This is a genomic window from Yokenella regensburgei, from assembly GCF_003634235.1.
Lineage (GTDB): Bacteria > Pseudomonadota > Gammaproteobacteria > Enterobacterales > Enterobacteriaceae > Yokenella > Yokenella regensburgei.
Genome location: NZ_RBIZ01000007.1, coordinates 114,163 through 226,574, shown reverse-complemented (window position 1 = coordinate 226,574; position 112,412 = coordinate 114,163). Strand labels below are relative to the sequence as shown.

Sequence of the window (112,412 nt, the reverse complement as noted above, 5' to 3'; positions counted from 1 at the left end):
TCATCTACTTTCGCTTCAATGTCTACCAGCGTCTGGTCGATACCGACCACCCAGGAGGCGCTGTTTTCGCTTTCCGGCTGAATTTGTTGCAGCAGCGGATCGCGGGCGTTGACGGGGAAATAGTGCTTAGACTTGCGTTTACCAGGAAATTTCATGATGTTGATCGAGATGATGGGGGACAAGCGGGGAATAATAACATATCCCCCCAGCCGCACGCGATCACCGATAGGGTGCGGTCAAACTCACCATCATCTCAATATGCGCAGGATCGGCGTTAAGCGCGGGAATGTACTCATATTTCTTGCCGCCGGCCTCAAGGAAGAACTCCCGGTTCTGTACGGCAATTTCCTCCAGCGTCTCCAGACAATCAGCGGAGAAGCCCGGACACATCACCTGAACATGGTTTACGCCCTTCTCACCCAGCATTTTCAGCGTTCCATCGGTGTAAGGCGTCAGCCACGGCTCACGGCCAAAGCGCGACTGGTAGGTCATTATCACACGATCCGGGGAGATCCCAAGCGCATTAACCAGCTCACGGGTGGTATCACGACAGCGCTGCGGATAGTCGTCGCCCTCATCGGCATAACGCTGCGGAATGCCGTGATAGGAGAGCAGCAGCACGTCCGGCTCACCGTGTTTTTCGAACGAGGCTCTGGCACTTGCCACCAGCGCCTGAATATAGGCCTGGTTATCGGCGTAGTCGCGGATAAACGAAATGCCCGGGATATGGCGTTTAGTCGCCAGAATGCGCCCCAGTTCGTCCCACACCGCGGCAACGGTGGAGCAGGAATACTGTGGGTACAGCGGCAGTACGACAATATGATCCACCTTCTGCGCCAGTAGCTCCTCTACCGCGCTTGCCAGCGACGGAGAGCCATAGCTCATCCCCAGCGCCACCGGAGTGTCTGGCAGACGTGCGGCCAGGGCCTGCTGCTGCTGGCGACTATAAACCATCAACGGTGAACCGCCTTCCATCCAGACCGACTGATACAGCTTTGCCACGCGCGGGGAGCGAATGGGCAAAATTGCGCCACGCAGCAGCGGCCACCACAGCAGCCGTGGCGTATCCACCACGCGCGAGTCGCTTAAGAACTGTCGCAGATAGCGTTTTACCGCCGCAGGAGTTGGTGCATCGGGGGTGCCGAGGTTGGCTAACAGAATGCCGGTTTTCGTCTGACGCATTACCGCCTCTTAATCGTCTAAATGGCTGATAATTGTAGCTGAAAAGCGGGGAAGAAAAACTAATTGCTGCGAGAGGTGTTGCCGGATAAGGCGTTTACGCCGCCATCCGGCAATTTTACCGATTAGCCGAGGATTTTTTCCAGCTCTGCGCGCACGTCAGTCACGGCTTTGGTGCCGTCAACTTTAGCGTATTTGGTGTTACCCGCCTGTGCTTCTTTGGAGTAGTAGCCAATCAGCGGCGCGGTCATCTGATGGTATTCCACCAGGCGCTTACGCACGGTCTCTTCCTGATCGTCTTTACGGGTGGTCAGCTCTTCGCCGGTCACGTCGTCTTTGCCTTCTACCTTCGGCGGATTGAATTTGATGTGGTAAACGCGGCCAGAAGCTGCGTGTACGCGACGACCAATAATACGGTCAACGATCAGCTCGTCCGGTACGTCGAACTCCAGTACGTAGTCAACGTTGATACCCGCTTCTTTCATGGCGTCTGCCTGCGGAATAGTACGCGGGAAGCCGTCCAGCAGGAAACCGTTGCGGCAATCTTCCTGTGCAATGCGTTCTTTCACCAACGCGATAACCAGTTCATCAGTAACCAGTTTACCGGCGTCCATGATGTCTTTTGCTTGTTTACCCAGCTCTGAGCCAGATTTTACCGCGGCGCGAAGCATATCACCGGTGGAGATCTGCGGAATACCGTACTTCTCCATGATGAACTGAGCCTGAGTTCCCTTACCCGCGCCCGGAGCGCCAAGCAGAATAATACGCATTGCGAAAATCCCCTCAAAAGTCGATTTAATTATTCAAAAAGCGCTAAACCATACCACCAGAACGCCGATGGCTCAAGGAAGGCCTCACGGCTGAAACGGTTAATGGTCAGATATTTTGCGTAGCGGGAGGTTTGATGCTCTCACCCCGACCCTCTCCCACGGGGAGAGGGTTAGGGTGAGGGGAAGGCTTAGGACACCAGCAGTTGGTTCATACGACGGATGAACTGGTTCGGATCTTCAAGCGTACCGCGCTCGGCAAACAGCGCCTGATCGAGCAGCAGTTCAACCCACTCGCTGAACTGCGCTTCGTCCTGGGTATCGGCGGCGCGTTTCACCAGCGGGTGATCCGGGTTCAGTTCGAACAGGTATTTCACTTCCGGTACGGCCTGACCCGCAGCGGCAAACAGTTTTGCCATCTGGGTGCTCATTTCGTCCGCGTCGGTGGTGACAATCGCCGGGGTGTCGGTCAGACGATGCGTCAGACGCACCTCTTTCACGCGGTCTCCCAGCAGGGTTTTCACACGCTCAACGAACGGCGTCAGCGCTTTTTCCGCTTCTTTCGCGCTTTCGTCCACTTCATCAGCGAGCTTATCGATGGAGTCGTCCGCTTTCGCCACAGACTGGAACGCTTTGCCGTCGAACTCGGTCAGATAGCTCATCATCCACTCGTCGATGCGGTCAGACAGCAGCAGCACTTCGATGCCTTTCTTACGCAGCAGCTCCAGGTGCGGGCTGCTCTTCGCGGCCGCATAGCTGTCGGCGGTGATGTAGTAAATCTTCTCCTGCCCTTCTTTCATGCGGGAGATGTACTCTTCCAGCGACACGGTCTGGGCAGAGGAGTCGGTGTGGGTAGACGCAAAACGCAGCAGCTTCGCAATAGTCTGCGCGTTGGCGCTGTCTTCCGCCGGGCCCTCTTTCAGCACCAGGCCGAACTGCTTCCAGAAGGTCTGATATTTTTCGCTGTCGTCTTTCGCCAGTTTCTCCAGCATCTGCAGCGCACGCTTGGTGAGCGCCGTACGCAGGTTACGGGTCACGGTGCTGTCCTGCAGGATCTCACGCGATACGTTCAGCGGCAGATCGTTGGAATCTATCAGGCCGCGCACGAAACGCAGATAGTTCGGCATAAACTGCTCAGCGTCGTCCATGATGAACACGCGCTGCACGTACAGCTTCAGGCCGTGCTTGTGATCGCGGTTCCACATGTCCCACGGTGCCTGCGACGGAATGTACAGCAGGCTGGTGTACTCCTGCTTACCTTCCACACGGTTGTGGCTCCAGGTCAGCGGGTCAGTAAAGTCGTGAGCAATATGCTTGTAGAATTCGTTGTACTCGTCGTCTTTGATTTCCGACTTGTTACGGGTCCACAGCGCCTGCGCCTTGTTGATTTTCTCCCAGGAAACCACGGTTTCACCGTCTTTCTCTTCCTGTTTTTCAATCTCTACCGGCAGCGCGATATGATCGGAGTATTTGCTGATGATCGAGCGTACGCGCCAGTCGTTCAGGAAATCATCTTCGCCTTCACGCAGATGCAGGGTGATTTCGGTACCGCGATCGGCTTTATTGATGTCGGCAACGGTGTACTCACCTTCGCCCTGGGACTCCCAGAACACGCCGTTTTCAGCGCTTTCACCAGCGGCACGGGTGCGGACGGTCACTTTGTCGGCGACGATAAACGCCGAGTAGAAGCCCACGCCAAACTGACCGATAAGCTGGCTGTCTTTCGCCTGGTCAGAGCCCATGGATTCGAGGAAGGCTTTGGTGCCGGACTTGGCAATCGTACCCAGATGATCAATGACCTCATCGCGGGTCATACCGATGCCGTTGTCGGCGATGGTCAGGGTGCGGTTAGCCTGATCAAAGGAGACGCGAACGCGCAGTTCACCGTCGCCCTCGTACAGATCCGGGTTAGACAGCGCGCGGAAGCGCAGCTTGTCGGCCGCATCAGAGGCGTTAGAGATAAGCTCACGCAGGAAGATTTCTTTATTCGAATACAGAGAGTGGATCATCAGGTGCAGAAGTTGTTTTACTTCAGACTGAAAGCCGCGGGTCTCTTGTCCTTTCATGTTTGGAATACCTCAACGAAAACAGGTAACAGTAAGAAAAAAGCGTTGAGGAGGAGATGGGGATACGCAAAGAGAATTTCAAGCGGAGGCCAGCGTTTTGGCCTCCGTTTGGTCAGAATTTAATCTTGTGACGCCCGGCCAGAGAGTGCGACAGCGTGGTGCCGTCAACCATCTCCAGCTCGCCGCCCACCGGTACGCCGTGGGCGATACGGCTGGCTTCCACGCCATATTGCGCACAAAGCGCAGCAATATAGTTAGCGGTAGCTTCACCTTCAACGGTCGGGTTGGTTGCCAGAATCACTTCGGTCAGCGTTTCCGACGCCAGACGCTGTTCGAGCCTGTCGAGGCCGATATCGTCCGGGCCAATCCCGTCCAGCGGGGAAAGATGCCCCATCAGCACAAAGTAGCGGCCGGAGAACTGCCCGGTCTGCTCAATGGCGTAGATGTCCGCAGGACTCTCCACCACGCAGATCTGGCCGTTTTCCTGGCGACGCGGATTCGTACAGATGTTACACACTTCCTGCTCGGTAAAAGTACGGCAGTCCGCACAATGACCAATTTCTGACATCGCACGCGTCAGCGCCTGCGCCAGGCGCATGCCGCCGCTGCGATCGCGCTGCAACAGCGTAAACGCCATGCGCTGTGCTGACTTCGGGCCAACGCCCGGCAGGCAACGCAGCGCTTCCATTAGCTGGGTTAACAGCGGGCTGGTTTGCATCAGAACGGCATCTTAAAGCCCGGCGGCAGCTGCATACCGGAGGAAACAGAGGCCATTTTTTCTTTCTGAGTTTCGTCGATACGGCGAGCAGCATCGTTGAATGCAGCAGCGACCAGATCTTCCAGCATATCTTTGTCGTCTTCGAGCAGGCTCGGATCGATTTCCACGCGACGGCAGTTGTGCGCACCGTTAATGGTCACCTTAACCAGGCCAGCACCAGACTCGCCGGTCACTTCCAGTTGAGCGATTTCTTCCTGCATTTTCTGCATTTTGTCTTGCATCTGCTGGGCCTGTTTCATCAGGTTACCCAGACCGCCTTTACCAAACATAGGCTTCTCTCTCATTGATGGTGATATCGACCCGCAAGCCAGGCTTACGGTCAAATGGGGCGAATACTCTCTTCATCCAGGTCCGCATCGAAGAATCGACGCAGCGTCTGAATGTTGCTATCCGCAATCATGGCCTCGCGCGCCTGCGCGAGCTTTTCTTCGTAAATGGCCTGTCGCCACTCCAGCGGCGTGCGGTGAGTTGGATTATCATCTTCTGTGATGGTTAATTCAACGGGCGCACCCTGCAGCGTCGACATTGCCTCAGCCAGCGCTTTTTGCGCACCGGCCGAGTTCAGGTGACGTTGCGTTGGCCGTAAGTGCAGACAAACCTGATTGCCGGTCTGCTCTTTCCACGCGTTGAGCGCCACCTGCTCAACCAATTTCGGTAGCTGGAGCTGGCTGACCTCTGCCGCCCAGGCATCGCGTTCGATGGCCTCTGCCGCAAGCTTAGCCGCCAGCTCTGGCGTTTTCTCGTGCTCCAGCGCTTTTTTCAGCGCCTTCGGCGTGGCCACCTCTTCTTTCACGGTTTCGACAATCGTGGTGGCCTTCCAGCGGTACGCCTCTTTCTTCACCGCTTTCTGCTGCTCAAGCGCGGCAGGAGCCGGACGCGCCTGAACGCGCTCCGTCACGGATGCCAGTCTTTCCAGCGCAGCGTTATTCACCGGCCGCGCGCGGGAAGCGGCTGCCGGTTCACTCTTTTTTGCTTTGGTCGCTCCCTGGGTGCGTTGCAGCTGGTTACGGGCTGCCAGCACCTGACTCGTGGAGTCCGGTAGCGATTCGTTCTGATATGCCGGGGCCGCCGGGCTTTGCACGGGAACCTGATTAGGGTTCAGCACCGCCGTTGGCGCGACGGGCGCAAAAGACTGCGCCTGAACCTCCGGCTCTGGCAGCGGCTGGCGCGGGTGGAATGCCAGCGCGCGCAGCAGCGTCATTTCAATACCCATCCGCCTGTCTGGCGCATAGGGCAACTCTTTGCGCCCTACCAGCATGGTCTGATAGTAGAGCTGAACATCCGTGGGCGGTACGGTTCGCGCCAGTTCGCGCATCCGCTGCTCAACGGCTGCCATATCTGTACCCAGCGCCGATGGCGACAGCTGGACCATTGCGACACGGTGCAGCAGGCTTTGCATTTCTACCAGCAGCGCCTCCCACTCAACGCCGCGCTGGGCGGCATCGTTAACGAGGTTCATCACGCGCTCGCCGTCGGCGGCGACCAGCGCCTCAACAATCGACAGCGCCTGTGAGTCGTCGAGGGTGCCGAGCATCTGGCTCACGGCTTCGGTGGTCAGCTGGCCTTCCCCGCTGGCAATCGCCTGATCGGTGAGGCTCAGTGCATCACGCAGGCTGCCGTCGGCGGCGCGCGCCAGCAGCTGTAACGCCCGTGGTTCAGACTCGATATGCTCTTCGGCGAGAATATGCTCGAGCTGGTGACGGATCTGCTCTACGTCCAGCGCCTTCAGATGGAATTGCAGGCAACGGGAGAGAATGGTCACCGGCAGCTTTTGCGGATCGGTGGTCGCCAGCAGGAATTTGACGTGCGATGGCGGCTCTTCCAGCGTTTTCAACAGCGCGTTAAAGCTGTGACGCGAGAGCATGTGCACTTCATCGATCAGATAGACTTTAAAGCGGCCGCGCGCCGGGGCGTACTGGACGTTATCCAGCAGATCGCGGGTATCTTCAACTTTGGTTCGCGACGCCGCATCGATCTCAATCAGATCGACAAAGCGCCCCTGCTCGATTTCACGGCAGTTATCGCACACGCCGCACGGCGTCGCGGTGATCCCGGATTCGCAGTTAAGCCCCTTCGCCAGCAAGCGGGCAATAGAGGTCTTACCGACGCCACGGGTGCCGGAGAAGAGATACGCGTGATGAATACGCCCTAACGATAAGCCATTCGCCAGGGCGGTCAGCACATGTTCCTGGCCGACAACGTCAGCAAAGGTTTGTGGTCGCCATTTTCGGGCTAAGACCTGATAACTCATGGGCAGGCTCTGAAACGCTGGAAGGTGGATAGTCGGAGAGTAATGCTAACACAGCCTCGCGGTGACCGCGAGGCTGTGTCTCGGGAACTGATAAATCAGGCGTTATCGTTGCAGCCAGTTTGGATTCGGACAGCGCGGAAAAACCGGAGCGTACCTGGAGTACGTGAGGATTTTGAGCACTGCCCGGGGGCAAAATGGCAAATAAGATAGCCTGATCAGTGTCCCGGGAATGGTACGAGGCTATAACAGTTAATCCCCTGGCTCTCGAGGCGCTGCTCGCCGCCCAGATCGAACAGGTTGATGATGAAGGCGGCATCATTTACTTCTCCGCCCAGACGACGAATAAGCTTCACGGTGGCTTCAATGGTGCCGCCGGTTGCCAGCAGATCGTCCACCACCAGCACTTTGTCGCCCGGTTTGATGGCATCGGTATGAATTTCCAGCTTATCGGTACCGTACTCAAGCTCGTAGCTTTCGGAAATGGTTTCGCGCGGCAGTTTGCCCGGTTTGCGCACCGGAACAAAACCGACGCCCATGGCCAGAGCTACCGGCGCGCCAAACAGAAAACCACGCGCTTCGGTGCCGACGACTTTGGTGATACCTGCGTCTTTGTAACGCTCGGTGAGCAGTTCAATGCTCAGCGCATAGGCTTTCGGATCTTCCAGCAAACTGGTGACGTCCCGGAACAGGATGCCAGGTTTTGGATAGTCCTGGACGCTTTTGATGCTGTTTTTCAGATATTCAAGCTGCTGTGCAGTCGCGGTCATAAGAGTGTGCCTGATAAAAACGATGTTGCTAAACGGCGCGCGATAACGGTATCAGAAGGGAGTTTCGCTCAACCTTTGACCAGTCGCACCCGTACTCGAAAACGCCCGAATTTACTGGCTGCGGGTGAGAATTGCAACCGTCATTCGTCAGCTTTCTGGTTTTTGTTGTTTTTTATCAACGACGGGAATACGCCACATAAAAAACAGCAAGCAGCTTAGGATAACCAACAGCAAAATTCTGACCCATGCCATTTTCACCAGCCATAATGAAACCGCGAAAGTGACTAAAATCAGAAGAATAGCGCGTGGTTTGGCGCCTTTTGGCATTGCTTTATGCTGCTGCCAGAAACGGAGATAACCGCCAAACCAGGAGCGGTACAGCAGCCAGTGATGAAAACGGGGTGATGAACGGGCAAAGCACCAGGCGGCCAGCAGAATAAACGGCGTCGTCGGCAACAACGGCAATACGACCCCCAATGTGCCAAGGGCTACCGCTAACCAGCCAATGATGATTAAAATAGTCCGTTGCATGATGAGAATCGTTATCAAATTTAGCCGCTAATGTAGCATAAACCGGAGCCGGAATCGGAAGGCCGATGTGAAAACTGATTTACTTTTACATACCCTTGAACAGCAGCTTGCGCAGCTTGAAGCACGCGTTGGCCCGCTGGCGCATTTTGCGACGCTCGGCCCCCGCTTCGACCGGCAGCTGTTTCAGACCCGCAGCCCGCTTTTGCAGGACTGCCTGGAAGAAACGCGCCATCATCTGACGGCGCTGAAACAGGCCATTGAGAAGCAGCAGTTGCCGCAAATTGTCTGGCTGACGGAACGGCTGGCAGCGCAGGTGGAGGCGATCTCCCGAGAAACTGCGGCCTGGTCACTGCGTTCGTGGGACAGCGGTTCGCCGTCACTGATTCGCTGGCAGCGCAAGCGCCTGCAGCATCAGGAGTATGAGCGCCGTCTGCTGGAGATGACCCAGGAACGCCAGCGGCAACTGGCACAGACGCAGGATTTCACCGAACAGCAGCGCCTGACGCGTGAAGTTGAGGCTTTTAACGGCAGGCTCACCCGCTGCCGCAAGGCATTGCAGGGTATTGATGCGGTTATTGCGCGCATGACGCGCTAACAAAGGAGAGAATATGTCGCTGGAAAAAGCCCCGGATGACGTCAAACTGGCGGTCGATCTGATTATGCTGCTGGAAGAGCACGCCATCGCCCCACAAACGGTGCTGAGCGCGCTGGAAATAGTAAAACGGGATTACGAGAACAAAATGAAAACGACTCCACCCCCATCGGGAAAGGAGCCGTTATAGCGCAGAATCAGGCCGGTGTCGGGTCGTCGCCCTTCACTTCGCGCTTCACTTCCGTCACTTCATCACCTTTTTCATTTCTCAGGTGAACTTCAAGCTGGTTGAAGGCGATGTCGATCCCGTTTTCACGGCACAGGCGATCGATGGCGCGGTTGAGTTCATCCACCGTATAGCTACGATCGCGCAGCTCGCGCACATAGAGGCGCAGTTCGTGATCCAGCGTGCTGGCGCCGAACGTGGTGAAGAAGACCGAAGGTGCCGGATCCGGCATGACTTTCGAGTGCTCATGTGCCGCCTTCAGTAACACCTCTTTCACCTTATCGAGATCCGAGCCATAGGCCACGCCAAGGCGGATAACCACGCGGGTGATGGTATCGGACAGCGACCAGTTGATGAGACGCTCGGTCACAAACGCTTTGTTCGGAATGATCACTTCTTTACGGTCAAAATCGGTAATGGTCGTCGCACGAATACGGATCTTGCTGACCGTCCCGGAGAAGGTCCCGATGGTGACGGTATCGCCAATACGCACCGGGCGCTCGAAGAGAATAATCAGGCCCGAGACGAAGTTACCGAAGATCTCCTGCAAGCCAAAACCAAGACCTACCGACAGCGCTGCCGCCAGCCATTGCAGTTTGTCCCACGAGACGCCAAGCGATCCAAACACCGTCATCGCGCCTGCCGCAATAATGACGTAGTTGAGGATAGTGGTTATCGCGTACGAAGCCCCCTGCCGCATGTTGAGCCTGGAGAGGACGATAACCTCCAGCAGGCCCGGCAGGTTGCGGATAAGCGCCCAGGCGACCATCGAGGCAATGATAGCGAAGAGCAGACTACCGAGCGTGACGCTCTTCATCACGCTGACACCTGCTTCCGTACCGTTGTATTGCCACAGCGTAATGCTGTCGAGATAAGCAAACACGGTGATGAGATCGGACCAAATCGCCCAGAACATCACGCCAAATAGCGCCACCATCACCAGCATGGTGATACGCAGCGTCTGCTGGTTAACCTGCTCAAGCGCCATGGTGGGCTCTTCCTGCGGCTCGGCCCCTTCGGCACCCTCTTTGACGATGTGCTGACGACGGGCAAGCGCACGACGATAGGCAATACGGCGCGCCGCGACGCTCAGACCGCGCAGCACCGTCTGATACAGCAGGTTCCAGAGAATGACCAGATAAACGGTCTCAATCCAGCGCCCCGCCAGACGCAGCGTGGTATAGAAGTAGCCGGTCGCGGTCAGCACCATCAGCGCAATAGGGACAATCGCCAGCACGGTCACGGTGATAAGACGCAGGCTGTGAGACTCTTTGTCACGCCAGGCGTCACGGCACATCGGCCAGATGAGCACGGCGATAAGCAGCAGGTTCAGCAGAATGACAAACTGCCCCAGCACGTCATCCATCAAATGCAGTGGCGACAGCTCGGAGACTACCGACCAGAAGTGCAGCGGCAGGAGCGCAAGGCTGACGCGGACAATCTGTCGACGCCAGTGGCTGGTGAGCTCCGGTGGCATATTGAAGTGAGTCACCGCCACGCCGTCTTTTTCGAGCACCTTCCAGCACAGACCGAACACCAGCCAGAACAACGCCAGTTTCTTACTGAACGCCCACAGCAGGTCGCTGATATTGAGCTGCATGGTCAGCAGGATAAGCCCTACCGCCAGAATGATCATCACCACCGGCAGCGCCCGAATCAGGTCGATAAGAATCGCTTTCGGGGTATGCAACTGAGTGTCATTGCGCAGTTGTCCGACCTGGGACGCCAGCTTTTGCTGATATGCGCGCAGCCAGCCAAGACGCCAGCGAATGAGCCCGGCAATCAGCAGCAGCGGTAAACCGGCGAGGAAGGCGACAAACACCGCCGGCCACGCCTTTTCCCAGTTAACGGTAATTTTCATCGCCTTAAACTGGTCTTTCAGCGCTTTCGGGAAGGATTTAACCCAATCCCAGTCCATGGGTTTGTTGCTGTTCACCCAGAAAATCTGCTGGGTAAGGATCTCTTTGAGGTTCTTCGAGACGCTCACCAGCTGCTGCTGGTTGATCTGCAGGTTGATAGCCATCATCAGCTGGTTACCCAACTGCTTGTTGAACTGATCGAGCAGTTCGCGGCGCATATCGACAATCTGCAGTAGCGCATCGTGAACCTCCGGGTTCACATCCGCGCTGTGCCCCTCTTCCACCTTAGCGACAAAGGCATCGCTCTGGAACAGGGCATCGCGCTGCTGGTTGACGTCGAACTGCTCCAGACGTAAATCGGCGATGCGGTTGGTCATGTCCTGCAGTTCGTCTGCCGACGGCAGCGTCTGCTGCTGCTGGTAGAGGATACGCGACAGCAGCAGGCTCCCCTTCAGCACTGCAATCTGTTCTTTGATATTGCGTTCGGACTGCAGCGCACGGTCCAGCCAGTTTTTGACTTTGATGTTCTGCTGAACCAGCTGGTTACCATTTTCAGTGGCCGTGATGAGGCGCTGGCTCAGCTGATGGTTGATATCCAGCTCTTGTTTAACCAGCGGGTTGGCCTGAATGCGCGCGGTTTCATCCGGCGTTACGGCCTCCTGGGCGGTTTTTTCCGTCAGGGTCAGACGTTTACTGTTCACCGCTTCCTGCAGTAACTGCAGCTGGTGTTCCAGACGGTTGCTGTTGGCGGTGACGTAATCGCGTTGTTTTTGCAGGGTATCCTGCAGCGTAGTGTTACCTTCAAGGCTCTTACGCTGCTGATCTATCTGCGCGTTGAGCAATGCCTGCTGGGCCAGCAGCAGGGTTTGCTGGCTGGGACGCAAAGCGGCTTCTTCAACCGCAGTTCCGTTCAGGCGGTTACGAATCTGTTGAAGCTGCTGCGAGGCCGTGTACATGGCGTTTTGCACGCGTTCTGGCTGGGTTTGCAGCGACACCAGTTGACTGTTGTAGGTGGCAAGGTCGCTTTGTGCGGTTTGCAACTGGTCCAGCATATCGGTGACCCGGGCTTCCAGCTGGCGCAGCGACAAGGTGCTCAGCGTTTTGCGGGTTTCCTCGTCGCTGTCCACATCGCTGAGTGCATTCAGGCTATCTGTCGCCTGACGCAGTTTCGCTGGTGCCTGCGCAACCTGTTGCTTAAGCGCGGCGGTCTCTTCTTTCACACGGTCAAGCTTATCCAGCGTCTGCAGCGTCTGATTAAGATCCTGCATGACCTGCTTATCTTGCGGGGTCAGCTCTTTTTGCTTGTTCAGGGTGTTTAACTGGGCCTGAACATCCGCGCGATCGGGCAGGTCATTGGCTCCGGCGCGGGCATACCCCACCGACGTCAAAGCAAAGAAGCTGATGGACAGCACGAACAGTGCTGTAAGCGTGTTTCGCCAACGAATTGAATGCAGCATAGTGTTATCAAGAATAATTGCAGAAACCGGGAAGTCCGGGGCTAGTCGCCCGGCGAAGAATAGCACTTCTGCTAACAGCGGAATAGACGCTGTTGATAAGATAATTCCAGGTCGTTAACGGGCTGGTATCATCCAGCGGGGGGAGAAACCGGTGTGCGAAGCGTGGGGCAGAACTGATACATTTCGAGCATGATGGCCACATAGGCCCGCGCTTCATGCTGCAGATCGAACGACTGGGGGGCAAACAGCCAGTTTTCCATGAGCCCGGAGACCCAGGCGCGCATCAGCACCGCGGCACGCCGGGTGAGTAAATCCGCCGGGAGCTGCTTCGCTTTCATACAATCCAAGAGAACCTGCTCGATACGATCGTAGCTTTGTAAGCAGAGGCTACGCTGCGCCTCCTGCACGACGGCCATCTCGCCAACGAACTCACATTTGTGGTAAATGATTTCCGTCATCAGACGACGACGCTCTTCAATAACTGTAGCTTCAAGAATATAGACTAATATTTCCCTTAAAACTGAGAGTGGATCGCCGGGGAATTTTGCCCGATACTCAGTCTCTAGATCGCTAATGCTGGATTCTGACAGCTCCCAAATTTCACTGAACAAATCTGATTTGTTCTTGAAATGCCAGTAGATAGCTCCGCGCGTAACCCCCGCGGATTTTGCAATCTCCGCCAGCGAGGTAGATGATACCCCTTGCTGAGAAAACAAGCGCAGCGCGACATCCAGGATGTGTTGTCGTGTTTCCAGCGCCTGTTGTTTGGTTTTTCGTGCCATATGTCAGTGAATTTACAGAGGTTAGATTTACATACATTTGTGAATGTTTGTACCATAGCACGACGATAATATAAACATGGGTTTGTGGACATTTGATCCATTGATCAATTTGAAATCGGACACTAGAGGTTTACATATGAACAAAAACAGAGGGTTAACGCCTCTGGCGATCGTTCTGATGCTTGCAGGCAGCGTAGCGCTAACAGGATGTGACGACAAATCGGCTCAACAAGGAGCGCATCAGATGCCAGAAGTTGGCGTCGTAACGCTCAAGTCTGGACCTCTACAGATAACGACGGAACTCCCTGGACGTACCAGCGCGTATCGCGTTGCGGAAGTTCGCCCTCAGGTCAGCGGCATCATCCTGAAGCGTAATTTCGTGGAAGGTAGCGATATTGAAGCGGGCGTTTCACTTTACCAGATTGATCCTGCCACCTATCAGGCAACCTATGACAGTGCAAAAGGCGACCTGGCGAAAGCGCAAGCTGCTGCCAACATCGCTCAGCTGACGGTTAACCGCTATAAGAAACTGCTGGGTACCCAGTACATCAGTCAACAAGACTACGATAACGCCGTAGCGACGCTGCAACAGGCTAACGCTGCCGTCGTGGCAGCGAAAGCGGCGGTTGAAAGTGCGCGCATTAATCTGGCGTACACCAAAGTCACTTCCCCTATCAGCGGCCGTATCGGCAAGTCTGATGTGACCGAAGGTGCCCTGGTACAGAACGGTCAGGCCACCGCGATGGCGACCGTACAGCAGTTGGATCCTATCTATGTTGACGTGACTCAGTCGAGCGATGAGTTCCTGCGTCTGAAACAAGAGATGGCCAACGGCAAGCTGGAACAGGTGAACGGCAAGGCGAAGGTTGAGCTGGTGACGAACGACGGCATTAAATTCCCGCAGGACGGTACGCTGGAGTTTTCTGACGTGACGGTCGATCAGTCCACAGGTTCAATCACCCTGCGCGCTATCTTCCCTAACCCGCAGCATACGCTGCTGCCTGGCATGTTCGTTCGTGCTCGTCTGCAGGAAGGGACCAACCCGGATGCAATGATGGTTCCGCAGCAAGGTGTGACTCGTACACCGCGCGGCGACGCTACCGCACTGGTAGTGGGTGCAGACGATAAAGTCGAACTCCGTCAGATTGTTGCTTCACAGGCGATTGGTGACAAATGGCTGGTAACTTCAGGTCTGAAGACCGGCGATCGCGTCATCATCACAGGACTGCAGAAAGTGCGTCCTGGTGTTCAGGTGAAAGCTCAGGAAGTCGAGGCTGAGAAAAATCAACAAGCCAGCACCGGCAACCAGCCTGAACAACCTAAGTCTTAACTTAAACAGGAGCCGTTAAGACATGGCTAAGTTTTTTATCGATCGCCCCATATTTGCATGGGTTATCGCGATCATCATCATGTTGGCAGGGGCGCTTGCCATCCTGAAGCTGCCAGTGGCGCAATATCCAACGATTGCGCCGCCTGCCATTGCGATTACTGCATCATACCCTGGGGCGGATGCTGAGACCGTGCAAAACACGGTAACTCAGGTTATTGAGCAGAATATGAACGGTATCGACCACCTGATGTATATGTCCTCTAACGGGGACTCAACAGGTACGGCGACCATTACCCTCACCTTTGACTCTGGCACCGATCCTGACATCGCTCAGGTACAGGTACAGAACAAACTGCAGTTAGCAATGCCGCTGTTACCGCAAGAAGTGCAGCAGCAGGGTGTTAGCGTTGAGAAAGCGTCAAACAGCTTCCTGATGGTTGTGGGGGTTATCAACACCAACGGTACGATGGACCAAAATGACTTGTCCGACTACGTCGCGTCAAACATGAAGGATCCTATCAGCCGTACTAACGGGGTGGGTGACGTTCAGCTGTTCGGTGCGCAGTACGCAATGCGTATCTGGATGGATCCGAATAAGCTGAATAACTTCCAGCTTACGCCGGTTGACGTCATTAACGCTCTGAAAGCGCAGAACGCCCAGGTTGCAGCCGGTCAGCTCGGTGGTACGCCGCCGGTCAAAGGCCAGCAGCTGAACGCCTCGATCACCGCGCAGACCCGTCTGACTAACGTGAAAGAGTTCAGCAACATTCTGCTGAAAGTGAATCAGGACGGTTCTCAGGTTCGCCTGCGCGATGTCGCGAAAGTGGAACTGGGTGGTGAAAACTACGACGTTATCGCGATGTATAACGGGAAACCGGCGTCCGGTCTGGGTATTAAACTGGCCACCGGCGCGAACGCCCTCGATACCGCTAAGGCGATTAAAGCCGAACTGGCGCGTATGGAGCAGTTCTTCCCGGCAGGGGTTGAAATCGTTTACCCGTACGACACCACGCCTTTCGTTAAGATTTCCATTAACGAAGTAGTGAAAACGCTGATTGAAGCGATCGTACTGGTATTCCTCGTGATGTATCTGTTCCTGCAGAACTTCCGCGCGACGTTGATCCCAACCATCGCGGTACCGGTCGTTCTGTTGGGGACCTTTGCTATCCTCGCAGCGTTTGGCTATTCGATAAACACCCTAACGATGTTCGGGATGGTGTTGGCGATAGGCCTGCTCGTGGATGACGCCATCGTGGTGGTAGAGAACGTTGAACGTGTGATGGTGGAAGAAGGCCTGCCGCCGAAAGAAGCCACGCGTAAATCGATGGGCCAGATTCAGGGCGCACTGGTCGGTATCGCGATGGTACTTTCCGCAGTGTTCATCCCGATGGCCTTCTTCGGCGGTTCTACCGGTGCAATTTACCGTCAGTTCTCCATCACCATCGTTTCTGCTATGGCCCTGTCGGTTCTGGTGGCATTGATTCTGACGCCAGCACTGTGCGCCACCATGCTGAAGCCGGTTGCCAAAGGCGACCACGGTGAAGGTAAAAAAGGCTTCTTCGGTTGGTTCAACCGCATGTTCGATAAGAGCACGCATCACTACACCGATAGCGTAGGTAACATTCTGCGCAGCACCGGTCGTTATCTGCTGCTCTATATCATCATCGTGGTTGGCATGGCCTACCTGTTCGTTCGTCTGCCAAGTTCGTTCCTGCCAGATGAAGACCAGGGCGTCTTCATGAACATGGTGCAAATGCCAGCGGGCGCAACCCAGGAGCGTACGCAGAAAGTCCTCGATCAGGTTTCGGATTACTACCTGACCAAGGAAAAAGACAACGTCAATTCCGTGTTTACGGTAAACGGCTTTGGCTTTGCGGGCCGTGGGCAGAACGCCGGTATCGCCTTCGTTTCCATGAAAGACTGGAGCCAGCGTGAAGGTAAAGAGAATAAGGTTGAAGCGATCACTGAACGCGCCAACCATTTCTTTGCTGGCATCAAAGACGGCATGGTATTCGCCTTTAACCTGCCAGCGATTATCGAACTGGGTACCGCAACCGGCTTTGACTTTGAGCTGATTGACCAGGGCGGTCTGGGGCATGAAAAACTGACGCAGGCACGTAACCAGCTGTTTGGCGAAGTGGCTAAACATCCTGATCTGTTAGTCGGTGTTCGTCCTAACGGTCTGGAAGATACGCCGCAGTTCAAACTCGATATCGATCAGGAAAAAGCGCAGGCGCTTGGCGTCTCCATCAGCGACATCAACACCACGCTGGGCTCTGCCTGGGGCGGTACCTACGTCAACGACTTTATCGATCGCGGACGTGTTAAGAAGGTGTACCTGATGTCCGAGGCCAAATACCGCATGCTGCCGGATGATATCGGTAAGTGGTACGTCCGTGGTAGCACTGGTCAGATGGTGCCGTTCTCCGCCTTCTCCACTTCCCGTTGGGAATATGGTTCACCGCGTCTGGAACGTTACAACGGTCTGCCATCGATGGAAATCCTCGGTCAGGCGGCTCCGGGTAAGAGTACCGGTGAAGCCATGGCGATGATGGAAGAGTTAGCGAGCAAACTGCCTTCAGGCATTGGCTACGACTGGACGGGGATGTCCTATCAGGAACGTCTCTCCGGCAACCAGGCGCCATCGCTGTATGCGATTTCGCTTATCGTGGTCTTCCTGTGTCTGGCAGCATTGTATGAGAGCTGGTCAATTCCGTTCTCGGTCATGCTGGTAGTACCGCTCGGGGTTATTGGCGCACTGCTGGCCGCGACCATGCGTGGTCTGACGAACGACGTTTACTTCCAGGTGGGCCTGCTGACAACCATTGGCTTGTCGGCGAAGAACGCAATATTGATTGTGGAATTCGCCAAAGACCTGATGGAGAAAGAAGGCAAAGGCCTGATTGAAGCAACGCTCGAAGCGGTTCGTATGCGTCTACGTCCGATTCTGATGACCTCTCTGGCCTTTATCCTCGGGGTAATGCCGCTGGTTATCAGTTCCGGTGCAGGCTCCGGTGCTCAGAACGCCGTAGGTACCGGCGTAATGGGCGGGATGGTCACCGCAACGGTGCTGGCTATCTTCTTCGTTCCTGTGTTCTTTGTGGTGGTACGCCGCCGCTTTAGCAGCAAGAATGAGGATCTTGAGCATAGCCACTCGGTTGAGCACAAGTCATCCTGATACCTTTAAGGGCCGCGAAAGCGGCCCTTTTCATTTGCATAGTTCAATGTACAAAAACAAACTTATTCACGGATATCAGAACGGCTTTGCAGGGTATATAATAGATAGTAAGGGGATCCCCCTGGCATTCATACGTCTTAATAAGTCCAGGTTTAGTGTGGCAATAACCAGGAATATTCCTGGTTGTGTGCTGATGTGAAGAATCGTTATTGCGACAATGACTTCTATCAATATTACTAAATCGATGAATTGTAAGGGCGAAACCTGAACTCTGCTGATACGAGCAAGTCTAAAGTATTAGGACAACTCATCAATCGCAGCCTTAAGATTTATAAGGCATATTATTTGTAATTTTTCGTAATAGCGCGGTGAAATCTTTTTAAGAGTAGATTATAGTAATCATTAACAGGATTACCGCTAATGTATCAGGTCAGTAAGTAGTCTCCATCCCGTAACGGTGTTTGATCGTCGTTGTGTATACCACTCATAAGGGGATGCGTTATGGACGAATATTCGCCAAAAAGACATGATATCGCGCAGCTTAAATTTCTCTGCGAAACCCTGTATCATGACTGCCTTGCTAACCTTGAGGAGAGCAACCATGGCTGGGTTAATGACCCAACCTCGGCGGGGAATCTCCAGCTAAACGAACTGCTTGAGCACATCGCGACCTTCGCGTTGAATTACAAGATTAAGTACAACGAAGACAATAAACTGATAACTCAGATTGATGAATACCTGGACGACACTTTTATGTTGTTCAGTAACTATGGCATTAATGCTGAAGACTTACAGAAATGGCGAAAGTCCGGAAATCGTTTGTTCCGCTGTTTTACTAATGTAAGTCGCGCCAACCCGGTGAGTCTTTCGTGTTAGAATTATTACAATCAAAAAGGTAAATTTATGACAGATAAACCATTAACTAAAACTGATTATTTGATGCGACTGCGACGTTGTCAGTCTATTGACACGCTGGAGCGTGTTATTGAAAAAAATAAATATGAACTTTCTGACAATGAGCTGGCGGTATTTTACTCAGCCGCCGATCATCGTCTGGCTGAATTGACCATGAATAAACTCTACGACAAGATCCCCACTTCGGTATGGAAGTTCATTCGTTAATCACAAGGCTATCACCTCTTAAACTTTACCTCTGTTATGTCTGCCCTGGCTGCGATAGCTTTGCGTCTTCATTTCCGGAACTGACTGGTAATGTGACTGTTATCACAGCAACGTGGCGGGAACGTTCCCTTCTTGACTGTCAGCCTTTACTGTAGTCCCGTACCTTGACGGGAGAAAAAGGATGAGTGAAGAAAAACATAAGATGATCAATGGCGAACCCTACCGCCCCGGCGATGAAACGCTACGGGCCGATCGTCTGCGGGCGCGTCAGTTGATTCATCGCTACAACCACAGCGCACCTGATGAACGTGCCGAACGCAGCGCCCTGCTGCATGAGCTGCTGGGTGACGCCCGCGATGCTTATATTGAACCGACTTTCCGCTGCGATTATGGCTACAACATTTTTGTTGGCAGCAATTTCTACGCTAACTTCGACTGCGTGATGCTTGATGTCTGCCCGATTCGCATCGGCGACAACTGCATGCTGGCGCCGGGCGTCCATATCTACACCGCCACCCACCCTCTCGACGCCACCGAGCGTAACAGCGGGCTGGAGTTCGGAAAACCGGTCGTGATTGGTGATAACGTATGGATTGGCGGTCGCGCGGTGATTAACCCAGGGGTCACCATCGGCGACAACGCGGTGATTGCTTCTGGCGCGGTAGTCGTTAAAGATGTCCCCGCCAACGCGGTGGTCGGGGGTAACCCGGCTCGGGTCATAAAGTGGCTGAATCAGTAACTGTTATGGTTTTCTGCAACTAATCTGTTACTTTTCGCATCGGTTACTGCAACATAAAATACATTGTTATTATCTGCAGAACCCGAGGTCCGGATGACAGAGATCCAGCGACTGCTCACCAACACTATTGATGAGCTTAATCTTCAGGAAAAGCGCGACAACCGGCCGCGCTTTAGTATCAGCTTTATTCGCAACCACCCCGGCCTGTTTCTCGGCATGTATGCGGCGTTCCTCGCGACATTAATTGTCATGCTGCGCTCGGAAACCCTGGTCGACTCCGTCTGGCTTTTGGTGGTGCTGTTTATCGTGCTGAACGCCTTCTTCTTTTTTGACGTTTACCCACGCTATCGCTACGAAGATATCGACGTCCTCGATTTTCGCGTTTGCTATAACGGTGAATGGTACAACACCCGCTTTGTGCCAACGCAGCTCATCGACAGCATCCTGCAATCGCCGGGCGTTGCTAAACAGCAGAAATCACAGCTGCAGAAGATGATTGCCACCAAAGGCGAACTCTCTTTCTACGACGTCTTCAGCCTTACCCGCGTCGGCAGCGCCGCATAATTTGCTGCAACGTCCGCAGCGCAGCCGGAAACTGCGAAGCGGACGTACTGCCATACCCCAGCACCAGGCCGCTACGCGCCTCGGTCTCATCCAGCCAGAAACGGCTCAGCGCCGCTGGGGCCAGCTGATACTGCCGTGCCTGCTGTACCACCGCCACATCATCAATCCCGTCGATCTGTACCGTTAAATGCATCCCGCCACCGCCGCCGATAATCTGATGCGGGAATAAAAGCTCGCGGCCAATCGCCTCGCGCAGTTGTAGCTGCCGTTTACGATACAAACGGCGCATCGAGGCCAGGTGGCGCGCATAATGTCCTTCTTCAATGAAATGCGCCAGCGCCACTTGTTCTGTGCGGTGGCCGCCGCGAAGCAGTGAACTAATCAGCGGCTGCACCGCCGCGGCCAGCACCTTTGGCATCACCATAAAACCAATGCGCAGCGCCGGAAACAGCGTCTTGCTGAATGTGCCAAGATACACCACCGGCGCGTTCTCCATCATTCCAAGCATCGCCGGAATGGGCTCGCCGCTGTAGCGAAACTCACTGTCATAATCATCTTCCACGATCCACGCCCCCTGCTTGCGGGCAAACTCCAGCAGCGCCAGACGTCGGGAGGCGCTCAGCACCGTGCCATACGGATACTGATGCGATGGCGAGGTAAAAATAAGACGCGGCAGCGGCGCATTTCCCTCAGGCTGCATGCCCTCTTCACCCACCGGGATCCCCACCACGTGCAGACCAGCAGACAAAAAGGCGCTTTTCGCCCCGACATAGCCCGGCTCTTCCACCCAGGCGGTTTCACCTGCTTCGCTCAACAGTCGGGCACACAGAGTTAACCCTTCAAGCGCCCCTTCAGTGATCACAATCTGGCTGGCGTCACAGGAGATCGCCCGCGAGAGCGTCAGGTGCCGGGCAATGGCTTCACGCAGGCGCATCTCTCCGGCGGAATCGCCATAGCCCAGCAGCGCGCTCCCTTCCTCACGCAGCGTACGGTCAATGATCCGCCGCCACAGCGGTAATGGGAAATAGTTCACCGCCGGCGTGCCCGGCGTCAGCATCAGCGTGGGGGAATCACGCTGCGTCCCGGCGGGCAGCCTCGCGAGGTGAGGCGGTAGCCTGACGGCCGGCGGCTCGGGCGCGTCCACGACCGGGCGCTGCGGCAGTATCGCCACCCGTGAGCCCTGCCTGTCGCGAAGCAGATAGCCCTCCGTCGCCAGCTGTTCCAGCGCACCGTTGACCGTATTACGCGAGACAGTGAGCGTTTGCGCCATCGCCCGTGACCCCGGTAGCCGGCTTTTGGCCCCTAGCGTGCCGCGCAGAATCGCCTCCTGTAACGCGTGGTATAACGCGCGCTGCAGCGTCTCTTCGCCGCGCTGAGCAAGCGCCTGGTTCAGCAGGGTATAAAACGCGTCGTCGGGAATGTTCACTTATCACCTCGTGGTACCATCAGATTGATTCATCATGGCACTTTTTACAGAACCACCATCAGCATACGCTCACAAGCACCGTTCACTAAAGGATATTCGTCATGAGTCAATTGAATCAGTTTGGTCAACCGGTGGGCGATGCGCTTCCCGACTGGCAGCCGCGCCCCTACCCGGAGCGCGTAGTCATTGAGGGCCGCCTGTGCCGCCTGGAGCCTCTGCATCCTCGCCACGCGAGTGCGCTTTACACGGCTCACCTGCTGGCAGGCGATACCCGCGCCTGGACCTGGCTGCCGAGGGATCCGGAAAACAGTGTGGAAGAGTTTGCCCGCTGGGTGGAAAGCGTTTATGCGCTGCAGGATCCCATCCATTTTGCGATTATCGATAAACAGAGCGGTGCTCCGGTTGGATCGCTGGCGCTGATGCGTATCGACGCCGCAAACGGCGTGGTGGAAGTCGGTCACGTACACTTTTCACCGCTAATGAGCCGCACCGCGCTGTCGACGGAAGCGCAATGGCTACTGATGAGCTACGTTTTTGACACTCTGGGCTACCGTCGTTACGAGTGGAAATGCAACAGCCATAACGAGCCGTCACGCAAAGCGGCTCTCCGCCTGGGGTTCCAGTATGAGGGGCAGTTCCGTCAGGTGCTGGTGGTGAAAGGTCATAACCGCGATACCGACTGGTTCTCGATTATTGATAGCGAGTGGCCTGCGCTGGATAAGGCATTTCGGAAATGGCTTGCCGCCGACAATTTTACCGCCGACGGCAAGCAGATAAAGTCCCTGGAAAGTTGGCGAGCTGACAACTAACGTTTTTTCTTGCGCCCCTGGACCGCTTTAAAGCGTGGATTGCTTTTGCAGATAACGTACAAACGGCCTTTGCGTTTGACTATCTGGCAGTCCGGGTGGCGCTGTTTTGCACTACGTAATGAATTCAGTACCTGCATGGTTATCCCCGTTTCGCATCAAGAAAACCGCTGTAGCGCTGACGGAACCGCGCTGCGCTGCCTTCATTATTAAAGGTCTTCTGTTTGCCGGTGTAGTACGGGTGCGACTTCGAAGACACCTCAATGGTGACATACGGATATTTCACCCCTTCCAGCTCAATTTCCCGTTCCGTTTTAATGGTCGATCCCACCTTGAAGTACTCGTTAGCACTGGTGTCATGGAATACCACGGTACGGTAATACGGATGGATATCTGCTTTCATATCAGCCTCAATTCATATGTTATAACATAACAATAAAGTACCGCTATAGCGCACAAAGATCAACCCTGCGCTTTATGCAGTTTTCGCAAAAGCACTGAACCCCGCACAGACATAAATTAGAAAATAACGGTATTGGTCGCGTACGCCGCCTTCAGGCACTCTCACCTACAGACCTAATCTGGAGGAGTTAACCATGCAGCGCTGTTGTTGTTATCCATCATCGAAAGAAGACGAAAACACCTCTAATTCAACGCTCTCTGGAGATAACAATGAGTACCACCTCCCTGCCCATTCTGGACTTTTCGCACTACCATAATCCGGCCGAGCGCCCGGCGTTTTTACAAGCGCTACGCCACGCCGCCCGTGACGTTGGCTTCTTCTATCTTACCCACCACGGTATTTCTGAAGCGCTGCAGCAGGCTGTTTCACAGGAAGCCCGCCATTTCTTCGCGCTTAACGACCAGCAAAAACAGCAGGTCGCGATGATCCACTCCCCGCATTTTCGTGGCTACAACCGGGCGGCCTCCGAGCTGACGCGCGGGCAGCCTGACTGGCGGGAACAGTTCGATATCGGCGCTGAACGCCAGGCGATTACCCTGACGGAAAATGCCCCGCGCTGGCAGCGCTTACAGGGGCCAAACCTGTGGCCGGGTGACCTGCCGCAGCTGCGCCCGGTGCTGCTGGAGTGGCAGCAGTCGATGACCGGCATGGCAATAGAACTGCTACGCGCCTTTGCCGAAGCGCTCTCCCTGCCGGTAAACGCCTTCGATGCGCTGTATGGCGAAAAGCCGAATGAGCACATCAAGCTGATTCGTTACCCCGGTCAGCAGGAGAGCCGTCAGGGCGTTGGCGCGCACAAGGACTCCGGCTTTCTGAGCTTCCTGCTGCAGGATGAACAAAAAGGGCTGCAGGTTGAAGTCAGTGAAGGAGAGTGGATAGACGCGGCACCGCTTGCGGGCAGCTTCGTCGTCAACATTGGCGAGCTGCTGGAGCTTGCCACCAATGGCTACCTGCGCGCCACCGTGCACCGCGTGGTTTCGCCGCCAGCCGGACAAGAACGCCTGTCGATTGCCTTTTTCCTCGGCGCACAGCTGGATGCGGTGGTGCCGGTGTACCAGCTGCCGGAAGCTCTGGCTCGTGAAGCCCACGGCCCGCAAAGCGATCCGCAAAACCCGCTGCTGCGCGACGTTGGCTGGAACTATCTCAAAGGTCGCCTGCGCTCGCATCCGGACGTGGCGGAACGCTATTACCGCGACGTGCTGCGTGAACGCACCGAACAACTGATTGCCTGACCCCAACCACTACACAGGAATACAACGATGAAAAAAGCCACATTCGCTCTGGCCGGGATCGCGCTGTCCCTGGCTCTGGCAGCCAACGTTCAGGCAGAAGCACTGCGTATCGCCGCCGACCCGGTGCCACATGCCGAGATCCTGAACTTTATTAAAAAACAGGATCCGAAGCTGGATTTGAAAATCGTTGAGCTCACCAGCGGCGTTAACGCCAACGAACTGCTCGCCAACGGTGACGTTGATGCCAACTACTTCCAGCATGTGCCCTACCTGAAGGATCAGGAAAAAGCGCTTGGCAAAACCTTTGTCGTGGCGGCAACGGTGCATATTGAGCCGCTCGGGATCTATTCCCGCAAGCACAAAGACTTCGCCTCAGTACCGGAAGGCGCCACCGTGGCGGTGCCGAATAACGCCACCAACCTGAGCCGCGCGCTGTTCCTGCTGCAAAGCCAGGGGCTTATCAAGCTCAACGCGAAATTCACCGATCCGGCAAGCACGCTCGCCACGCCGAAGGATATTGCGGAAAATCCGAAGAAACTGAAGATCCTCGAAATCGAATCACCGCAGATCCCCCGCTCGCTCGACGATGTGGATCTGGCGGTGATTAACGGCAACTACGCCCTCGAAGCGGGGTTATCCCCGGCGAAGGATGCGCTGGGGCTGGAGAAAGCTGAGCATAATCCATATGCCAATATTCTGGTCACTACGCCCGCGCTGGCGAACGACCCGCGTATTAAAGCACTGGCCAAAGATCTGGCGTCACCGCAGGTGGCGGAGTTTATTCGCCAGCACTATAACGGCTCAGTGATCCCCGTCGCGACGCCGCAGTCATGATCCAGATTGACGGGCTGAGCAAGCGGTATGCCGGAGGTGGCCAGCCGGCGCTAAGTGATATTTCATTCGATATTCCGCAGGGGGCGGTATACGGCATTCTTGGGCGCAGCGGCGCCGGGAAAAGTACGTTTATCCGCTGCCTGAATCTGCTGGAGCGGCCCACGACGGGCCGCATTCTCTTCAACGGCGAAGATATCAGTCAATTCAACGGCGCGGCGCTGCGCGCCCACCGGCTGAAGACTGGAATGATTTTTCAGCACTTTAATCTACTGCACTCGCGCAACGTGGCGGACAACATCGCGGTCCCGATGGAGATCGCCGGAACCCCTTCCAGCCAGCGTAAAGCACGGGTCGCCGAGCTGCTCGCACTGGTTGGGTTGAGTGATAAAGCGCACGCGTTCCCGTCTCAACTCTCCGGTGGGCAAAAACAGCGGGTGGGCATTGCCCGCGCGCTGGCGACACGCCCCGACGTGCTGCTCTGTGACGAGGCCACCAGCGCGTTGGATCCAGAAACCACCGCGTCGGTGCTGGCGCTGCTGGAAGAAATAAACCAGCAGCTGGGGCTGACCATCGTCCTCATTACTCATCAACTGGAGGTGGTGAAAACCCTGTGCGATCACGCCGCATTGCTGGAACACGGGAAACTGGTCGAAAACGGTAAAATCGCCGACCTGCTGCTGTCGCCGTGGTCGCGCCTGCGCCAGTCGCTGCTGGGTGATCCGGATGCTGAACGCCGTTTTCTTGCCCGTCATCACCTTGACCGGAGGCAATTATGGGAAGTCGCATGAGCTGGGAAGATTTATGGCCCGTACTGCTCGACGGCACGCTGGAAACGCTCTACATGGTTGGACTGGCCGCGCTGTTCACGGTGCTGATTGGCTTACCTGTTGGCGTCGTGCTGTTTATCTCCCGCCGCAACGGCCTGCTGCCGTTACCGGGTCTTAACACGGTGCTTGGCACGATTATCAACGTCGGCCGCTCCCTGCCGTTTATCGTCTTGCTGATCGCGATGATCCCATTCACCCGCCTGCTGGTGGGTACCACCCTGGGCAGTACAGCGGCGATCGTCCCCATCACGCTTGGCGCGATCCCGTTCTTTGCCCGACTCACCGAGAACGCACTGGACGAAGTGGATTACGGACGGATTGAAGCCATTTTGTCGATGGGCGGTAGCGTCTGGCAGGTGATCGCTAAAGCGCTGCTTCCGGAGGCGCTACCCACCCTGCTGGCAGGGATCACCCTGACCGTGGTCATGCTGGTGGGATTCTCCTCCATGGCTGGGGTTATCGGCGGCGGTGGCCTCGGGGATCTGGCGATTCGCTACGGCTATCAGCGATTCAACAACCAGATGATGGCGGGAACGGTGATTATTCTCGTGCTGCTGGTGCAAGGGATCCAAATGGCGGGTGACAGGCTGGTCCGATCGCTGGCTCATCGCCGCTAATTCGCATGAGCTTTTTCCACTATCGCGTATAATCATAAGCACTTATCAGCATTTTATAAGGACAGTGCTGTGACGACGCGACACCTGGTGGGTCTGGTGACAGGAGTGCTGATAATTTCGGTGTTCCTGCCTATCATGCTGAGCATCTGGCTGGCTAACCGCCAGGCGAACGAGCAGTTCACCCAGGAACTGGATTCCTATACTTCGCGGGTATTGACCCGCACCATGCGGGTTACCGAGCAGGCAAAAGCGGCGCTTAATCAGGCGGAGCAGTTCAAAGGCGCCGCCTGCTCGGAAGACCACCTGCGCAACATGCGTAAAATCTCTTACCTTTTCCGTTACGTTCAGGAAATTTTGTGGGTTGAAGACTCGGTGCCGCGCTGTTCTTCGCTTGAGAATATCAGCGAGTCGGTGAAGTTCCCTCCCCCTGAACGAATGACGCCCGATGGCTACAAAGCCTGGTATACCGATCTCAGCGATCTGGGGATCAGCCATCCAATGACGGCGCTCGGTTCAGAACACTATATGGTGATGATAAACCCCGCGTCGTTGATTGATGTGCTTCCCTCCAGCAGTACCACTATTTATGCCGCCCTCATCGGGATCAATCATCAGGAAGTCATTGCCAAAAGCCAGCCCGTCGACATTGCCATCTGGCAGAAAATGGTCGACAAAAAACTCAGCACCCTGCGCCAGGACAACACCGTCTACAACCTGAGGCAGTATCCCGACCTCGGCATCGCCATCCTCACCTGGTCTTCGGTGAAACCGCTGGAAATTCAGTGGTACCGGCAGCTCGGTTTATGGCTGCCTATCGGCATTCTGGTCAGCGTGCTGCTCTGTTTTTTCTTCGTCCATCTGCTGCGCCGCCTGCAATCACCGCATCACCGAATGCAGGATGCCATTAATGCCAACGATATCGTGGTGCACTATCAGCCTATCGTCTCGCTCCACACCGGGAGGATCGTCGGCGCTGAAGCGCTGGCCCGCTGGCAACAGCCGGATGGCAGTTGGCTGTCGCCGGAGATTTTTGTTCCGCTGGCGGAGCAAACCGGGCTCATCACCCAACTGACGGAAAGAATTATCTGGAACGTCTTCCACGATCTCGGCAAATGGCTGCATCAGAATCCGGAACTACACATCTCAATTAATCTCTCGGTGGCGGATTTAATGTCGCCCGCGTTGCCGGGGCTTCTCAGCAAGCAGCTCAATCAGTGGCAAGTAAAGCCTTCACAGGTCGCACTGGAGCTCACCGAACGCGGCTTCGCCGATCCGAAAAAAACCGGTCCCGTACTGGATAAATTTCGCAAAAATGGTCATGCGGTGTATATCGATGACTTTGGCACCGGCTATTCCAGCCTGAGATATCTGCAGGATCTGAACGTCGATACACTGAAAATAGACAAGTCGTTCGTTGATGCGCTGGAGTATAAACAGGTGACGCCGCACATCATCGAAATCGCCAAATCACTGGGCTTAGACATGGTGGCCGAAGGGGTAGAAACCCCGGCGCAGCGCGACTGGCTGCGGACCCACGGCGTGCAGTATGGCCAGGGGTGGTTGTACAGTAAGGCGTTGCCAAAGGCGGAATTTATTCTCTGGGCAGAAGCCAATCTTAAACTGCACTAAGCTGGCTGGCGGCCACGCCGCACAGCCAGGAGACGCTACTCGTCAAGCATCGGGGCGAAGCCACCGTAGATCATGCGCTTGCCGTCAAACGGCATGTTTTCGCCGAACTCCTTCATCCGCGGATCGGCCATTAATTTGGCGTTCGCGGCATCCCTTACCTCTTTTGAAGGGTATTCAATCCAGCTGAAAACGACCTCTTCGTGATCTTCGGCTTTCACCGCCATACGAAAATCCGTCAGCTTTCCTTCGGGAACATCTTCCGCCCAGCACTCCACCACGCGGGTTGCGCCAAACTCTTTAAACAATGGCGCGGCTTTTGCCGCCATCCTGATATACGCCTCCTTATTTGACGCAGGTACGGCGACAACATAACCATCAACATACTTCATGAGATAACCTCCGAAGTGAACAGCGCGGACAGCGTCTCTGCCCGCATCTGGCGCTGATAAGTTTAGCCCTGCTGCCAGCAGAACGCGTAATTCACGCGGCGTTTCGCGAGCAGAAACTCCGGCGCTACGCTGGGGCTCCAGGAGTCGTCGCCGCCCACGCCCATGTGGAAAGCGTCCAGATTCAACCAGCTACCGGCCTCTTCACTGAGCAGATGCTGGTGAGTGGTCTCCCGCAGTTGCCGCTGGCTGTAACGACCGATACCAAAATGGAAATCCCCCTTCAGCCGATGCATTCCATAGCGCAGCTCACGGGTATGGCAGCGCAAACCATTTTCCGTCGGGAAAATATACGGTGTCGACATTGCCGCGAGCGGCTGCGTCCAGCGCCCATGTCGTGCGGCAAGCAGGCGGTCCGGATAGTTTTCATGCGGCCCTAATCCCAGCCAGCTCACCTCACTTTCCACCGCCGCCAGCTGGCAGCTAAGACCAATGCGCGCCGGGGCCGGAATATCGCTCGCAACGGTCACCGTCACCTCACCATGCAACACGCCGTCGCTGTCGATACGTAGCCGCTTGTGGCTGATAAACAACACCTTTTCCTGATAGCACCAGGCCTGGTGAGTTTCCACCATCACCTCATGGTCGTATCGCGTTGCCTGAGCATGAAGCAATGAGCAGGTCATCTCGTACATCCCTACCGCCTTCCAGCGCTCCACCCAGGCATTAGGATCGATTTTCGTGACTTCGCTGACGCCAATATCGTTATCCAGCGGGGCACGGGTAAAATTATCCTGCAACGGCGTTAACAGGGTCGGTTGTCCATCGCACCACCACTGCAGCAAATCGCCGCTTTCGCGGCAGAACTGCAAGCGCTGCTGCCCTGCAACAACCTCCCAGGCGCTGTCGCTGATGTGCAGTTCCGGCGCAACGCCGGATTTTACCGGGATCTCCGGCAGCGCCAGCGGCGACGGCAGCAGCCACTGATCCCAGGCGCAAAGATGGTTGGCTGCCGACCATGGCGTAGCATCCCGCTGGAAAACCTCAACGTTCAGCCAGTATTCACCGGCGATTGCGGCAAGCACAGGTATATCGAGGGTGAACTGCTGTTTCCCTTCCGGCGGGAGCGCCAGCGTCATTTCCCCCTGCGCCAGCGTTTCGCCGTCCACGCTTAGCCACCAGCGCAGCTGCTCGTTGTCGCTGGTACGGAACAGGTATTCACTCGTGGCCTCCAGCACCAGCGGCGTTACGCTGACCGGGCGGAACTGGAAGAACTGCTGCGCCCGCTGCGCTTCATACAGCGCCGGATGCGGCGTCCGGTCAGGGAAAACGAGGCCGTTCATGCAGAACTGGCGGTCGTTTGGCGTATCACCAAAGTCGCCGCCGTAGGCCCAGTAAGGGTTGCCGTCATCGTCGGTTTTCGTCAGCGCCTGATCCACCCAGTCCCAGACAAACCCGCCCTGCAGGCGCGGATAGTCGCGAAACGCCTGCCAGTATTTGGCAAAACCGCCAAAGCTGTTGCCCATCGCGTGCGCGTATTCGCAGAGGATAAGCGGGCGTGATTCTTCCGGCAGACCGACCCACTTTTTAATTGACCATTTCGGCACCGCCGGGAACGGCTGATCCTGGTCAACGCGGGCATACATCGGGCAGACAATATCCGTGGCGGCCGTATTGGCGCCGCCGCCCTCGTACTGTACCGGCCGGGTAGGATCGGTGGTTTTGAGCCAGCGATACAGCGCATCGTGACTGGCACCGTGACCAGATTCATTGCCCAGAGACCAGATGATGACAGACGGATGATTACGGTCGCGAATCACCATTCGGGTTACGCGTTCGCTCATGGCGGGCAGCCAGCCAGGATCGTCCGCGAGGCGGCTCATCGGCACCATACCATGGGTTTCAATATTGGCTTCATCCACCACATACAGGCCGTAACGATCGCACAGCCGGTACCACAGCGGATGGTTAGGGTAATGCGAGCAGCGCACCGCGTTAAAATTATGCTGTTTCATCAGCTCGATATCACGGCGCATGGTGGCTTCGTCCACCACCTGACCGAGTTCAGGATGATGCTCATGGCGATTGACGCCGCGAATGAGCAGCGGTTTACCGTTAAGCCTGAGCAATCCCTGACGGATATCGACCTGACGAAAACCGACGTCACAGGCCTCGCTTTCCTGAACGTTCCCTTGGGCGTCGTACAGGGTCACCACCAGGCGATACAGGTGCGGCGTTTCGGCGCTCCATAACAGAGGCTCATCCACTGCCAACGACAAAGAGAGCCGTTCGGCCCAGCTGCCACGCTCATCCACCGGAGGGGTTCCCGGATGCAGGTGCCCGTGTACAATCTGACGTTCACCCTGCCAGAGCGTGATGTCGACCGCGGCGGTCGCCAGCGCCTCTCCCTGTAACGTCACGTGCGTGTGCAGCGTCGCGCGCCGGAAATCAGCGCTAAGTTCGGTCGTGTGGTGATAGTCAGCAATATGCAGCAGCGGTTTATGCAGTAACGTTACGTCGCGGAAGATACCGCTCATCCGCCACATATCCTGATCTTCCAGGTAGCTACCGTCGCACCAGCGCAGCACCATTACCGCCAGCCGGTTTTCGCCGGGCTGTAGCACGTGGCTAAGATCAAACTCCGCCGGCAGGCGACTGTCCTGGGAGTATCCCACCCACTGACCGTTACACCAGAGATGGAACGCGGAATTGACGCCGTCAAAGATGATCCGCGTCTGGCCGGAGGCGAGCCATTGCGCATCCACGCTAAACGTACGCGAGTAGCAGCCGGTCGGGTTTTCTGCAGGTACCTGCGGCGGCGTCACCGGGATCGGATAGGTTACGTTGGTGTAGATGGGGGTATCAAAACCCTGTCGTTGCCAGTTGGAGGGCACAGGCAGGGTTACCGCGTTCGGTTCATCCTGGCTTACCCAGCGTTCAGGCACCATCTCGGGAGCGGCGTAGAATGAAAAACACCACTCACCGTTCAACGATCGGCGGCTGGCGGAGGAGGAATCCTGGCGGGCGTTGTCCGGCTCCCGCCAGCTGTTAAATGGCGCATGAGCGGGCAGTCGGTGCCAGCTGGTCACCAGCGGATTTTCCCAGTCGCGACGCGCGACCAGCGCCTGCAGCGTCAGGTGTGACTTCATAATAGCCTCATTGCGAAACACGTATTATTTTCAACCACATTGCCGTGTTCGGCGCCGCCGGTAAAGCAGCGCCATCGCAGGAGGAGAGTCAGATCACGTCGCCGCTATTCGGGGAGGTTGACGGCGGAACCACGGCAGGCACAGCTGGATGAGCGGGCCAATCGCCAGCGCGTAAAACAGCGTCCCCGGTCCAACCGATCCGCCCAGCAGCCAGCCTATCAGCAGCACCGAAATCTCAATGCTGGTTCGGATAGCGCGTACGGACCAACCGGTGCGGGCATGCAGGCCGGTCATCAGTCCATCACGCGGGCCTGCACCAAACCCGGCACCGATATACAGCGAGGTCGCCAGCGCGTTCATCACCACTGCCAGCACCAGCAGCAGGATCTGCAGCGTCAGGTTGGTCACCGGCGGCATCACCGCCAGCGCCGCATCCGCCACCAGCCCCAGCACAATCACGTTGCTGACGGTGCCGAGCCCCGGTTTTTGCCGCATCGGGATCCACAGTAGCAGTACCAGTACCCCGGTCAGGATCACCACCTGGCCGATTTTCATCGACAGCAGAAAGGCAACGCCCTGGTGAAAGACGTCCCACGGATCGAGCCCTAAATCAGCCCGGACGAACAGGGCTATCGATAGCCCATATAAAACCAGTCCGATATACAGTTGCAGCAGGCGGTGTCCCATAATTCACCTAAGAGTAAGCAGTCAGTGCTTTCATCATCCGCAAAACTGGACTTATTATTAATGACCAGTTTTTACAAAGTGGACTGCTATGTCATCTCGTCGTTCAACCAGTCAATCGTTGGTGCGCCTGCTGGGCCACTGGCAGGGATCCCCTTCCCGTACTCCGCTCTGGCGGCAGTTGGTCGATGCTCTGCGTTTGCTGATCCTCGACGGTCGTCTGCCGCTGAACAGCCGTCTGCCGGGCGAGCGTGAGCTGGCGAGCGCCCTCGCCGTCAGCCGTACCACTATCGCCACCGCGCTGGGACAGCTTCGCGAGGAGGGATACATCGTCAGCCGCCACGGTAGCGGTTCAACCGTGATGCTGCCGGCGCAAAGCCCGCAGATCCCGGGCAGAATGTCCGGTGCGGTGGCGCTGGATCTCTCCACCGCCGCGCTGGCGGCCGGGCCGGAAATCCACCAGGCTTTCAGCCATGCCCTGACCGCCCTGCCGCAGCATCTCAGCAGCACCGGCTACGATCAGCACGGCCTTCCCGCGCTGCGCGAAGCGATTGCCGCGCGCTACAGCCAGCGTGGCCTCGAAACGCGTGCAGATGAAATCATGATTGTGAACGGCGCGGTGAGCGGGCTGGCGCTGGTGCTGCGCCATCTGACCGGGCCCGGCGATCGCGTGCTGGTCGACAATCCCTGTTATCCGCTGGCGCTGGCTGCTATTCAGGGGGCGCAGTGTCGTCCGGTGGGTGTCGCGCTCGCTGAAAGCGGCTGGGACGTGGATGGCATGGCAGCGGCGATCGCCCAGACGGCCCCACGGCTTGCCTACCTGATGCCTGATTTCCATAACCCCACCGGGCGTTGTATGGACAGCGCCACGCGCCAGGCAGTGGCCGGACTCGCAGCGCGTACGCGCACTACGCTGGTGGTTGATGAAACCATGGTCGACCTCTGGTTTAACGAACCGCCGCCCCCACCGCTCGCGGCTTTTGATTCGCAGGCCCCGGTGATTACGCTGGGCTCCGCCGGCAAAAGCTTCTGGGGAGGATTGCGCCTTGGCTGGATCCGCGCGTCGGCAGGGACGATAGCCTCACTGGTGCAGACCCGCGACACGCTGGATTTAGGCTCTCCGCTACTGGAGCAGCTCGCGGCCTGCTGGTTACTGGATAACGCACAACAGTTGCTACCCGCCAGACGCCGTATGCTGGCAGCGCGCCGGGATATGTGCCGTCAGTTGATGGAGACGTGGTTTCCCCAATGGCGATTTTGCCTGCCGGAAGGCGGACTCTCTTTTTGGGTTGAACTGCCGGAGAGGGTGGCGACCCGTTTTGCGGCACAGGCGGAGAGCGTGGGCATTCATTTAGGTACCGGAACACGGTTTGGCGTTTCAGGGGCTTTCGATCGCTATCTGAGGATCCCGTTTACCCTTGAGGATGACATTTTGCAGGAAGCATTTCAGACATTGCAGCCGCTGTGGGAAACGGTCGCCGGACAACAAAATATATCGCGTATTCGTAAGCTGGTTTAAATAAAATAACGACGAACTCCTGCCGGAGTTCGTCTAAATCACCGTCCGTGATGAGCATGAGATGATATAGGTATTTTTAATTGCAGCGCATGATCTCAGTTCAGCATGTCAGTAATATGACAGTTTTATTATGCCGCGATGAATGCTCCGCCATTAATGCTGGCGCGGAACAGGGAATCCTTTCAAAGAGATAATAAAACTGTCACCGTCTTTTTTGATTTTTGCCCCGGTATCACACCAGTCAGAAGCGATGCGAAAGAACTCATCGCTGCCGACATTCCAGTTCAGGCGAACATGCTTCACGAAGCCCGAGCGTAACATCTCACAGGCTTCGTTATAATTGCTGGCTGTTGAAGGTTGCTGTTTCATTTTTTCTTCTTCAGAATTTTTCGTAGCGCTTTGATTTCTTTAGGAGTCAGGGGTAAGGTTTCTTCTTCGGTATGCTGACTGTCAACATCCTCTTCCGAGACGCCCGCCTCTGCAGCGGCTTCAAAAGCAAGCAGCAGCAGTTTCTCTGTTGCAGTACCTAAATTCTCGTCGTTAACTTCCGCATAGTGACGTAATCTTTCTTTCAAGCTCTCGTCAATTTTAACATTCAGTACCACTGTAGCCATGTTAACGCTTCCCGTGTAAGAAATTAGCTAGATCATATAAGTAGTACACGAAGTTAACATTTTGTTCCAGAGATATATTTTTTGCTTATCAATGATAAAAATAAGCCCATAATTACTCTGCCTTTTATTCGTGACGTTATAATGACAGTAATATGACGTTTTTATTTCAAAACAATGACAGAACATTTAAATATAGCTTAAAACGCCGGAAGGAGTTCTCTGTATGCAAAATAAAATATCAGGGCAATGTCACTGCGGTGCCGTGGCATTTACCGTGCAGTTATCTGATGGGCTGAACAGCGCCCGACGCTGTAACTGCTCTTACTGCCGGATGCGGGGCGCGGTGGCGGTTTCTGCTCCGCTGTCGGGGATCACGCTCCTCAGGGGAAAAGAGAAACTGACGGAATACCGCTTTAATACGGGAACGGCGGCGCACTTTTTTTGCTCGGTCTGTGGGATCTACACCTTCCATCAGCGTCGCTCAAACCCGCAGCAGTTTGGGGTGAACGTGGCCTGTCTCGAGGGACTCTCACCGTTCGATTTTGCAGAGGTTCCAGTGATGAACGGCGCCCACCACCCCAAAGACGGCGGCGGCGGTGTGGCAGGTTATCTGCGCTACGAAGCGGCGGAAGACTCATCATCCTGACGGTAAGGGCGCGACAGATTTTGGCTATTTAATGTAAGAATCCAGAACCTTAAGCACAATATCGAGATCTTCTTCGCGCCTGACCTCGTCACCTTCATGAACGATATGTTCCGTCAAATGCCCTTTAATCACCTCACGCATTAACCCATTCACCGCGCCACGGATGGCAGCAATTTGCTGCAAAACCGCAGCGCACTCATGCGGCTCATCCAGCATTTTTTTCAGGGCAACCACCTGCCCCTGGATCTTGCTTGTGCGGGCCTTCAGCTTTTGTTTATCGCGGATAGTATGTGACACCGTGATACCTCACTGTCTGAAAAAACGGCTTTGATTGTAGCATCTTTTAAATCTACTGGGGGGTAGTATTTTATACTGGGGGGGAGTAGGATCGGCCCGTCGCCCATAACCAAGAATTATTCTCATGAACGAATTTACTGCTCTACTTTCGCAAGGAAACGCCTGGTTCTTCATCCCAAGTGCAATACTGCTTGGCGCCCTGCACGGGCTGGAGCCGGGACATTCAAAAACCATGATGGCTGCCTTTATTATTGCGATTAAGGGTACCGTCCGGCAGGCGGTGATGCTGGGGCTTGCAGCCACCGCCTCTCATACCGCGATTGTCTGGTTAATCGCCTTTGGTGGGATGTATATCAGCAATAAGTTCACCGCAGAGTCTGCGGAGCCGTGGTTACAGATCTTCTCTGCCGTGATTATTCTGGCAACCGCTTTCTGGATGTTCTGGCGAACCTGGCAAGGAGAGCAAAACTGGCTGCAGAAGATGCAAAGCCAGGACGAACACCAGCATCACCACGATCACGACCATGACCATGACCATCATCATGACCATAACGATCATCATCATGAACACGACGATCATCAGCATGCGGCGCTTACTGACATGGACAAGCAGTCGAAAGAGTATCAGGACGCCCATGAACTGGCGCATGCCAACGACATCAAACGCCGTTTTACCGGGCAGGAAGTCACCAATGGACAGATCCTGCTGTTTGGCCTGACCGGCGGGTTAATTCCCTGCCCCGCGGCCATTACCGTGCTGCTGATTTGTATTCAGCTGAAAGCCTTAACGCTTGGGGCCACGCTCGTCGTCTCGTTCAGTATTGGGCTTGCGTTAACGCTGGTTGCGGTCGGGGTCAGTGCCGCCATTGGCGTACGTCAGGTCGCAAAACGGTGGAATGGCTTTAACGCTATCGCCAAAAAGGCGCCGTATTTTTCCAGTGCGCTGATTGCCTGCGTCGGAGTCTATATGGGGATCCATGGCTATACGGGGTTGATGCACTAAAAGCGTTTATTGTTCCGGGGAACGACAATCATGTTCCCCCTGTACTTGCTGCATACAGCGGAAAAACTCAGCTTCCGTTTTGCATAACGGCAGACCTAACTGCCCGTGCAGTTTGACCAGCCAGGGCTGAGTGAGCCCGCACTCCTGAATCAGCGCCGTGCGCCCAAAAACGTCGCCCGGCGACCCTTTTGCCCGCACCTCTCCCTGACGCAGCACGTAAACGGTGTCACTGACTTCATAAATAAGATCGATATCATGGCTTGAGATAACCACATGATTTCCCTGGGCCACAATGCGCTTAATCACCTCGATCATCTGCGTGCGGCCGGCGGGATCAAGCCCCGCCGTGGGCTCATCCAGCAGAAGATACTTCGCCTGCAGCACCAGCGCACCGGCAATCGCTACCCGCTTTTTCTGTCCATGACTCAGGCACTGGATCGGTTGCTGGCGAAAATGCTGCGCATCAACCAGCGTGAGCGCATCGTCAACGCGGCGGGCAATCTCCGCTTCGGCCACCCCCAGGTTCCGCAAGCTAAAAGCAATATCGCTGTCGACGTCGGTATAAAAGATCTGCTGGTCAGGATCCTGAAAAACCGTCGCCACCTGTTGCCGCAGCGCCAGAAGCCCCCGTTTGCTGTAATCCAGTGGTTTGCCCTGCCACAGAACCGCGCCCTGCTGCGGGCGCAATAACCCACTCAAATTCATAAACAGCGTGGATTTTCCGCAGCCGTTGGCGCCCACCAGCCCGGTTACGGCCTGCGAGGTGAAATCCATCGTCACCCCCTTCAGAACCTGTGCATCCTGGTAGCGAAACCAAAGTTCGGTCGTGGCAAGCATAGTGCCTTCCCTTACAGGTGAAAATCACCCTGATACAATTTGACGTCGAGCGCTGCCGCCATCTGCTGATAGCGGATCAGTACACGGGTAAACAGCACTCCCACCAGCATCGCCAGAGAGCGATAGCCGTTTGGCAGGCTGCGGTAGCCAAAGCGCAGCGTCTGCGCGCGATGAATAGCCAGCGCTTCATCCAACAAAATAAAAATAAAACGCCAGGTCAGCAGAATCAGCTCGGTCAGAAGCCGTGGCACGCGTGCCCACTTAAGCAGCAAAATCAGCTGCGAAAATGGCAGATTCAGCACCAGCCAGAAGGTCGCCGCCAGCGCCGCCAGACTACGCCAGAAGGTCTGGCTGGCCATGCTAGATCCTGCTGAAGTGATCCCGAGCCAGTAATGCCCCAGCGGTAGCCCGAACATCATCGTTTGTGGGTCGCGGCTTATGCTCACGAGGATAGTCAGAACGCCAATCAGTAAAAAACTGAGCGGCAGCGCCATCCAGGTGCACCAGCGCCAGAACGAGATCCGCAGCAACCAGCAGGTCAGCGCCGCGGTGAAGGCCAGCAGGATCCCCTGCCCCAGCGGAGGCAGGGTAAAAGCCAGCACAATAAGCAGCAGCCAGAAGAAGAATTTGCGCTGCGGCGCAACATGAAACCAGCGGCTCTGATAGCTAAGTCGGTCAAGACCGGTCATCACGACGTTGTCTGCCTTTGCTGTAGCCCAGAATATAGAAAATCACCGCGGCCCCCAGCGATCCCTGCAGCGTAAACAGCAGGCTTTCAATTTCACCGCTGGCGGGTTCATACAGTGGCTGGAACCATGGTTCATAATGAGGAGCCACCACCTGAATCTGGTTTTCGGCTTCCCCGTCTGAACCACCAAATTCGCCACCGTGATCGACAAAGAATGGCACGATGACCAGCGCAATCACCATCGCGAGCAGTATCAGCGTCTTTTTCATCTTAATGTCCCTGTGCAGTAATCAACTGACGTTTGGTCAACTGGTCGTAAATCATCACGGTCAACAGCCCTTCCGCGATGGCTATCGGGATCTGCGTCAGACAGAAAATCCCCATAAACTTCACGATGGAGCCGGTGGCGCCGGACGCAGGGTCCGGAAAGGCGACCCCCAGCTGTACGGAAGTGACAAAATAGGTCACCAGGTCAGCCAGCATGGCACAGAGAAACACCCCGACATCGCGACGAATTCCCGCACGACAGGCCATTTTCCACACCAGATATCCAGCAATCGGGCCAATGACCGCCATCGACATTCCGTTCGCGCCCAGCGTAGTTAAGCCACCGTGCGCCAGCAGCAGCGCCTGAAACAGCAGCACGATAGCGCCGAGGATGGCCACCACCCCCGGGCCAAACAGAATCACCGCCAACCCAACGCCGGTCGGGTGTGAGCAGCTGCCGGTCACTGACGGGATCTTCAGCGCAGACAGGACAAAAATAAACGCCCCGCACAGCGCCAACAGGACTTTCTGGTGGTTGTCTTCCTGCACGATTCGGCGCAAACGCACCAGCCCGTACCACAGGCACGGTAAAAAGAGCAGCCACCACGCCAGTGCCCACATCGGGGGTAGGAACCCCTCCATAATGTGCATCGCAAACGCCTGTTCCGGGACGACTATCAGCAGTAGCGCTGCCGCCAGACCGCTGAATGACAGCTGCTTCAGCTGCTGTTCAAGTTTCATTCTGTATTCCCCCACTGTTTGTTAACCAGGATGGTCGAAAAATACGGTAACGTCTGCCGATCCTCGACATCATCCAGATGCCGCCAGCACTGCTCGCCGGGGAGCGTGGCTTCGGACATCATGAGTGCACAGTCCAGTAATCCGGCCTGTTTCAGTAATGCTTTCATTCGCGCAAAGCGACCATAGACCTTCATCAACACCAGGCTGTCGTGTTGTTTTAACGCCTGCTCTATTTCCGCTTCCGGAGCGGTACAGGAGATAACGGCCAACGACTGCTGCTCCATCGCCAGCGGCGTTTTTGCCCGTGCCGCAATAGCGGCAAACGACGTCACGCCAGGGACAATCTCCAGCCAGTCAACGCGGCCGATGCGCTGCAATAAGAACACCCAGGTGCTGAACAACATGGCATCCCCCAGGGTGATGAATCCAACCTGCTTCCCTGCCTTTACCTCGGCGGTTAACGCAGAGGCCACCTCGTCCCAGACGGCTTCTTTTTCAGCGCCATCGGCGCTCATCGGGAAGTGATAACTGCGGATCTGGGTTTGTGCGCCGACGTATTCACGAACAATCGATAACGCCAGGCTATCGCCACCTTTACGCCCCGCCGGGGCGTAAAGCACATCCAGCTGGCCCAGGAGGCGTGCGGCACGCACAGTGACCAGGTCGCTGGCTCCCGGGCCGGTGCTCAGCGCATAGAGTTTGCCGCTCATGCCGCGGCCTCCACGCTCATGTTCAGCGCGTGATGCAGATGGGCCACAAACATCGCCCGTACCGCCGGATTTTCCCCCAGCCCGTTAAGCCAGGGCGTCGCATGGATCCCGGCGGCGTTAAATAGCGTTTTCCATGAGTCAGCATCATCGGACGCCATGTCATTAATGGCATGGTCCCCGGCGACCAGCATCAGCGGCATGAGATGAACTGCGGTTATCCCCTCTTTGCCCAGGGCTGCAATCAGCGTTTCAACCTCCGGGTAGCTCTCTACCGCGCCAATCCGGGCCGGGAAGTTTTTCGTCATCATCATGTGATCAAGGCAGGCATAGGCGGCAAATGCGTGGTGGCTGGCACCATGCCCCATAAACACCACTTTTTCCGTTGCGCCAACGGATGGCATTTGTTGCTGTAAAGCCTGCATCAGCTGAGCGTAATCGTGATGCTGACTCAGCAGCGGTACCCCAATCGTCAGGCGGGAAAACTGCGGTTTCATACTCTGCACGTCGCGCACGATTTTTTCGTATTCGTCACCATTAATAATGTGCAACGACTGAACCGCGACATCCTGATAGCCCTGCTCGGCCAGCTTTTGCAGCGCCAGCAGCGGGGTGTCGACTTCAATGCCATCGCGCTGTTTCAGTTTGCGGATAATCATCCCGGAGGTGAACGCCCGAAACAGTTGCCGATCGGGACAGCTCGCCGCCAGCTCACGCTCGCAGGCCACAATGTTCTTCTCGCAGGTATCGTGATAGCTGGTGCCGAAACTAATCACCAGAAGTGCCTTCTTCATCTCTTACTCCTTAAGCAGCGACCAGCCAGCGTGCCAAACGTTGAGCAAAGGCAGCCTGACTTTCCAGTAACTCCTCTCCCGTCACCAGCGGCGTCGGGCGTGTTATCACAATGCAGGGAATACCAGCCTCCAGACAGGGCTGGACCTTCTCCAGATATCCTCCTTCTTTGCCGGAGGCTTTTGTTATCACAACGTCTGCCCGGCACTGGCGGTAAAACGCAGCGTTAAATTCAGCACTGAACGGGCCGCACAGGGCAAAGATCTGATCAACACCAAAACCAAGTGCCACGCACTGGGCTATCACCTCAGGAACCGGCAGCACGCGGGCCAGCAACGTTTTTTCCGCAAGCCCTGCACGCCAGCGCGCCAGCGCATTACTGCCCGTGGTCAGCAGTACCCTTTCACCGAGTTGCCGGGCGACCTCGCAGGCCGCCTCGAGACTCTGTACCCGGTAAAGCAGTGGATGATTCAGGGTCTCAGACGCTTCGGGGCGCTGATAACGGGTCAGCAAAACCCCGGTGGCTGCACAAGCCATCAGGATGTTACGGCTCACCACCTCTGCATACGGATGGGAAGCGTCAATCACCCAGCGGGTCGCGCTGGCTTTAAGCCAGTCAACCATCTGCGCCTGCTCCATGCGGCCGCAGCGCAGGTGGCCTTTAATACCGCTCGCCAGTTGCGCCCCCACCGATGTCGCTACCGACAGGGTGTAAGCCACCCCGGCCGCATCCAGCTGCTGGCACAGGGCACGAGCATCGCTGGTGCCGCCAATAACCAGCACCTCACCTGCGTTCACAGCAAGTAGCCTCGCGGTGTGATCATCAGCCCATCCTGCACATACGTCGCTTTGTTGCCGACAATTACCAGGCTTGTCATATCCACGGGTTCAAAATCCATCCCCCCCAGCGTGGTCAGCCATTTTTCCTGCTTTTTACGCCCGGCGGATTTCACGACGCCAACCGGGGTTTCCGCGCTTTTACTGGCACTGAGGAGTGAAAATGCACGCGCCAGATGACCTTCACGCACCCGGCTACGCGGGTTATAGAAACAGATAACGAAGTCCGCCTCGCCGGCGGCAATGATGCGTTTTTCGATAACTGGCCACGGGGTCAGCAGGTCACTCAGGCTGATGTGGCAGAAATCATGCATCAGCGGAGCACCAAGCAAAGATGCCGCGGCAATGCTGGCGGTCATACCGGGGATCAGGCGTACTTCCACATCCAGCTTCTGCTTGCTTACCAGCTCCAGCACCAGCCCCGCCATACCGTAAATACCGGCATCACCGCTGCTGATAAGCGCCACGTGATGTCCGGCCTGCGCCAGTTCAATCGCCGTCTGGCAGCGCTCAATCTCTTTGCACATGCCCGTCTTGATAACCTGTTTGTCGCCGGTAAACGCTTTCACCAGATGGGTGTAGGTTTTGTAGCCAACGATAATGTCTGCTGCCTGCAAGGCGTCGACGGCTTCCATGGTCATCATGGCCTGTGAGCCAGGACCGATTCCGATTACGGTTAACATCAGTGTGCAACTCCCAAAGTTATAGTGACGCCCTGTTCTCGCAGGGTTTCGCCTGCTATCTGCCCCTGGCTCAGCAGCCAGGCGGCCGGGCCCGAGACGCTCCCTGTTCCCACCGTATTGCGGACAAATGATGATGCCGGGAAGCGGTGTTCATGCTCCCGCAACGCCTCAGCAGAAAAGGTTTCAAACGGTACGTGAAGGCTGGCGGCGAGCTGAATTAACCCAGCCTCGTCTTGTTTCAGCGAGATGCTGCCTATCGCCTTTAGCGCCAGCGGATCGAATTGCTGGGCTTTTAGCTTTCGCGCCAGCAGCGCTGCCAGCAGCGGATACGGGGTACCACGGCGACAACCGATGCCCGCCACCACCCGTTGAGGCACTAATTTCCAGTGTGGTAACAGTAGTTCCGGAAGCTCATGACGTAGCGTGATGCACACCAGCGCCTCCAGGCGGGGAAGTTCATTGAGCTTTGCAACCGGGATAAACCCACGGCAGTCGCACTGGCTGACGGCTTCTGCCAGCTCATCATCACACCACAGGCCAACGCGCTGGCGGCTGACCAGCATCTGGTTAACGGCTTTCACCGCTGAACGAAAGCCGTGCATCCGGGCGTCCAACTGGAACGCAAGCGTGTCCAGCGCGGCCATGTCGTTAACGTCGGTGGCGGTTGTAATTACCGGCTCCGCGCCCAGCATCCCGGCCAGAGCACGGGTCAGCGCGTTCGCGCCCCCTGCGTGTCCGGCAAGCAGGCTGATAACGTATTGCCCGCGTTCATCGATCACCACCACGGCGGGATCGCTCAGCTTATCGCTGAGCAACGGAGCCAGTACGCGTACCGCAATGCCCGTTGCGCCGATAAAAATCAGCGCCGGGTAACGGGTAAAGGCTTCCCGCATCGCCGTGGCAAATCCCCCCTCAAGCGGCATAAAGCCATCTTCGAGCAGTGAGTCGCTGGTAAAGCAGGTTAACGGCATCATCGCCGCCAGACGCTTCGCCAGGCGGACGCCGCCGGGTGTCAGGCAAAAAAGTGCAGCAGGCTCAGGCTTTACGGTATTCATGGCTGAAGTCCGCCGCGTAGAGTTTTGAGTAGTGGTACTCTTTGCCGAGAAAATCACCGACCAGTATCAGCGCGGTTTTGCGGATCCCCGCATCGCGCACTCTATCGGCGATATCCGCAAGCGTGCCGCGCACGGTCTGGCTCTCCGCCCAGGTGGCTTTATAAACCACCGCTACCGGTGTCGTCGCCGGATAGCCCCCTTCAATAAGCCGTTCCGCCACCCGGTTGATGCGCTGGACTGAAAGATAGATAGCCATTGAGGTGCGATGGCGGGCAAACGACTCCAGCTGTTCGCGCTCCGGTACCGGGGTACGTCCTTCAAGACGAGTGATAATCAGGCTCTGGGAAACTTCAGGAACGGTGTACTCAACGCCAAGCTGCGCCGCCGCGCCGAGAAAGGCGCTGACGCCCGGCACCACCTGCCACGCAATGCCGCGTTTGGTCAGTTCTTCTCCCTGTTCGCGCACGGACCCGTAGAGTGAAACATCCCCCGTCTGCAGACGAACAACGGTTTTCCCGGCCTTTACGCCGGCTTCCATCAGATTGAGGATCTGCTCCAGATGCAGCTCTGCGCTATCGTGACACTCCGCGTCTGGCGGGCAATACTCCAGCAGTTCGGTGTTTATCAGCGAACCGGCGTAAATCACCACCTGCGCCTGCTGCAACAACCGATACCCTTTAAGAGTAATCAGCTCGCGGTCACCAGGCCCGGCGCCGACAAACCACACGCAGCGGGATTCAAAGGTCTCAGACATCGTGCTCTTCCTTCTGGCAGGCAATAACGTAAACGGGATTATTCGGTTTGAAGTAGTGGCCGCTGCCGAGTGGGACCCGCGTTGATATCTGCATTTGCTGACACTCCAGCGCCTTAATGCCGCTCTGCTGCAAATGGGCCAGCGCGGTATTCAGGTTTTCCAGCAAGATAAACGTCATCACCAGACGGCCGCCGGGATGCAACTGCTGCAGGGCCCAGTTGATGAGCGCGGTGAGATGCCCTCCGCTCCCTCCCAGGAATATCGCATCGGCTTTATCCGCCACGGCCAGCGGCGCCACGCCGGATACAATGTCGATGTTGTGGCAGGAAAAATGCTGGCGGTTCTCGTTAAGTAACCGCAGGGCCGCCGGGTTCCGCTCGATGGCCGTCACCTGTAGCGACGGAAACTGCAGCGCCGCCTCAATCGACACGCTCCCGGTGCCCGCACCGACATCAATCAGGTGGCGAGCGCGGGGCAGTTCAAGCCAGGCAAGCGCCAGCGCGCGCACGGCTTCTTTGGTCATCGGCACCGCCTCGCCGCGCAGAAAAAGCTCATCGTTCATCGAGGATCACCACCGCGTTCATTGCATATTCGTTATGGACTTCACTGACGGGGAGCCAGTGGATCGCTTCGTTTTCCATCGCCAGGTTTTCGCCAATGACCATCCAGCGATACCCTTTTCCCCGCGCGATCAGCTGGGCGGCAATTTCCCGTGGGCCACACAGCCCGTCGGTGACCATCGCCACTTTGTGATGGCGCGCCAGCTCGTCAAAACAGACGCGGCGGCCATGGCTGCTGGTCAGCCACATTTCGTTCATATCAATTCCAGCCTGTGCGCACAGATACTGGACGGCGCTGATCCCCGGAATAATGCGTACGTGCTCCGCACCGAAGTGCGCCACCAGCCGCGTGCCGATGCCGTAAAACAGCGGATCGCCGGAAGCCATAACCACCACGCGACGCTCCTGGCGTGCCGCAATCCAGCCGAGCAGCTCCGGAATATTGGCGCCAAGCGTAAAAGACTCCCCACCAAACGCCGGAAACTGCTGCAAATGGCGCGCTCCGCCCGCCAGCGCATCCGCGTGATCTATCGCCTCACGCGCGGCGGGGGTCATCAGGTGCAACCCTGAAGGTCCCATTCCCACGACCGTTAACATCGCAACGCCTGAGCAATCAGCTCTACCGGGCGGTTACTGCCCAGCACCTGGTTGTCAAAAGAGAACATGATGGCGTCACAAACTGGCGGGTTTTTAGTGAAGCGCAGCATCTGCAGGACTCGCTGGCAGATCCGTTTAGCAAGATGAGAGTAAATATGCTGGAAACCGAAGGCCTCGATATGCTCCATGGCGGCTTCGGTAGTATCGCATTCGCTTATCAGAGCCAGCAGCGCTCGCGGCGCCCCCTGCAGGGCCAGATGGGCCACCAGGGTTTCCATACGGGCATCGGCAATGTGGCTATGGGTGTGGAAAACACCCGCCGCAATTTTGATGAGTTTTCCGGGGTGGCCCACCAGGACAATATGCTGAAAACCCAGGCGTACCGCTTCTTCAATCATGTAGCCGACAAAGTTGCTCATGGTGACCACGATATCGCCATCAATAGCCAGCTGTTCACGCACGAAGCGCTCACCGTGGTTTCCCGGCACCAGCACCACGCGCTCAAGCCCGGCGGCGCGTTTTATTTCCAGCTCCAGCGAGAGCGAGCGCTTCCAGCTATCTTCCGACATCGGGGTCACGATGCCGGTGGTGCCGATAATCGAAATCCCCCCCAGAATGCCGAGACGTGCGTTGTAGGTTTTCTGCGCCCGCGCTTCGCCTTCCGGGGCAAAAATGTGCACTTCAGCACCGCGCGCCGGACCAATCACCTCACGCACGGCCGCCTCGATGGTCTGCCGGGGAGTACGGTTAATCGCCGCACTGCCAACGGGTAGCCCCGCGCCTTTACGCGTGACCGTTCCCACCCCTTCGCCGCCCGACAGCACGATCGCCCCGCTGCTGTTGAGCGTTACGCGAGCGAAAATCAGCATGCCGTGCGTGGCATCGACATCATCGCCGCCGTCCTTACGAATGGCGGCCACCGCCTGCTCTCCCTCAATATGCGGCGACTCAACGTTCAGGCACAGCGTAACGCCGGAGGGCGTTACAATCGAAATCTGCCGGATAACATGCTGGCGCAGCACCATCAGCGCGGCGACTTTGGCCGCCGCCGTCGCGCAAGAGCCCGTGGTGTAGCCTTTGCGCAGCGCTTTGCCGTTATGCCATACCGGGGCATCGAAGGGCTGTTCGCTCATCGCGCCCCCTGCAGGGAATAAAGGATGGCGTTCACGATCGCTGCCGCTACGTTACTCCCCCCTTTGCGCCCCATTGCCGCGATGGCGGGCAACCGGCTGCGGGTCAGGGCCTCTTTTGATTCAGCGGCCCCCACAAAGCCGACCGGAACCCCCACTACGCCGCTGACGGCGACATCGTGTTCCAGCAGGCGAAACAGCGCCGTTGGCGCATTACCAAAAACAAAGATCTTCTCGCCCTTTTCCTCCACGGCAATATCCACCGCCGCCATCGAGCGGGTGATCCCCTGCGCTTTAGCCTGCGCCATCACCCGCGGATCGCTGATAAAACAGCGGCACTCGCCGCCGAAGCGGGCAAGCAACGTTTTATTGATGCCGGAAAGTGCCATGGTGGTATCGGTGTAGATGACCGACGGGCGGCTGAGCGCGGCGGTGAGTTGCGCGAGCACGTCATCAGAAAACCAGAGAATATCGAGCCAGTCGAAGTCAGCGGTGGTGTGAATAACGCGCTTAATAATCGCCTCGTGCAACGGACTGGCAAACTGAAAATCCGGACGCGTTTCACTGATTATCTCGCCAATGATGTCAAAGCTTTTGGCTTCAATGGCCTGGGGCTGCTTGATGTATTGCATAGTCTGTTATCCTCAGTCGGCGCCAACCAGAAGCCAGCGCACGATAATGAACAGCACCAGCGCCAGCGTTGAAGCAACCCACATCAGTCGAATCGTCCGCGAGATATCGTCTACCGCAATCGCTCGCTGGGCGTCACCGATCCACGGTTTTTCTACCCGCTCACCAAAGTAGTCATTCGGACCACCCAACCGAATGCCCAACGCCCCCGCGACGGTCGCCTCCGCCCAGGCACAGTTGGGGCTACTGTGGTTGTAGCGATCGCGCCAGCCGATACGCAGCGCACGGGAGTAATCGTGACGGCAAATCCATGCCGCTGCGCTCAGTAATAACCAGCTCAGCCGCGCCGGGAGATAGTTCGCCACATCATCCAGACGTGCGCTAACCATACCGATGGCCCGGTATTTTTCATGCTTGTAGCCCACCATGGAGTCGAGGGTGTTGACCGCTTTATAGGCCATTGCCAGCGGGGCCCCGCCGAGCAGAAGAAAGAACAACGGCGCAATGATGCCGTCAACGGTATTCTCGGCAACGGTCTCCACCACCGCCCGGTTGATCTGTTCCGGTTGCAGCTGCGACGTATCGCGGCCCACGATCCACGAGAGTTTTTCGCGGCTTGCGCTAAGGGCTCCGGCCCGCAAAGGCCGCTCCACGTCCCGTGCCGCGTTGGCCAGAGAACGCCCGGCAAGCACGGTGAAGATAATCCACACCTCTACCAGCCAGCCCAGCCAGGGATGAATCGCCTGCGCCAACGCCAGCACGCCCCAGGTAACGCTCCACGTCCCCCCGACCACCACCAGCCACATCACCCCACCGCCCACGCGCAGCGCGGCATCGCTATGGCAATAACGGCGAATCACTCGCTGCATCACGTTGATAAGATTGCCAATCCAGCGCACCGGATGCGGCCAGTGATGCGGGTCACCAATGAAGATGTCGAGCAGCCAGGCGATACACCACGCCAGTATCGTCATTGCGCCTCCCTTGCCGCCAGCAGCCAGCGTTCAAGCATCAGGGGACGCTGGGCAAAATGAAGGTGCAAATAGCTGGCAAAGGCGCTTCCCACCTGCCACCCTCCCAACCACTCCTGCTGCGTTACGCCATCCCGTACCTTGCGACACGCCAGTACGGCCGGTGTCTCAGGGGTAAAATCTGAGTAATGAAATTCGTGTCCGCGAAGGGTTTCTCCGGTATCCGCCAGCAGCGTGGCCCGGCACGCCTGCGCTTCACAGTAGCCAAAACGAGTCAGGCGCTGGCCCATTTTGCTGTGGCCGGGGATAAGATTAGCCATCCGGTGAACGTTACCGTCCGCATCCTCAAGCGTGGTTCCGAGATACATCAACCCGCCGCATTCGGCGTAAATTGCCACACCGCGCTGATGGGCCCTGCGCAGGCTGCTGAGCATGGATGCGTTAGCCGCAAGCTTACCGGCATGCAGCTCAGGGTAGCCGCCTCCCAGCCAGACCATCTGGCACTCGGGCAAATGAGAGTCATGTAGCGGGCTGAAGCGGACAACCTCAACGCCGGTGCGCTCAAGCAGGCTAATGTTATCGGGATAATAGAAGTTGAACGCCTCGTCATCCGCCAGCGCAAGCGTCAGGCCGTGACCGGCGTCTTCTGCCGGGCGTTCAGGCCAGCCCCCCTGAGGTAACGCCGTTATCTCGCAGCACGCCAGCAGCGAGTCGATATCCAGCGTTTGAGTGAGCACTGCGGCAAAATCTCGCCAGGGCTGCTGGTTCACCACGGACTCACGGGCGGTCACCAGCCCCAGATGTCTTTCCGGTAAGGCAATGCCACTAACATGGGGGACGTAACCAAAGACAGGTACGGCGCAATAGTGCTCAATAGCCGTTTTCAGCAGCTGGTAATGGGATTCACTGTTGACGCGATTAACTATCACACCCGCGACTGGCACCGCGGGGTCGAAGTGCTGAAAACCCATGACCGTTGCGGCAATGGAGGTGGAAACGGCTTTTCCGTCGACCAGCAGGATAACCGGGCAGCCAAGTTGCTTCGCCATGGCCGCCGTGCTGCAGTCATTCGGATCGGTACCGCAGCCGTCGTACAGCCCCATCACCCCCTCAATAACCGCGATATCCGCATCCTGCATCTGCTCGCAGAACAAAGCATTCAGCACCGGTTCAGGGAGCATGAAGCTATCGAGATTTCGGGAAGTCACGCCGCAGACTGCTGAATGCCAGCCGGTATCGAGGTAATCCGGCCCCACTTTGTAGGGCTGTACGCGTAACCCACGCTGTTGCAATAAGCTTAACAAGCCAAGCGTTACTGTGGTTTTCCCACAGCCACTTCCTGTCCCTGCCAGCACAAACGCGTACTGCTTTGCCGCCATGACCCCGATCCTGTTCAGGGTGGTAGGGGTGTAGAGATACACGAAACCCGTCGTAAGGCTTTATGCATCAGAGCAACCCACTTCCCACCGAAGTTGTTGGTAGTTACCGACAGGCAGGTCTTCTGGCTTAGCGTCATCCTCACCCGCCCTTCCCAATCTCGCGATCAGTGGTATCTACGGGGTCGTCAGCATCACAGCAGCGGGGGCTGCGGGGGATTTACACCCCCTTCCCTGACACAATTGTGTGAACCTGTTGGCTTACATCTGCGAGAAATGGGCTTTCTCACAGGCACTATTACACATAACTGATACGACAATCGACTCGTATAAGAAAATACTTAGCAAACATCATGTCGCGCTGATTAAATTCGCCACGATGGTAATGAATACAATTAGGCACAACCCGGCGCTTTATCACAAAAAATAACAATGGCATTTCATTTTGCGATAAAAACAATATTTCTTGCGCTATGACAATTTATTGCCAACTATTCACTAACGTATTTTTTTGACAACAACCATCGATATCAAATTAAATAATTTCAGAAACATTCCCAATATATCAAGTTTACGATAAGCACCAATAAAAGATATTCAGACTCAGTATTATGGATCCGCACATTGCGAAAAATCATGGTAATAGCACTATCCCCATGACACTATTCCGCGGAAGATTTCTGAGCATAAAGGTGAAAACGTGGCTGTTGCGCAGTGCCCTGCATCGTGCGGAGAATTAATCCAGGGCTGGATTCTGGACAGTGAAAAACTGATCTCCTGCCCGATCGACTGGTATAGCACCGTGGAAGTCCGTTCGGGGGCCCCTCTTGCCGATGAGCGCCCCCTCTCACGTGCCATGATAAACCAGGTCCTGGCGCTGTTTCATTACCCGGTGAAAATGAGCCAGAGCCTGCGCTTAGAGATCCACTCCACTATTCCGATTGCCAAAGGCATGGCCAGTAGCACTGCCGACATCGCCGCCACCGCCGTTGCCACCGCGCATCATCTGGGGCATACCCTCGATGAAGCTACGCTGGCGAAGCTTTGCGTTGCGCTGGAGCCCACCGACAGCACCATTTTTCGCCGGCTCACGCTTTTCGACCATAATGATGCCTCAACGCAAGAGGCTTGCGCAGCGCAGCCCAAAATCGACGTATTAGTGCTTGAGAGCCCGGAAACGTTGCGCACAGAAGATTATCATCGCACGCCGCGGCGCGCCGGACTGCTTGCCGGTGCCCCGATGCTGAAACAGGCGTGGGAAAAAGTACGTCTGGCCTGCGCTTCTCATGACCCCATTCTTCTGGGGGAAGCCGCCACGCTAAGCGCCATCGCCAGCCAGCCGTTATTACCAAAACCGCATTTTTCCACCCTGCTGGATGTGGCTGAGGCGTGCGATTTATACGGTATTAACGTGGCACATAGCGGCAGCGTGGTGGGGTTATTACTGGACCGCCGCAAGCATGACGTTGAGCAGGTGCGCTGGCACCTCGGGAAAAAACACCTCACTGCACACTGGCCTGAGCAGCACCTGTTAACCATGGTTGAAGGTGGGGTGACCTTACTCTGACGGCAAAAAAGGTCAGCCTTCCTGCAATACGTCGGTTAAGGCATTGATGAGCTTTTTGTTTTGCTCTTCGGTACGTACCGCGACCCGATAACAGGAACCATCAAGGCCGGGAAAGTTTGCGCAGTGACGGATAAGAATATGGTGCTGCAATAGCGCCTGCTGCAGGTTAAGGTTGTGCCGAAGACATCTGAAAAAGATGAAATTCACCGCACTTTTCCACACCACCAGCGATGGGAAACCGTCCAGTCTCCGCCACAGTTCATCCCGCTGGCGGGCGATGTACTCATGGCTGGCCTGTATGTAACGTTCATCAGTAAGTAAATGCTGACCAACCAGAGCGGACAACGCGTTGATGGTCCACGGCTCACGGGTGTTTTTCATCAACGTAATGAGCTCGGTATGCCCACTCAAAAGATACCCTAAACGCAGGCCCGGAATGGCGAAGAACTTCGTAAGCGATCGCAGTAAATACAGGTATCGCGACGTCTTTAAGCGCGCAGCAAGCCCTGAACCTGAGGGGAGAAAATCAATGAAAGCTTCGTCAACAATCAGCGCTATCTGCAGCGTTTCACAAAGCGTGGCAAGTTGATTGAGCAAACCAGCATCCGGCATTAAGCCGGTTGGGTTATTGGGGGTCGCAATGAACAGACAATCGGGCCGGTGGGTACGCACCGCATCAAGTAACGAAGTCGTCACCTGGAAGCCATCCTGTTCGCTCAACGCATAGTCGATAATCTGGCATCCCTGCTGCTGCAACGCGCGGCGATACTCGGCAAAACCCGGTACCAGTAACATGGCGAGGCGGGGAGCCAGCGCACGCACTAAACCATAAATCAGCTCAGTTTCGCCATTCCCCGCAATCACCTGGTCGTAGTCACACTGGTTCGCCCGGGCGATGGCCTGGTGAAGATGCCGGTATTCGACATCAGGATAATGTTCAATAACTTGCAGATTATTAACGATCAGCGATTTAACGCTTTCCGGGAGCCCAAGGGGATTGATATTGGCGCTAAAATCCAGCAATAGCGCAGGGTCAATCCCGGCCTGTAGCCCCATTTCGACAACGTTACCGCCGTGTTCACTCATTCAATATTCTCGCAGTGGATTTCGTCCGTAGTGATAGCGGCTGGCGTGGCGGCAAACGCCAGTACTTCCTGCAAATTAACGACTTCACCAACCACAATCAGCGCCGGAGCATGGATTTTTTCTCGCTCAACTTCAAGATGAATCGTCGCCAGCGTCCCTTTTACCATCCGCTGGCGCGGCTGGCTGGCGTACATCACCACGGCAACGGGAGTCTGCGCCGACATGCCGCCTTCTATAAGCTTTTGACAGATTTCGCTAAGCCTGGTCATCCCCATCAGAATGACGAGTGTACCGTGAATTTGTGCTAGCGCATGCCAGTTCTGTGGGTCGTTTCCCTGACATAAATGCCCCGTCACCACATGAAAGCTGGAGGAGTAATTGCGGTGCGTGACGGGGATCCCCGCGTACGCCAGCCCACCAATAGCAGAGCTTATCCCTGGGACAACTTCGAATGTCAGCCCTTCTCGAGCCAGCTGCTCCGCCTCTTCTCCTCCGCGCCCAAAAACATAGGGGTCTCCACCTTTTAAGCGAACAACCTGCTGTCCTGCCATGGCATATTTTACCAGGAGGGCATTGATTTGATCCTGAGGAATGGGATGATGATTTGGCATTTTCCCGACATCAATAATAAGGCAATTTTTTTCAGCTTGTTTTAAAAGGTCAGGATTAACCAAACGGTCGTGAATAATCACGTCTGCGCGACGAATACAGTGCAAGCCTTTTACTGTTATCAGCGATGCGTCACCCGGGCCCGCGCCAACCAGCCAAACTTTCCCCTTACTCATTGCTCAATCCTTAGTTAATATATTAATGTCCTGAAAAATGCCTGGTAGAAAATCACGCGAATTGTAGAGTCTGGTCTTTTAAAAAAACTTGAAGTATTTATCACTATGAATTGATTTATATAGAGCGTTGATGACCAGCATCTAATTTTCAGGCGTAAAACGATGAGCAAGAACATCATCCAGCATGGATTTGGGATGTGGTGTTCGATTCAGAAGTGATGAGAAGGGTGTCGCAGAATTGGGTGGGGGCCCTGCCAGCTACATCCCGGCACACACGTCGTCTGCCCTGGCTGCTTCCTTCCGGACCTGACCTGGTGAACAGAGTAGCATTGCGGGAGAACCAACAGAGCCCCCATTGAGAGCGTTGTTAACCAACGCGCAGGCGCATTATCATAGGCTTCCCCGCCAATTGCAAGCCATGCAGGTTCAGATGCTGGATTATTGCGCAGTTGCCCGCCCAGAGAAAAACACCACATTGCGAACTCCCTCGCAGCAAAATGGCAGATTTCGTCCAGACTAAAATGAAGTCCACTCATTAGCTGCAGGGAACCACCATGGTCAACGCGCTCCCCCAGACGCTCACGCTTGCTATGCCAGCCATCGACGGCGTGACCATTCCACATAAAGGGCTGAACTATCTGCGCCCGGAACTCCTGCTGGACTTCGTCAGCATCAGCCCGCAGCCGGTGCTGTTCGTGACTCCGGTGGCCGTACTCTATGCCACCCTCGGTGTGGTCAGGTCGGTCAACCTTCGCCGGATCCCCATTACCGTTTCCGGCCGGGTCATCTACCCCATCTGTTCCCAACTGCTGCCGGACCTGCGTGCCAAGCTCATCATCAACACGACGGCAAGAAAGCTAAAATTCCTCGAAAGCCTGGTCGCCATGCGGGTGCAGCCAGCGGCAAGCGCCACTCAGGTGATTGGCCTGGCGCTGGAATTTACCGTTCAACAACCGGCCTGAGGCGGCTTCACATCCTCCAGGCTGTGCCTTATTCTGTGCTTTTGGCTGCTCAGGAACCCGATATGGAACCGCAGGACTCTTTCCCACAGCGGGTATGGCAAATCGTTGCCGCGATTCCGGAAGGTTACGTCACGACCTATGGCGATGTTGCGCTACTGGCTGGGTCACCGCGCGCGGCACGTCAGGTGGGTGGTGTACTGAAACGACTGCCTGAAGGATCAACGCTGCCATGGCACCGGGTGGTTAACCGTCATGGCACGATCTCCCTGACCGGCCCCGATCTTCAGCGGCAGCGTCAGGCGCTCCTTTCGGAAGGCATTCAGGTTTCAGGAAGTGGGCAAATTGATATGCAGAAGTATCGCTGGCGATATTAGTGGCCCTCTTCGGCTGAAGAGGGCCTGGGACGACTTATGGAACCTGGACCGGAGCAGCATCGGTCGGTGCCTGAACCGGGATCGCGGTTTGCTGAACCGGAACCAGCGTCAGATCCGCTTTGGTCCCGCCATGGTTAATAACCGACTGGAAGGTATCGGTGATGAACAGCAGTTTACCGTTCTGAGTAATTGCAGCACTCAGCAGGATGCGCGCGTTCGGCTGGATGTCAGCCGGGTTATACGGCAGGGCAAAGCTAAACGGTGCCTGTTTACCCTCGGTACGAACGGCTTTCTGCGACAGCACGCGTGATGGTGCATCCGCCAGGGAAGCGTCAGAGAGGGTAACGGTCAGAACCGCATCCGGCGGCAGGGCCACTTTCTGACGGATCCAGACGCTACCGGAAACCGTTGGCTGCTGGACAGCGGGCTGTGCGGCCGCCGCGTTAGCATTCGGGTTCTGTTCTACGGTCTGTGTATTTGTGCTTTTACCAGCACAGGCGCTCAGGGCGACCGCAACAGCAACACCACTAACAATATGCACGAGTTTCATTCTTTTCTCCTTTTCATCCATGCATCCGCAGCAGTAATCCTGCGGATTAAGTGGTCAGAATAGTCGTAACGGTTTTAAGTGTGGCACAGATCACAGATATTTACCTGTCCGGTCACTGATATTCAGACAATTGAACCCATCTGACCACTTTCATTTCTTTGTTATACTCCGTCTATTCTGCGCCGCTGCGGTGTTTTCAACATTGGGGTTTCATATGAGTCAGGCACTGTCTAACCTGCTGACATTATTAAATTTAGAGAAGATTGAAGAAGGGTTATTCCGCGGCCAGAGCGAGGATCTTGGGTTACGTCAGGTCTTTGGTGGACAAGTGGTAGGCCAGGCCATGTACGCGGCGAAAGAAACCGTGCCAACCGAGCGATTGATTCACTCGTTCCACAGCTATTTTCTGCGTCCTGGCGACAGCCAAAAACCGATTGTCTACGACGTGGAAGTCCTGCGCGATGGCAACAGCTTCAGCGCCCGTCGGGTTGCCGCTATCCAGAACGGTAAACCGATTTTCTACATGACCGCCTCCTTCCAGGCGCCGGAAACCGGCTACGAGCATCAAAAAGCCATGCCCCCAGCCCCGGCACCAGACGGGTTGAAGTCAGAAACCGATATCGCCCGCTCACTGGCGCACCTGCTGCCGCCGCAGGCTAAAGAGAAGTTTCTCTGCGATAAGCCGCTGGAAATTCGCCCGGTGGAGTTTCATAACCCGCTGAAAGGCCATGTCGCCGAGCCTGCGCGTCAGGTATGGTTCCGCGCCAACGGCATCGTGCCGGAGGATTTCCGCGTGCATCAGTACCTGCTGGGTTACGCCTCTGACTTCAACTTCCTGCCAGTTGCGCTGCAGCCGCACGGCGTGGGCTTCCTTGAAAAAGGGATGCAGGTCGCCACTATCGATCACTCCATGTGGTTCCATCGCCCGTTCAATATGAACGAGTGGCTGCTCTACAGCGTGGAGAGCACCTCGGCCTCCAGCGCGCGTGGGTTTGTGCGTGGGGAATTTTATACTCAGGACGGGATTCTGGTCGCCTCGACCGTTCAGGAAGGGGTAATGCGTAACCGGGGGTAGTTGGTGATAATGCCCGGTAGAGATAACACTACCGGGCAATCATATAAAAAGTTATGCGTTGTAGGCGTTCTCGCCGTGGCTGTTGACGTCCAGCCCTTCGCGTTCTTGATCTTCCGGAACCCGCAGGCCGACGGTCAGGTCTGCCAGCTTGTAGCCAATAAAGGCCACCACGCCTGACCAGACGATCGTTATCCCGACGCTTTCGAGCTGTACCAACACCTGGTGCCACATCGTCACGCCTTCGGCGTAGCCGACACCGCCAAAGGCGGTAGAGGCGAAGAACCCGGTCAGAATACAACCGATGATGCCGCAGACGCCGTGAACGCCGAAGACGTCACAAGGGTCATCCACCCGCAGCCAGCGCTTCAGCGCCGTCACGCCCCAGAGCCCCGCCAGGCCGGCAACAATCCCGAGGATAAGCGAGCCGCCCACCCCGATATAGCCACACGCCGGAGTCACCGCAACCAGCCCGGCGATGGCGCCGGAACAGGCTCCCAGCAGAGAAGGTTTACCGCGCACTACCCATTCGCCAAACACCCAGCCGAGGATGGCGGCAGCGGTGGCCACAACGGTGTTGACGAACGCCAGCGCCGCAATTTCGTTCGCCGCACTGGCAGAACCGGCGTTAAAACCAAACCAGCCGATATAGAGGATCGCGGTACCGGTGAACACCATCGGCAGGTTATGCGGTTTGAACGCTTCTTTGCCGAACCCGACGCGTTTACCGATGAGATACGCCCCCACCAGCCCGGCCACCGCAGCATTGATATGCACAACGGTACCACCCGCGAAGTCCAGCGCACCGTGCGAGGCCAGCAGGCCGCCCCCCCACACCATATGGGCGATCGGAACATAAGAGAGCGTCATCCACACCACCACAAAAATCAGCACCGCGGAGAAGCGAATACGCTCCGCCAGCGCACCGACAATCAGGCCAACGGTGATGCAGGCAAACGACGCCTGGAACACGACGTGGATATACTGATAGAAGGTGCCCATCAGCGCTTTCAGCTCAATGTTCTTCAGCATCACCCACTCGAAGCTGCCAAAGAAGTTGCCACCGCTACCGAAGGCAAGCGTGTAGCCGTACACCACCCACAGCACGCACACCAGCGCAAAGGTGACGGTGACCTGGGTCAGCATTGAAAGGACGTTCTTGCTGCGGATAAGGCCACCGTAGAACAGGGCAATACCGGGGATGCTCATAAACAGCACCAGCGCGGTACAAATCATCATAAAGGCGTTGTCTGCTTTATCCGCCACCGCCGGTGCTGCCAGCGCCAGACCCGGCATCAGCGCCAGCGCCGCCAGGCTTGCTTTCATCAAAGGTTTTTTCATCGTGGTACCCTATCGCTGTGTGCCCGAAATCAGAGTGCCGCTTCGTCGGCTTCGCCGGTACGAATGCGAATGACGCGCTGCAGTTCGGCGACGAAGATTTTGCCGTCGCCAATTTTCCCGGTGTAGGCGGCTTTAGTGACCACGTCGATGACCTCATCGAGCTGATCGTCCGCAATCGCTACATCGATTTTCACTTTTGGCAGGAAATTGACGCTGTACTCTGCCCCACGGTAAAGCTCGGCATGGCCTTTCTGACGACCAAAACCTTTCACTTCCGTGACGGTCAGCCCCTGAATACCAATTGCGGAGAGCGCCTCGCGGACGTCCTCCAGTTTGAATGGTTTGATTACCACGGTAACCAGCTTCATAGATCCCCTCCAGTCAGAATTCACTAATGGCTGCAGCTAACACAGGGTTCAAAGCAAGGGGCATGCCAAAAGTAAAAATCGTGCCGTCAGGCGGCAAATTGCGGGGGTTACGCCATTACAATCGCGGGATAAAAACGAAAAACGCACCATGCGGGTGCATGATGCGTGTCACAAAAGCATTGTGTTAGAAAAATGCCTGCCGCTGGTGCATCAGGCGGTTAAGACATCTTCCTCAGCGCTGGCGGCAAGCTCTTCTCCGGCAAGCTGCAGCTGATACATTTGCCAGTAACGGCCTTTGGCTTCAAGCAGTTGCTGGTGTGAACCCTGCTCAACGGCTTCACCCCGGTGGAGCACCATAATGGTATCGGCTTCCACGATGGTCGAAAGACGGTGGGCAATCACCACAAGCGTAGTGTGCTCGCGCACGGCGCTCAGCGCCTGCTGGATCGCACGCTCGGTACCGGAGTCTATGTTAGCGGTGGCTTCGTCGAGGATCAGCACCTGCGGGGTATCCACCAGCACACGGGCCAGCGCCAGCAGCTGTTTCTGCCCCACTGAGAGATTATTCCCCTGCTCGCCAAGGTGAGTATGGATCCCCTCAGGCAGGCTGCGCGCAAGCTCCGCGAGCTGCACCGTCTCCAGCGCCTTCCACACCTGCTCTTCGCTGACGTCACGCCCAAGGGTAACGTTGACGAAGAACGACTCGGCCATCACCACCGGATCCTGCTGCACCATCGCCACGCCCTGGCGCAGCACCGAGTGGCTCAGGGTAGACAGCGAACGCCCGTCAAGACGGATGTCACCCTGGCTTAGCGGGTAATAGCCCATCAGCAGGCTGGCAAGGGTACTTTTCCCACTGCCGGTATGCCCCACCAGCGCCACGAAACTGCGGGACGGGATGCTGAGGTTAATATTCTGCAGCACCAGCCGGTCATCGCGATAAGCAAACGAGACGTTATCAATATCAATCGACCCGCTCTGTAGCGGTGTGGTGTCGTGACCGTAGGTCTGACGCGGGCGGTCCATCAGCGCAAAAACGCGTTCACCGGCGACCACCGCCTGCTGCAGCATCGACTGCTGGGTCGTCAGTTCAATCAGCGGTTCGTTGAGCCGCCCCAGATAGCTGATGAAGGCGTACAGCACCCCCACTTCAATTGTTCCGACAGAGGTGAAACCAAACAGCATCAGCAACCCGCAGAGCACCAGCGCGGAAAACAGGCTCAGCAGCGGACGCAGCAGGAAGCCGTCGAGACGCAGCGTCTGCATTCGCGCCATGTAGTGCGAACGACTGGCCTCGTTCATCCGTTCACCAAAGCGCGCCTGCTGGCGGAACTGCTGAATAACGCTCATGCCGTTAATAATTTCGTTAAAACCGTCGTTGATATCCGCCAGGTATGCCCGCACGCGGCGCACGATTGGCGTGCTGTAACGTTGATAAATCAGCATCACCACAATCACCGCCGGGAAGATGCACAGCGCGACCAGCGCCATGCGCCAGTCGAGGCTGAACATCGCTACCAGCATCGCACCTATCAGCGCCGCGCTGCGTAGTACGGTGGCGACGACGGTAACGTACAGATCGCGGATCACTTCCGTATCGTTGGTGACGCGGGAGATGATTTCGCCCACCGGCTGGGTATCGAACGCGCTCAGTGGCTGGCGCAGCGCCGCGTCCATGACGTCGGTACGCAGCTGCTGTACCACCCCCACGGCGGCACGGTTAAACAGCAGCGACTGCATATAGTGCAGGCTCGCCGCCAGCACCTGAAGCCCGACGTACACCGCGGCCAGCCCGGCCACAATGCCGAGGGGCAGGTAGTCTTTTGCGACCATGTTATCGATGAAATAGCTGATGAGCATCGGGCCGCTCACTTCGGCAATCGCGGCTATCCACATCATCCCCACCGCCACGGTGAGCGGTTTACGCCACGGGGAGCCATAGGCCAGCAGCCGTTTCAGCGTCGGCCAGAGTTGTCCTGCTTTACGCATGAGGCACCTCCTCTGCCGGCGCGTCGTTAAGCGCGGCCTCCAGTTGCTGATAGCGATACATATCGCGATACCAGCCGCTTTGCCCCGCCAGCGCCTCGTGGCTGCCGCGCTGGGCGATATGCCCGTGCTGCATCACGATTATCTCACTGGCATCGGTCAACGCCGAGAGGCGGTGCGCGCTGATAATCACGGTTTTGCCTTCGCCCCACTGGCGCAGGTTATGCAGGATCTGGTGCTCGGTACGACCATCCACCGCCGACAGCGCGTCGTCGAGGATCAAAATTTCAGCTTCCAGCAGCAGTGCACGCGCAATGGCGATACGCTGCTTTTGCCCGCCCGAGAGCATCACGCCGCGCTCGCCCACTTCGGTATCGTAGCCCTGCGGCAGACGCAGAATATCGTCATGTACGCTGGCAAGCCTGGTCGCATGCTCAATTTCGGCCTGGGTCGCCCCCGGTTTGCCCAACGCGATATTGTTGGCTACGGTGTCGGAGAACAGGAACGGCGTCTGGCTCACCACCGCCAGGCGGCTGCGCCAGTCGTCCAGCCTGAGATGCGGCAGCGGAACGTCGTGGAAGCAGATCTCTCCGTGTTCAACATCGTAATGACGCTGGATAAGCGACAGCACCGTTGATTTCCCGGCGCCGGTCGGCCCGCAGATACCGAGCATCTGCCCGGGCTTAAGGGTGAAATTGACATTCTCCAGCGTGCGGGTGTCGCTTTGCGGATAGTGGAACTCGTTGATAGCAACGCTCAACGTTCCGCGCCCGGCGGGCACCGCTTCGCTGCCGTCATTCACTACCGGCGCCTCGGCGAGCATCGCACGAATACGGCTGTACGCCGCGCTACCGCGCTCTACGATGTTAAACATCCACGCCAGCGCCAGCATCGGCCAGATCATAAGCCCGAGGTACATCATAAAACTGGTGAGCTGCCCGAGGGTGATACTGCCCTGCGTCACCATCCAGCTCCCGCCGCCAATGGCCAGCAGGTTCGCCATGCCGATGGCGATATAAATCGTCGGATCAAAGCGGGCGTCTACGCGCGCTACGCGCATGTTCTTCACACCGGTGTCGGCAGCATCGGCGGCAAACAGCGCCGACTGACGGTCCTCAAGGCCAAACGCCTTGATCATCCGGATACTGGTCATGCTTTCCTGAGTGCGGTTGTTGAGGCTCGAGAACGCCGCCTGCGCCAGCTTAAAGCGGTCGTGCAGCATGTCGCCGTAGCGCTTTATCACCAGCGCCATCACCGGCATAGGCACCAGCGCCAGCAGCGTCAACTGCCAGCTGATTTGCGTCGACATGACAATCAGCACCGCCAGCCCGGTGACCATGGAGTCGACCAGCGTCAGCACCCCTTCCCCCGCGGCAAACACCACGCGGTCCACGTCGTTGGTCGCGCGCGCCATCAGGTCACCGGTACGGTGGCGTTGATAAAACTCGGGATGCTGGCGGCTCAGCTGGCGGTAGTAATCTTCGCGCAGCTCAACGGCGAGCTGGTAGGACGCACCGAACAGCAGCACGCGCCAGACGTAGCGCAGCAGATAGATAATCACCGCAATAAGCACCATCGTGCCGATCCACATCAGCACCTGGTGAGGGGTGAAATGATTTACGGTGACGCCGTCCACGATAATTCCCACCACTTTTGGCGGAATAAGCTGTAAGAAGGCAATCATAATAAGCAGGGATACCGCCCCGAGATAGCGTCGCCATTCCCGACGGAAGTACCAGCTTAATTGTGCAAATAAACGCAAGCGTCAGATCCTGAAGATATATTTCCGGTCGAAACCGTGAGAGTTAATCAATGGGTAAAGCCGTGGTGAACTTAATCTGCTCCATTGCAAAGCTGGATGTCACATCCGTGAGCCCTGGAACGTTGGTCACCAGACGTTTATAAAAATCGTCGTAGCGTTTCATATCCGCTACCTGAACGCGCATCAGATAGTCATACTCCCCGGCCATGCGCCAGAACCCCAGCACTTCCGGCATTTCGGTGACTTCCGTGACGAAGCGGCAGTACCACTCGCCGCTGTGGTGCTGCGTTTTGATAAGCACAAACGCCGTCAGCCCCAGGCCGAGTTTTTCGGCATCCAGCAGCGCGACGCGTGAGAGCAGGATCCCGTCATCTTCGAGACGCTTCAGGCGTTTCCAGCAGGGAGTGGTGGTCAGATTAACGGCATCAGCCAGATCCTGCAAAGAGAGGGTGCAGTCTTCCTGCAACAGGGAGAGCAGCTTACGGTCAATTTTATCTAACACTGGCCACCTCAGGAGAATGATTTTCTCCTTTCATTCTATTTCAAAGGCGAAATGGCAACAATTTTTTCTGTGCTTTCCGCTAAGCTAGGCACAAAATGATAAATAGGAAGTGAAGATGAACAGCACCTGGGTCAAACATGCTATTAGCGAAATTAACGCCGATTATCAGCGCTCTGCCGACACGCATCTGATTCGTCTGGCGCTTCCGGCTTTTCCTGGTATTCAGCTGTATCTGAAAGATGAGAGCACCCATCCGACCGGCAGCCTGAAACACCGTCTGGCGCGTTCGTTGTTCCTCTACGGCCTGTGTAACGGCTGGATCAACGAAAACACCACCATTATTGAATCCTCTTCCGGCTCTACTGCCGTATCGGAAGCCTACTTCGCCCGCCTGTTGGGCCTGCCGTTTATCGCGGTAATGCCATCCTGCACGGCAAAACGCAAAATCGAACAGATTGAATTTTACGGCGGCCGCTGCCACTTCGTGCAGAGCGCCTGCGAAATCTACGAAGCGTCTGAAATGCTCGCCCGCGAGCTGAACGGCCATTATATGGATCAGTTCACCTACGCCGAGCGCGCCACCGACTGGCGCGGCAATAACAATATCGCCGACAGTATTTTCCGTCAGATGACCCACGAGCCGAATCCGGAACCGTCCTGGGTGGTGATGAGCGCCGGAACCGGCGGTACCTCAGCCACCATTGGTCGCTATATTCGCTGCCAGGGCTATAACACCCAACTGATGGTGGTGGATCCCCAGAACTCTGTCTTCCACGACTACTGGCAGACCCGCGATACCAGCCTGCGTAGCCCAACCGGCAGCAAGATCGAAGGTATCGGCAGACCGCGCGTCGAACCTTCGTTTATTCCGGATGTGGTCGATGAAATGCTGCGCGTGCCGGATGCGGCGAGCGTGGCTACCGCGCTGTGGCTGGAAGATCAGCTTGGCCGTAAGGTCGGCGCCTCGACCGGTACCAACATGTGGGGCGCACTGCAGCTTGCAACCCGTATGCGCGACGAAGGTCGTAGCGGCTCTATCGTGACGCTGCTGTGCGACAGCGGCGAACGCTACCTCGACACCTACTACAACCCGGAATGGGTGGCGAGCAACATCGGTGAGATCGCGCCATGGCAGGCAGAACTTGCGGCAATGATGAAATCATAAGAAAAAAGCCGGGTGTCACTGGACGCCCGGCTTGCTGGAAGAGATCTCGTCACTCGGGGGAGTAAGGGATATGTGGTGTGTCCAGCCAATGAGATAAATAGTGGGAGACCGCCTGATTCTGGCAGTGTCCAATAACCGGTAAATGCGGAAGTTCCGCCTTCAGCTGTGCCATGGCGTTACCCATGATCACCCCGCGCCCCACCAGCCCAAGCATTTCGCGATCGTTCATCGCGTCACCAAAAGCCATGCAGTCGCCAAGCGTCATACCCAGATGTCCGCTGAGTACACCCAGCGCGGAACCTTTGTTACAGCCGACGGGTAAAATCTCCAGACAGTCCACGGCTGAGAAACACAGATGCGCGCGTTCGCCCAGCACGTCGTTCAGTTGGATCCGCAGACGACAGAGATCGTCATGATCGCCGCAGAAGCAGATCTTGGTCACCTCGTGGGCGGGGATCGTTCTCAGATCGCGCAGCTGGTAGTGGAAGCCGCTGAAAACATGCGCCCGTAGCAGCTCGGGCATCTCTTTGCCGGTTATCCAGCCGCTGTCGTTGAAAACGTGCATGCTGGCGCGGGTTTCCCACGTGCTGTGCAGAACAAGATCGGCAATTTCCGGCGAGAGATCGCTGCGGTGCAGTACCTCGCCTTCCTGAGAGTGAATGCGGGTCCCGTTGCCGGTAATCAGAAAAGCATCGAGAGAGAAACGGCCCATCAGATGGCGCATCTCCAGCACATGGCGACCGGTGGCAAATGTGAGGGTGATATCACGCTCGCGCAGACGTTTCAGCGTGGAGAGCGTCTCCTCACCTATACGGTGGTTCGGCATCAAAAGCGTGCCGTCCATATCGAATGCTGCCAGTCTTGCCATGGTGTGGTATCCCGCTGTGAAATCATTTCCGCCTGTGATGCAGTATTCACTGGAATATACGGAAGTAATAGTGAATAGTTGATATTTATTGTTCCGGTTTTAGCCAAAGGATCCGTGTTGCGATGAGGCTACTCAATCGACTCAACCAGTTTCAGCGCCTGTGGCAGCCAGGCCAGGGCGCGACTCAGCAGGTCACTATCACCGAACTGGCGGAGAGGTGCTTTTGCAGCGATCGCCACGTCCGAACGCTGCTGCGTCAGGCGCAAGAGGCAGGTTGGCTCGAGTGGCACTCGCAGTCCGGGCGCGGTAAACGCGGCACACTACGCTTTTTAACGTCCCCGGAAACCCTGCGCAGCCAGATGATGGAACAGGCACTGAACGAGGGACAGCAGCAGAATGCGCTCGAGCTGGCGCAGCTGGCGCCGGTGGAACTTCGCTCGCTGCTGCACCCTTTCTTAGGTGGCCAGTGGCAGAACAACTCTCCGACGCTGCGTATTCCCTACTATCGTCCACTCGACACCCTGCACTCGGGATTTTTGCCAGGACGGGCGGAGCAGCACCTGGTGGGGCAGATTTTCTCCGGCCTTACCCGCTTTACCGATACCTCATCGACCCCCATCGGCGATATGGCGCACCACTGGCAGGCCAGCGATGACGGGCTGCGCTGGGATTTTTTCATTCGATCTACGCTCTTCTGGCACAACGACGACGCGGTGGAAACCGCCCAACTGCAGCAGCGTCTGGAAATGCTCCTCCAGCTGCCCCAGCTGCGTAAGCTGTTTGCAAGCGTTGCGGCCATCAGCGTGAGCCACGCCCAGTGCCTGACCTTCACACTGCATTACCCCGATTACTGGCTACCCTGGCGGCTTGCCAGCTACTGCAGCCTGCTTGCTCATCCGGAGCACCCCACGCTTGGCACCGGCCCCTTCAAGCTTAAGATCTTCGAGCCAGAGCTGGTGCGTCTGGAGAGCCATTCCCGTTACCACCTGAGCCACCCGTTGTTGCAGGCCATCGAATACTGGATAACCCCACAGCTGTTCGATACGACGCTTGGCACCAGCTGTCGACACCCGGTAGAAATTGCCATCGGCGAACCGGACGAGCAGGACAACCTCCGGCTCGTCAGCAACAGCATCAGCCTCGGTTTTTGCTACCTGACCCTGCGCCAGACGCCGCGCTTAACCCAGCCGCAGGCCCGGCGCATTATTGCGCTTATTCACCGCACCACGCTGCTGCAGACGCTGCCGCTCGATGAAAACCTCATCACCCCCAGCGAAGAGCTTCTGCCGGGGTGGTCGATCCCACAATGGCAGGAAGAGGAGCAGGTAAAACTCCCCAACACCCTGACGCTGCTTTACCACCTGCCGGTTGAACTGCACACCATGGCAGAACAGCTTCGGCTGGCGCTGGCGACTCGGGGCTGCGAGCTTAAGGTTATCTTTCATGATGCAAAAACCTGGGATAGCTGCACAGAGCTTGAAAACGCCGATGTGATGATGGGCGACCGGTTGATTGGCGAAGCTCCGGCCTACACGCTGGAGCAGTGGCTACGCTGTGACAAACTGTGGCCCAGCGTGCTGACGCCGCCGCAGTACGCCCATCTGCAGGCCACGCTTGATGCGGTGCAACGCACGCGCGACGAAACCTCGCGGACGCTGGCGCTGCAGGGTGTTTTCAGTAGCCTGATGGAAAGCGCCACCCTGACGCCGCTGTTTAACTATCAGTATCGGATAAGCGCTCCGCCGGGCGTTAACGGTATCCGGCTTAATCCCCGTGGCTGGTTTGATTTCACTGAAGCCTGGATCCCCGCCGACTCGCGGTGAAGGAGCTGGCTGCCCGGAGCTTCAGGCGCTACCATAGCGCCATCTTTTTTATTGTCAGGAATAGCTATGAAACGCGCCGTTGTGGTTTTTAGCGGGGGTCAGGACTCTACCACCTGCCTGGTGCAGGCCCTGCAGCAGTACGATGAAGTACATTGTGTTACTTTCGATTATGGTCAACGCCACCGCGCCGAGATTGACGTTGCTCGCGAACTGGCGCTGAAACTCGGTGCCCGCGCGCATAAAGTGCTCGATGTGACCTTACTGAACGAACTGGCAGTCTCCAGCCTGACCCGCGACAGTATCCCGGTTCCCGATTACGAGCCAGATGCCGACGGCATTCCGAACACCTTCGTTCCAGGGCGCAATATTCTGTTTCTGACCCTGACCGCTATTTATGCGTATCAGGTGAAAGCGGAAGCGGTGATTACCGGTGTCTGCGAGACCGATTTCTCCGGTTACCCGGACTGCCGGGATGAATTTGTCAAAGCCCTGAACCACGCGGTGGATCTGGGAATGGCGAAAGAGATTCGTTTCGAAACCCCGCTGATGTGGCTGGATAAAGCCGAGACCTGGGCGCTGGCTGACTTCTGGGGCAAGCTGGATCTGGTTCGCAGTGAAACGTTGACCTGCTACAACGGCATCAAAGGTGATGGCTGCGGTCATTGTGCAGCCTGCTCGCTGCGCGCCAACGGGTTGAATCACTACCTCGCGGATAAAGCCGGTGTGATGGCGGCTATGAAGGCGAAGACGGGTTTGAACTAACCCAGTACCCTGGCGGAAGTATTCTGCCAGGGTTTATAATCCGGGCTTGGTTATTCTTTCTATTGCCGCCTGCGCCAGAAAGCCTGAACGACTTTTAAATTCAGGATGGCGAGCAACACAGCGGTCGATACGGTCTATCAGGACTTTCGGCAGCGTCACGTTGATTTTTTCCGAACCGCCAAGCAGACGAGTGAGATCGATATCGACCAGAGCCCACGCCATTCCCTGATACTGTGAATGACCCACTAGATCGCTGATACTTGATACCGGAGGAATATCGTCCCCCATCTCAATCAGTAGTTCGATGTGTGCGGTAATCGCCTCGCTGGCATTAATCATCGCTTCTTCCAGCGTATCTCCTGCTGAAAAACACCCCGGCAAATCGGGAACAATAACCCCCCAGGCATGAACGTCATCACCGTTTTCAACTGCAATTGGGTAGTACATATTATCTCCAGGAATGCATCACAGGGTTGCTGACCCTTGCCTGGCGGCGGATGCTTTTCACCGTTCCGACAGGTAAATCTTTTTTTGGGTACGGAACCGTCACCAGACCTGTCTTAATCGGGTGACGAAAGTGATGATGGCTTCCGGTCACCCTGATTAACATCCAGCCGTCAGCAACGAGTTCGGCTATCAGTGCCTTGCTGTTCATCCATGATATCCTGGAATTTAAAGTAACTCCAATAACCCCAACCAGAGGTCAGTTACGCCACCATCTGCTCCAGATGCGTGCGCAACTCCCCTTCCAGCGCCAGCGCTTTCTGGGTTTTAAGATCGATACAGACGAAGGTAATTAACGCGTCTGCCACTACCTCGCCTTCGGGCTCAAGAGTGACCACCTGGCTCAGCACCCCGCTCTTCCCGTTCAGCTGTTGCACTGAACTGGTCACGGTCAGGAGATCGCCCAGCACCGCGGGGCGGCGGTAGTTGATGTTGATGTTCACCACCACGAACGCGATGTTGTGCTCGGTCATCCACTGGAAACCTGCGCTGTTTTCCAGCCCATCCCAACGCGCTTCTTCGAGAAACTCCAGATAGCGAGCGTTGTTCACGTGCTGATAGACATCGAGATGGAATCCACGGACTTTGATTTGTGTTTGCATAGCGCAATAGCCTTCTAATCATTCTAAGTTGTTGTGAGTCGGGACAGAGGCCACACCACTGGTATGACCTCTCTAGTCTGGCAAAAAAATGCCACTCTGCAAGCCCCGTTGCGCGTCAGAGCATCAGATGTGAAAGATTACGCTCCACCAGCGAGCTACCCATCCCCGGAACCTGACGCAGATCGTCCAGGGTTTTGAACGGACCGTACTCCTCCCGGTAGCTAACAATAGCCTGCGCTTTTTTAAGCCCCACGCCGTTCATCGCTTTTGCCAGCTCCTCCGCTGAGGCGGTGTTAATGCTGACCCGAGTGCCATCATCCTCTGCGGGTTTCGTCGCCTCGGCTTTTTTGATGACGGGTGCCGCTTCTGCAGACTGACTTTGGTTCACCGGCGGCTTCGCCGCGTTGCCTGCAGCGACGGCGCTGTGACCCATGATAGAAAAGGCGACGCTTGCCGCCACGATGAGAGTTTTGATTCCACGTTTCATGCTGTTTTCTCCTTGTTTGTTGACAGCAAGGTCACGATAACGGGAAGAAAACGCCACGACAAAAGGCAAAAATCAGAAATGGAAAAGGCCGCGAAAGCGGCCTTTTGGTATTACACGGTGTTACTTATTTCTGCGAAGCGGATTCCGCTTACTGCTGTTCGGCAACGAGATCGCCAAGCTTAATTTTGGCAGATTTACGCAGGTTACTCATCAGCGCTTCGAAAGCAATCTGAGCGTTGTTCTGAGTAATCCCCTGGACCATCGCTTTCTTCTGCGCTTCCGGCATTTCGCCCGCTTTCACTTCGTCGAGCGCCAGCAGCACCACGTTGCCCTGTATGTCGCTGCCGATGCCATAGCTCGGCTTGTCTTTCTGCGGCAGTGCCAGCGTGAACGCGACCTGGCTCAGCGGATCCTGGCCGGTACGGCTCAGGGTTTTCGCTGCACCGAAGGTCAGGCCAGCGGCTTTCATTGCCTCATCGCCTTTACCTTCTTTCAGCGCAGCCAGCAGCTTCTCAGCATCGACTTTCGCCTGCTGTTCCGCTTTGGTGTGCTTCACAATATCCGCAACCTGAGCTTTCACTTCGCTGAGCGGTTTAACGGCTTCGGCTTTGTGCTCGCTCACGCGCAGCACGAAGGCACGATCGCCATCAACGGTGATAATGTCGGAGTTGCTACCCGGGGTGCCATTCTCACCGACCAGGCCACCATTGAAGATAGCATCTGATACCGGTTTGAAATTCAGCGCTTCTGGCAGGCTGTCACGGCTGAACCACTCGGTTTCAACCACTTTCATGCCAGACACCTGCGCAGCCCCTGCGAGAGATTCGTTGTCGTTGCTTGCCGCTTCGCTCACTTTCTGCTGCAGCGCGTAGTAAGCGTCCAGCGCTTTCTCTTGCTTCACTTTGGTGGCGATACCGTCACGAACTTCGCTCAGCGGTTTCACTTTTGCAGGTTCGATGTCGTCAAGACGTGCAACCAGGAAGCCGACGGAGGATTTGATAACACCAGACAGCTGGCCTTTGTCTTTCAGACCGGCGTTTTTCAGCTCGTCAGGGGTGGTACCCGCTTCCAGCCACCCCATATCACCGCCGTTACGGGCAGAAATGATGTCGGTAGATTTGGCTTTCGCGACGGTAGCGAAATCAGCACCTTTGTTGAGTTCATCCAGCGCAGCCTGAGCATCGGCTTCGGTTTTGGTCTGAATGACGCTGTAGCGGTTACGCTGCGGCTGAGTGAACAGATCCTGATGCTGATCGTAGTAAGACTGAATTTCTACGTCAGAGGCGGTTTCCGCCATATCAGCGGCATCCATCTTGATATAGCTGACGCGGAACTGCTCCGGCGTCATGAAGTTGCCTTTGTTCTGCTCGTAGTAAGCGTTGATCTCTTCATCGCTCACCTGCTGTTTAGCCGCCAGCGCGTTAACATCAATGGTCGCTTCACGCACAACACGCTGTTGAGAAACCAGCGCCGCCAGCTGATCGGTTTCACCCGGCAGCATGAAGTCGGTACCCGCAATGGCGTTGATGAGCTGCTGGGTGACCAGCTGGTTACGCAGCGCCTGGGCGTACTGGTCGGCACTCATCCCCATCTGGTTGACGATGCCGTTGAAGCGCGCGTTGTCGAATTTGCCGTTAGACTGGAACGCCGGCGTGGCGAAGATAGCCTGCTTCACCTGGGCATCGCTGATGCCAAGGCCGAGTTCGCGGGCATACTGATCCAGCAGCGATTCGTCGATCAGGCGGTTGAGCACCTGCTGACGCATCGATTTCATATAGTTGGGGTTGCTGGCGAGCTCAGAGAAGTTATCGCCCAGCTGTTGCTGCATACGGTTACGTTCGCTGGCAACCGCGTTTTCGAACTGGTTACGGCCAATCTCCTGACCGTTCACTTTCGCGGCATAAGTATTGTTACCGCCAATCAGGTAGCTACTGACGCCGGTCAAAATGAACGACACAATAATGATACCGAAAATAATCTTGAGCACGATGCTGTTAGCTGCCGTGCGTAAGTTGTCCATCATGGTGTAACAACGCTCCGCTGTAGGTGACTTTATACCTCGCGCAGCATACCACGTGATGACCGCTGCGCGTGAGGACGTATTTTGACAAGAAAACAGGGCGATTGTCAGCCCACAAGGCAGATAAACCCGTAGAAAGGCATAAAAAAAGGCACATCCATTGATGCGCCCTTGTACTCTGTCACATTCCCTCAGGGGGAATCGATCAGTTTACTGCGTCTTTCAGTGCTTTACCTGCACGGAAACCAGGCACTTTAGCGGCAGCAATGGTGATCTCTTTACCTGTTTGCGGGTTGCGACCAGTACGGGCAGCACGCTCTTTAACAGCAAAAGTACCAAAGCCAACCAGCGCCACGTCATCCCCAGCCTGCAGAGATTCAGTAACAGAAGCGATCAGTGCATCTAAAGCACGTCCAGCTGCAGCTTTAGAAATGTCCGCACCCGCAGCAATTTTGTCAATCAGTTGAGATTTATTCACTGTTTTCTTCCTCTCTTTATAATTTATATCGCACCAGGATCCTTTATGGTGCGACCGCGCAGCAGTTATATCAGGAGTGTCATAACCTTACAACACCAGTTATTGATGACAGACCTAATCAGTAATCTAAGTTAGCTATACAAAAAAAGGCTGGCAAGTACGAATTGACTTACCAGCCTTGATTTTATCAGCGCTATTTGCGCGATGTCACTATTTTGCGGTCACAACCTGCATTCCGTAGGGTGCATTCTGCAAGGCGAGAGCAAGAACTTCCTCAATTCGCTTAACAGGATGGATGTCCAGATCGGCAATCACGTTGTCCGGAATCTCTTCCAGATCACGTTTATTTTCGTCCGGGATCAGAACAGTCTTAATTCCACCGCGGTGTGCCGCGAGCAGTTTTTCTTTAAGACCGCCGATCGGCAGCACCTGGCCACGCAGGGTGATTTCACCGGTCATCGCCACATCGGCGCGAACCGGGTTGCCGGTAAGGCAAGAAACCAGCGCAGTGCACATAGCGATACCAGCACTTGGGCCATCTTTCGGGGTGGCTCCTTCCGGTACGTGAACGTGAATGTCGCGTTTTTCGTAGAAATCTGGGTTGATACCCAGCTTCTCGGCACGCGCGCGCACCACGGTCAGCGCCGCCTGGATGGATTCCTGCATCACTTCACCCAGTGAACCGGTATAGGTCAGCTTGCCTTTACCCGGAACGCAGGCGGTTTCGATAGTCAGCAGATCGCCGCCCACTTCCGTCCACGCCAGACCGGTTACCTGGCCAACGCGGTTTTCGCTGTCTGCACGGCCATAGTCGAAGCGCTGCACGCCAAGATATTCATGCAGGTTGTCGCCGTTAATCTCGATGTGCTTCAGGGTCTTATCCAGCAGCAGCTGTTTAACCGCCTTACGGCACAGTTTCGAGATTTCACGCTCAAGGCTACGCACGCCCGCTTCACGGGTGTAGTAACGGATGATGCCCACAATGGCGCTGTCATCCACCTTCAGCTCGCCTTTTTTCAGTGCGTTACGCTCAATCTGTTTCGGCAGCAGGTGCTGTTTAGCAATGTTCAGCTTCTCGTCTTCGGTGTAACCGGACAGACGAATAACTTCCATACGATCCAGCAGCGGTGCCGGAATATTCATGGAGTTAGAGGTCGCCACGAACATGACGTCGCTGAGATCGTAGTCTACTTCCAGGTAGTGATCGCTGAACGCTACGTTCTGTTCTGGATCAAGCACTTCCAGAAGTGCTGATGCCGGATCGCCACGCATGTCGGAAGACATTTTGTCGATTTCGTCGAGCAGGAACAGCGGGTTTTTAACGCCCACTTTCGCCATTTTCTGGATAAGTTTACCCGGCATGGAGCCGATGTAGGTCCGGCGGTGACCACGGATTTCCGCTTCGTCACGCACGCCGCCCAGCGCCATACGGATGTACTTACGTCCAGTCGCTTTAGCGATGGACTGACCCAGCGAGGTTTTACCCACCCCCGGCGGTCCTACCAGGCACAGGATCGGGCCCTTAATTTTGTTCACACGGCTTTGTACCGCGAGGTACTCAAGAATGCGGTCTTTGACGCGCTCAAGGCCGTAGTGGTCGGTATCGAGGATTTCCTGAGCCTGACGCAGGTCTTTTTTGACCTTGCTGCGGGCGTTCCACGGAACCTGCACCATCCACTCGATGTAACCACGCACAACGGTCGCTTCAGCTGACATCGGAGACATCATTTTCAGCTTCTGCAGTTCGGCTTCCGCTTTTTCTTTTGCCTCTTTCGGCATCTTCGCGGCGTCGATCTTACGCTTCAGCGCTTCGTTTTCGTCCGGGGCGTCGTCCATCTCGCCGAGCTCTTTCTGAATGGCTTTCATTTGCTCGTTCAGATAGTACTCGCGCTGGGATTTCTCCATCTGCTTCTTCACGCGGTTGCGAATACGCTTCTCAACCTGCAGCAGATCGATTTCGGATTCCATCATCGCCATCAGATATTCCAGACGTTCGTTAACGTCGGACATCTCCAGCACAGACTGCTTGTCAGCAAGCTTCAGCGGCATGTGGGCTGCGATGGTATCCGCCAGACGTGCAGGATCGTCGATGCTGTTCAGCGACGTCAGCACTTCTGGTGGGATTTTTTTGTTGAGCTTGATATAGCCTTCAAACTGGCTGATGGCGGTGCGAACCAGCACTTCCTGCTCGCGCTCATCAATCGCCGGAGACTCAAGGTACTCGGCTTTTGATGAGAAGTGATCGCCATCATCGGTCAGCGCGGTGATACGCGCACGCTGCAGCCCTTCTACCAGCACTTTAACGGTGCCGTCAGGCAGCTTCAGCATTTGTAAAATGGAGGCCACGGTCCCGACGGTGAAAAGATCGTTTACACCCGGCTCATCCGTTGACGCTTCTTTCTGCGCAACCAGCATGATTTTTTTATCATGATCCATGGCAGCTTCGAGACAACGGATAGATTTTTCCCGCCCTACAAATAAGGGAATGACCATGTGCGGATAAACCACCACATCGCGCAACGGCAATACGGGGATTTCAATGCGTTCAGAACGCTCAGGATTCATAGAGCTCTCTCTTAGTTTAGTTTCCGCCAGGTAGCCGATGGCGCGGTAAAAAAACCTGCCACCGTTAACATGTAATCCAGTATATGGGGATGTTTCCCCTACATTCAACGCCGGGAATGCAGGAAAAATAAAAGGGGAGATAAAATCTCCCCTTTTGGCTTAACTGATTGAGTGATTTGGCTAATTATTCGCCAGATGCCTGCTGAGTTTCAGACTTACCGTAGATAAGCAGCGGTGCAGACTGACCGGCAATAACCGATTCGTCGATAACCACTTTTTCAACATCTTCCATCGACGGCAGATCGTACATGGTATCGAGCAGCGCCGCTTCAACGATTGAGCGCAGACCACGGGCACCGGTTTTACGTGCCATCGCTTTACGCGCGATAGCGTCCAGCGCTTCGTCACGGAACTCCAGATCCACGCCTTCCAGGTTAAACAGCGCCTGATACTGCTTGGTCAGCGCGTTTTTCGGCTCTTTGAGGATCTGAATCAGCGCTTCTTCGCTGAGCTCGCTCAGGGTAGCTACCACCGGCAGACGACCGATGAACTCAGGGATCAGACCAAACTTGATCAAATCTTCTGGCTCAACCTGCGACAGCAGTTCACCTTCGTTAGCTTTTTCCGATTTCGCTTTCACCGTTGCGCCAAAACCAATGCCGGAGCCGGTTTCAACACGATTCGCGATCACTTTGTCGAGGCCTGCGAATGCCCCGCCACAGATGAACAGGATTTTCGAGGTATCAACCTGCAGGAACTCCTGCTGCGGATGCTTACGGCCACCCTGCGGCGGTACGGCTGCTACGGTGCCTTCGATAAGCTTCAGCAGTGCCTGCTGTACGCCTTCGCCGGAGACATCGCGGGTGATCGACGGGTTATCCGATTTACGGGAAATTTTGTCGATCTCATCGATGTACACAATGCCGCGCTGGGCTTTCTGTACGTCGTAGTCACATTTCTGCAGCAGCTTCTGGATGATGTTTTCGACATCTTCACCCACGTAACCTGCTTCGGTCAGCGTGGTAGCATCAGCCATAGTGAACGGGACATCCAGCAGGCGCGCCAGCGTTTCAGCCAGCAGAGTCTTACCGGAACCGGTCGGGCCAATCAGCAGAATGTTGCTCTTGCCCAGCTCAACACCATTGCTGGTATCGCCGTTGCGCAAGCGTTTGTAGTGGTTGTACACCGCCACTGCCAGCACTTTTTTCGCTGGTTCCTGACCGATAACATAATCGTCCAGGTGATGACGGATTTCATGCGGCGTCGGCAGAGCACTACGCTCACGATGCGGAGCCACTTCTTTAATCTCTTCGCGGATGATGTCGTTACATAAGTCGACACATTCGTCGCAGATATACACGGACGGACCGGCAATCAGCTTACGCACTTCATGCTGGCTTTTGCCGCAAAAAGAGCAGTACAACAGTTTGCCCGAGCCATCTTTGCGTTTATCTGTCATGAGTCCAAACCTCTTCTTAAGTTCTTTGTGCCGCACATGACGACGCAAATGCCAGTCTTAACGGAGTACCGCCTTCTACAGTATAGCGGCACTCCACACCCTGACATTATTTACGATGGGTCAAAATGGAGTCGACCAGGCCGTACTCAACCGCTTCGCCTGCGGACAGGAAACGATCGCGTTCAGTGTCGTTCTCAATCTGTTCAAGGGATTGACCCGTATGATGCGCCATAAGTTCATTCATGCGCGCTTTAACCTTCAGGATCTCTTTGGCGTGGATTTCAATATCCGTCGCCTGGCCCTGATAGCCGCCCAGCGGCTGGTGAATCATCACGCGGGAGTTAGGCAGACAGAAACGTTTGCCCTTCGCGCCCGCCGTCAGCAGGAATGCGCCCATAGACGCGGCCTGCCCCATACAAATGGTGCTGACGTCTGGTTTGATGAACTGCATGGTGTCGTAGATGGACATCCCTGCGGTGATCACGCCACCAGGTGAGTTGATGTAAAGATAAATGTCTTTTTCCGGGTTTTCCGCTTCCAGAAACAGCATTTGCGCCACAATCAGGTTCGCCATGTGGTCTTCCACCTGGCCGGTCAGAAAAATAACGCGTTCCTTAAGCAGACGGGAGTAGATATCAAAAGAACGTTCACCACGTGAGGTCTGTTCGATGACCATCGGCACCAGAGCCATGTGGGGTGCAAAGTTATCTCGTTCGCCACTGTATGACATTTCCGTCTCCTGGATAAAATTTGAAAAAACCTGCTGCACTGATTGTAACCCTACCGACAGAATATCAGCCAGTCACATGTTGTCGTATTGCTGGTTATGGGTACGACACTTGCATGTTTCAAGCATAACAACCTTTTTCTGAACTGTAACCTTTCTGTGATGGATGAGAAACGTGCAACATCCCTCAGCGCCATAAAAAAACCCGTCACCAGAGGCGACGGGTTTTTCACATAACCGGCTAACCGTTAAGCGGAATTACGCCTGCTGGTTCATCAGCTCGTTAAAGGTAGTGGCTTTATCAGTCACTTTCGCTTTTTCCAGAACGGTTTCAACAGCTTGTTCTTCCAGAGCGACGTTACGCATGTTGTCCATCAGCTCTTTGTTTTTGCTGTAGAACTCGATAACTTCTGACGGATCTTCGTAGGCAGAAGCCATTTCTTCGATCAGACCCTTCACACGCTCTTCGTCAGCTTTCAGCTCGTGGGTACGGATAACTTCACCCAGCAGCAGACCAACAACAACGCGACGTTTAGCCTGCTCTTCGAACAGTTCACGCGGCAGTTCCAGAGCCTGTTTCTCGTTGCCACCGAAACGCTGTGCAGCCTGGCGACGCAGAACGTCGATTTCGCTGTCGATCAGGGCAGACGGGATATCGATGTTGTTGGCGTTAACCAGACCTTCGATAGCCTGAGACTTGATGCGGTTACGCACGGCGCCTTTCAGCTCGCGTTCCATGTTCTTACGAACTTCGGTACGCAGGCCAGCAACGGAACCGTCTTCTACGCCAAAGCGCTTGATGAAGTCAGCGGTGAATTCCGGCAGTTCGCGCTCTTCAACTTTCTTCAGGTTGATAACGAACTTCGCTGCTTTACCTTTCAGGTTTTCAGCGTGGTATTCTTCCGGGAAGGTCACTTCGATGGTGAACTCTTCGCCTGCTTTACGACCTTTGATACCGTCTTCGAAGCCCGGGATCATGCGGCCCTGGCCCATAGCCAGTACGAAATCAGTCGCTTTACCGCCTTCGAATTCTTCACCGTCTACAGAACCGATGAAGTCGATGGTGACACGGTCTTCAGCGTCAACAGCGCCTTCTTTGTCTTTCCAGGTCGCCTGCTGCTTACGCAGGGTGTCCAGCATGCCGTCAACGTCGGTGTCGGTCACTTCAACAACCGGTTTTTCAACTTCGATAGTTTCCAGGCCTTTCAGCTCAACTTCCGGATACACTTCGAATTCTACCGCGTAGGTGAAGTCTTCACCCAGCTTGTATTCGCCCGGAACGTAGTTCGGAGCGCCAGCCGGATTGATTTTTTCTTTGATGATCGCGTCGATAAAGTTGCGGCTCATCAGGTCACCCAGCACGTCCTGGCGAACAGAAGCGCCATAACGCTGAGCAACAACAGTCATCGGTACTTTACCCTTACGGAAGCCGTCAATGCGTACTTTTTTCGCAACGTTGACCAGCTCGCTTTTTACAGCAGTTTCGATGCTGTCAGCAGGGATAGTAATCGTTACACGGCGGCCAAGGCCCTGAGTGGTTTCAACTGAAACTTGCATCTTGTTACCTCAAAAAAATCACAGTGCTCGGTCAACTCTGAATCAGACTGCGCATTACCGGGAGAGAACTCAATCGCCATCCCTGTCGCCAGAATCATCCCGAAGACGTTCCATAAAATAAGACGCCGCATTATAGCGGCATCACTTGGGGGAGTCGAGGACGGTGGTCGCCTGTTGCTGCGGCTTTTTTCACAAATTCAAGCGATGATTCGTTCAAAAATCACGCCACACGTTCAAAACTCAGGAAAAACAAAACGGCCAGACGGCCGTTTTCTCATATTCTGTACGCAACATACTGGAAAAGTTCCGTACGTTGCAATGCGTTTTGCTAGGCGATACTACCAGCTCCGCGGCAAGGAGGCGACGCGAAGACGGTATCCTGCAGGTTTTCCCACTCCTTTACGGTGTAGGTATGCAGCGCCAGCGCGTGCACCGTGGTAGAGAGTTCTGCCGTCAGGGTGCCGTAGATCATACGATGCCGATTGAGGAAACGTTCGCCGGTAAAACGATCGCTGACCAGAACCACTTTAAAATGGCTTTCTGAGCCGGCAGGTACGTTATGCCGATAACTTTCGTCTACCACCTCCAGGAATACGGGTGCAAATTCGGTTCTTAATTTCTCTTCGATTTGTTCACGTATCATCATGACATTACTCCTCCGACAACGCTGAGATGCCGCCTTTACTTTTAAATGTTAGCCGCTTTTACCGCTTCCATTACATCAAGACAACAAATATTTAGCTTTCGTCCTATATTCTCAGCCAAACGGGTGAAGTTAACTGGTTTGCTCCTCCTTTTGGCGGCTAAAAAGCCCGACCGCACGCCGTAAGGTCAGAAAACGCACAACACGATGAAATTACATGCGTTGCCCACTTCCCCTCATCGATGGCGATGTTATGATGGCGGGAAATTTTCTAAACCACATCACCACCATCACCCAAGCGTTGAGAGCCTGACATGTTGAAAAAAATCCTCTTTCCGTTGGTAGCCCTGTTTATGCTGGCCGGATGCGCCACACCGCCTACCACGATTGACGTCAATCCTAAAATTGCCCTGCCGCAGCAGGATCCGAGCCTGATGGGCGTAACCGTCAGCATTAACGGCGCCGATCAGCGCAAAGACCAGGCGCTGGCGAAAGTCACCCGCAACGACCAGCTGGTCACCCTGACCGCCTCCCGTGACCTGCGTTTCCTGCTGCAGGAAGTGCTTGAGAAGCAGATGACCGCACGCGGTTACATGATTGGCCCAAGCGGTGCGGTGGATCTGCAGATCATCGTTAACCAGCTGTATGCTGACGTTTCTCAGGGTAACGTTCGCTATAACATCGCGACCAAAGCCGATGTCGCTATCATCGCTACCGCGAAGAATGGCAACAAGATGACCAAGAACTACCGTGCGAGCTATACGGTTGAAGGTGCTTTCACCGCAACCAACCAAAATATCGCTAACGCCGTTAACAGCGTGCTGACTGACACCATCGCCGATATGGCGCAGGACACCAGCATTCACGACTTCATTAAGCAAAACGCCCGTTAATCGCGGCAGTCTGACCCGGCGCCCTGCCGGGTCAGCGTTCAGGACTCATGGCCAATCACTACTTACGTATTTTTCAGCAACCTAAATCAGCCATTCTGCTGATCTTAGGCTTTGCCTCCGGGCTGCCGCTGGCGCTCACCTCCGGCACGCTACAGGCGTGGATGACGGTCGAGAATATCGATCTCAAAACCATCGGCTTCTTCTCTCTTGTTGGCCAGGCTTACGTCTTTAAGTTCCTCTGGTCGCCGGTAATGGACCGCTATACGCCACCGTTCCTTGGCCGTCGTCGCGGCTGGCTGGTCACCACGCAAATTCTCCTGCTAATTGCCATTGCGGCCATGGGTTTCCTCGAACCCGGCACTCAGCTGCGCTGGATGGCGGCGCTGGCGGTGGTGATTGCGTTTTGCTCCGCCTCGCAGGATATCGTGTTTGATGCCTGGAAGACCGACGTGCTGCCAGCCGAAGAGCGTGGTACCGGTGCGGCAATCAGCGTACTGGGCTATCGCCTGGGGATGCTGGTTTCCGGTGGTCTGGCGCTGTGGATGGCCGATAAATGGCTGGGCTGGCAAGGAATGTACTGGCTAATGGCGGCGCTGCTGGTGCCGTGTATCATTGCCACGCTGCTCGCGCCGGAGCCAAGCGATGTTGTCCCGGTACCGAGAACCCTCGAGCAGGCGGTGGTTGCACCGCTGCGTGATTTCTTTGGCCGCAACAACGCCTGGCTAATTCTGCTGCTTATTGTTCTTTATAAGCTTGGCGATGCGTTTGCCATGAGTCTGACCACCACTTTTCTTATCCGCGGCGTCGGCTTTGATGCCGGTGAAGTCGGGATGGTGAATAAAACCCTCGGTCTTATCGCGACGATTATTGGTGCCCTGTATGGTGGGGTGCTGATGCAGCGCCTGAGCCTGTTCCGTGCGCTGCTGATTTTCGGCATTCTGCAGGGGGTATCTAACGCCGGTTATTGGCTACTTTCCATCACCGACAAGCACCTGATGTCGATGGCGGTGGCGGTGTTCTTCGAAAACCTGTGCGGCGGGATGGGCACCGCAGCGTTTGTGGCGCTGCTGATGACCCTGTGTAACAAATCCTTCTCGGCAACGCAGTTTGCGCTGCTGTCGGCGCTCTCCGCCGTAGGACGCGTATACGTAGGGCCCATTGCCGGCTGGTTTGTGGAAGCCCACGGCTGGCCAACGTTCTATCTGTTCTCCGTATTTGCCGCCGTACCGGGCATTCTGCTGCTGCTTATCTGCCGTAAGACGCTGGAATATACCCAGCAGACCGAAAGCTTCATGATGCGTCGTCACTTCAGCGGTGCTTATCAGTTTGCGCTATATCTGCTGCTGCTCGGCTGTCTGCTGCTGGCGCTGTGGCTTATCATGCTGGCGCTGAACGCCATCGACTACACCAGCTTCTCGTTCCTCGCGGGGCTGCTGGAAGTCGCGGCTCTGATCGCCATCGCTGGCGTTCTGCTGGGGGCCATACTGGATTACCTGGCGCTACGCCGGACAGAAGAGCATAAGCTTGCCTGAAGCATAGTGACCGTTGTAGTTGCCAGAGGTAATTATAACGGTCATTTGCTATTTATTTTTTACTTGTTAATTTGTGCGCTTTAGATTCTGGAAATTACTGGCAACTTTAACTGCCTTTTATTTCTTTAACCGATTCAGCTGATGAATAATTATTTTTTTGTTCTTTTCGTGTCTTTTTATTGATAACTTTTTGTTAATTATTTGTGTATTTTTGGTGATGGTTATACCAATTATCCCCCTCCCCCTTCGTTTACTCCTTCATTCGTTATAACGCCCGTGCGGCGCGGCTTTTGTCTGAAATTTATACATATATAGCAACATATGTGACATGCACGGCAGAACATGGCAACACATAACTGACAGTACTCCAATGATGTTTACAGTAATGTAACCTTCCCGTAAAATGCCCCCACACTTTAAACGCCACCAGATCCCGTGGAATTGAGGTCGTTAATGAGACTCAGGAAATACAATAAAAGTTTGGGATGGTTGTCATTAATCGCAGGCACTGTGTTACTCAGTGGCTGTGATTCTGCGCTACTTGACCCCAAAGGACAGATTGGACTGGAGCAACGCTCACTGATACTGACGGCCTTCGGCCTGATGATGATTGTCGTTATTCCCGCCATCTTGATGGCAGTTGGTTTCGCCTGGAAGTACCGTGCGAGCAATAAAGATGCGAAGTACAGCCCTAACTGGTCACACTCCAATAAAGTGGAAGCTGTGGTCTGGACAGTGCCTATCCTTATCATCCTGTTCCTTGCCGTTCTGACATGGAAAACCACACACGCACTTGAGCCAAGCAAACCGCTGGCGCACGAAGAAAAACCAGTCACCATCGAAGTTATTTCTATGGACTGGAAATGGTTCTTCATCTATCCGGAGCAGGGTATTGCCACGGTCAACGAAATTGCCTTCCCGGCAAACGTTCCGGTGCAGTTCAAAGTCTCCTCCAACTCAGTGATGAACTCGTTCTTCATTCCGCGTCTGGGTAGCCAGATTTACGCGATGGCCGGTATGCAGACTAACCTGCATCTGATTGCCAACGAACCAGGCACCTACGACGGTATCTCCGCCAGCTACAGTGGCCCGGGCTTCTCTGGTATGAAGTTCAAAGCCATTGCCACGCCAGACAGAGCTACTTTCGACCAGTGGGTCGCAAAAGTGAAGCAGTCTCAGAGCACCATGAATGATATGGACGCTTACGAGAAACTGGCGGCACCTAGCGAATACAACAAGGTGGAATATTTCTCCAGCGTGAAACCAGACCTGTTTGTTGAGGTACTCAACAAGTTCATGAGTCACGGTCACATGAACATGGCACCGGCTGCTGAAGGTGAGCACAGCTCACATGAAGCGATGGAAGGCATGGACATGAGCCACGCGGAAACCGCTCACTAAGGGGCCGAGGAAGAAAACGATGTTCGGAAAATTGACACTGGATGCAGTGCCCTACCATGAACCCATTATCATGGTTACGGTGGCTGCGATTATCATCGGGGGTCTGGCGGTTCTCGCCGCGATCACTTACTTCGGTAAGTGGTCTTACCTCTGGAATGAGTGGCTGACGTCTGTCGACCACAAAAAACTTGGCGTGATGTACGTCATCGTCGCCATCGTCATGCTGCTGCGTGGCTTTGCCGATGCGGTCATGATGCGTAGCCAGCAAGCGCTGGCATCTGCAGGTGAAGCGGGCTTCCTGCCGCCTCACCACTACGACCAGATCTTTACCGCGCACGGCGTGATTATGATCTTCTTCGTAGCGATGCCATTCGTTATCGGTCTGATGAACCTGGTGGTTCCGCTGCAGATCGGTGCTCGCGACGTTGCGTTCCCGTTCCTGAACAACCTGAGCTTCTGGTTCACGGTTGTCGGCGTGATTCTGGTGAACCTGTCACTGGGTGTGGGCGAATTCGCACAGACCGGTTGGCTGGCTTACCCGCCGCTCTCGGGAATTGAGTACAGTCCGGGTGTTGGGGTCGATTACTGGATTTGGGCGTTGCAGCTCTCCGGTATCGGTACAACGCTGACGGGTATTAACTTCTTCGTGACCATCATCAAAATGCGCGCACCGGGCATGACCATGTTCAAGATGCCAGTGTTCTCCTGGGCATCGCTGTGCGCCAACATTCTGATTATCGCGTCCTTCCCGATCCTGACCGTCACCATCGCGCTGCTGACCCTCGACCGTTACATTGGTACCCATTTCTTCACCAATGACATGGGCGGCAACATGATGATGTACATCAACCTGATCTGGGCCTGGGGCCATCCGGAAGTGTATATCCTGGTTCTGCCAGTCTTCGGGGTATTCTCTGAAGTGGCGGCAACCTTCTCGCGTAAACGTCTGTTTGGTTACACCTCTCTGGTGTGGGCAACCGTCTGTATTACCGTGCTGTCGTTCATCGTTTGGCTGCACCACTTCTTCACCATGGGTGCGGGCGCGAACGTAAACGCCTTCTTCGGTATTGCTACGATGATCATCGCAATCCCAACCGGGGTTAAGATCTTCAACTGGCTGTTCACCATGTACCAGGGCCGTATCGTGTTCCACTCAGCGATGCTGTGGACCATCGGCTTCATCGTCACCTTCTCCGTAGGTGGGATGACCGGCGTACTGCTGGCCGTACCGGGTGCTGACTTCGTACTGCACAACAGCCTGTTCCTGATTGCTCACTTCCACAACGTTATCATCGGTGGTGTAGTATTCGGTTGCTTCGCGGGTATGACCTACTGGTGGCCGAAGGCGTTTGGCTTCACCCTCAACGAAACCTGGGGTAAGCGCGCGTTCTGGTTCTGGATCATCGGCTTCTTCGTGGCATTTATGCCGCTGTACGTGCTGGGCTTCATGGGTATGACCCGTCGCCTGAGCCAGCAGATTGACCCGCAGTTCCACTCAATGCTTATCATCGCAGCTTGCGGCGCAGCACTGATTGCTCTGGGTATCCTGTGCCAGCTGATTCAGATCTTCGTTTCTATTCGCGACCGCGAGCAGAACCGTGACCTGACCGGTGACCCATGGGGTGGCCGTACGCTGGAGTGGGCAACCTCTTCTCCTGCGCCGTTCTACAACTTTGCCCACGTGCCGCACGTTCATGAGCGTGATGCATTCTGGGAAATGAAAGAGAAAGGCGAAGCGTATAAGAAACCTGCGGGTTACGAAGAGATCCACATGCCGAGAAACAGCGGCGCGGGTATCGTCATTGCCGCTTTCGCAACCATCTTCGGTTTTGCCATGATCTGGCATATCTGGTGGATGGCGATCGCCAGCTTCGCCGGCATCATCATCACCTGGATTGTGAAAAGCTTCGACGAGGACGTGGATTACTACGTACCGGTTGCGGAAATCGAAAAACTGGAAAACCAGCATTTCGATGAAATCACTAAAGCAGGGCTGAAAAATGGCAACTGATACTCTGACGAACGCGAACGCGAACGCGCACGCCCACGCGCACGAACATGGGCACCATGATTCAGGGCCGACCAAGATTTTCGGCTTCTGGATCTACCTGATGAGCGACTGTATTCTGTTCTCGATCCTGTTCGCGACCTATGCCGTTCTGGTGAACGGCACTGCAGGTGGCCCAACAGGTAAAGACATTTTCGAACTGCCGTTCGTCCTGGTTGAAACCGCACTGCTGCTGTTCAGCTCCATCACTTATGGCATGGCGGCTATCGCTATGTATAAGAACAACAAGAGCCAGGTTATCTCCTGGCTGGCGTTGACCTGGCTGTTCGGTGCCGGATTTATCGGGATGGAAATCTATGAATTCCATCACCTGATCGTTGAAGGCATGGGCCCGGATCGCAGCGGCTTCCTGTCAGCGTTCTTCGCGCTGGTAGGTACCCACGGTCTGCACGTGACTTCCGGTCTTATCTGGATGGCAGTGCTGATGTTCCAGGTGGCTCGTCGCGGCCTGACCAGCACTAACCGCACCCGTATCATGTGCCTGAGCCTGTTCTGGCACTTCCTGGACGTGGTGTGGATCTGTGTGTTCTCTGTAGTTTATCTGATGGGGGCGATGTAATGAGTCATGCAACCGATCACGGCGCTTCCCACGGTAGCGTAAAAACCTACATGACAGGTTTTATCCTGTCGATCATCCTGACGGTTATCCCGTTCTGGATGGTGATGAACGGTACAGCTTCCCATGGTGTTATCCTGGGTACTATTCTGGTATCAGCTGTTGTACAGATCCTGGTTCATCTGGTTTGCTTCCTGCATATGAACAGCAAGTCAGACGAAGGCTGGAACTTAACAGCCTTTGTGTTCACGATCCTTATCATCGCCATTGTGGTGATAGGTTCAATCTGGATTATGTGGAACCTCAACTACAACATGATGGTTCGATAAGAGCGGCGCGTATGTTTAAGCAATACCTGCAAGTCACAAAGCCTGGCATCATCTTTGGCAACCTGATCTCCGTGATCGGCGGTTTCCTGCTGGCCTCTAAAGGCCACATCGATTACCCGCTGTTCGTCTGGACGCTGGTCGGGGTGTCTCTGGTGGTCGCATCTGGCTGCGTATTCAACAACTACATCGACCGTGATATCGACAGGAAGATGGAAAGGACCAAGAATCGGGTGCTGGTAAAAGGCCTGATCTCTCCCAAGGTCTCGCTGGTGTACGCCACCTTGCTGGGTATTGCTGGCTTCATGCTGCTGTGGTTTGGCGCCAATCCCCTGGCCTGCTGGCTGGGGGTGATGGGGTTCGTGGTTTATGTCGGCGTTTACAGCCTGTACATGAAGCGCCACTCCGTCTATGGCACGCTGATTGGCTCTCTCTCCGGCGCTGCGCCGCCGGTGATTGGCTACTGCGCGGTGACTAACGAGTTCGACAGCGGTGCGCTGATTCTGCTGGCTATTTTCAGCCTCTGGCAGATGCCGCACTCCTATGCCATTGCGATTTTCCGCTTCAAGGATTATCAGGCAGCGAACATTCCGGTTCTGCCGGTCGTGAAAGGTATCTCCGTTGCCAAAAACCACATCACGCTCTACATCATCGCCTTCGCTATTGCGACGCTGATGCTCTCGCTTGGCGGTTACGCCGGATACAAATATCTGGTGGTGGCTGCTGCGGTGAGCGTCTGGTGGCTTGGCATGGCGCTGCGTGGTTATAAAGTCGAAGATGACAGAGTCTGGGCGCGTAAGCTGTTCGTCTTTTCCATCGTCGCTATCACCTCGCTTTCCGTGATGATGTCCGTCGATTTCATGGTTCCGGATTCACACAGCCTGCTGACTTACGTCTGGTAAGTTTTTCAGTGCACAAAAAACCGGGTTGATACCCGGTTTTTTTATGCCTGCCGTTCAGGGTGAGACTTTTACTGCGCTGGCGTTGAACGCTCCGGTACCGCGCGAACCGTTCACGCTTTCCAGTACACCCTTTTTCACCGTACCGTTCGGGTTCAGTGTCACAAACAGCGTGTTGATTTTCCCTGACGCTGTCCCTGCAAATTCCCCGACGATGGGCACAAAGCTGATAGCATCCTTTGTGAGACCATCCCAGACGTACATCATCACCTTGTTACCATCGTCATCAAAGACGTAGCTGTGCGGCTTACCATATTTTGCCTCTACGGTAGCCTCAACGGTGGTCCCTGGAATAAGGAACTGGTTAATTTTCTCCTGAGACGCGGTAATCAGCCAGTCAGCAGTGCCACCCGGGTGGAATGCAACATGCTTTTGCACAACACCGTTATCGACCAGCGCCACCAGCCCCGTCGTCGTCGGCCCGCTGGTTGGTGTATTTGCCCAAGTGGAGCGCCACAGGTAGTTGAGTTTGCCTTTTTCCGTTGGCGTTATCGCCTTCTGCTCACCAAATTTTGTTTTCAGCTCGGCAAGTGAGGTTTGGCCATCAATAATACTGCTCTGGGTCTGTAACACCGACGCCTCACTCAGTGCCGGCGGTTTCGGCATTAAAACACAGCCAGAAAGTGTCAGCGCCAGAACGCTTATCACCATCCCTTTTCTCAACATATTTATGCCCTTTCGTTCAGAATGACCGAATAAAAAGCTGAATAATCACAACACCTTGTTTTTATTGAGGGATTAATTTCCCTTAAATACGTTACCCGGTTTACCGCAGGGCGTTAACCCCCTATATTTCACGGTTTTCCCCGCCCCTCTTCGGCAATATCTGTTAAACAAAGAGTTATTTACCCCCACCGAGGGGCGAACTACACTATGCCCTGCATTTAAAAAGAGGTGGTAATGAACGATTACAAAATGACACCGGGTGAATTGCGCGCGACCTGGGGTTTAGGGACCGTATTTTCTCTGCGCATGCTCGGCATGTTTATGGTCCTGCCAGTTCTGACCACATATGGCATGGCGCTGCAGGGTGCCAGCGAAGCGCTTATCGGGTTAGCCATTGGTATTTATGGCCTTGCTCAGGCCGTTTTTCAGATCCCTTTCGGGCTTATTTCTGACCGTATTGGTCGCAAACCGCTTATCATCGGCGGGTTGGCTATTTTCGTGGCGGGTAGCGTTATTGCTGCCCTATCTGATTCTATCTGGGGCATTATTCTTGGCCGGGCGCTGCAGGGTTCAGGGGCGATTGCCGCCGCGGTGATGGCGCTGCTCTCCGACCTCACCCGTGAGCAGAACCGTACCAAAGCGATGGCGTTTATTGGCGTCAGCTTCGGTGTGACCTTCGCTATCGCCATGGTGCTGGGGCCCATCATTACGCATAAACTCGGGCTGCACGCGCTGTTCTGGATGATTGCGGGCCTGGCCACGCTCGGCATTGCTCTGACTCTGTGGGTGGTTCCCAACAGCCAGAATCACGTGCTAAACCGTGAATCCGGGATGGTGAAAGGTTGTTTCAGCAAAGTGCTGATGGAGCCGAGACTCCTTAAGCTCAACCTTGGGATTATGTTCCTGCATATTCTGCTGATGTCGACGTTTGTCGCGCTGCCAGGGCAGCTTGAGGCCGCAGGATTCCCGGCACCGGAGCACTGGAAAATCTATCTGGTCACCATGCTGGTGTCGTTTGTCTCCGTTGTGCCGTTTATCATTTATGCCGAGGTCAAACGCCGCATGAAGCGGGTGTTCCTGACCTGCATCGCGATTCTGCTGATTGCGGAGATTGTGCTGTGGGGGTCGGGCGCTTACTTCTGGGAACTGGTGGCGGGCGTTCAGCTGTTCTTCCTCGCCTTTAACCTAATGGAAGCGCTGCTGCCGTCGCTTATCAGTAAAGAGGCGCCGGCCGGTTACAAAGGTACCGCGATGGGTATCTACTCCACCAGCCAGTTCCTTGGGGTGGCCATTGGTGGCTCACTCGGCGGCTGGCTGGACGGTTTCTTCGATTCGCAAACGGTGTTCCTCGCCGGCGCCTTAATCGCCACGGTCTGGCTGCTGGTTGCCACTACCATGAGTGAACCCCCGTACGTCAGTAGCCTGCGGGTTGAAATTCCGGATGGGGTTGATGCCGATGACGCGCTGCAGGCGCGGCTGCTGGCGACGCCTGGGGTAAGCCAGGCACTGGTCGTTGCCAGCGAACGAACCGTCTACGTTAAGATTGACAGTAAAGTGACCAACAGATTTGAGGTCGAACAGGCGCTAAGTGCAGCATAAAAAAAAGCGGGATAATCCCGCTTTTTTATTAGTCGCGAAAGTTTTTAAACTGGAACGGTTGCCCCAGATTACCGCCGCGAACCAGCGCCATAACAGACTGCAGGTCGTCACGGGATTTCCCGGTAACGCGAATTTCTTCGCCCTGAATCTGTGCCTGCACCTTCAGTTTGCTGTCTTTAATCAGCTTAACAATTTTCTTCTGCACGCTGCTTTCAATGCCGGTTTTGAGCTTCGCTTCAACGAACCAGGTTTTGCCGCTGTGGACAAACTCTTCCGGCACTTCGATGGAGTTCCCTTCAATGCCGCGCTTGAGCAGCTTCGCACGCAGAATATCTAAGAGCTGGTTGACCTGGAAATCAGATTCACTCAGCACCTTGATGCTCTCGTTTTTCTCGTTCAGCTCGATGGTGGCCTCAACGCCACGGAAATCAAAGCGTGATTCCACTTCCCGGGCCGCGTTATCCACTGCGTTTTTCGCTTCCTGAAGATCAACTTCAGAGACAATATCGAAAGATGGCATGTTTTACTCTCCCTCTCTTTTTGATGCGATGCATAATACCTGCAACCTGAGATAACACAACCTGTTATACCGATGATGTCAGGATGTGGGACAAGGCTATAATACAGAGGTTAACACCTGTCGGACGGCAGGTGAGGAGGAAAAATGAAGATTACCGTACTCGGATGCGGTGCCCTGGGGCAGCTCTGGCTGACGGCGTTACAGCGTAGAGGGCATGAACTTCAGGGATGGCTTCGCGTTCCTCAACCCTGGTGCAGTGTCAATGTACAGGATATCGACGGCAGCGTAAGCAATGCGCTGCTGACGGCGAATGATCCGGAGTTTCTGGCCACCAGCGACCTGCTGCTGGTCACCCTCAAGGCCTGGCAGGTTTCAACGGCCGTTAAGAATCTCGCCCGGGAGCTGCCCGCCAGTAGCCCAATTGTGCTCATTCACAACGGAATGGGAACGCTGGATGAGCTAAAGAACCTTGAACAGCCGCTCCTGGTGGGGCTCACCACCCAGGCGGCGCGCCGCGACGGCAACCTGATAATCCATGTGGCAAATGGTACCACTCATCTGGGGCCTGCCAATGAAAAGGCGCAGCAGCACAGCGAACTCGCCGATATTCTGCATGCGGCGTTACCTGATGTCGCCTGGCATAACGATCTCGGTACCGCCAGCTGGAAGAAGCTCGCGGTAAACTGCGTGATAAACCCGCTTACCGCCCTGTATGATTGCCCGAATGGCGATCTGGTGAAGTACCCCGATGAAGTGGCATTGGTCTGTGCTGAAGTGGCGGCGGTCATGCAGCGCGAAGGGCATCATGCCACCGCGGAAGACCTGCTTTTTTATGTCTGGCAGATTATTGAAAGCACGGCGGGAAACATCTCGTCAATGCTGCAGGATATCCGCGCCCAGCGCCACACCGAGGCCGATTACATCACCGGCTATCTGTTGAGACGCGCGCGGGCCCACGGTATCAGCGTGCCGGAAAACGCCAGATTGTATGAACTGATTAAACGCAAGGAGAATGAATATGAGCGCGTCAGCACTGGTGTGCCTCGCCCCTGGGAGTGAAGAAACCGAAGCGGTGACCACTATCGATCTGCTGGTTCGCGCCGGGATTGCTGTCACAACCGCAAGCGTCGCCAGCGATGGCGCCCTGGCGGTGACCTGTTCGCGCGGGGTGAAACTGCTTGCCGATGCACCGCTGGTGCAGGTGGCAGACGGCGACTACGATGTCATTGTCCTGCCGGGTGGTCTTAAAGGCGCGGAAGTTTTTCGCGACAGCCCGTTGCTGGTAGAAACCGTGCGCCAGTTCCATCTCTCCGGGCGTATTGTTGCCGCGATCTGCGCGGTGCCGGGAACCGTGCTTATTCCCCATGAAATATTTCCGATCGGCAACATGACCGGCTACCCGGGCCTTAAGGAGACGATCCCGGAAGAACACTGGCAGGATAAGCGCGTGGTCTGGGATCCACGGGTCAACCTCGTCACCAGCCAGGGGCCGGGTACATCGATTGATTTTGCCCTGAAGATTATCTCTCTGCTGGTCGGCCGTGAAAAAGCCCACGAGGTGGCATCACAGCTGGTGATCGCGGCCGGGATCTATAACTACTACGAGTAAGCGTGAAGGCCTGATGCCCTCACCCCAGCCCTCTCACAGAGAGAGGGCGGGTAAGCACCGCTCGACGGTTTTATTCCGGGCGGTACACTTTTACGTTGGTGAAGCCCTGCTCGCGCAGATACAGCGCCTGCAGACGGCTCATCACACCACGTTCGCACCACAGTAACCAGGTTTTGCTCTTATCGAGGTCACCGAATTTGGTGCTGAGTTTGTAGAACGGCAGAGAGACCACGTCTACGCCCTCAACCTTCAGCGGTTTGTCGTCCTGTTCGTCGATGGAACGAATATCCAGAATCACGTCATTCGGGCCAAAACCGCTGACGGTTTCTACTTCCACCACGTCCTGCGAGGCCTGCTGCGCGATATCACGGATATCAACGTTAGAGGCTTCCGCCACGACTTTATCCAGGATGCTGAAGTCAAAGTTGGCTTCTTCCGCCTCAATTTTTGCTTTCACCGCTTTCACGGTCGGGCTCTTCGAGATAACGCCGCAGTATTCCGGCATGGTGCGGGCAAAGTCTTCGGTACCAATCTCACGCGCCAGATCGATAATGTGCTCTTTGTCGTGAGAAATCAGCGGACGCAGGATCAGCGTATCGGAGACGTTATCGATAAGGCGTAGGTTGGTCAGCGTCTGGCTGGACACCTGGCCCAGCGCTTCACCGGTCACCAGCGCCTGTACGCCGTAGCGTTCTGCTACCTGAGAGGCGGCACGTACCATCATACGCTTGAGCACGACGCCCATCTGACCGTCGTCAACTTTCTCTAAGATCTCGCCCACGACCGGCTCGAAGTTGATAGCCACAAAGCGAACGCGATGCGAGCTGCCAAAACGGTTCCACAGGTAGTGCGCAACCTGACGGACGCCAATTTCGTGCGCGGCACCGCCCAGATTGAAGAAGCAATAGTGCACACGGCAGCCACGACGCATCAGCATGTAGCTGGAAACGCCGGAGTCAAAGCCGCCGGAAATCAGTGACAGCACGTCTTCCTGCGTACCGATCGGGAAACCGCCAATACCTTCGTAGCGACCTTTCACCAGCAGCAGACGGTCGTTTTCAATTTCCAGGTTCACCGTCACATCCGGGTTGGTCAGCTTAACGCGCGCTGACTCGATGTTCTGGTTGAGGCCGCCGCCCACGTAGCGTTCGACTTCGATGGAGGTGAACTCATGCTTACCGCGACGCTTCACGCGCACGCAGAAGGTTTTGTTGTCGAGCTTGTCACGCCAGTCTTCCAGGGTTTTCTCGAAGATATCGTGCATCGAGGTGAACGGTACGTCTTCCACTTCGAGAATATGGTGAATGCCCGGAATACGCGTCAGAGCATCACGAATGATCGGCCCCTGACTCTCTTCTTTTGCGCGGACTTCAATATGGTCCCAGTGACGGACGACGGCGAGCGTCTCGGAGTACTGCTTCAGAACGTTACGAATGTTTCCGGTCAGCATCTTAATAAAGCGCAAACGCACAGATTGGCTTTTGATAGTGATTTCCGGGAACAATTTAATGATAAACTTCATGGCGGTAATGGTTCGTTGGCAAACTCTGGGTTTGCGTGACAAGAAAAGTACAGCAGTCCACATCTGCGGCTGCATCCAGGCGCGGGAGTATATCATCTTCGCTACCAACCTGCGCGTTACCATTTTGCGTTATTTGCTTCGCCGCCTGACTTCGTTACCATAGGCGGGTCGCGACACAATATGAGCCACATTCACTATGCCAAAGAAAAATGAAGCCCCGGCCAGCTTTGAGACTGCGCTGCATGAGCTTGAACAAATTGTCTCCCGACTGGAGACCGGCTCCCTTCCGCTGGAAGAGGCACTGAATGAATTTGAACGCGGCGTGCAGCTGGCACGCCAGGGGCAGAGTAAACTGCAGCAGGCCGAGCAGCGTGTACAAATCCTGCTGGCCGACAGCGAAGATGCCCCGCTGACTCCTTTCGCTCCGGACGCTGAGTAATGGATTTCTCGCAACAGCTTAACACCTGCGTCGTTCGTGCGAATGATGCCCTGCGCCGCTTTATCGAGCCGCAGCCATTTCAGAACACTCCACTGGTGGAGGCGATGCACTACGGCGCACTATTGGGCGGTAAACGTCTGCGCCCGTTCCTGGTGTACGCCACCGGTGGCATGTTCGGTATCAGCCTGAATACGCTGGATGCGCCCGCCGCCGCCGTAGAATGCATTCATGCCTACTCGCTGATGCACGACGATCTTCCGGCGATGGACGACGACGATTTACGCCGTGGCCAGCCAACCTGTCATATTCGTTTTGGCGAGGCCAACGCAATTCTGGCCGGTGATGCGCTACAAACGCTCGCGTTTTCTATACTGAGTGATGCCCCGATGCCGGAAGTCTCGGTAAGCGATCGTCTGGCGATGGTTTCCGAACTGGCACAGGCAAGCGGTGTCGCCGGGATGTGCGGCGGTCAGGCACTCGATCTGGAAGCCGAAGGCAAGCAGGTTGACCTTGAGTCGCTCGAGCGCATCCATCGCCACAAAACCGGGGCACTGATCCGCGCCGCGGTACGCCTGGGGGCGCTGAGCGCGGGTGAAAAAGGCCGCGCGGCCCTGCCGGTGCTGGATAAGTACGCCGAGAGTATTGGCCTGGCGTTCCAGGTTCAGGATGACATTCTTGATGTGGTGGGGGATACTGCGACCCTTGGGAAACGCCAGGGCGCCGATCAGCAGCTTGGCAAAAGTACCTACCCTGCCTTACTGGGCCTTGAGCAAGCCCGGATGAAAGCCCGTGACCTTATCGAAGATGCCCGCCGGTCGTTGAACGAACTGGCCGCACAGTCTCTGGATACCACGGCACTGGAAGCGCTAGCGAACTATATAATCCAGCGTGATAAATAATTGATAACCCCACGATGAGTCTCTGATGAGTTTTGATATTGCCAAATACCCGACGCTGGCGCTGGTAGATTCCACTCAGGAATTGCGTCTGCTGCCAAAAGAGAGTCTACCGAAACTGTGCGACGAGCTGCGTCGCTACCTGCTCGACAGCGTCAGTCGATCGAGCGGGCATTTCGCCTCCGGGCTTGGCACGGTGGAACTCACCGTGGCGCTGCACTACGTCTACAACACACCGTTTGATAAACTTATCTGGGACGTTGGCCATCAGGCCTATCCGCATAAAATTCTGACCGGCCGTCGCGACCGCATTGGCACCATTCGCCAGAAAGGTGGGCTTCACCCGTTCCCGTGGCGTGGTGAAAGCGAGTACGACGTGCTGAGCGTAGGCCACTCCTCGACCTCCATCTCCGCCGGAAGCGGTGTGGCCATTGCCGCCGCACGCGAAGGCAAGCAGCGCCGCACCGTCTGCGTCATTGGCGATGGCGCTATCACCGCCGGAATGGCGTTCGAAGCGATGAACCATGCGGGTGATATCAAACCGGACATGCTGGTTATCCTCAACGATAACGAGATGTCGATTTCCGAGAACGTCGGAGCGCTCAACAATCACCTGGCGCAGCTGTTGTCCGGTAAGCTCTATTCTTCTTTGCGTGAAGGCGGCAAAAAAGTCTTCTCCGGCGTACCGCCGATTAAAGAGCTGCTCAAACGCACCGAAGAACACATCAAAGGCATGGTGGTGCCGGGTACGCTATTCGAAGAGCTGGGCTTTAACTACATCGGCCCGGTTGACGGCCACGACGTGCTGGGACTCGTTACCACGCTTAAAAACATGCGTGGTCTGAAAGGCCCGCAATTCCTGCACATCATGACCAAGAAAGGGCGTGGGTATGAGCCTGCGGAAAAAGACCCGATCACCTTCCACGCGGTGCCGAAATTCGATCACACCAGCGGCGTGCTGCCAAAAAGCAGCGGCGGTCTGCCGAGCTATTCGAAGATTTTTGGCGACTGGCTGTGCGAAACCGCAGCGAAAGACGACAAACTAATGGCTGTTACTCCGGCGATGCGTGAAGGCTCCGGAATGGTGGAGTTTTCGCGCAAATACCCTGAACAGTATTTTGATGTCGCCATTGCCGAGCAGCACGCGGTCACTTTCGCCGCAGGCCTCGCCATTGGTGGTAAGAAACCGATCGTTGCTATCTACTCCACCTTCCTGCAGCGCGCCTACGATCAGGTTATTCACGACGTGGCTATCCAGAAGCTGCCGGTCCTGTTTGCTATCGATCGCGCAGGCATCGTCGGTGCCGACGGGCAGACGCACCAGGGCGCGTTTGACCTCTCCTTCCTGCGCTGCATTCCGGATATCGTTATCATGACGCCAAGCGATGAAAACGAGTGCCGCCAGATGCTCCACACCGGCTATCACTACAACGAGGGTCCAAGCGCCGTGCGCTACCCGCGCGGTTGCGGTACCGGAGCTGAACTGAAGCCGCTGGAAAAACTGCCGCTCGGCAAAGGTGTCGTCAAACGCGAAGGCGAGAAGCTCGCGATCCTCAACTTCGGCACGCTGCTGGAAGAGGCCGCGGCGGTTGCAGAAAAACTGAATGCGACGCTTGTCGATATGCGCTTTGTGAAGCCGCTCGACGAACAGCTGATCCTCGACATGGCAGCACGTCATGAGGTTCTGGTGACGCTCGAAGAAAACGCCATCATGGGTGGTGCGGGCAGCGGCGTGAACGAAGTGCTGATGGCACACCGCAAGCCGGTACCGGTGCTGAACCTCGGCCTGCCGGATTTCTTCATCCCTCAGGGAACTCAGGAAGAGGCCCGCGCCGATCTGGGCCTTAATGCCGCCGGTATTGAAGCCAGCATCAACGCCTGGCTGGCGTAACCCTCCCCCACTTTTCGCTCCTGCTATGCTTTAACCATACGTTTTAGCCATCAGCAGGAGCGAAACCATGCAATATCATCCCTTAGGAAAAACGGACCTTCGTGTCTCGCGGCTGTGTCTCGGCTGCATGACGTTTGGTGAGCCCGACCGGGGCAACCACGCCTGGACTCTGCCGGAAGAGAGCAGCCGTCCGATAATTCAGCACGCCCTTGAAGGCGGAATTAACTTCTTCGACACCGCCAACAGTTACTCCGACGGCAGCAGTGAAGAAATAGTCGGACGTGCGCTACGTGACTTTGCCCGCCGTGATGATGTGGTAGTTGCCACCAAAGTCTATTTCCCCTCCGGCGACCTGACGGAAGGCTTATCCCGCGCCCAGATTATGCGTTCCATCGACGACAGCCTGCGTCGTCTGGGCATGGAGTATGTCGATCTACTGCAGATCCACCGCTGGGATTACAACACCCCCATTGAGGAGACTCTTGAGGCGCTGAATGACGTCGTGAAGGCGGGAAAAGCGCGCTATATCGGCGCATCGTCAATGCACGCGTCTCAGTTTGCACAGGCCCTCGAACTGCAGGCACAGCACGGCTGGGCACGGTTTGTCACCATGCAGGACCACTACAATCTGATTTACCGGGAAGAAGAACGCGACATGCTCCCCCTGTGCGCCAGAGAGGGCGTGGCGGTGATCCCGTGGAGCCCGCTGGCACGAGGACGTCTCACCCGTCCGTGGGGAGAAACTACCGCACGACTGGTGTCTGACACCGTCGGAAAAGATCTCTATGACAACACCGAAGCCAGCGATGCCAAAATCGCCGAGCGCCTGGCCGCCATTGCCGAAGATTTAGGCGCAACGCGTGCCCAGGTGGCACTGGCCTGGCTTTTGAGTAAGCCGGGTGTGACGGCACCGGTCATCGGTACCTCGAGGGAAGAGCAGCTGGATGAGTTGCTGAATGCCGTTGATATTACGCTTAAACCTGAACAAATTGCCGAGCTGGAAACACCGTACCAGCCGCACCCGGTGGTGGGTTTTAAATAGCAGATTAGCCATCGCACAGCCCCTCTTCCAAAGGGAGAGAGGCTGAAATTGAATTACGATGCAGGGGGGTTAAATCAGCCCCAGCGGCCAGTGATGACCAATCAGATAGAGGATACCGGCGGAGATCACCCCGGCAACGATATCGTCGACCATGATCCCCATACCGCCGTGCACGTTGCGATCGAACCAGCGGATCGGCCATGGCTTCCACATATCGAAGATCCGGAAGATGACAAAGCCTGCGGCCACCCACTGCCAGTCGTTGGTGGGTATCGCCATCAGCGTTATCCACATACCGACAAACTCGTCCCAGACGATACTGCCGTGATCGTGAACGCCCATATCTTTTGCCGTACGATGGCAAAGATAAACCCCGATACAGATACCCAGCATCACCAGCAGCGAGTAGAGCTGCCATGGCAGAAACGTCATCAGATACCAGAACGGGATAGCCGCGAGCGACCCCATGGTTCCTGGAACGATTGGGCTTAAACCGCTGCCAAACCCGGTCGCCAGCAGGTGCCACGGGTTACGCAGGTTCAGGCGGCTTTTGGCAATATCTTTAGTCCACGTCAAAGTGATCGTATCCCTTCATATCTAACGTAACGCACTGACCGTCACGCATAAAGTGCATGCCTTCAGCGTCACCGGTAATCTGGCCGATGCAGGTCACCGGTACACCAAAGTGCCCCACCGCAACATCAAGCGCCCCACGATTAAGCTCCGGTACGGTAAAGCACAGTTCATAATCTTCACCGCCGCTGAGCGTCCAGCGTAGCGCCTGATCCGGATCCACCTGGCGCAGCACCGCGTCAGAAAACGGCAAATCGTCGAGAACGATATTCGCCCCGCAGCCGCTGGCTTTAAGAATATGGCCGAGATCCGAAATCAATCCGTCAGAGAGATCGATAGCCGAGCTTGCCAGATGACGCAGCGCCTGACCGTGCAGTACTCGCGGCGTCGGACGCAGGTGACGCTCCAGCAAATACGCTTTGTCATCGGCCTGCGTTACCGTAAGACGGTCTTGCAGGATAGCGAGCCCGGCCGCGCTATCACCTGGCGTTCCGGTGACGTAAATCCAGTCTCCCGGTTTTGCACCATCGCGCTTCAGCGCACGCCCGAGCGGCACATAGCCGTGAATGCCAAGCGTCATCGACAGCGGCCCACGGGTGGTATCGCCGCCAATCAGCTGCATATCGTAATAGTTTAGCTGCTCGAAGAGGCTATCGCTGAAGGCGGAAAGCCAGTCTTCATCGACACCCGGCAACGTTAACGCCAGCGTCAGCCACGCGGGCTCAGCGCCCATCGCCGCCAGATCGCTAAGATTCACGGCCAGCGCTTTATACGCCAGGTCAGCGGGTGAGATATCTGGGAGAAAATGAATGCCCGACACCAGGGTGTCGGTGCTGATTGCCAGCGTCTGCTTTTCAGGAACGTTCAGCAGTGCGCAATCGTCGCCAATGCCGGTTTCAACATCCATACGGGACGTTCTTACACGGTCAAAATAACGGGCTATCAGGGAGAACTCGCCGCATGCCATAGTTCAGGCCTCAGCAGTAGAAAAAAATAAGGCCGGGCTAGCGAGCGATACCCGCTATCAACCCGGCCTGCAGATTACTTTTTGCGGGGACGGATGGCCGGAGCTGCTTTATCCAGCACACCGTTAACGAACTTGTGACTGTCTTCAGCACCGAAGGTTTTCGCCAGTTCGATAGCTTCGTTGATGGCCACTTTGTACGGCACATCGTCACGTTTGGACAGTTCGAACAGCGCGATACGCAGAACCGCTTTCTCCACCTGGCCCAGCTCTTCGAGCAGACGGGACAGGTACGGCTTCATCAGGCCGTCGAGATACGCGCTGTTAGTCGCCACTCCGGTCAGCAGTTCACGGAAGTACAAGACGTCTACATCTTTCACGTCCTGTTCCGCCAGGAACTGGTATTCAACATCAGCGATGTCGTTTTTGGATAACTGCCAGGAGTAAAGCGCCTGGACGGCACACTCACGGGCGCGGCGACGAGCAGCAGGTTTCACGGAATTCCCCTTACAAAAAATCAGGCCTTGATGGCTTTCAATACATTGATCATTTCAATTGCGGTCAGTGCAGCTTCTGCACCTTTGTTACCGGCTTTGGTGCCAGCACGCTCGATGGCTTGTTCAATGCTTTCAGTGGTCAGAACACCGAAAGCAACCGGGATCTCGCAATCCTGAGCGACGTGCGCCAGGCCATTGCTTGCACCACCGGCTACATATTCGAAGTGCGCCGTGCCGCCACGGATAACGGTACCGAGCGCAATCACCGCGTCGTACTTACCGGTTTTCGCCAGAGCGCCGGCTGCCAGCGGCAGTTCGTACGCGCCAGGTACCCAGACCACGGTAATGTTTTCATCTTTGACCTGGCCAATGCGTTTCAGGGCGTCAACGGCACCTTCCAGCAGGCTGTCGTTGATGAAGTTGTTGAAACGCGCGATGGTGATGGCGACGCGGGCGTCCGGAGTAGCAACGTTTGCTTCGATAATGTTCATACTTTTCCTTTACGGGTTCATTTTGTAGCCCCGCAGGGGGGCGGATTCTATCATAATAATTCCGGCACTGCCGAAGTTTATCAGACCGGTGTTAAATGCACACACAGGTCAGGGCCGACCTGGCGAATCTGGCTAAACTGGAGTTGGGGTGCATCACGCAGTTTCTCAAGCCCTGGCAGCACAAACAGGCCGCGCGCATCGTTGCCCAAAAGCTTCGGCGCCAGGTAGACCACCAGCTCATCCACCAGTCCTGCCTGCAGTAGCGCACCGGCAAGCGTTGGCCCGGCCTCCACCCACAGGCTGTTAATCTGCGCCTTACCGAGCTGCATCATTAGCAGCACCAGGTCGAGATGCCCGTTATGTTCCGGCACCTGCAGCGCGCGGACGTTTTCCGGCCATTCGCGATTATCCTCCTGGCTGCGCACAATCCAGGTTTCGCCGCTCTGCTGCACGATGCGATGTTCCGGTGTGACCTGACCCAGACGGTCGAGCACAATGCGCAGCGGCTGGCGCAGCGCTTCACGCGGATAAATCGCCTGAGTATCCGGGTTGAGTTCATCCCAGCGTACGGTCAATGCCGGATCATCCGCTAACACGGTGGTTGCGGTCGTCAGAATCGCGTGGCTTTGCGCGCGCAGGCGCTGCACGTCGCGACGGGCAGCCGGAGAGGTTATCCACTGGCTCTCGCCGCTCGCCATCGCGGTACGGCCATCAAGCGATGCCCCCAGCTTCAGCTGGATATACGGGAAAGCAGTACGCATGCGCTTTAGGAAGCCCTTATTGAGCAGCTCCGCTTCGCTCATCATCAACCCGTGGCTGACGTCGATACCTTCCTCTTTCAGGCGATGCAGACCGCGCCCCGCAACCTGCGGATTCGGGTCCTGCATGGCGGCCACCACGCGGGACACCCCGGCGGCGATTAATGCCTCACAGCACGGCGGCGTGCGCCCATGATGGCTGCAGGGCTCAAGCGTCACGTAGGCGGTTGCGCCTTTGGCTTTATCACCCGCCATGCGCAGGGCGTGAACTTCCGCATGCGGCTCACCGGCACGGTAATGGAACCCCTCCCCAACCACAACGCCATCTTTGACAATAACGCAGCCAACGTTTGGGTTGGGATGAGTGGTAAAACGTCCGCGTTGCGCCAGCTTTAGCGCTCGCGCCATGTACATTTCATCCTGCATGGCTCAATCCTGTAGGCGGGCTATTTCTTCGCCGAATTCTTTAATGTCTTCGAAGCTACGGTACACCGAAGCAAAGCGGATGTAGGCGACCTTATCGAGCTTTTTCAGCTGTTCCATCACCAGGTTACCGATCATTTTGCTCGGCACTTCGCGTTCACCGGTGCCACGCAGCTGGGTTTTAATATGGTTCAACGCCATTTCAACGTCATCGGCGCTCACCGGACGTTTCTCCAGCGCCTTCAGCATGCCGCTGCGCAGCTTGTCTTCATTGAAAGGCTCACGCACATCGTTACTTTTCACCACCCGCGGCATTACCAGCTCAGCCACTTCAAACGTCGTGAAGCGTTCGTTGCAGACCAGACACTGACGGCGGCGGCGCACCGACGAGCCTTCACCGACCAGACGCGAGTCGATGACTTTGGTATCTACGGCTAAACAGAATGGGCAATGCATATCACTTCCTGAATGTGGGGTGAACTGAACTCTATTTTACCCTGAACTGCTCCGACAACAAAGGCAGACCGTTTTTTGAGACAAAGCCCGATGTCAGCCACGGCGTGGCTGACTACCATTAAGCCAGTATGGGTTTCAAGGAAAAATGAGATGAAGACAAGACGTTACCTAAGAATAGTTCTGCTGGGAAGCCTCTTTACCCTCAGCGCCTGCGCACAGCAAAGTGAAGTTCGCCAGATGCATCAGAGCGTCAGCACGTTGACGAAAGAGATGACTCAACTGAACCAGGAGACGGTGAAGATAACGCAGCAAAATCGCCTGAATGCGACCTCATCAAGCGGAGTATATCTGCTACCAGGCTCAAAAACCCCGGCGCGGCTGGAGAGCCAGATAGGAACGCTTAAGATGTCGCTCCTGAATGTGGCACAAAACGCCCAGGGTACGCGCGCGACGTTACGCATTCAGGGTGAGTCCAACACGCCGCTGCCCGCGTTTAGCGGCACCGTTGAATGGGGACAAATTCAGGGCACAACGGAAAACTACCAGGAAGTGAATGTCCAGAACCAGCTCATCAACGCGCCCGCCAGCGTACTGGCTCCGAGCGACGTCGATATTCCTCTGCAGTTGAACGGCATTACCCCGGCGCAGCTCGGGTTTATCCGCGTCCACGACATTCAGCCCGTCACCCAGCCGTAGACTATTCCTCCCCCTATTTCTTCAAAGCCGGGCAAAGTTCCCGGCTTTCTGCAATTAAAGCACGCAAACGTGAACGCAATCGATTACGTGAATGTTGAATCTGTGAAACAAAACATATTTTTGTGAGCAATGATTTCTATAATAGGCACCGCAGAAACATGAATTATTAAGAAACGCTACAGCGATACGTTCAGAAACGCGACAGCGGGACTCTTTTACACCCCAGATGGGGTTTCAAAACAGTGGCATAACGATGAAAAAAACATTACTGGCAGCTGGCGCTGCCCTGGCGCTCTCCGCATCTTTCACTGCTGGCGCCGCAGAGAACGACAAACCCGAGTATCTCTCCGACTGGTGGCACCAGAGCGTTAACGTGGTAGGCAGCTATCACACCCGTTTCGGACCGCAGATCCGTAACGATACCTACCTCGAGTACGAAGCCTTCGCCAAAAAAGACTGGTTTGATTTCTACGGCTACGTGGATCTGCCGGTATTCTTCGGTGGTAACACCGACGCGAAAGGTATCTGGAACGACGGCTCCCCGCTGTTCATGGAAATCGAGCCGCGCTTCTCCATCGATAAACTGACCGGCACCAGCCTGGCGTTTGGCCCATTCAAAGAGTGGTACTTCGCGAACAACTACATCTACGACATGGGTCGTAACGAATCTCAGCAGCAGAGCACCTGGTACATGGGTCTCGGTACCGATATCGATACCGGCCTGCCGATGAGCCTGTCTCTGAACGTGTATGCGAAGTACCAGTGGCAGAACTACGGCGCCTCCAACGAAAACGAGTGGGATGGCTACCGTTTCAAAGTGAAATACTTTGTACCGATTACCCAACTGTGGGGCGGCCAGCTGAGCTATATCGGCTTCACCAACTTTGACTGGGGCTCCGATCTGGGCAGCGATAACTTCTACGACAACAACGGGAAGCACGCACGTACCAGCAACTCTATCGCCTCCAGCCACATTCTGGCGCTGAACTACGATCACTGGCACTACTCAGTGGTTGCTCGTTACTGGCACAACGGCGGCCAGTGGGCTGACGACGCCAGCCTGAACTTCGGCAACGGTGACTTCAGCGTGAAATCTACCGGCTGGGGTGGTTACCTGGTGGTCGGTTACAACTTCTAATCCCGACGGGTTATACAGCCCTTTCCTGCGGGGAGGGGCGAAAACAAAACGCCAGCCTACGAGCTGGCTTTTTTATTGCTTCACCTTACGCAGAAAGTCGCTAAGTGAGCGATCGCCCCGTTCGCTGAAATGCCTGCCGGTCTCCTGTACCTTCAGACAGCGATCGAGGCGAAAACAGCGGTAATCCTCCCGCCGTTCACACCAGGCCACCAGCAGCCAGTGCTCCCCCCAGAAGAACATGCCAAGAGGCTGAACGTCGCGCCAGGAGAGCTGGCCACCTTCGTCGCGATAGTGCAGCGACAGCACCTTCTGCGCGGAAACCGCGCGGTGAAAATCATCAAACAAGCGACGAGAATGCGGCTGTGCGCCAAGATCCGGGGCAAAAATACGGGTTTGTTCGGCTTTACGTCGGCTGTCGGCGGGCAGGATCGCCAGCACCTTCTCCTGAGCCGACTCCAGCGCCTGTGAGAGCGTATCGCCGCCCCAGGTTTTCAGCATGCTGATAGCCACCATCAGCGCTTCAGATTCGTGCGCGGTCAGCATCAAAGGCGGCAGGTCATAGCCTTCCATCAGCCGATACCCGCTGCCGGCCTCCCCTTCCACCGGCACACCAGAGCAGGACAAGTCGCGGATATCGCGATAAATCGTGCGTTCTGAGACCTCCAGCCGCTCCGCGAGAAGCGCCGCCGTCGTCAGCCTCCTGCCACGCAGGATCTGCACAATCTGGAATAAACGGTCGGCGCGTCGGGACATTCTTTTACTCCACAATAGCTATCAGGCTGGTTGGTGCAGTCCGACACGGTTGCCTTCGCAGTCGGTGAACAGAGCAATGGTACCGATATCCTGGGCAAGCGCGAGTGGGCCAAACACGCACTGGCCGCCCGCTTTCTCAACGCGTTTGAGCGTTGCCGCCAGATTGTCGGTATGCAGATAAATAATAGCGCCTTGCGGTGACGGAGCGATACCGTCAAACTTTGCCAGCGCCCCACCGGGCTGTGGATCCTGATGCGGGAATACCGCCAGTTCGGCGCAGTCCATGGTTTCCCGACGAAGCTGAACTTCCATTACCGGCTCATAAAAAGCAATCGCCCGATTCATATCTGTGACCGGAATTTCAAACCAGTTAATAACGTTGTTCATAATGACTCCTGACATGTTGAGTGGGTTCAGGAGCAGTCTATGACAAGCCTCCTGACAGCGTAGTGTCAGGAGTGTTTGCCTGATTTTGCGGCAAAAAAATCCCGGCCGCATGGCCGGGACTTTACAGACGCTTAACGTCTCTTATGGCAGGAGCGACGGCTGATCCGCGCCTTCCTTCTCAACTTTCTGCTGGAGCATATGCTCGCGCTTCATGCCGAGTTTCAGCGCCAGCGCTGACGCCACGTAGATAGACGATGCGGTACCGATGGTGACACCGATAAGCATGGTCAGCGAGAAGCCTTCCAGCACCGGGCCGCCAAAGAGGTACAGCATCAGGATAACCATCAAGGTTGTCCCGGAAGTAATCAACGTACGGTGCAGCGTCTGGGTCAGCGACACGTTAAAGATTTCGTAAGGGGTACCGCGACGAATTTTGCGGAAGTTCTCACGAATACGGTCAGATACCACGATGCTGTCGTTCAGCGAGTAACCGATGACCGACATCAGCGATGCCACAATCGTCAGGTCAATCTCGATATGGAACAGCGACAGTACGCCGAGCGTGATGATAACGTCGTGCAGCAGCGAGATAACAACACCTGCCGCCAGACGCCACTCAAAGCGGAAACCGACGTAGACCAGGATAGACAACAGCGCTGCCATCAGCGCCATCGCACCGGTCTGAGCCAGGTCTGCCCCAACGCTCGGGCCGACAAACTCAATACGCTTAACGACAGCGTTCTGGCTGGTAGACTCGTTAATGACGCTCACCACTTTGCTGCCAAGAACCTGGCTACCGTTTGCATCATGCTCCGGAGGCATACGAACCATGATGTCGCGGCTGCTGCCAAAGTTCTGCAGCTGCGGCTCAGCAAAGCCCGCTTTCTGCAGGGCTTCACGCATCTGGTCCATATCCGCTGGTTTTTCCAGCGTAATTTCGATAACCGTACCACCGGTGAAATCGAGACCCCAGTTAAAACCGCGTACGCCCATCACGATGATAGCCAGTACCAGCAGCAAACCTGAGATGCCGAAAGCCCAGTAGTCCCAGCGCATAAAGTCCCAGACTTTACGGCCGTGGTTCAATTGTTCAACAGTATATTCCTGTGCCACAACGCACTCCTCAGATAGACAGCTTTTTAACGCGCTTGCCGCCGTACACCAGGTTCACGATGGCACGGGTACCCACGATTGCGGTAAACATCGACGTCGCCACACCGATACCGGTGGTGATAGCGAAGCCTTTGATAGCCCCGGTACCCACAGCGTACAGGATGATGACTTTAATCAACGTGGTGATGTTCGCATCGAAAATCGAGCTGAACGCACCGCGATACCCTTCGTCGATAGCCTGCTGTACCGTACGCCCGTTGCTCAATTCTTCTTTGATACGTTCGTTTATCAGTACGTTAGCATCGACCGCTACCGCAAGGGTTAGCACGATACCCGCGATCCCAGGCATACTGAGCGTCGCACCAGGCAACAGCGACATGATGCCAACAATCAGGACCAGGTTAGCGATAAGCGCACTGGTAGCGATGAGACCAAACTTCTTGTAGAAGAAGATCATGAACAGAATAGAGACCACCAGACCCGCCAGACAAGCTTCGAGGCCCTGCTCAATGTTCTGCAGACCCAGGGTCGGGCCAATGGTGCGTTCTTCAACAATCTGAATCGGCGCAATCAGCGCACCGGCACGCAGCAGCAGAGAGAGCTGACGCGCTTCGGTCGGGTTGCTGATCCCAGTGATACGGAAGCTGTTACCCAGACGAGACTGGATATTGGCGATGTTAATCACCTCTTCTTCTTTCACCAGCACCGCACGGCCGTTGGCGTCTTTCTTACCGCTGTCTTTGTACTCCACGAACAGGGTCGCCATCGGTTTACCGATGTTGTCCTTGGTGAAGTTAGACATCATGTTACCACCGGCGCTATCGAGCGAGATGTTAACCTGCGGCTGGTTGTACTCGTCCTGGCTTGAGGTTGAGTCGGTGATGTGGTCACCGGTCAGGATCACACGCTTGTACAGCACAACCGGCTGGCCTTCACGAGTGTATTTGACCTCAGAGTCGCCCGGTACGCGGCCAGACGTGGCAGCGGACTGATCGACGTTGGTGTTCACCAGACGGAATTCCAGGGTCGCAGTAGCGCCCAGAATCTCTTTCGCACGCGCGGTATCCTGGATACCAGGCAGCTCAACCACGATGCGGTCAGCACCCTGACGCTGCACCACCGGCTCGGCAACGCCCAGCTGGTTCACACGGTTACGCAGAATGTTGATGTTCTGCTGAACGGCGTATTCACGGGCTTCTTTCAGACGTTCGTCGGTCATCACCGCGCGCAGCTGGTTGCTGCCCTGGCTTGAAATCACCAGGTCACGGTGACGCGGGGCCAGGTAATCAATCGCCTGGGTACGCGCATCGCCGTCGCGGAAAGTGATGCTCAGGCCGTAGTTAGCCTCTTTGCGAACGGTAGTATATGGAATGCCTTTTTCGCGCAGTTCACTGCGCAGGCTATCGATATTTTGTTCCTGCAGCTTACCGAGCGCGGTATCCATGTCGACTTCCATCAGGAAGTGAACGCCACCACGCAGGTCGAGACCGAGTTTCATCGGTTCGGCGTGCAGCGCGGCGAGCCAGCGCGGGGTCGCAGGAGCAAGGTTCAGCGCCACGACGTATTTATCACCCAGTACGCCCACCAGCGCTTCACGAGCACGGAGCTGGACGTCAGTGGAGTCGAAGCGCGCAAGAATAGCGCCCTCTTCCAGTGCCACAGACTTAGCGGTAATTTTTTCTGCGTTTAAGGTGTTCTGGACCTGGATCAGCGTTTGCTCACTGGCGGCGACACCGCGCGCGCCAGTGATTTGAACAGCCGGATCCTCACCATACAGGTTGGGAAGTGCGTAAAGCAGGCCGACGAGAATAACGACGACCAGCATGATGTACTTCCACAAAGGATAACGGTTTAACACGGCAGTTCCCTTTGGGAAAACGAAAGATTACAGTGCCTTCATGGTGCCTTTCGGCAGAACGGCAGCTACGAAGTCACGTTTGATAACCACTTCAGTGGTGTCGTTCAGTGCGATAACAACATAGCCGGTTTCAGCGACTTTAGTTACGCGACCGACCAGGCCACCGTTGGTCAGCACTTCGTCACCTTTAGCGATGGAGTCCATCAGCTTCTTGTGCTCTTTAGTGCGTTTCTGCTGTGGGCGCAGGATCATGAAGTAGAAAATCAGACCGAACACCACCAGCATCAGGATCAGAGACATCGGGCTGCCCTGGCCCGGGGCACCGGTTGCTGCTACCGCATCAGAAATAAAAAAGCTCATTCAAATTCCCTCATTATTAAAATTAATCAACGTTCAAAGGTGGAACCGGTCGACCCTGACGTTGGTAAAAGTCCGTCACGAAGCTCTCTAATTTACCCTCTTCGATAGCCTTACGTAAACCAGCCATTAAACGCTGATAATAGCGTAGGTTATGAATGGTATTGAGACGCGCGCCCAATATTTCGTTGCAACGGTCGAGATGATGCAAGTAGGCACGTGAATAATTGCGACAAGTGTAGCAATCACACTCCGCATCCAGCGGGCTGGTGTCGCTCTTATACTTCGCATTACGGATTTTTACGACGCCGTCGGTCACAAACAGGTGGCCATTACGGGCATTTCGCGTCGGCATGACGCAGTCAAACATATCGATACCGCGACGCACGCCTTCCACCAGATCTTCCGGCTTACCGACGCCCATCAGGTAACGCGGTTTGTCCGTTGGGATCTGCGGGCAGACGTGCTCAAGGATGCGATGCATATCTTCTTTCGGCTCGCCGACAGCCAAACCGCCGACAGCGTAGCCATCAAAGCCTATCTCTACCAGACCTTTAACAGAGATATCACGTAAATCTTCGTAAACGCTGCCCTGGATAATACCGAACAGCGCATTTTTGTTACCCAGGCCGTCAAAACGGTCGCGGCTGCGCTTCGCCCAGCGCAGGGACATTTCCATTGAGCGCTTGGCGTAATCCCAGTCCGCCGGATACGGCGTACATTCATCGAAGATCATCACGATATCGGAGCCGAGATCGTACTGAATCTCCATGGATTTTTCTGGATCGAGGAAAATCGGATCGCCGTTGATCGGGTTACGGAAGTGCACACCCTGCTCGGTGATCTTACGAATATCACCGAGGCTGAACACCTGGAAGCCGCCGGAATCGGTCAGGATCGGACCTTTCCACTGCATGAAATCATGCAGATCGCCGTGCAGTTTCATGATCTCCTGACCCGGGCGCAGCCACAGGTGGAAGGTGTTGCCGAGAATGATTTGCGCGCCGGTCGCTTCAACTTCTTCCGGCGTCATACCTTTAACGGTGCCGTAGGTACCGACAGGCATAAAGGCTGGCGTTTCCACTACGCCACGATCAAACACCAGGCGGCCGCGGCGCGCGCGTCCATCGGTGGTATCCAGTTCAAATTTCATCTAAAACTCCTGCGTCAGAAAAACAGTCCGACGTTTTAAACACTCATGCCAGGGATTTACTCCCCGACACGCTCAGAAATAGCCTGCGGATTGTACGTGATAAACATGGCATCACCGTAACTAAAAAAGCGATATTGTTGTTCTACCGCAGCCTTGTAGGCATTCATGGTGTGCTGATAGCCCGCGAAAGCGGAGACCAGCATAATCAGTGTTGATTCAGGCAGATGGAAGTTGGTCACCAGCGCATCAATCACCTGATACTGATAGCCCGGAAAAATAAAGATCTGCGTGTCGCCAAAGAACGGAGCAATCAGCGCGTCTTTGGCGGCCTGTGCGGCGCTCTCAAGCGAACGCACTGAGGTGGTTCCTACCGCAATAACCCGGCTTCCGCGCGCTTTCGCCGCCAGCACCGCATCAACCACGTCCTGCGGCACTTCGGCATATTCAGAGTGCATGATGTGGTCTTCGATAGTATCAACGCGCACCGGCTGGAAGGTTCCCGCCCCCACGTGCAGCGTCACGAACGCCATCTCAATACCTTTTTCACGAAGCTTCGCCAGCAGCGGTTCATCAAAGTGCAGCCCGGCGGTTGGCGCCGCAACGGCACCCGGTTTCTGGCTGTAGACGGTCTGGTACAGCTCGCGGTCGGCGTCTTCGTCCGGGCGGTCGATGTACGGCGGCAGCGGCATATGGCCGATGGCATTCAGGATGTCCAGCACCGGACGTTCGTCATTAAACTCGACTTCAAACAGCGCGTCGTGACGGGCAACCATTGTTGCGTTGATGCTTTCGTCATCCCCGAGCAGCAGTTCAGCGCCCGGCTTCGGCGCTTTAGATGCGCGAATATGTGCCAGAATACGTTTATCATCGAGCATACGTTCGACCAGGACTTCAATCTTGCCGCCGCTGGCTTTACGGCCAAACAGGCGCGCCGGGATCACGCGGGTATTATTAAAGACCAGCAGATCGCCAGGGTTGAGCTTGTCGAGCAGATCGGTGAAAGTACCGTGCGTCAGCGCGCCCGTTGGCCCATCCAGCGACAGCAAGCGGCAACCGCTGCGTTCTGGCTGTGGATAGTGGGCAATCAGGGAATCTGGCAATTCAAAAGAGAAATCGGCAACGCGCATGACTTATACTCGTGACTTAAAAACAGGCGGCTTAGTCTAGTGCCCGCGCCCCTTCGCTGCAACACTTAGCCACCACCGGACCGATGAACACATGAATTTTCTTGCTCATTTACACCTCGCTCACCTGGCTGACAGCTCCCTGTCAGGAAATTTGCTGGCCGACTTCGTGCGCGGGAATCCTGATGCGCTGTACCCGCCAGCCATCGTAGACGGCATTCATATGCATCGGCGCATCGACGTGCTCACCGATAATCTTCCGGAAGTGAAAGAAGCGCGAGAGTGGTTCCGCCCGCAAACTCGCCGGGTGGCGCCTATCACGCTTGATGTCATGTGGGATCACTTCCTCTCCCGTCACTGGGAAAGTATCTCCCCCGACCTGCCGCTTGATGAGTTCGTGCGCTACGCCCACGCCCAGGTCAGTGAGATCCTGCCGGATTCTCCGCCGCGCTTTGTCAATTTAAACGACTATTTATGGTCTGAACGCTGGCTTGAGCGCTACCGGGAGATGGCGTTTATTCAGCGCGTGTTGAACGGTATGGCAAGCCGCCGACCGCGCCTGGAAGCCCTTGGCGACTCGTGGCACGATCTCGATGCCCACTACGAACAACTGGAAATTCGCTTCTGGCAGTTTTACCCGCGGATGATGGATCAAGCGCAAAAGAGAGCACTATAAGACTTGCGGTTTATCACAGAATCGCTATCTTAGGAGGGCTTTTTAAAAGCTATTGATAGGTGAAAACTATCTCATTGATTGTCAGCATCACGTTGAGCTTAGCCGTACCACTCCCTATACTGGCCCGCGTTGCGTTCCATTAACCTTATAAATGTAAAGGAGAACCCCATGGTTCTGGTTACTCGTCAGGCTCCAGACTTTACCGCTGCAGCAGTTCTGGGCAACGGTGAAATCGTTGAAAAATTCAACTTCAAACAGCACACCAACGGTAAAGCAACCGTTCTGTTCTTCTGGCCGATGGACTTTACCTTCGTTTGCCCGTCTGAACTGATCGCGTTCGACAAACGTTACGAAGAATTCCAGAAACGTGGCGTTGAAGTTGTCGGTGTTTCTTTTGACTCCGAATTCGTCCACAACGCATGGCGTAACACCTCCGTCGACAAAGGCGGCATCGGTGCGGTGAAATACGCAATGGTTGCTGACGTTAAGCGTGAAATCCAGAAAGCATACGGTATCGAGCATCCGGAAGAAGGCGTTGCACTGCGCGGTTCCTTCCTGATCGACAAAAACGGCGTTGTGCGCCACCAGGTTGTGAACGACCTGCCGCTGGGCCGTAACATCGACGAAATGCTGCGTATGGTTGACGCGCTGCAGTTCCACGAAGAGCACGGCGAAGTGTGCCCGGCTCAGTGGGAAAAAGGGAAAGAAGGCATGAACGCGTCTCCGGACGGCGTTGCTAAGTACCTGAGCGAAAACGTTTCCAGCCTGTAATCTACGGCAAGCAAGAATGCAAAACGGCAACCTTATGGTTGCCGTTTTTTGTTTGCCCCTCTCCCTGTGGCAAGGGCTGTGCTCACAACACGCAGTGTCTGTTTAAAACGAGAAGCACGAGCACCCAAGTACGCCCCAGAAGGCCCGATCGTCTGATACCGGGATCCCTGACTGACGCGCGATATCGTGGGCGTGTCCGTGAACCCCGCAGCTACCAATGCACTGGTGCATCTGCACCACCGCGCCCACTTTACTGGCAACCGGCGGCGCGGAGCGGTAATGTCCAGGCACTTTCACCACCGGAGACCAGTCTGGTAATACCGGAATCGACGGCGGTGCCAGCGGACTGAAGTGCCCGGCGGCATACACGACCTTGCCATCAACCACCGTCAGCACAGACTCAATGCCTTTGATTTCCTCTTCCGGCACGCTGAAGTAATCCTTCGACAACACCACCAGATCGGCAAGCTGGTCCTTCACGATGCGCCCCTTCTTGCCCTGCTCGCTGGAGAACCATGCGCTACCGGCGGTCCACAGCTCAAGGGCGACGTCACGCGGCAGACGGTTATTGTCGTCATACATCGACAACCCACCGACGGTACGCCCGGACACCAGCCAGTACAGCGCCGTCCACGGGTTGTAGCTCGCGACACGGGTGGCATCGGTACCTAGGCCGACCGGCACGTCCAGCTCCAGCATCTTAGCCACCGGCGGCGTATGTTTAACCGCGTCTTTGCCATAGCGGTCGACAAAGTACTCGCCCTGGAACGCCATGCGGTGCTGTACCGCAATACCGCCGCCCAGTGCCTTCACGCGCTCAATATTGCGCTCGGTGATGGTCTCAGCGTGGTCGAAGAACCAGTGCAGGCCGTTAAACGGAATATCGCGGTTTACCTTCTCAAAGACGTCGAGCATCCGGCTGATGGATTCATCGTAGGTCGCATGCAGACGGAACGGCCAGCGATGCTCGACCAGGTGGCGTACTACGCGCTCAAGTTCGTCCTCCATCCCTTTCGGCAGGTCCGGGCGCGGCTGGAGGAAATCCTCAAAGTCAGCCGCCGAGAAGACCAGCATCTCCCCCGCCCCGTTGGCGCGGTAGAAATCGGTACCCTGGCCCGGCTTCAGCATATCGGTCCAGCGTTCGAAGTCGGCGAGTTCCTGCTGTGGTCGCTGGGTAAACAGGTTGTAGGCAATGCGCACCGTCATCTGCTTATTGGCGTGAAGCTGCTCAATGATTTCGTAATCTTCCGGGTAGTTCTGGAAGCCGCCGCCGGCATCGATGGCGCTGGTTAAGCCCAGACGGTTCAGCTCACGCATAAACTGACGGGTGGAGTTCACCTGCAGCTCCAGCGGCAGCTTCGGCCCTTTCGCCAGCGTTGAGTAGAGGATCATGGCATTCGGTTTTGCCACCAGCATCCCGGTTGGGTTGCCGTTCGCATCGCGGACTATCTCACCGCCTGCAGGATCCGGCGTTTCTTTGGTGTAGCCAACCGCTTTCAGCGCCGCGCGGTTGAGCAGCGCACGATCGTAGAGGTGCAGCACAAACACCGGCGTATCCGGTGCGGCTTCATTCAGCTCTTCAATCGTCGGCATCCGGCGTTCGGCAAACTGGAATTCGCTCCAGCCACCGACCACCCGCACCCACTGCGGTGACGGCGTTCGCGCCGCCTGGTCTTTCAGCATTCGCAGCGCATCGGCAAGTGACGGAACACCTTCCCAGCGCAGTTCCAGATTGTAGTTGAGCCCCCCGCGGATCAAATGCAGGTGGGAATCGTTGAGCCCCGGGATCACCGTGTGACCTTTGAGATCGACGATCTGTGTGCCGTCGGCGGCATAGCTCATTATCCGATCGTGAGTCCCGGTGGCGATAATTTTTCCGTTGGCGATAGCGACCGCTTCCGCCAGCGGAGTCGTACGGTCCAGCGTGTGGATCTGACCGTGAGTGAGGATCAGAGAAGCAGTTTGAGACATAGCAATCTCCTGATAGCCGGATCAGGCCTTCTTCAGCCATCCGGCAAATAGACGGGTTACGATGGGCATCCAGAGCCAGACGACCAGCGCAACCACACAGGCATCGTTAATCAGATGCAGCAGCAGGGAACCTTTGAGCGAAGGCAACAGCATTCCGGTTACCCACGGCACCAGATTGGTGCTGGGGAAAATCACCAGCAAGGTGATGAGGAACTGCTTCCAGCGCTTCGGCTGGCGCACATGCGCCGTCGGAGGAGTGAACCAGAATGCCGCTTCGGTGCGCACTTCGGTATGGTCGCCCTCGGTCAGCAGCGGCGTAATTTCATCAACCAGCTGTTTGCGGGTTTCCGACTGCGTCCAGGCGTATAAATGCTCAAGCGTGTCGAAGCGGATAATTATGTTCCACAGGTTCTGCCCCACCCCCGGGCGAATCACGTTCGCGCCAAGGTGCCCAGGAAATTCCGCCGCAATGGGCATGATTTTCCCGAGCCACGCCTCATAGCGGTCTGCATCTTCTGGATTCAGGGCATGGGTAATAACCAACGTGACATGTTTCTGTTGCGTCATGATGAGGGGTTCCTTGCGCCAGGCATCAGGCGGGATTGCTCCCGCCTGTACTTCATCTTCAGGCTTTACGCTCTGGCGCGCCGTGCACCATGGTGTAGGCGTAGTCCACACCCATACCGTAAGCGCCGCTATGTTCACGCACCAGATCCATCACCGCGTCATAGGTCTCTTTACGCGACCAGTCACGCTGGTACTCAAGCAGCACCTGCTGCCAGGTCACCGGTACGGCACCCGCCTGCACCATCCGGTCGATGGCACGTTCATGAGCGTCAACGGAAGTGCCACCAGAGGTATCAGTGACCACGTAAACCTCGTAACCGGCTTCCAGCGCCATCAGGGCCGGGAAAGTCAGGCAGACTTCAGTCCACAGTGCTGAGATAATCAGTTTTTTACGCCCGGTCGCTTTTACGGCATTCACAAACCCGGCATCTTCCCAGGAATTCATGGAAGTACGTTCGATAGGCTTGACCTGCGGATGTACTGCCAGCAATTCCGGCCAGATATAGCCACTAAAACTTTTGGTTTCTACCGAGGTATAAATAACCGGTACGTTGAAAATCTTCCCGGCTTTCGCCAGCGCAACGGTATTATTTTTCAGGGTCTGGCGGTCAATATTGGCAACACCAAAGGCCATTTGCGGCTGATGGTCAATAAAGATAAGCGCCGAGTTAGATGGGTCAATTAATTCCCGAATAGACATAATACACTTTCCTAATCAACAGGTTAAATGGCAACGGTCGATGACTGTTGTGAACAATTGGATCCTGACGGAGAAAGCCTGTTGAGTATAGCCAGAAATTTCTAACG

At 55.7% G+C, this 112,412-nt stretch carries 117 protein-coding genes, 1 other RNA gene, 1 riboswitch and 1 other annotated feature (1 of these 120 running past the window's edge); of the genes, 42 read left to right on the top strand and 76 right to left on the bottom strand.

Annotated elements, in window-relative coordinates:
• The 9 genes from C7387_RS21145 to C7387_RS21105 form a co-directional block, all read right to left on the bottom strand.
• Nucleotides 1-155: the start of an inosine/guanosine kinase gene (locus tag C7387_RS21145; RefSeq protein WP_120817425.1), read on the bottom strand. The gene continues 1,150 nt to the left of window position 1, outside the view; the window shows 155 of its 1,305 coding nt (coding positions 1-155); it begins with the start codon at nucleotides 153-155; the stop codon falls past the left edge of the window.
• Nucleotides 156-219: 64 nt separating this feature from the next.
• The gene (gene hemH, locus C7387_RS21140; RefSeq protein WP_006818865.1) at nucleotides 220-1,182 is read right to left on the bottom strand and encodes a ferrochelatase; all 963 of its coding nucleotides are present in this window, start codon (nucleotides 1,180-1,182) and stop codon (nucleotides 220-222) included.
• Nucleotides 1,183-1,304: 122 nt separating this feature from the next.
• Complete coding sequence (adk, locus tag C7387_RS21135) at nucleotides 1,305-1,949, bottom strand: adenylate kinase (protein WP_006818864.1); 645 nt, start codon at nucleotides 1,947-1,949, stop codon at nucleotides 1,305-1,307.
• Nucleotides 1,950-2,137: 188 nt separating this feature from the next.
• On the bottom strand, nucleotides 2,138-4,012 hold the full coding sequence (gene htpG, locus C7387_RS21130) for a molecular chaperone HtpG (protein ID WP_006818863.1): 1,875 nt from the start codon (nucleotides 4,010-4,012) through the stop codon (nucleotides 2,138-2,140).
• A 112-nt stretch (nucleotides 4,013-4,124) separates the two neighbouring features.
• The gene (gene recR / locus C7387_RS21125; RefSeq protein ID WP_006818861.1) at nucleotides 4,125-4,730 is read right to left on the bottom strand and encodes a recombination mediator RecR; all 606 of its coding nucleotides are present in this window, start codon (nucleotides 4,728-4,730) and stop codon (nucleotides 4,125-4,127) included.
• A complete protein-coding gene (locus tag C7387_RS21120) occupies nucleotides 4,730-5,059 on the bottom strand; it encodes a YbaB/EbfC family nucleoid-associated protein (protein WP_038254386.1) in 330 nt (109 codons plus the stop codon). Before C7387_RS21120 ends, recR begins: the two co-directional genes overlap by 1 nt.
• A gap of 50 nt (nucleotides 5,060-5,109) precedes the next feature.
• Entirely contained in the window at nucleotides 5,110-7,041 is a 1,932-nt protein-coding gene (gene dnaX / locus C7387_RS21115; protein WP_120817424.1) for a DNA polymerase III subunit gamma/tau, read from the bottom strand.
• Nucleotides 5,716-5,780, bottom strand: a sequence feature (DnaX frameshifting element). (Overlaps the previous gene by 65 nt.)
• A gap of 215 nt (nucleotides 7,042-7,256) precedes the next feature.
• Complete coding sequence (gene apt / locus C7387_RS21110) at nucleotides 7,257-7,808, bottom strand: adenine phosphoribosyltransferase (RefSeq protein ID WP_038254383.1); 552 nt, start codon at nucleotides 7,806-7,808, stop codon at nucleotides 7,257-7,259.
• Between the two features lie 147 nt (nucleotides 7,809-7,955).
• Entirely contained in the window at nucleotides 7,956-8,339 is a 384-nt protein-coding gene (locus C7387_RS21105) for a DUF454 family protein (RefSeq protein ID WP_120817423.1), read from the bottom strand.
• Nucleotides 8,340-8,406: 67 nt separating this feature from the next.
• On the opposite strand from C7387_RS21105, the gene priC reads away from it, so the two are divergent.
• Nucleotides 8,407-8,934 (top strand): primosomal replication protein N'', encoded by a 528-nt coding sequence (gene priC / locus C7387_RS21100; RefSeq protein WP_120817422.1) that lies wholly within the window; start codon nucleotides 8,407-8,409, stop codon nucleotides 8,932-8,934.
• Between the two features lie 13 nt (nucleotides 8,935-8,947).
• Nucleotides 8,948-9,121 (top strand): pleiotropic regulatory protein RsmS, encoded by a 174-nt coding sequence (rsmS, locus tag C7387_RS21095; RefSeq protein WP_120817421.1) that lies wholly within the window; start codon nucleotides 8,948-8,950, stop codon nucleotides 9,119-9,121.
• A gap of 7 nt (nucleotides 9,122-9,128) precedes the next feature.
• On the opposite strand, the gene mscK is transcribed toward rsmS, so the two are convergent.
• Nucleotides 9,129-12,473: a mechanosensitive channel MscK gene (mscK, locus tag C7387_RS21090; protein WP_040903384.1), complete on the bottom strand. Its 3,345-nt coding sequence runs from the start codon at nucleotides 12,471-12,473 to the stop codon at nucleotides 9,129-9,131.
• 128 nt (nucleotides 12,474-12,601) lie between these two features.
• The gene (acrR, locus tag C7387_RS21085; protein ID WP_120817420.1) at nucleotides 12,602-13,255 is read right to left on the bottom strand and encodes a multidrug efflux transporter transcriptional repressor AcrR; all 654 of its coding nucleotides are present in this window, start codon (nucleotides 13,253-13,255) and stop codon (nucleotides 12,602-12,604) included.
• 136 nt (nucleotides 13,256-13,391) lie between these two features.
• Here acrR and acrA point away from each other — a divergent pair, with 136 nt between their 5' ends.
• From acrA to C7387_RS21055, 6 genes are all read left to right on the top strand, one after another.
• Nucleotides 13,392-14,585 (top strand): multidrug efflux RND transporter periplasmic adaptor subunit AcrA, encoded by a 1,194-nt coding sequence (gene acrA / locus C7387_RS21080; protein WP_038254373.1) that lies wholly within the window; start codon nucleotides 13,392-13,394, stop codon nucleotides 14,583-14,585.
• A 22-nt stretch (nucleotides 14,586-14,607) separates the two neighbouring features.
• Nucleotides 14,608-17,763 carry a multidrug efflux RND transporter permease subunit AcrB gene (gene acrB, locus C7387_RS21075; protein ID WP_006818851.1) on the top strand — a complete coding sequence of 1,052 codons (3,156 nt, stop codon included), beginning with the start codon at nucleotides 14,608-14,610 and terminating at the stop codon, nucleotides 17,761-17,763.
• A 501-nt stretch (nucleotides 17,764-18,264) separates the two neighbouring features.
• Complete coding sequence (tomB, locus tag C7387_RS21070; protein WP_006818850.1) at nucleotides 18,265-18,639, top strand: Hha toxicity modulator TomB; 375 nt, start codon at nucleotides 18,265-18,267, stop codon at nucleotides 18,637-18,639.
• Nucleotides 18,640-18,666: 27 nt separating this feature from the next.
• The gene (locus tag C7387_RS21065) at nucleotides 18,667-18,885 is read left to right on the top strand and encodes an HHA domain-containing protein (RefSeq protein WP_006818849.1); all 219 of its coding nucleotides are present in this window, start codon (nucleotides 18,667-18,669) and stop codon (nucleotides 18,883-18,885) included.
• Between the two features lie 181 nt (nucleotides 18,886-19,066).
• Entirely contained in the window at nucleotides 19,067-19,624 is a 558-nt protein-coding gene (gene maa, locus C7387_RS21060) for a maltose O-acetyltransferase (RefSeq protein ID WP_006818848.1), read from the top strand.
• A gap of 93 nt (nucleotides 19,625-19,717) precedes the next feature.
• Complete coding sequence (locus C7387_RS21055; protein WP_120817419.1) at nucleotides 19,718-20,188, top strand: YlaC family protein; 471 nt, start codon at nucleotides 19,718-19,720, stop codon at nucleotides 20,186-20,188.
• Here the strand turns inward: C7387_RS21055 and pdxR are convergent.
• Entirely contained in the window at nucleotides 20,163-21,614 is a 1,452-nt protein-coding gene (gene pdxR / locus C7387_RS21050; RefSeq protein ID WP_120817418.1) for a MocR-like pyridoxine biosynthesis transcription factor PdxR, read from the bottom strand. The two genes, C7387_RS21055 and pdxR, sit on opposite strands and share 26 nt — an antisense overlap.
• A gap of 101 nt (nucleotides 21,615-21,715) precedes the next feature.
• On the opposite strand from pdxR, the gene C7387_RS21045 reads away from it, so the two are divergent.
• Nucleotides 21,716-22,423, top strand: a complete 708-nt coding sequence (locus C7387_RS21045) for a GNAT family N-acetyltransferase (protein ID WP_038254366.1) — start codon at nucleotides 21,716-21,718, stop codon at nucleotides 22,421-22,423.
• Here the strand turns inward: C7387_RS21045 and ykgO are convergent.
• Nucleotides 22,420-22,560, bottom strand: coding sequence for a type B 50S ribosomal protein L36 (gene ykgO / locus C7387_RS21040; RefSeq protein ID WP_006818844.1), 141 nt, complete (start codon nucleotides 22,558-22,560; stop codon nucleotides 22,420-22,422). The two genes, C7387_RS21045 and ykgO, sit on opposite strands and share 4 nt — an antisense overlap.
• Before the next feature lie 2 nt (nucleotides 22,561-22,562).
• Complete coding sequence (locus C7387_RS21035) at nucleotides 22,563-22,823, bottom strand: type B 50S ribosomal protein L31 (RefSeq protein WP_006818843.1); 261 nt, start codon at nucleotides 22,821-22,823, stop codon at nucleotides 22,563-22,565.
• A gap of 269 nt (nucleotides 22,824-23,092) precedes the next feature.
• Here C7387_RS21035 and C7387_RS21030 point away from each other — a divergent pair, with 269 nt between their 5' ends.
• From C7387_RS21030 to C7387_RS21010, 5 genes are all read left to right on the top strand, one after another.
• Complete coding sequence (locus tag C7387_RS21030; protein ID WP_038254363.1) at nucleotides 23,093-24,115, top strand: isopenicillin N synthase family dioxygenase; 1,023 nt, start codon at nucleotides 23,093-23,095, stop codon at nucleotides 24,113-24,115.
• 27 nt (nucleotides 24,116-24,142) lie between these two features.
• Entirely contained in the window at nucleotides 24,143-24,949 is an 807-nt protein-coding gene (locus tag C7387_RS21025) for a MetQ/NlpA family ABC transporter substrate-binding protein (protein ID WP_120817417.1), read from the top strand.
• Nucleotides 24,946-25,737, top strand: a complete 792-nt coding sequence (locus tag C7387_RS21020; protein ID WP_006818840.1) for a methionine ABC transporter ATP-binding protein — start codon at nucleotides 24,946-24,948, stop codon at nucleotides 25,735-25,737. Before C7387_RS21025 ends, C7387_RS21020 begins: the two co-directional genes overlap by 4 nt.
• Nucleotides 25,734-26,393: a methionine ABC transporter permease gene (locus tag C7387_RS21015; RefSeq protein ID WP_006818839.1), complete on the top strand. Its 660-nt coding sequence runs from the start codon at nucleotides 25,734-25,736 to the stop codon at nucleotides 26,391-26,393. Before C7387_RS21020 ends, C7387_RS21015 begins: the two co-directional genes overlap by 4 nt.
• A gap of 69 nt (nucleotides 26,394-26,462) precedes the next feature.
• Nucleotides 26,463-28,022, top strand: coding sequence for an EAL domain-containing protein (locus C7387_RS21010; RefSeq protein WP_038254356.1), 1,560 nt, complete (start codon nucleotides 26,463-26,465; stop codon nucleotides 28,020-28,022).
• Nucleotides 28,023-28,057: 35 nt separating this feature from the next.
• On the opposite strand, the gene C7387_RS21005 is transcribed toward C7387_RS21010, so the two are convergent.
• The 3 genes from C7387_RS21005 to yczE all read right to left on the bottom strand — a co-directional run bounded on the left by C7387_RS21005 (nucleotide 28,058) and on the right by yczE (nucleotide 32,244).
• On the bottom strand, nucleotides 28,058-28,411 hold the full coding sequence (locus tag C7387_RS21005) for a DUF1428 domain-containing protein (protein ID WP_006818837.1): 354 nt from the start codon (nucleotides 28,409-28,411) through the stop codon (nucleotides 28,058-28,060).
• 62 nt (nucleotides 28,412-28,473) lie between these two features.
• Entirely contained in the window at nucleotides 28,474-31,557 is a 3,084-nt protein-coding gene (locus C7387_RS21000) for a beta-galactosidase (RefSeq protein WP_120817416.1), read from the bottom strand.
• Between the two features lie 93 nt (nucleotides 31,558-31,650).
• Entirely contained in the window at nucleotides 31,651-32,244 is a 594-nt protein-coding gene (yczE, locus tag C7387_RS20995; protein WP_006818835.1) for a membrane protein YczE, read from the bottom strand.
• 88 nt (nucleotides 32,245-32,332) lie between these two features.
• Between yczE and yczR the strand changes: the two genes are divergently transcribed.
• The gene (gene yczR / locus C7387_RS20990) at nucleotides 32,333-33,760 is read left to right on the top strand and encodes a MocR-like transcription factor YczR (protein WP_120817415.1); all 1,428 of its coding nucleotides are present in this window, start codon (nucleotides 32,333-32,335) and stop codon (nucleotides 33,758-33,760) included.
• Nucleotides 33,761-33,913: 153 nt separating this feature from the next.
• Here yczR and C7387_RS20985 read toward each other — a convergent pair whose 3' ends face one another.
• Both C7387_RS20985 and C7387_RS20980 read right to left on the bottom strand, forming a co-directional pair.
• Nucleotides 33,914-34,129, bottom strand: coding sequence for a hypothetical protein (locus tag C7387_RS20985; RefSeq protein ID WP_006818833.1), 216 nt, complete (start codon nucleotides 34,127-34,129; stop codon nucleotides 33,914-33,916).
• Nucleotides 34,126-34,374, bottom strand: a complete 249-nt coding sequence (locus tag C7387_RS20980) for a hypothetical protein (protein WP_006818832.1) — start codon at nucleotides 34,372-34,374, stop codon at nucleotides 34,126-34,128. Before C7387_RS20980 ends, C7387_RS20985 begins: the two co-directional genes overlap by 4 nt.
• Before the next feature lie 223 nt (nucleotides 34,375-34,597).
• On the opposite strand from C7387_RS20980, the gene C7387_RS20975 reads away from it, so the two are divergent.
• Nucleotides 34,598-35,020 carry a GFA family protein gene (locus C7387_RS20975; RefSeq protein ID WP_120817414.1) on the top strand — a complete coding sequence of 141 codons (423 nt, stop codon included), beginning with the start codon at nucleotides 34,598-34,600 and terminating at the stop codon, nucleotides 35,018-35,020.
• Between the two features lie 24 nt (nucleotides 35,021-35,044).
• Here the strand turns inward: C7387_RS20975 and rcnR are convergent, their stop codons facing one another.
• Nucleotides 35,045-35,317: a Ni(II)/Co(II)-binding transcriptional repressor RcnR gene (gene rcnR, locus C7387_RS20970; protein WP_006818829.1), complete on the bottom strand. Its 273-nt coding sequence runs from the start codon at nucleotides 35,315-35,317 to the stop codon at nucleotides 35,045-35,047.
• A 124-nt stretch (nucleotides 35,318-35,441) separates the two neighbouring features.
• On the opposite strand from rcnR, the gene C7387_RS20965 reads away from it, so the two are divergent.
• Nucleotides 35,442-36,320 carry a nickel/cobalt efflux protein RcnA gene (locus C7387_RS20965; protein WP_120817413.1) on the top strand — a complete coding sequence of 293 codons (879 nt, stop codon included), beginning with the start codon at nucleotides 35,442-35,444 and terminating at the stop codon, nucleotides 36,318-36,320.
• Between the two features lie 6 nt (nucleotides 36,321-36,326).
• Here the strand turns inward: C7387_RS20965 and C7387_RS20960 are convergent, their stop codons facing one another.
• Genes C7387_RS20960 through C7387_RS20885 form a run of 16 tightly spaced genes read right to left on the bottom strand, consistent with a single transcriptional unit; the run spans nucleotide 36,327 to nucleotide 48,948 of the window.
• Nucleotides 36,327-37,157 (bottom strand): energy-coupling factor ABC transporter ATP-binding protein, encoded by an 831-nt coding sequence (locus C7387_RS20960; RefSeq protein WP_120817412.1) that lies wholly within the window; start codon nucleotides 37,155-37,157, stop codon nucleotides 36,327-36,329.
• Nucleotides 37,158-37,168: 11 nt separating this feature from the next.
• A complete protein-coding gene (locus C7387_RS20955; protein WP_006818826.1) occupies nucleotides 37,169-37,846 on the bottom strand; it encodes an energy-coupling factor ABC transporter transmembrane protein in 678 nt (225 codons plus the stop codon).
• On the bottom strand, nucleotides 37,833-38,114 hold the full coding sequence (locus tag C7387_RS20950) for an energy-coupling factor ABC transporter substrate-binding protein (RefSeq protein ID WP_006818825.1): 282 nt from the start codon (nucleotides 38,112-38,114) through the stop codon (nucleotides 37,833-37,835). Before C7387_RS20950 ends, C7387_RS20955 begins: the two co-directional genes overlap by 14 nt.
• 1 nt (nucleotide 38,115) lies before the next feature.
• The gene (cbiM, locus tag C7387_RS20945; RefSeq protein ID WP_006818824.1) at nucleotides 38,116-38,853 is read right to left on the bottom strand and encodes a cobalt ECF transporter S component CbiM; all 738 of its coding nucleotides are present in this window, start codon (nucleotides 38,851-38,853) and stop codon (nucleotides 38,116-38,118) included.
• Entirely contained in the window at nucleotides 38,850-39,563 is a 714-nt protein-coding gene (locus tag C7387_RS20940) for a cobalt-factor II C(20)-methyltransferase (RefSeq protein WP_006818823.1), read from the bottom strand. The genes cbiM and C7387_RS20940 overlap by 4 nt, the downstream gene beginning before the upstream one ends.
• Nucleotides 39,560-40,354, bottom strand: a complete 795-nt coding sequence (gene cbiK / locus C7387_RS20935) for a sirohydrochlorin cobaltochelatase (protein WP_120817411.1) — start codon at nucleotides 40,352-40,354, stop codon at nucleotides 39,560-39,562. The genes C7387_RS20940 and cbiK overlap by 4 nt, the downstream gene beginning before the upstream one ends.
• A gap of 10 nt (nucleotides 40,355-40,364) precedes the next feature.
• A complete protein-coding gene (locus C7387_RS20930) occupies nucleotides 40,365-41,150 on the bottom strand; it encodes a cobalt-precorrin-6A reductase (RefSeq protein ID WP_120817410.1) in 786 nt (261 codons plus the stop codon).
• A complete protein-coding gene (locus tag C7387_RS20925; protein ID WP_120817409.1) occupies nucleotides 41,147-41,872 on the bottom strand; it encodes a precorrin-3B C(17)-methyltransferase in 726 nt (241 codons plus the stop codon). Before C7387_RS20925 ends, C7387_RS20930 begins: the two co-directional genes overlap by 4 nt.
• The gene (gene cbiG / locus C7387_RS20920; RefSeq protein WP_120817408.1) at nucleotides 41,872-42,927 is read right to left on the bottom strand and encodes a cobalt-precorrin 5A hydrolase; all 1,056 of its coding nucleotides are present in this window, start codon (nucleotides 42,925-42,927) and stop codon (nucleotides 41,872-41,874) included. Before cbiG ends, C7387_RS20925 begins: the two co-directional genes overlap by 1 nt.
• Nucleotides 42,908-43,681 carry a cobalt-precorrin-4 methyltransferase gene (locus tag C7387_RS20915; protein WP_120817407.1) on the bottom strand — a complete coding sequence of 258 codons (774 nt, stop codon included), beginning with the start codon at nucleotides 43,679-43,681 and terminating at the stop codon, nucleotides 42,908-42,910. Before C7387_RS20915 ends, cbiG begins: the two co-directional genes overlap by 20 nt.
• Nucleotides 43,674-44,243: a decarboxylating cobalt-precorrin-6B (C(15))-methyltransferase gene (locus tag C7387_RS20910; protein WP_120817406.1), complete on the bottom strand. Its 570-nt coding sequence runs from the start codon at nucleotides 44,241-44,243 to the stop codon at nucleotides 43,674-43,676. The genes C7387_RS20915 and C7387_RS20910 overlap by 8 nt, the downstream gene beginning before the upstream one ends.
• A complete protein-coding gene (locus C7387_RS20905; protein WP_120817405.1) occupies nucleotides 44,233-44,838 on the bottom strand; it encodes a cobalt-precorrin-7 (C(5))-methyltransferase in 606 nt (201 codons plus the stop codon). Before C7387_RS20905 ends, C7387_RS20910 begins: the two co-directional genes overlap by 11 nt.
• Nucleotides 44,832-45,971: a cobalt-precorrin-5B (C(1))-methyltransferase CbiD gene (gene cbiD, locus C7387_RS20900; RefSeq protein ID WP_120817404.1), complete on the bottom strand. Its 1,140-nt coding sequence runs from the start codon at nucleotides 45,969-45,971 to the stop codon at nucleotides 44,832-44,834. The genes C7387_RS20905 and cbiD overlap by 7 nt, the downstream gene beginning before the upstream one ends.
• The gene (locus C7387_RS20895; protein ID WP_120817403.1) at nucleotides 45,968-46,600 is read right to left on the bottom strand and encodes a cobalt-precorrin-8 methylmutase; all 633 of its coding nucleotides are present in this window, start codon (nucleotides 46,598-46,600) and stop codon (nucleotides 45,968-45,970) included. The genes cbiD and C7387_RS20895 overlap by 4 nt, the downstream gene beginning before the upstream one ends.
• 12 nt (nucleotides 46,601-46,612) lie before the next feature.
• Complete coding sequence (gene cbiB / locus C7387_RS20890; protein ID WP_006818813.1) at nucleotides 46,613-47,572, bottom strand: adenosylcobinamide-phosphate synthase CbiB; 960 nt, start codon at nucleotides 47,570-47,572, stop codon at nucleotides 46,613-46,615.
• A complete protein-coding gene (locus C7387_RS20885) occupies nucleotides 47,569-48,948 on the bottom strand; it encodes a cobyrinic acid a,c-diamide synthase CobB (RefSeq protein WP_120817402.1) in 1,380 nt (459 codons plus the stop codon). Before C7387_RS20885 ends, cbiB begins: the two co-directional genes overlap by 4 nt.
• A gap of 95 nt (nucleotides 48,949-49,043) precedes the next feature.
• Nucleotides 49,044-49,217, bottom strand: a riboswitch (cobalamin riboswitch).
• Nucleotides 49,218-49,645: 428 nt separating this feature from the next.
• Between C7387_RS20885 and C7387_RS20880 the strand changes: the two genes are divergently transcribed.
• Entirely contained in the window at nucleotides 49,646-50,512 is an 867-nt protein-coding gene (locus tag C7387_RS20880) for a GHMP family kinase ATP-binding protein (RefSeq protein ID WP_120817401.1), read from the top strand.
• A 12-nt stretch (nucleotides 50,513-50,524) separates the two neighbouring features.
• On the opposite strand, the gene cobD is transcribed toward C7387_RS20880, so the two are convergent.
• From cobD to ffs, 3 genes are all read right to left on the bottom strand, one after another.
• Nucleotides 50,525-51,598, bottom strand: coding sequence for a threonine-phosphate decarboxylase CobD (gene cobD, locus C7387_RS20875; RefSeq protein WP_120817400.1), 1,074 nt, complete (start codon nucleotides 51,596-51,598; stop codon nucleotides 50,525-50,527).
• Nucleotides 51,595-52,383: a uroporphyrinogen-III C-methyltransferase gene (gene cobA / locus C7387_RS20870; RefSeq protein WP_120817399.1), complete on the bottom strand. Its 789-nt coding sequence runs from the start codon at nucleotides 52,381-52,383 to the stop codon at nucleotides 51,595-51,597. The genes cobD and cobA overlap by 4 nt, the downstream gene beginning before the upstream one ends.
• Before the next feature lie 249 nt (nucleotides 52,384-52,632).
• Nucleotides 52,633-52,729, bottom strand: an RNA gene (ffs, locus tag C7387_RS20865) — signal recognition particle sRNA small type.
• A gap of 208 nt (nucleotides 52,730-52,937) precedes the next feature.
• Between ffs and C7387_RS20860 the strand changes: the two genes are divergently transcribed.
• Entirely contained in the window at nucleotides 52,938-53,345 is a 408-nt protein-coding gene (locus C7387_RS20860; RefSeq protein ID WP_006818806.1) for a hypothetical protein, read from the top strand.
• A 62-nt stretch (nucleotides 53,346-53,407) separates the two neighbouring features.
• On the top strand, nucleotides 53,408-53,719 hold the full coding sequence (locus C7387_RS20855; protein WP_038254281.1) for an MGMT family protein: 312 nt from the start codon (nucleotides 53,408-53,410) through the stop codon (nucleotides 53,717-53,719).
• Between the two features lie 34 nt (nucleotides 53,720-53,753).
• Here C7387_RS20855 and C7387_RS20850 read toward each other — a convergent pair whose 3' ends face one another.
• A complete protein-coding gene (locus C7387_RS20850) occupies nucleotides 53,754-54,269 on the bottom strand; it encodes a YbaY family lipoprotein (RefSeq protein WP_120817398.1) in 516 nt (171 codons plus the stop codon).
• A gap of 214 nt (nucleotides 54,270-54,483) precedes the next feature.
• Here C7387_RS20850 and tesB point away from each other — a divergent pair, with 214 nt between their 5' ends.
• Nucleotides 54,484-55,344 carry an acyl-CoA thioesterase II gene (gene tesB, locus C7387_RS20845; protein ID WP_006818803.1) on the top strand — a complete coding sequence of 287 codons (861 nt, stop codon included), beginning with the start codon at nucleotides 54,484-54,486 and terminating at the stop codon, nucleotides 55,342-55,344.
• Nucleotides 55,345-55,395: 51 nt separating this feature from the next.
• Here tesB and amtB read toward each other — a convergent pair whose 3' ends face one another.
• The 5 genes from amtB to C7387_RS20820 form a co-directional block, all read right to left on the bottom strand.
• A complete protein-coding gene (amtB, locus tag C7387_RS20840) occupies nucleotides 55,396-56,682 on the bottom strand; it encodes an ammonium transporter AmtB (RefSeq protein ID WP_166791135.1) in 1,287 nt (428 codons plus the stop codon).
• Nucleotides 56,683-56,711: 29 nt separating this feature from the next.
• On the bottom strand, nucleotides 56,712-57,050 hold the full coding sequence (glnK, locus tag C7387_RS20835) for a P-II family nitrogen regulator (RefSeq protein ID WP_006818801.1): 339 nt from the start codon (nucleotides 57,048-57,050) through the stop codon (nucleotides 56,712-56,714).
• A gap of 210 nt (nucleotides 57,051-57,260) precedes the next feature.
• A complete protein-coding gene (locus C7387_RS20830; RefSeq protein WP_120817397.1) occupies nucleotides 57,261-59,039 on the bottom strand; it encodes a SmdB family multidrug efflux ABC transporter permease/ATP-binding protein in 1,779 nt (592 codons plus the stop codon).
• Nucleotides 59,032-60,798 (bottom strand): SmdA family multidrug ABC transporter permease/ATP-binding protein, encoded by a 1,767-nt coding sequence (locus tag C7387_RS20825; RefSeq protein ID WP_120817396.1) that lies wholly within the window; start codon nucleotides 60,796-60,798, stop codon nucleotides 59,032-59,034. Before C7387_RS20825 ends, C7387_RS20830 begins: the two co-directional genes overlap by 8 nt.
• A gap of 43 nt (nucleotides 60,799-60,841) precedes the next feature.
• On the bottom strand, nucleotides 60,842-61,300 hold the full coding sequence (locus C7387_RS20820) for an Lrp/AsnC family transcriptional regulator (protein ID WP_006818798.1): 459 nt from the start codon (nucleotides 61,298-61,300) through the stop codon (nucleotides 60,842-60,844).
• A 115-nt stretch (nucleotides 61,301-61,415) separates the two neighbouring features.
• Here C7387_RS20820 and C7387_RS20815 point away from each other — a divergent pair, with 115 nt between their 5' ends.
• Entirely contained in the window at nucleotides 61,416-62,465 is a 1,050-nt protein-coding gene (locus C7387_RS20815) for a PLP-dependent cysteine synthase family protein (protein ID WP_120817395.1), read from the top strand.
• Nucleotides 62,466-62,514: 49 nt separating this feature from the next.
• Here C7387_RS20815 and cof read toward each other — a convergent pair whose 3' ends face one another.
• Nucleotides 62,515-63,333 carry an HMP-PP phosphatase gene (gene cof / locus C7387_RS20810; RefSeq protein ID WP_120817394.1) on the bottom strand — a complete coding sequence of 273 codons (819 nt, stop codon included), beginning with the start codon at nucleotides 63,331-63,333 and terminating at the stop codon, nucleotides 62,515-62,517.
• A gap of 122 nt (nucleotides 63,334-63,455) precedes the next feature.
• Here cof and C7387_RS20805 point away from each other — a divergent pair, with 122 nt between their 5' ends.
• Both C7387_RS20805 and queC read left to right on the top strand, forming a co-directional pair.
• The gene (locus C7387_RS20805; protein WP_120817393.1) at nucleotides 63,456-65,156 is read left to right on the top strand and encodes an SgrR family transcriptional regulator; all 1,701 of its coding nucleotides are present in this window, start codon (nucleotides 63,456-63,458) and stop codon (nucleotides 65,154-65,156) included.
• A gap of 66 nt (nucleotides 65,157-65,222) precedes the next feature.
• Nucleotides 65,223-65,918 carry a 7-cyano-7-deazaguanine synthase QueC gene (gene queC, locus C7387_RS20800; RefSeq protein WP_006818793.1) on the top strand — a complete coding sequence of 232 codons (696 nt, stop codon included), beginning with the start codon at nucleotides 65,223-65,225 and terminating at the stop codon, nucleotides 65,916-65,918.
• Nucleotides 65,919-65,951: 33 nt separating this feature from the next.
• Here the strand turns inward: queC and C7387_RS20795 are convergent, their stop codons facing one another.
• The 11 genes from C7387_RS20795 to bolA form a co-directional block, all read right to left on the bottom strand.
• Nucleotides 65,952-66,365: a type II toxin-antitoxin system HicB family antitoxin gene (locus tag C7387_RS20795; RefSeq protein WP_038254270.1), complete on the bottom strand. Its 414-nt coding sequence runs from the start codon at nucleotides 66,363-66,365 to the stop codon at nucleotides 65,952-65,954.
• A 1-nt stretch (nucleotide 66,366) separates the two neighbouring features.
• Nucleotides 66,367-66,573 carry a type II toxin-antitoxin system HicA family toxin gene (locus tag C7387_RS20790; protein WP_120817392.1) on the bottom strand — a complete coding sequence of 69 codons (207 nt, stop codon included), beginning with the start codon at nucleotides 66,571-66,573 and terminating at the stop codon, nucleotides 66,367-66,369.
• A 52-nt stretch (nucleotides 66,574-66,625) separates the two neighbouring features.
• The gene (locus C7387_RS20785; RefSeq protein ID WP_006818790.1) at nucleotides 66,626-67,024 is read right to left on the bottom strand and encodes a YbgC/FadM family acyl-CoA thioesterase; all 399 of its coding nucleotides are present in this window, start codon (nucleotides 67,022-67,024) and stop codon (nucleotides 66,626-66,628) included.
• Between the two features lie 115 nt (nucleotides 67,025-67,139).
• Entirely contained in the window at nucleotides 67,140-67,511 is a 372-nt protein-coding gene (locus tag C7387_RS20780; protein ID WP_120817391.1) for a helix-hairpin-helix domain-containing protein, read from the bottom strand.
• 148 nt (nucleotides 67,512-67,659) lie between these two features.
• Nucleotides 67,660-69,534 (bottom strand): peptidylprolyl isomerase, encoded by a 1,875-nt coding sequence (gene ppiD / locus C7387_RS20775; protein ID WP_120817390.1) that lies wholly within the window; start codon nucleotides 69,532-69,534, stop codon nucleotides 67,660-67,662.
• A 202-nt stretch (nucleotides 69,535-69,736) separates the two neighbouring features.
• Nucleotides 69,737-70,009, bottom strand: coding sequence for a nucleoid-associated protein HU-beta (gene hupB / locus C7387_RS20770; protein WP_002444653.1), 273 nt, complete (start codon nucleotides 70,007-70,009; stop codon nucleotides 69,737-69,739).
• A 210-nt stretch (nucleotides 70,010-70,219) separates the two neighbouring features.
• The gene (lon, locus tag C7387_RS20765; RefSeq protein WP_006818787.1) at nucleotides 70,220-72,574 is read right to left on the bottom strand and encodes an endopeptidase La; all 2,355 of its coding nucleotides are present in this window, start codon (nucleotides 72,572-72,574) and stop codon (nucleotides 70,220-70,222) included.
• Nucleotides 72,575-72,758: 184 nt separating this feature from the next.
• Entirely contained in the window at nucleotides 72,759-74,033 is a 1,275-nt protein-coding gene (clpX, locus tag C7387_RS20760; RefSeq protein ID WP_038254263.1) for an ATP-dependent protease ATP-binding subunit ClpX, read from the bottom strand.
• Between the two features lie 106 nt (nucleotides 74,034-74,139).
• A complete protein-coding gene (gene clpP / locus C7387_RS20755; RefSeq protein ID WP_038254258.1) occupies nucleotides 74,140-74,763 on the bottom strand; it encodes an ATP-dependent Clp endopeptidase proteolytic subunit ClpP in 624 nt (207 codons plus the stop codon).
• 255 nt (nucleotides 74,764-75,018) lie between these two features.
• Nucleotides 75,019-76,317 (bottom strand): trigger factor, encoded by a 1,299-nt coding sequence (gene tig, locus C7387_RS20750; protein WP_006818784.1) that lies wholly within the window; start codon nucleotides 76,315-76,317, stop codon nucleotides 75,019-75,021.
• A 328-nt stretch (nucleotides 76,318-76,645) separates the two neighbouring features.
• Nucleotides 76,646-76,963, bottom strand: a complete 318-nt coding sequence (bolA, locus tag C7387_RS20745; RefSeq protein ID WP_006818783.1) for a transcriptional regulator BolA — start codon at nucleotides 76,961-76,963, stop codon at nucleotides 76,646-76,648.
• A 311-nt stretch (nucleotides 76,964-77,274) separates the two neighbouring features.
• On the opposite strand from bolA, the gene C7387_RS20740 reads away from it, so the two are divergent.
• The 7 genes from C7387_RS20740 to cyoE all read left to right on the top strand — a co-directional run bounded on the left by C7387_RS20740 (nucleotide 77,275) and on the right by cyoE (nucleotide 84,638).
• Nucleotides 77,275-77,853: a lipoprotein gene (locus C7387_RS20740; RefSeq protein WP_006818782.1), complete on the top strand. Its 579-nt coding sequence runs from the start codon at nucleotides 77,275-77,277 to the stop codon at nucleotides 77,851-77,853.
• Between the two features lie 47 nt (nucleotides 77,854-77,900).
• Entirely contained in the window at nucleotides 77,901-79,385 is a 1,485-nt protein-coding gene (ampG, locus tag C7387_RS20735; RefSeq protein ID WP_006818781.1) for a muropeptide MFS transporter AmpG, read from the top strand.
• 453 nt (nucleotides 79,386-79,838) lie between these two features.
• Nucleotides 79,839-80,786 (top strand): cytochrome o ubiquinol oxidase subunit II, encoded by a 948-nt coding sequence (gene cyoA, locus C7387_RS20730; RefSeq protein WP_006818780.1) that lies wholly within the window; start codon nucleotides 79,839-79,841, stop codon nucleotides 80,784-80,786.
• 19 nt (nucleotides 80,787-80,805) lie between these two features.
• On the top strand, nucleotides 80,806-82,797 hold the full coding sequence (gene cyoB / locus C7387_RS20725) for a cytochrome o ubiquinol oxidase subunit I (protein ID WP_038254255.1): 1,992 nt from the start codon (nucleotides 80,806-80,808) through the stop codon (nucleotides 82,795-82,797).
• Nucleotides 82,787-83,413, top strand: a complete 627-nt coding sequence (locus tag C7387_RS20720; RefSeq protein ID WP_006818778.1) for a cytochrome o ubiquinol oxidase subunit III — start codon at nucleotides 82,787-82,789, stop codon at nucleotides 83,411-83,413. Before cyoB ends, C7387_RS20720 begins: the two co-directional genes overlap by 11 nt.
• Nucleotides 83,413-83,739: a cytochrome o ubiquinol oxidase subunit IV gene (locus tag C7387_RS20715; protein ID WP_006818777.1), complete on the top strand. Its 327-nt coding sequence runs from the start codon at nucleotides 83,413-83,415 to the stop codon at nucleotides 83,737-83,739. Before C7387_RS20720 ends, C7387_RS20715 begins: the two co-directional genes overlap by 1 nt.
• Before the next feature lie 11 nt (nucleotides 83,740-83,750).
• Nucleotides 83,751-84,638: a heme o synthase gene (cyoE, locus tag C7387_RS20710; protein ID WP_006818776.1), complete on the top strand. Its 888-nt coding sequence runs from the start codon at nucleotides 83,751-83,753 to the stop codon at nucleotides 84,636-84,638.
• A gap of 54 nt (nucleotides 84,639-84,692) precedes the next feature.
• Here cyoE and C7387_RS20705 read toward each other — a convergent pair whose 3' ends face one another.
• The gene (locus C7387_RS20705; protein ID WP_006818775.1) at nucleotides 84,693-85,361 is read right to left on the bottom strand and encodes a hypothetical protein; all 669 of its coding nucleotides are present in this window, start codon (nucleotides 85,359-85,361) and stop codon (nucleotides 84,693-84,695) included.
• 234 nt (nucleotides 85,362-85,595) lie between these two features.
• Here C7387_RS20705 and C7387_RS20700 point away from each other — a divergent pair, with 234 nt between their 5' ends.
• The gene (locus tag C7387_RS20700) at nucleotides 85,596-86,960 is read left to right on the top strand and encodes an MFS transporter (RefSeq protein ID WP_120817389.1); all 1,365 of its coding nucleotides are present in this window, start codon (nucleotides 85,596-85,598) and stop codon (nucleotides 86,958-86,960) included.
• Nucleotides 86,961-86,988: 28 nt separating this feature from the next.
• Here C7387_RS20700 and C7387_RS20695 read toward each other — a convergent pair whose 3' ends face one another.
• Nucleotides 86,989-87,480, bottom strand: coding sequence for a YajQ family cyclic di-GMP-binding protein (locus C7387_RS20695; RefSeq protein WP_006818773.1), 492 nt, complete (start codon nucleotides 87,478-87,480; stop codon nucleotides 86,989-86,991).
• 144 nt (nucleotides 87,481-87,624) lie between these two features.
• On the opposite strand from C7387_RS20695, the gene panE reads away from it, so the two are divergent.
• Nucleotides 87,625-88,539 carry a 2-dehydropantoate 2-reductase gene (panE, locus tag C7387_RS20690; RefSeq protein ID WP_038254245.1) on the top strand — a complete coding sequence of 305 codons (915 nt, stop codon included), beginning with the start codon at nucleotides 87,625-87,627 and terminating at the stop codon, nucleotides 88,537-88,539.
• Nucleotides 88,499-89,089, top strand: coding sequence for a protein deglycase YajL (yajL, locus tag C7387_RS20685; protein ID WP_120817388.1), 591 nt, complete (start codon nucleotides 88,499-88,501; stop codon nucleotides 89,087-89,089). The genes panE and yajL overlap by 41 nt, the downstream gene beginning before the upstream one ends.
• 70 nt (nucleotides 89,090-89,159) lie before the next feature.
• Here the strand turns inward: yajL and thiI are convergent, their stop codons facing one another.
• Nucleotides 89,160-90,611: a tRNA uracil 4-sulfurtransferase ThiI gene (thiI, locus tag C7387_RS20680; RefSeq protein ID WP_038254238.1), complete on the bottom strand. Its 1,452-nt coding sequence runs from the start codon at nucleotides 90,609-90,611 to the stop codon at nucleotides 89,160-89,162.
• A gap of 196 nt (nucleotides 90,612-90,807) precedes the next feature.
• Here thiI and xseB point away from each other — a divergent pair, with 196 nt between their 5' ends.
• The 4 genes from xseB to C7387_RS20660 all read left to right on the top strand — a co-directional run bounded on the left by xseB (nucleotide 90,808) and on the right by C7387_RS20660 (nucleotide 94,879).
• On the top strand, nucleotides 90,808-91,050 hold the full coding sequence (gene xseB, locus C7387_RS20675) for an exodeoxyribonuclease VII small subunit (RefSeq protein WP_006818767.1): 243 nt from the start codon (nucleotides 90,808-90,810) through the stop codon (nucleotides 91,048-91,050).
• Entirely contained in the window at nucleotides 91,050-91,949 is a 900-nt protein-coding gene (ispA, locus tag C7387_RS20670) for a (2E,6E)-farnesyl diphosphate synthase (protein WP_006818766.1), read from the top strand. The genes xseB and ispA overlap by 1 nt, the downstream gene beginning before the upstream one ends.
• A 25-nt stretch (nucleotides 91,950-91,974) precedes the next feature.
• Nucleotides 91,975-93,837: a 1-deoxy-D-xylulose-5-phosphate synthase gene (gene dxs, locus C7387_RS20665; protein ID WP_120817387.1), complete on the top strand. Its 1,863-nt coding sequence runs from the start codon at nucleotides 91,975-91,977 to the stop codon at nucleotides 93,835-93,837.
• 67 nt (nucleotides 93,838-93,904) lie between these two features.
• Nucleotides 93,905-94,879, top strand: coding sequence for an aldo/keto reductase (locus tag C7387_RS20660; RefSeq protein WP_040903365.1), 975 nt, complete (start codon nucleotides 93,905-93,907; stop codon nucleotides 94,877-94,879).
• Between the two features lie 69 nt (nucleotides 94,880-94,948).
• On the opposite strand, the gene pgpA is transcribed toward C7387_RS20660, so the two are convergent.
• From pgpA to nrdR, 6 genes are all read right to left on the bottom strand, one after another.
• Nucleotides 94,949-95,461, bottom strand: a complete 513-nt coding sequence (gene pgpA / locus C7387_RS20655; RefSeq protein ID WP_038254232.1) for a phosphatidylglycerophosphatase A — start codon at nucleotides 95,459-95,461, stop codon at nucleotides 94,949-94,951.
• Entirely contained in the window at nucleotides 95,442-96,419 is a 978-nt protein-coding gene (thiL, locus tag C7387_RS20650; protein ID WP_120817386.1) for a thiamine-phosphate kinase, read from the bottom strand. The genes pgpA and thiL overlap by 20 nt, the downstream gene beginning before the upstream one ends.
• A gap of 74 nt (nucleotides 96,420-96,493) precedes the next feature.
• Nucleotides 96,494-96,913, bottom strand: coding sequence for a transcription antitermination factor NusB (gene nusB, locus C7387_RS20645; protein ID WP_006818761.1), 420 nt, complete (start codon nucleotides 96,911-96,913; stop codon nucleotides 96,494-96,496).
• Nucleotides 96,914-96,933: 20 nt separating this feature from the next.
• Nucleotides 96,934-97,404, bottom strand: coding sequence for a 6,7-dimethyl-8-ribityllumazine synthase (gene ribH, locus C7387_RS20640; protein WP_006818760.1), 471 nt, complete (start codon nucleotides 97,402-97,404; stop codon nucleotides 96,934-96,936).
• Nucleotides 97,405-97,484: 80 nt separating this feature from the next.
• Nucleotides 97,485-98,588, bottom strand: a complete 1,104-nt coding sequence (gene ribD, locus C7387_RS20635) for a bifunctional diaminohydroxyphosphoribosylaminopyrimidine deaminase/5-amino-6-(5-phosphoribosylamino)uracil reductase RibD (protein WP_120817385.1) — start codon at nucleotides 98,586-98,588, stop codon at nucleotides 97,485-97,487.
• A gap of 3 nt (nucleotides 98,589-98,591) precedes the next feature.
• Nucleotides 98,592-99,041 carry a transcriptional regulator NrdR gene (gene nrdR / locus C7387_RS20630; RefSeq protein ID WP_006818758.1) on the bottom strand — a complete coding sequence of 150 codons (450 nt, stop codon included), beginning with the start codon at nucleotides 99,039-99,041 and terminating at the stop codon, nucleotides 98,592-98,594.
• Nucleotides 99,042-99,191: 150 nt separating this feature from the next.
• On the opposite strand from nrdR, the gene C7387_RS20625 reads away from it, so the two are divergent.
• Together C7387_RS20625 and C7387_RS20620 are read left to right on the top strand one after the other, a co-directional pair.
• Nucleotides 99,192-99,737 carry a SadB/YajI family lipoprotein gene (locus C7387_RS20625; RefSeq protein ID WP_038254224.1) on the top strand — a complete coding sequence of 182 codons (546 nt, stop codon included), beginning with the start codon at nucleotides 99,192-99,194 and terminating at the stop codon, nucleotides 99,735-99,737.
• A 253-nt stretch (nucleotides 99,738-99,990) separates the two neighbouring features.
• Nucleotides 99,991-100,875: a nucleoside-specific channel-forming protein Tsx gene (locus C7387_RS20620; RefSeq protein ID WP_038254222.1), complete on the top strand. Its 885-nt coding sequence runs from the start codon at nucleotides 99,991-99,993 to the stop codon at nucleotides 100,873-100,875.
• 72 nt (nucleotides 100,876-100,947) lie between these two features.
• On the opposite strand, the gene C7387_RS20615 is transcribed toward C7387_RS20620, so the two are convergent.
• The 7 genes from C7387_RS20615 to queA all read right to left on the bottom strand — a co-directional run bounded on the left by C7387_RS20615 (nucleotide 100,948) and on the right by queA (nucleotide 107,623).
• A complete protein-coding gene (locus C7387_RS20615) occupies nucleotides 100,948-101,628 on the bottom strand; it encodes a helix-turn-helix transcriptional regulator (RefSeq protein ID WP_038254220.1) in 681 nt (226 codons plus the stop codon).
• Nucleotides 101,629-101,649: 21 nt separating this feature from the next.
• Complete coding sequence (locus C7387_RS20610; RefSeq protein WP_040903357.1) at nucleotides 101,650-102,015, bottom strand: VOC family protein; 366 nt, start codon at nucleotides 102,013-102,015, stop codon at nucleotides 101,650-101,652.
• Nucleotides 102,016-102,156: 141 nt separating this feature from the next.
• A complete protein-coding gene (secF, locus tag C7387_RS20605) occupies nucleotides 102,157-103,128 on the bottom strand; it encodes a protein translocase subunit SecF (protein WP_006818752.1) in 972 nt (323 codons plus the stop codon).
• A 10-nt stretch (nucleotides 103,129-103,138) separates the two neighbouring features.
• Nucleotides 103,139-104,986: a protein translocase subunit SecD gene (gene secD, locus C7387_RS20600; RefSeq protein WP_071777516.1), complete on the bottom strand. Its 1,848-nt coding sequence runs from the start codon at nucleotides 104,984-104,986 to the stop codon at nucleotides 103,139-103,141.
• Between the two features lie 27 nt (nucleotides 104,987-105,013).
• Entirely contained in the window at nucleotides 105,014-105,346 is a 333-nt protein-coding gene (yajC, locus tag C7387_RS20595; protein WP_006818750.1) for a preprotein translocase subunit YajC, read from the bottom strand.
• A 22-nt stretch (nucleotides 105,347-105,368) separates the two neighbouring features.
• A complete protein-coding gene (tgt, locus tag C7387_RS20590) occupies nucleotides 105,369-106,496 on the bottom strand; it encodes a tRNA guanosine(34) transglycosylase Tgt (protein WP_006818749.1) in 1,128 nt (375 codons plus the stop codon).
• A gap of 56 nt (nucleotides 106,497-106,552) precedes the next feature.
• On the bottom strand, nucleotides 106,553-107,623 hold the full coding sequence (gene queA, locus C7387_RS20585; protein ID WP_038254217.1) for a tRNA preQ1(34) S-adenosylmethionine ribosyltransferase-isomerase QueA: 1,071 nt from the start codon (nucleotides 107,621-107,623) through the stop codon (nucleotides 106,553-106,555).
• A gap of 91 nt (nucleotides 107,624-107,714) precedes the next feature.
• On the opposite strand from queA, the gene acpH reads away from it, so the two are divergent.
• Together acpH and C7387_RS20575 are read left to right on the top strand one after the other, a co-directional pair.
• Nucleotides 107,715-108,296 (top strand): ACP phosphodiesterase, encoded by a 582-nt coding sequence (gene acpH / locus C7387_RS20580; RefSeq protein ID WP_038254215.1) that lies wholly within the window; start codon nucleotides 107,715-107,717, stop codon nucleotides 108,294-108,296.
• Nucleotides 108,297-108,464: 168 nt separating this feature from the next.
• Nucleotides 108,465-109,067 carry a peroxiredoxin C gene (locus tag C7387_RS20575; RefSeq protein WP_006818745.1) on the top strand — a complete coding sequence of 201 codons (603 nt, stop codon included), beginning with the start codon at nucleotides 108,465-108,467 and terminating at the stop codon, nucleotides 109,065-109,067.
• 102 nt (nucleotides 109,068-109,169) lie between these two features.
• Here C7387_RS20575 and C7387_RS20570 read toward each other — a convergent pair whose 3' ends face one another.
• The 3 genes from C7387_RS20570 to C7387_RS20560 are packed head-to-tail and all read right to left on the bottom strand — an operon-like array spanning nucleotide 109,170 to nucleotide 112,305.
• Complete coding sequence (locus C7387_RS20570) at nucleotides 109,170-111,038, bottom strand: amidohydrolase (RefSeq protein WP_006818744.1); 1,869 nt, start codon at nucleotides 111,036-111,038, stop codon at nucleotides 109,170-109,172.
• Nucleotides 111,039-111,059: 21 nt separating this feature from the next.
• On the bottom strand, nucleotides 111,060-111,605 hold the full coding sequence (locus C7387_RS20565) for an antibiotic biosynthesis monooxygenase (protein WP_120817384.1): 546 nt from the start codon (nucleotides 111,603-111,605) through the stop codon (nucleotides 111,060-111,062).
• 58 nt (nucleotides 111,606-111,663) lie between these two features.
• Nucleotides 111,664-112,305, bottom strand: coding sequence for a hydrolase (locus C7387_RS20560; protein WP_006818742.1), 642 nt, complete (start codon nucleotides 112,303-112,305; stop codon nucleotides 111,664-111,666).
• Between the last annotated feature and the right edge of the window lie 107 nt (nucleotides 112,306-112,412).

Coding starts and splice junctions, on each gene's coding strand:
- recR (WP_006818861.1), bottom strand. CDS start 4,730: ATGCAAACCAGCCCGCTGTTAACCCAGCTAATGGAAGCGCTGCGTTGC.
- yajC (WP_006818750.1), bottom strand. CDS start 105,346: ATGAGCTTTTTTATTTCTGATGCGGTAGCAGCAACCGGTGCCCCGGGC.
- rsmS (WP_120817421.1), top strand. CDS start 8,948: ATGTCGCTGGAAAAAGCCCCGGATGACGTCAAACTGGCGGTCGATCTG.
- hemH (WP_006818865.1), bottom strand. CDS start 1,182: ATGCGTCAGACGAAAACCGGCATTCTGTTAGCCAACCTCGGCACCCCC.
- C7387_RS21035 (WP_006818843.1), bottom strand. CDS start 22,823: ATGAAAGCAGATATCCATCCGTATTACCGTACCGTGGTATTCCATGAC.
- tomB (WP_006818850.1), top strand. CDS start 18,265: ATGGACGAATATTCGCCAAAAAGACATGATATCGCGCAGCTTAAATTT.
- clpP (WP_038254258.1), bottom strand. CDS start 74,763: ATGTCATACAGTGGCGAACGAGATAACTTTGCACCCCACATGGCTCTG.
- ampG (WP_006818781.1), top strand. CDS start 77,901: ATGGCCAATCACTACTTACGTATTTTTCAGCAACCTAAATCAGCCATT.
- C7387_RS21105 (WP_120817423.1), bottom strand. CDS start 8,339: ATGCAACGGACTATTTTAATCATCATTGGCTGGTTAGCGGTAGCCCTT.
- C7387_RS20625 (WP_038254224.1), top strand. CDS start 99,192: ATGAAGACAAGACGTTACCTAAGAATAGTTCTGCTGGGAAGCCTCTTT.
- C7387_RS20780 (WP_120817391.1), bottom strand. CDS start 67,511: ATGAAACGTGGAATCAAAACTCTCATCGTGGCGGCAAGCGTCGCCTTT.
- C7387_RS20790 (WP_120817392.1), bottom strand. CDS start 66,573: ATGAACAGCAAGGCACTGATAGCCGAACTCGTTGCTGACGGCTGGATG.
- C7387_RS20975 (WP_120817414.1), top strand. CDS start 34,598: ATGCAAAATAAAATATCAGGGCAATGTCACTGCGGTGCCGTGGCATTT.
- C7387_RS21120 (WP_038254386.1), bottom strand. CDS start 5,059: ATGTTTGGTAAAGGCGGTCTGGGTAACCTGATGAAACAGGCCCAGCAG.
- cbiB (WP_006818813.1), bottom strand. CDS start 47,572: ATGACGATACTGGCGTGGTGTATCGCCTGGCTGCTCGACATCTTCATT.
- cobA (WP_120817399.1), bottom strand. CDS start 52,383: ATGAGTAAGGGGAAAGTTTGGCTGGTTGGCGCGGGCCCGGGTGACGCA.
- C7387_RS20705 (WP_006818775.1), bottom strand. CDS start 85,361: ATGTTGAGAAAAGGGATGGTGATAAGCGTTCTGGCGCTGACACTTTCT.
- C7387_RS21055 (WP_120817419.1), top strand. CDS start 19,718: ATGACAGAGATCCAGCGACTGCTCACCAACACTATTGATGAGCTTAAT.
- tgt (WP_006818749.1), bottom strand. CDS start 106,496: ATGAAATTTGAACTGGATACCACCGATGGACGCGCGCGCCGCGGCCGC.
- apt (WP_038254383.1), bottom strand. CDS start 7,808: ATGACCGCGACTGCACAGCAGCTTGAATATCTGAAAAACAGCATCAAA.
- nrdR (WP_006818758.1), bottom strand. CDS start 99,041: ATGCATTGCCCATTCTGTTTAGCCGTAGATACCAAAGTCATCGACTCG.
- C7387_RS20950 (WP_006818825.1), bottom strand. CDS start 38,114: ATGAAAAAGACGCTGATACTGCTCGCGATGGTGATTGCGCTGGTCATC.
- C7387_RS20610 (WP_040903357.1), bottom strand. CDS start 102,015: ATGAACAACGTTATTAACTGGTTTGAAATTCCGGTCACAGATATGAAT.
- dxs (WP_120817387.1), top strand. CDS start 91,975: ATGAGTTTTGATATTGCCAAATACCCGACGCTGGCGCTGGTAGATTCC.
- ykgO (WP_006818844.1), bottom strand. CDS start 22,560: ATGCAGGTACTGAATTCATTACGTAGTGCAAAACAGCGCCACCCGGAC.
- C7387_RS20850 (WP_120817398.1), bottom strand. CDS start 54,269: ATGAAACTCGTGCATATTGTTAGTGGTGTTGCTGTTGCGGTCGCCCTG.
- C7387_RS20575 (WP_006818745.1), top strand. CDS start 108,465: ATGGTTCTGGTTACTCGTCAGGCTCCAGACTTTACCGCTGCAGCAGTT.
- C7387_RS20795 (WP_038254270.1), bottom strand. CDS start 66,365: ATGTACTACCCAATTGCAGTTGAAAACGGTGATGACGTTCATGCCTGG.
- yajL (WP_120817388.1), top strand. CDS start 88,499: ATGAGCGCGTCAGCACTGGTGTGCCTCGCCCCTGGGAGTGAAGAAACC.
- C7387_RS21005 (WP_006818837.1), bottom strand. CDS start 28,411: ATGAAGTATGTTGATGGTTATGTTGTCGCCGTACCTGCGTCAAATAAG.
- C7387_RS21025 (WP_120817417.1), top strand. CDS start 24,143: ATGAAAAAAGCCACATTCGCTCTGGCCGGGATCGCGCTGTCCCTGGCT.
- C7387_RS20620 (WP_038254222.1), top strand. CDS start 99,991: ATGAAAAAAACATTACTGGCAGCTGGCGCTGCCCTGGCGCTCTCCGCA.
- C7387_RS20915 (WP_120817407.1), bottom strand. CDS start 43,681: ATGTCTGAGACCTTTGAATCCCGCTGCGTGTGGTTTGTCGGCGCCGGG.
- cbiD (WP_120817404.1), bottom strand. CDS start 45,971: ATGAGCGAACAGCCCTTCGATGCCCCGGTATGGCATAACGGCAAAGCG.
- C7387_RS20910 (WP_120817406.1), bottom strand. CDS start 44,243: ATGAACGATGAGCTTTTTCTGCGCGGCGAGGCGGTGCCGATGACCAAA.
- adk (WP_006818864.1), bottom strand. CDS start 1,949: ATGCGTATTATTCTGCTTGGCGCTCCGGGCGCGGGTAAGGGAACTCAG.
- cof (WP_120817394.1), bottom strand. CDS start 63,333: ATGGCAAGACTGGCAGCATTCGATATGGACGGCACGCTTTTGATGCCG.
- C7387_RS20560 (WP_006818742.1), bottom strand. CDS start 112,305: ATGTCTATTCGGGAATTAATTGACCCATCTAACTCGGCGCTTATCTTT.
- C7387_RS20570 (WP_006818744.1), bottom strand. CDS start 111,038: ATGTCTCAAACTGCTTCTCTGATCCTCACTCACGGTCAGATCCACACG.
- cbiG (WP_120817408.1), bottom strand. CDS start 42,927: ATGAATACCGTAAAGCCTGAGCCTGCTGCACTTTTTTGCCTGACACCC.
- C7387_RS20980 (WP_006818832.1), bottom strand. CDS start 34,374: ATGGCTACAGTGGTACTGAATGTTAAAATTGACGAGAGCTTGAAAGAA.
- glnK (WP_006818801.1), bottom strand. CDS start 57,050: ATGAAGCTGGTTACCGTGGTAATCAAACCATTCAAACTGGAGGACGTC.
- acrR (WP_120817420.1), bottom strand. CDS start 13,255: ATGGCACGAAAAACCAAACAACAGGCGCTGGAAACACGACAACACATC.
- ribH (WP_006818760.1), bottom strand. CDS start 97,404: ATGAACATTATCGAAGCAAACGTTGCTACTCCGGACGCCCGCGTCGCC.
- C7387_RS20905 (WP_120817405.1), bottom strand. CDS start 44,838: ATGTTAACGGTCGTGGGAATGGGACCTTCAGGGTTGCACCTGATGACC.
- C7387_RS20960 (WP_120817412.1), bottom strand. CDS start 37,157: ATGCTTGCCACGACCGAACTTTGGTTTCGCTACCAGGATGCACAGGTT.
- C7387_RS20925 (WP_120817409.1), bottom strand. CDS start 41,872: ATGTTAACCGTAATCGGAATCGGTCCTGGCTCACAGGCCATGATGACC.
- C7387_RS21065 (WP_006818849.1), top strand. CDS start 18,667: ATGACAGATAAACCATTAACTAAAACTGATTATTTGATGCGACTGCGA.
- acrB (WP_006818851.1), top strand. CDS start 14,608: ATGGCTAAGTTTTTTATCGATCGCCCCATATTTGCATGGGTTATCGCG.
- cbiK (WP_120817411.1), bottom strand. CDS start 40,354: ATGAAGAAGGCACTTCTGGTGATTAGTTTCGGCACCAGCTATCACGAT.
- yczE (WP_006818835.1), bottom strand. CDS start 32,244: ATGGGACACCGCCTGCTGCAACTGTATATCGGACTGGTTTTATATGGG.
- C7387_RS20955 (WP_006818826.1), bottom strand. CDS start 37,846: ATGACCGGTCTTGACCGACTTAGCTATCAGAGCCGCTGGTTTCATGTT.
- C7387_RS20965 (WP_120817413.1), top strand. CDS start 35,442: ATGAACGAATTTACTGCTCTACTTTCGCAAGGAAACGCCTGGTTCTTC.
- cyoB (WP_038254255.1), top strand. CDS start 80,806: ATGTTCGGAAAATTGACACTGGATGCAGTGCCCTACCATGAACCCATT.
- xseB (WP_006818767.1), top strand. CDS start 90,808: ATGCCAAAGAAAAATGAAGCCCCGGCCAGCTTTGAGACTGCGCTGCAT.
- C7387_RS20815 (WP_120817395.1), top strand. CDS start 61,416: ATGAACAGCACCTGGGTCAAACATGCTATTAGCGAAATTAACGCCGAT.
- amtB (WP_166791135.1), bottom strand. CDS start 56,682: ATGAAAAAACCTTTGATGAAAGCAAGCCTGGCGGCGCTGGCGCTGATG.
- tig (WP_006818784.1), bottom strand. CDS start 76,317: ATGCAAGTTTCAGTTGAAACCACTCAGGGCCTTGGCCGCCGTGTAACG.
- C7387_RS20695 (WP_006818773.1), bottom strand. CDS start 87,480: ATGCCATCTTTCGATATTGTCTCTGAAGTTGATCTTCAGGAAGCGAAA.
- C7387_RS20565 (WP_120817384.1), bottom strand. CDS start 111,605: ATGACGCAACAGAAACATGTCACGTTGGTTATTACCCATGCCCTGAAT.
- C7387_RS20885 (WP_120817402.1), bottom strand. CDS start 48,948: ATGGCGGCAAAGCAGTACGCGTTTGTGCTGGCAGGGACAGGAAGTGGC.
- C7387_RS20985 (WP_006818833.1), bottom strand. CDS start 34,129: ATGAAACAGCAACCTTCAACAGCCAGCAATTATAACGAAGCCTGTGAG.
- C7387_RS20660 (WP_040903365.1), top strand. CDS start 93,905: ATGCAATATCATCCCTTAGGAAAAACGGACCTTCGTGTCTCGCGGCTG.
- C7387_RS20715 (WP_006818777.1), top strand. CDS start 83,413: ATGAGTCATGCAACCGATCACGGCGCTTCCCACGGTAGCGTAAAAACC.
- C7387_RS21030 (WP_038254363.1), top strand. CDS start 23,093: ATGAGTACCACCTCCCTGCCCATTCTGGACTTTTCGCACTACCATAAT.
- lon (WP_006818787.1), bottom strand. CDS start 72,574: ATGAATCCTGAGCGTTCTGAACGCATTGAAATCCCCGTATTGCCGTTG.
- C7387_RS21045 (WP_038254366.1), top strand. CDS start 21,716: ATGAGTCAATTGAATCAGTTTGGTCAACCGGTGGGCGATGCGCTTCCC.
- C7387_RS20785 (WP_006818790.1), bottom strand. CDS start 67,024: ATGCAAACACAAATCAAAGTCCGTGGATTCCATCTCGATGTCTATCAG.
- cobD (WP_120817400.1), bottom strand. CDS start 51,598: ATGAGTGAACACGGCGGTAACGTTGTCGAAATGGGGCTACAGGCCGGG.
- C7387_RS20860 (WP_006818806.1), top strand. CDS start 52,938: ATGGTCAACGCGCTCCCCCAGACGCTCACGCTTGCTATGCCAGCCATC.
- panE (WP_038254245.1), top strand. CDS start 87,625: ATGAAGATTACCGTACTCGGATGCGGTGCCCTGGGGCAGCTCTGGCTG.
- queC (WP_006818793.1), top strand. CDS start 65,223: ATGAAACGCGCCGTTGTGGTTTTTAGCGGGGGTCAGGACTCTACCACC.
- tesB (WP_006818803.1), top strand. CDS start 54,484: ATGAGTCAGGCACTGTCTAACCTGCTGACATTATTAAATTTAGAGAAG.
- acpH (WP_038254215.1), top strand. CDS start 107,715: ATGAATTTTCTTGCTCATTTACACCTCGCTCACCTGGCTGACAGCTCC.
- cyoE (WP_006818776.1), top strand. CDS start 83,751: ATGTTTAAGCAATACCTGCAAGTCACAAAGCCTGGCATCATCTTTGGC.
- mscK (WP_040903384.1), bottom strand. CDS start 12,473: ATGCTGCATTCAATTCGTTGGCGAAACACGCTTACAGCACTGTTCGTG.
- dnaX (WP_120817424.1), bottom strand. CDS start 7,041: ATGAGTTATCAGGTCTTAGCCCGAAAATGGCGACCACAAACCTTTGCT.
- acrA (WP_038254373.1), top strand. CDS start 13,392: ATGAACAAAAACAGAGGGTTAACGCCTCTGGCGATCGTTCTGATGCTT.
- ppiD (WP_120817390.1), bottom strand. CDS start 69,534: ATGATGGACAACTTACGCACGGCAGCTAACAGCATCGTGCTCAAGATT.
- queA (WP_038254217.1), bottom strand. CDS start 107,623: ATGCGCGTTGCCGATTTCTCTTTTGAATTGCCAGATTCCCTGATTGCC.
- thiL (WP_120817386.1), bottom strand. CDS start 96,419: ATGGCATGCGGCGAGTTCTCCCTGATAGCCCGTTATTTTGACCGTGTA.
- cyoA (WP_006818780.1), top strand. CDS start 79,839: ATGAGACTCAGGAAATACAATAAAAGTTTGGGATGGTTGTCATTAATC.
- C7387_RS20855 (WP_038254281.1), top strand. CDS start 53,408: ATGGAACCGCAGGACTCTTTCCCACAGCGGGTATGGCAAATCGTTGCC.
- clpX (WP_038254263.1), bottom strand. CDS start 74,033: ATGACAGATAAACGCAAAGATGGCTCGGGCAAACTGTTGTACTGCTCT.
- cbiM (WP_006818824.1), bottom strand. CDS start 38,853: ATGAAACTTGAACAGCAGCTGAAGCAGCTGTCATTCAGCGGTCTGGCG.
- thiI (WP_038254238.1), bottom strand. CDS start 90,611: ATGAAGTTTATCATTAAATTGTTCCCGGAAATCACTATCAAAAGCCAA.
- bolA (WP_006818783.1), bottom strand. CDS start 76,963: ATGATGATACGTGAACAAATCGAAGAGAAATTAAGAACCGAATTTGCA.
- ribD (WP_120817385.1), bottom strand. CDS start 98,588: ATGCAGGATGAAATGTACATGGCGCGAGCGCTAAAGCTGGCGCAACGC.
- ispA (WP_006818766.1), top strand. CDS start 91,050: ATGGATTTCTCGCAACAGCTTAACACCTGCGTCGTTCGTGCGAATGAT.
- C7387_RS20700 (WP_120817389.1), top strand. CDS start 85,596: ATGAACGATTACAAAATGACACCGGGTGAATTGCGCGCGACCTGGGGT.
- C7387_RS21000 (WP_120817416.1), bottom strand. CDS start 31,557: ATGAAGTCACACCTGACGCTGCAGGCGCTGGTCGCGCGTCGCGACTGG.
- C7387_RS20720 (WP_006818778.1), top strand. CDS start 82,787: ATGGCAACTGATACTCTGACGAACGCGAACGCGAACGCGCACGCCCAC.
- C7387_RS20895 (WP_120817403.1), bottom strand. CDS start 46,600: ATGCAATACATCAAGCAGCCCCAGGCCATTGAAGCCAAAAGCTTTGAC.
- C7387_RS21020 (WP_006818840.1), top strand. CDS start 24,946: ATGATCCAGATTGACGGGCTGAGCAAGCGGTATGCCGGAGGTGGCCAG.
- C7387_RS20740 (WP_006818782.1), top strand. CDS start 77,275: ATGTTGAAAAAAATCCTCTTTCCGTTGGTAGCCCTGTTTATGCTGGCC.
- C7387_RS20940 (WP_006818823.1), bottom strand. CDS start 39,563: ATGAGCGGCAAACTCTATGCGCTGAGCACCGGCCCGGGAGCCAGCGAC.
- yczR (WP_120817415.1), top strand. CDS start 32,333: ATGTCATCTCGTCGTTCAACCAGTCAATCGTTGGTGCGCCTGCTGGGC.
- C7387_RS20805 (WP_120817393.1), top strand. CDS start 63,456: ATGAGGCTACTCAATCGACTCAACCAGTTTCAGCGCCTGTGGCAGCCA.
- C7387_RS20830 (WP_120817397.1), bottom strand. CDS start 59,039: ATGCGTAAAGCAGGACAACTCTGGCCGACGCTGAAACGGCTGCTGGCC.
- C7387_RS20615 (WP_038254220.1), bottom strand. CDS start 101,628: ATGTCCCGACGCGCCGACCGTTTATTCCAGATTGTGCAGATCCTGCGT.
- htpG (WP_006818863.1), bottom strand. CDS start 4,012: ATGAAAGGACAAGAGACCCGCGGCTTTCAGTCTGAAGTAAAACAACTT.
- maa (WP_006818848.1), top strand. CDS start 19,067: ATGAGTGAAGAAAAACATAAGATGATCAATGGCGAACCCTACCGCCCC.
- C7387_RS21015 (WP_006818839.1), top strand. CDS start 25,734: ATGAGCTGGGAAGATTTATGGCCCGTACTGCTCGACGGCACGCTGGAA.